This window comes from Ruegeria sp. S84, assembly GCF_056583445.1.
The window spans coordinates 623,222-738,232 of sequence record NZ_CM152618.1 but is presented as its reverse complement, the minus strand read 5'-3'; the positions used below and the strand labels follow the sequence as shown (position 1 = coordinate 738,232).

At 56.9% G+C, this 115,011-nt stretch carries 105 protein-coding genes, 1 tRNA gene and 2 pseudogenes (2 of these 108 only partly in view); 54 read left to right on the top strand and 54 right to left on the bottom strand.

Annotated elements, in window-relative coordinates:
* Positions 1-61, top strand: the final stretch of a protein-coding gene (cobJ, locus tag AC1DFB_RS03755; RefSeq protein ID WP_170609343.1) for a precorrin-3B C(17)-methyltransferase. The gene continues 698 nt to the left of window position 1, outside the view; only the last 61 of its 759 coding nucleotides appear in the window; its start codon lies off the left edge, out of view; its stop codon occupies positions 59-61.
* Here the strand turns inward: cobJ and AC1DFB_RS03750 are convergent.
* On the bottom strand, positions 58-789 hold the full coding sequence (locus AC1DFB_RS03750) for a cobalt-precorrin-6A reductase (RefSeq protein WP_480922156.1): 732 nt from the start codon (positions 787-789) through the stop codon (positions 58-60). The two genes, cobJ and AC1DFB_RS03750, sit on opposite strands and share 4 nt — an antisense overlap.
* On the opposite strand from AC1DFB_RS03750, the gene cbiE reads away from it, so the two are divergent.
* The 13 genes and pseudogenes from cbiE to mdoH all read left to right on the top strand — a co-directional run bounded on the left by cbiE (position 788) and on the right by mdoH (position 15,489).
* The gene (gene cbiE / locus AC1DFB_RS03745; RefSeq protein ID WP_480922155.1) at positions 788-1,987 is read left to right on the top strand and encodes a precorrin-6y C5,15-methyltransferase (decarboxylating) subunit CbiE; all 1,200 of its coding nucleotides are present in this window, start codon (positions 788-790) and stop codon (positions 1,985-1,987) included. The genes AC1DFB_RS03750 and cbiE overlap by 2 nt on opposite strands.
* The gene (locus AC1DFB_RS03740; protein WP_480922154.1) at positions 1,984-2,352 is read left to right on the top strand and encodes a cobalamin biosynthesis protein; all 369 of its coding nucleotides are present in this window, start codon (positions 1,984-1,986) and stop codon (positions 2,350-2,352) included. Before cbiE ends, AC1DFB_RS03740 begins: the two co-directional genes overlap by 4 nt.
* Positions 2,349-3,143 carry a precorrin-4 C(11)-methyltransferase gene (cobM, locus tag AC1DFB_RS03735; protein ID WP_170801840.1) on the top strand — a complete coding sequence of 265 codons (795 nt, stop codon included), beginning with the start codon at positions 2,349-2,351 and terminating at the stop codon, positions 3,141-3,143. Before AC1DFB_RS03740 ends, cobM begins: the two co-directional genes overlap by 4 nt.
* Positions 3,130-4,451, top strand: a pseudogene (locus AC1DFB_RS03730) (cobyrinic acid a,c-diamide synthase CobB). Before cobM ends, AC1DFB_RS03730 begins: the two are co-directional and overlap by 14 nt.
* Positions 4,448-5,176: a uroporphyrinogen-III C-methyltransferase gene (gene cobA, locus AC1DFB_RS03725; RefSeq protein ID WP_480922153.1), complete on the top strand. Its 729-nt coding sequence runs from the start codon at positions 4,448-4,450 to the stop codon at positions 5,174-5,176. The pseudogene AC1DFB_RS03730 and the gene cobA overlap by 4 nt, the downstream one beginning before the upstream one ends.
* Positions 5,169-5,912, top strand: a complete 744-nt coding sequence (gene cobF / locus AC1DFB_RS03720) for a precorrin-6A synthase (deacetylating) (RefSeq protein ID WP_170801843.1) — start codon at positions 5,169-5,171, stop codon at positions 5,910-5,912. Before cobA ends, cobF begins: the two co-directional genes overlap by 8 nt.
* Positions 5,913-5,988: 76 nt before the next feature.
* Positions 5,989-6,453 carry a DUF302 domain-containing protein gene (locus AC1DFB_RS03715; protein ID WP_170401258.1) on the top strand — a complete coding sequence of 155 codons (465 nt, stop codon included), beginning with the start codon at positions 5,989-5,991 and terminating at the stop codon, positions 6,451-6,453.
* A gap of 79 nt (positions 6,454-6,532) precedes the next feature.
* Entirely contained in the window at positions 6,533-8,152 is a 1,620-nt protein-coding gene (locus AC1DFB_RS03710) for a thiamine pyrophosphate-binding protein (protein WP_480922152.1), read from the top strand.
* Positions 8,139-9,323, top strand: coding sequence for a CaiB/BaiF CoA transferase family protein (locus AC1DFB_RS03705; RefSeq protein WP_480922151.1), 1,185 nt, complete (start codon positions 8,139-8,141; stop codon positions 9,321-9,323). The genes AC1DFB_RS03710 and AC1DFB_RS03705 overlap by 14 nt, the downstream gene beginning before the upstream one ends.
* Positions 9,324-9,503: 180 nt before the next feature.
* A complete protein-coding gene (locus AC1DFB_RS03700) occupies positions 9,504-10,874 on the top strand; it encodes a tetratricopeptide repeat protein (RefSeq protein WP_480922150.1) in 1,371 nt (456 codons plus the stop codon).
* A 33-nt stretch (positions 10,875-10,907) separates the two neighbouring features.
* Positions 10,908-12,125: an OpgC family protein gene (locus tag AC1DFB_RS03695; RefSeq protein WP_480922149.1), complete on the top strand. Its 1,218-nt coding sequence runs from the start codon at positions 10,908-10,910 to the stop codon at positions 12,123-12,125.
* Complete coding sequence (locus tag AC1DFB_RS03690; RefSeq protein ID WP_480922148.1) at positions 12,122-13,621, top strand: OpgD/OpgG family glucan biosynthesis protein; 1,500 nt, start codon at positions 12,122-12,124, stop codon at positions 13,619-13,621. Before AC1DFB_RS03695 ends, AC1DFB_RS03690 begins: the two co-directional genes overlap by 4 nt.
* Positions 13,618-15,489 carry a glucans biosynthesis glucosyltransferase MdoH gene (mdoH, locus tag AC1DFB_RS03685; protein ID WP_480922147.1) on the top strand — a complete coding sequence of 624 codons (1,872 nt, stop codon included), beginning with the start codon at positions 13,618-13,620 and terminating at the stop codon, positions 15,487-15,489. Before AC1DFB_RS03690 ends, mdoH begins: the two co-directional genes overlap by 4 nt.
* Here the strand turns inward: mdoH and AC1DFB_RS03680 are convergent, their stop codons facing one another.
* Positions 15,490-16,305 carry a PHB depolymerase family esterase gene (locus AC1DFB_RS03680; RefSeq protein ID WP_170391879.1) on the bottom strand — a complete coding sequence of 272 codons (816 nt, stop codon included), beginning with the start codon at positions 16,303-16,305 and terminating at the stop codon, positions 15,490-15,492. It abuts the gene before it with no gap.
* Positions 16,302-16,774: pseudogene (locus AC1DFB_RS03675) on the bottom strand (rhodanese-like domain-containing protein). The gene AC1DFB_RS03680 and the pseudogene AC1DFB_RS03675 overlap by 4 nt, the downstream one beginning before the upstream one ends.
* Before the next feature lie 220 nt (positions 16,775-16,994).
* Here AC1DFB_RS03675 and AC1DFB_RS03670 point away from each other — a divergent pair.
* From AC1DFB_RS03670 to selD, 7 genes are read left to right on the top strand one after another with little or no spacing between them, the layout of a single operon-like run.
* Complete coding sequence (locus AC1DFB_RS03670) at positions 16,995-19,865, top strand: monovalent cation/H+ antiporter subunit A (protein WP_170420921.1); 2,871 nt, start codon at positions 16,995-16,997, stop codon at positions 19,863-19,865.
* Positions 19,865-20,224, top strand: coding sequence for a Na+/H+ antiporter subunit C (locus AC1DFB_RS03665; protein ID WP_170391885.1), 360 nt, complete (start codon positions 19,865-19,867; stop codon positions 20,222-20,224). Before AC1DFB_RS03670 ends, AC1DFB_RS03665 begins: the two co-directional genes overlap by 1 nt.
* Positions 20,221-21,759: a monovalent cation/H+ antiporter subunit D gene (locus tag AC1DFB_RS03660; RefSeq protein WP_170609354.1), complete on the top strand. Its 1,539-nt coding sequence runs from the start codon at positions 20,221-20,223 to the stop codon at positions 21,757-21,759. The genes AC1DFB_RS03665 and AC1DFB_RS03660 overlap by 4 nt, the downstream gene beginning before the upstream one ends.
* Positions 21,759-22,256 carry a Na+/H+ antiporter subunit E gene (locus tag AC1DFB_RS03655; protein ID WP_170392908.1) on the top strand — a complete coding sequence of 166 codons (498 nt, stop codon included), beginning with the start codon at positions 21,759-21,761 and terminating at the stop codon, positions 22,254-22,256. Before AC1DFB_RS03660 ends, AC1DFB_RS03655 begins: the two co-directional genes overlap by 1 nt.
* Positions 22,253-22,522, top strand: coding sequence for a K+/H+ antiporter subunit F (locus tag AC1DFB_RS03650; protein WP_170391889.1), 270 nt, complete (start codon positions 22,253-22,255; stop codon positions 22,520-22,522). The genes AC1DFB_RS03655 and AC1DFB_RS03650 overlap by 4 nt, the downstream gene beginning before the upstream one ends.
* A 7-nt stretch (positions 22,523-22,529) precedes the next feature.
* Positions 22,530-22,916, top strand: coding sequence for a Na+/H+ antiporter subunit G (locus AC1DFB_RS03645; protein WP_170401276.1), 387 nt, complete (start codon positions 22,530-22,532; stop codon positions 22,914-22,916).
* Positions 22,917-22,921: 5 nt separating this feature from the next.
* Positions 22,922-25,081, top strand: coding sequence for a selenide, water dikinase SelD (gene selD / locus AC1DFB_RS03640; protein ID WP_480922146.1), 2,160 nt, complete (start codon positions 22,922-22,924; stop codon positions 25,079-25,081).
* Here selD and mnmH read toward each other — a convergent pair.
* On the bottom strand, positions 25,072-26,124 hold the full coding sequence (mnmH, locus tag AC1DFB_RS03635) for a tRNA 2-selenouridine(34) synthase MnmH (protein ID WP_480586548.1): 1,053 nt from the start codon (positions 26,122-26,124) through the stop codon (positions 25,072-25,074). The genes selD and mnmH overlap by 10 nt on opposite strands.
* Before the next feature lie 151 nt (positions 26,125-26,275).
* On the opposite strand from mnmH, the gene AC1DFB_RS03630 reads away from it, so the two are divergent.
* Positions 26,276-27,928: a tetratricopeptide repeat-containing sulfotransferase family protein gene (locus AC1DFB_RS03630; RefSeq protein WP_480922145.1), complete on the top strand. Its 1,653-nt coding sequence runs from the start codon at positions 26,276-26,278 to the stop codon at positions 27,926-27,928.
* 51 nt (positions 27,929-27,979) lie between these two features.
* Here AC1DFB_RS03630 and AC1DFB_RS03625 read toward each other — a convergent pair whose 3' ends face one another.
* The gene (locus tag AC1DFB_RS03625) at positions 27,980-29,557 is read right to left on the bottom strand and encodes a bifunctional metallophosphatase/5'-nucleotidase (RefSeq protein WP_480586554.1); all 1,578 of its coding nucleotides are present in this window, start codon (positions 29,555-29,557) and stop codon (positions 27,980-27,982) included.
* Positions 29,558-29,665: 108 nt separating this feature from the next.
* Between AC1DFB_RS03625 and AC1DFB_RS03620 the strand changes: the two genes are divergently transcribed.
* The 4 genes from AC1DFB_RS03620 to arsC are packed head-to-tail and all read left to right on the top strand — an operon-like array spanning position 29,666 to position 31,825.
* On the top strand, positions 29,666-30,004 hold the full coding sequence (locus AC1DFB_RS03620) for a DUF952 domain-containing protein (RefSeq protein ID WP_480886393.1): 339 nt from the start codon (positions 29,666-29,668) through the stop codon (positions 30,002-30,004).
* Entirely contained in the window at positions 30,001-30,432 is a 432-nt protein-coding gene (locus tag AC1DFB_RS03615; protein ID WP_480886395.1) for a DUF1330 domain-containing protein, read from the top strand. The genes AC1DFB_RS03620 and AC1DFB_RS03615 overlap by 4 nt, the downstream gene beginning before the upstream one ends.
* Entirely contained in the window at positions 30,429-31,487 is a 1,059-nt protein-coding gene (locus tag AC1DFB_RS03610) for a quinone-dependent dihydroorotate dehydrogenase (RefSeq protein WP_480922144.1), read from the top strand. Before AC1DFB_RS03615 ends, AC1DFB_RS03610 begins: the two co-directional genes overlap by 4 nt.
* On the top strand, positions 31,484-31,825 hold the full coding sequence (arsC, locus tag AC1DFB_RS03605; protein ID WP_480922143.1) for an arsenate reductase (glutaredoxin): 342 nt from the start codon (positions 31,484-31,486) through the stop codon (positions 31,823-31,825). Before AC1DFB_RS03610 ends, arsC begins: the two co-directional genes overlap by 4 nt.
* Here the strand turns inward: arsC and AC1DFB_RS03600 are convergent.
* Genes AC1DFB_RS03600 through AC1DFB_RS03590 form a run of 3 tightly spaced genes read right to left on the bottom strand, consistent with a single transcriptional unit; the run spans position 31,822 to position 34,080 of the window.
* The gene (locus AC1DFB_RS03600; protein WP_480922142.1) at positions 31,822-33,138 is read right to left on the bottom strand and encodes an MATE family efflux transporter; all 1,317 of its coding nucleotides are present in this window, start codon (positions 33,136-33,138) and stop codon (positions 31,822-31,824) included. The two genes, arsC and AC1DFB_RS03600, sit on opposite strands and share 4 nt — an antisense overlap.
* 2 nt (positions 33,139-33,140) lie before the next feature.
* Positions 33,141-33,659, bottom strand: a complete 519-nt coding sequence (locus AC1DFB_RS03595; protein WP_480922141.1) for a PaaI family thioesterase — start codon at positions 33,657-33,659, stop codon at positions 33,141-33,143.
* Position 33,660: 1 nt separating this feature from the next.
* A complete protein-coding gene (locus AC1DFB_RS03590; RefSeq protein WP_010438901.1) occupies positions 33,661-34,080 on the bottom strand; it encodes a PaaI family thioesterase in 420 nt (139 codons plus the stop codon).
* 117 nt (positions 34,081-34,197) lie between these two features.
* On the opposite strand from AC1DFB_RS03590, the gene AC1DFB_RS03585 reads away from it, so the two are divergent.
* The 8 genes from AC1DFB_RS03585 to AC1DFB_RS03550 all read left to right on the top strand — a co-directional run bounded on the left by AC1DFB_RS03585 (position 34,198) and on the right by AC1DFB_RS03550 (position 41,802).
* Entirely contained in the window at positions 34,198-34,566 is a 369-nt protein-coding gene (locus tag AC1DFB_RS03585) for a MerR family transcriptional regulator (protein ID WP_170391912.1), read from the top strand.
* A gap of 172 nt (positions 34,567-34,738) precedes the next feature.
* Positions 34,739-35,140: a MerR family transcriptional regulator gene (locus tag AC1DFB_RS03580; protein ID WP_039536426.1), complete on the top strand. Its 402-nt coding sequence runs from the start codon at positions 34,739-34,741 to the stop codon at positions 35,138-35,140.
* 38 nt (positions 35,141-35,178) lie between these two features.
* Positions 35,179-36,960: an acyl-CoA dehydrogenase C-terminal domain-containing protein gene (locus tag AC1DFB_RS03575; protein ID WP_170391914.1), complete on the top strand. Its 1,782-nt coding sequence runs from the start codon at positions 35,179-35,181 to the stop codon at positions 36,958-36,960.
* Positions 36,961-37,013: 53 nt separating this feature from the next.
* A complete protein-coding gene (locus AC1DFB_RS03570; protein WP_170391916.1) occupies positions 37,014-37,226 on the top strand; it encodes a hypothetical protein in 213 nt (70 codons plus the stop codon).
* A gap of 31 nt (positions 37,227-37,257) precedes the next feature.
* Positions 37,258-37,896, top strand: coding sequence for a glutathione S-transferase (locus AC1DFB_RS03565; RefSeq protein WP_170391918.1), 639 nt, complete (start codon positions 37,258-37,260; stop codon positions 37,894-37,896).
* Between the two features lie 12 nt (positions 37,897-37,908).
* Positions 37,909-39,120, top strand: a complete 1,212-nt coding sequence (locus AC1DFB_RS03560; RefSeq protein WP_170391920.1) for an acetyl-CoA C-acetyltransferase — start codon at positions 37,909-37,911, stop codon at positions 39,118-39,120.
* Positions 39,120-39,608 (top strand): cupin domain-containing protein, encoded by a 489-nt coding sequence (locus tag AC1DFB_RS03555; RefSeq protein ID WP_170420894.1) that lies wholly within the window; start codon positions 39,120-39,122, stop codon positions 39,606-39,608. Before AC1DFB_RS03560 ends, AC1DFB_RS03555 begins: the two co-directional genes overlap by 1 nt.
* On the top strand, positions 39,601-41,802 hold the full coding sequence (locus AC1DFB_RS03550) for a 3-hydroxyacyl-CoA dehydrogenase NAD-binding domain-containing protein (RefSeq protein WP_480922140.1): 2,202 nt from the start codon (positions 39,601-39,603) through the stop codon (positions 41,800-41,802). The genes AC1DFB_RS03555 and AC1DFB_RS03550 overlap by 8 nt, the downstream gene beginning before the upstream one ends.
* Before the next feature lie 53 nt (positions 41,803-41,855).
* On the opposite strand, the gene AC1DFB_RS03545 is transcribed toward AC1DFB_RS03550, so the two are convergent.
* On the bottom strand, positions 41,856-42,632 hold the full coding sequence (locus tag AC1DFB_RS03545; RefSeq protein WP_480761113.1) for a Hint domain-containing protein: 777 nt from the start codon (positions 42,630-42,632) through the stop codon (positions 41,856-41,858).
* 209 nt (positions 42,633-42,841) lie between these two features.
* A complete protein-coding gene (locus AC1DFB_RS03540) occupies positions 42,842-43,780 on the bottom strand; it encodes a DMT family transporter (RefSeq protein WP_170625316.1) in 939 nt (312 codons plus the stop codon).
* Positions 43,781-43,927: 147 nt separating this feature from the next.
* Between AC1DFB_RS03540 and AC1DFB_RS03535 the strand changes: the two genes are divergently transcribed.
* Complete coding sequence (locus AC1DFB_RS03535; RefSeq protein ID WP_170401308.1) at positions 43,928-44,941, top strand: hypothetical protein; 1,014 nt, start codon at positions 43,928-43,930, stop codon at positions 44,939-44,941.
* A 3-nt stretch (positions 44,942-44,944) separates the two neighbouring features.
* On the opposite strand, the gene upp is transcribed toward AC1DFB_RS03535, so the two are convergent.
* The 7 genes from upp to AC1DFB_RS03500 all read right to left on the bottom strand — a co-directional run bounded on the left by upp (position 44,945) and on the right by AC1DFB_RS03500 (position 51,344).
* The gene (gene upp / locus AC1DFB_RS03530; protein ID WP_170391930.1) at positions 44,945-45,577 is read right to left on the bottom strand and encodes a uracil phosphoribosyltransferase; all 633 of its coding nucleotides are present in this window, start codon (positions 45,575-45,577) and stop codon (positions 44,945-44,947) included.
* Positions 45,574-46,560 carry an adenosine deaminase gene (locus AC1DFB_RS03525; RefSeq protein WP_170401310.1) on the bottom strand — a complete coding sequence of 329 codons (987 nt, stop codon included), beginning with the start codon at positions 46,558-46,560 and terminating at the stop codon, positions 45,574-45,576. Before AC1DFB_RS03525 ends, upp begins: the two co-directional genes overlap by 4 nt.
* Positions 46,557-47,768, bottom strand: coding sequence for a phosphopentomutase (locus AC1DFB_RS03520; protein ID WP_170401312.1), 1,212 nt, complete (start codon positions 47,766-47,768; stop codon positions 46,557-46,559). The genes AC1DFB_RS03525 and AC1DFB_RS03520 overlap by 4 nt, the downstream gene beginning before the upstream one ends.
* Positions 47,765-49,072 (bottom strand): thymidine phosphorylase, encoded by a 1,308-nt coding sequence (locus AC1DFB_RS03515; protein ID WP_170402839.1) that lies wholly within the window; start codon positions 49,070-49,072, stop codon positions 47,765-47,767. Before AC1DFB_RS03515 ends, AC1DFB_RS03520 begins: the two co-directional genes overlap by 4 nt.
* 4 nt (positions 49,073-49,076) lie before the next feature.
* Positions 49,077-49,469 carry a cytidine deaminase gene (locus AC1DFB_RS03510; RefSeq protein WP_170391936.1) on the bottom strand — a complete coding sequence of 131 codons (393 nt, stop codon included), beginning with the start codon at positions 49,467-49,469 and terminating at the stop codon, positions 49,077-49,079.
* 104 nt (positions 49,470-49,573) lie between these two features.
* Positions 49,574-50,677 carry a cupin domain-containing protein gene (locus tag AC1DFB_RS03505; RefSeq protein WP_480886410.1) on the bottom strand — a complete coding sequence of 368 codons (1,104 nt, stop codon included), beginning with the start codon at positions 50,675-50,677 and terminating at the stop codon, positions 49,574-49,576.
* Positions 50,640-51,344 carry a hypothetical protein gene (locus AC1DFB_RS03500; RefSeq protein ID WP_480922139.1) on the bottom strand — a complete coding sequence of 235 codons (705 nt, stop codon included), beginning with the start codon at positions 51,342-51,344 and terminating at the stop codon, positions 50,640-50,642. Before AC1DFB_RS03500 ends, AC1DFB_RS03505 begins: the two co-directional genes overlap by 38 nt.
* 196 nt (positions 51,345-51,540) lie before the next feature.
* Between AC1DFB_RS03500 and AC1DFB_RS03495 the strand changes: the two genes are divergently transcribed.
* The 3 genes from AC1DFB_RS03495 (at position 51,541) to AC1DFB_RS03485 (ending at position 57,611) form a co-directional block, all read left to right on the top strand.
* Positions 51,541-53,814: an NADP-dependent malic enzyme gene (locus AC1DFB_RS03495; protein WP_170401318.1), complete on the top strand. Its 2,274-nt coding sequence runs from the start codon at positions 51,541-51,543 to the stop codon at positions 53,812-53,814.
* Between the two features lie 287 nt (positions 53,815-54,101).
* Positions 54,102-55,991: a propionate-CoA ligase PrpE gene (gene prpE, locus AC1DFB_RS03490; RefSeq protein ID WP_170594802.1), complete on the top strand. Its 1,890-nt coding sequence runs from the start codon at positions 54,102-54,104 to the stop codon at positions 55,989-55,991.
* Positions 55,992-56,171: 180 nt separating this feature from the next.
* Positions 56,172-57,611: an amidase family protein gene (locus tag AC1DFB_RS03485; RefSeq protein WP_480922138.1), complete on the top strand. Its 1,440-nt coding sequence runs from the start codon at positions 56,172-56,174 to the stop codon at positions 57,609-57,611.
* Positions 57,612-57,882: 271 nt separating this feature from the next.
* Here AC1DFB_RS03485 and AC1DFB_RS03480 read toward each other — a convergent pair whose 3' ends face one another.
* On the bottom strand, positions 57,883-58,644 hold the full coding sequence (locus tag AC1DFB_RS03480) for an NAD kinase (protein ID WP_170391948.1): 762 nt from the start codon (positions 58,642-58,644) through the stop codon (positions 57,883-57,885).
* A 168-nt stretch (positions 58,645-58,812) separates the two neighbouring features.
* Between AC1DFB_RS03480 and glyA the strand changes: the two genes are divergently transcribed.
* The gene (gene glyA / locus AC1DFB_RS03475) at positions 58,813-60,108 is read left to right on the top strand and encodes a serine hydroxymethyltransferase (RefSeq protein ID WP_170391950.1); all 1,296 of its coding nucleotides are present in this window, start codon (positions 58,813-58,815) and stop codon (positions 60,106-60,108) included.
* Positions 60,109-60,176: 68 nt separating this feature from the next.
* Here the strand turns inward: glyA and AC1DFB_RS03470 are convergent, their stop codons facing one another.
* The gene (locus AC1DFB_RS03470) at positions 60,177-60,551 is read right to left on the bottom strand and encodes a hypothetical protein (protein ID WP_170391953.1); all 375 of its coding nucleotides are present in this window, start codon (positions 60,549-60,551) and stop codon (positions 60,177-60,179) included.
* Between the two features lie 89 nt (positions 60,552-60,640).
* Between AC1DFB_RS03470 and AC1DFB_RS03465 the strand changes: the two genes are divergently transcribed.
* Entirely contained in the window at positions 60,641-61,399 is a 759-nt protein-coding gene (locus AC1DFB_RS03465) for an alpha/beta fold hydrolase (RefSeq protein ID WP_170401328.1), read from the top strand.
* Here AC1DFB_RS03465 and AC1DFB_RS03460 read toward each other — a convergent pair whose 3' ends face one another.
* The 7 genes from AC1DFB_RS03460 to AC1DFB_RS03430 form a co-directional block, all read right to left on the bottom strand.
* Positions 61,400-61,585: a hypothetical protein gene (locus AC1DFB_RS03460; RefSeq protein WP_170391965.1), complete on the bottom strand. Its 186-nt coding sequence runs from the start codon at positions 61,583-61,585 to the stop codon at positions 61,400-61,402.
* 83 nt (positions 61,586-61,668) lie between these two features.
* Entirely contained in the window at positions 61,669-62,061 is a 393-nt protein-coding gene (locus AC1DFB_RS03455) for a rhodanese-like domain-containing protein (RefSeq protein WP_170420870.1), read from the bottom strand.
* Positions 62,062-62,133: 72 nt separating this feature from the next.
* The gene (locus AC1DFB_RS03450) at positions 62,134-63,474 is read right to left on the bottom strand and encodes an HlyD family type I secretion periplasmic adaptor subunit (protein WP_480922137.1); all 1,341 of its coding nucleotides are present in this window, start codon (positions 63,472-63,474) and stop codon (positions 62,134-62,136) included.
* A gap of 3 nt (positions 63,475-63,477) precedes the next feature.
* Positions 63,478-65,784 carry a type I secretion system permease/ATPase gene (locus AC1DFB_RS03445; protein WP_480922136.1) on the bottom strand — a complete coding sequence of 769 codons (2,307 nt, stop codon included), beginning with the start codon at positions 65,782-65,784 and terminating at the stop codon, positions 63,478-63,480.
* A gap of 36 nt (positions 65,785-65,820) precedes the next feature.
* Complete coding sequence (locus AC1DFB_RS03440) at positions 65,821-67,575, bottom strand: type I secretion protein (protein ID WP_480922135.1); 1,755 nt, start codon at positions 67,573-67,575, stop codon at positions 65,821-65,823.
* Complete coding sequence (locus AC1DFB_RS03435) at positions 67,532-67,765, bottom strand: hypothetical protein (protein WP_480922134.1); 234 nt, start codon at positions 67,763-67,765, stop codon at positions 67,532-67,534. The genes AC1DFB_RS03440 and AC1DFB_RS03435 overlap by 44 nt, the downstream gene beginning before the upstream one ends.
* Before the next feature lie 128 nt (positions 67,766-67,893).
* Positions 67,894-70,101, bottom strand: coding sequence for an MSCRAMM family adhesin (locus AC1DFB_RS03430; protein WP_170401336.1), 2,208 nt, complete (start codon positions 70,099-70,101; stop codon positions 67,894-67,896).
* Between the two features lie 611 nt (positions 70,102-70,712).
* Between AC1DFB_RS03430 and AC1DFB_RS03425 the strand changes: the two genes are divergently transcribed.
* Together AC1DFB_RS03425 and AC1DFB_RS03420 are read left to right on the top strand one after the other, a co-directional pair.
* Positions 70,713-71,474 (top strand): helix-turn-helix transcriptional regulator, encoded by a 762-nt coding sequence (locus AC1DFB_RS03425; protein WP_170401338.1) that lies wholly within the window; start codon positions 70,713-70,715, stop codon positions 71,472-71,474.
* A complete protein-coding gene (locus AC1DFB_RS03420; RefSeq protein WP_480761130.1) occupies positions 71,467-71,964 on the top strand; it encodes a hypothetical protein in 498 nt (165 codons plus the stop codon). The genes AC1DFB_RS03425 and AC1DFB_RS03420 overlap by 8 nt, the downstream gene beginning before the upstream one ends.
* 545 nt (positions 71,965-72,509) lie before the next feature.
* Here AC1DFB_RS03420 and AC1DFB_RS03415 read toward each other — a convergent pair.
* Both AC1DFB_RS03415 and AC1DFB_RS03410 read right to left on the bottom strand, forming a co-directional pair.
* Positions 72,510-73,472 carry a hypothetical protein gene (locus tag AC1DFB_RS03415; protein ID WP_480922133.1) on the bottom strand — a complete coding sequence of 321 codons (963 nt, stop codon included), beginning with the start codon at positions 73,470-73,472 and terminating at the stop codon, positions 72,510-72,512.
* Between the two features lie 73 nt (positions 73,473-73,545).
* Positions 73,546-73,989: a hypothetical protein gene (locus AC1DFB_RS03410; RefSeq protein WP_480922132.1), complete on the bottom strand. Its 444-nt coding sequence runs from the start codon at positions 73,987-73,989 to the stop codon at positions 73,546-73,548.
* Between the two features lie 139 nt (positions 73,990-74,128).
* Here AC1DFB_RS03410 and AC1DFB_RS03405 point away from each other — a divergent pair, with 139 nt between their 5' ends.
* Positions 74,129-74,614, top strand: coding sequence for a hypothetical protein (locus AC1DFB_RS03405; RefSeq protein WP_480922131.1), 486 nt, complete (start codon positions 74,129-74,131; stop codon positions 74,612-74,614).
* 147 nt (positions 74,615-74,761) lie between these two features.
* Here the strand turns inward: AC1DFB_RS03405 and AC1DFB_RS03400 are convergent, their stop codons facing one another.
* The 6 genes from AC1DFB_RS03400 to AC1DFB_RS03375 all read right to left on the bottom strand — a co-directional run bounded on the left by AC1DFB_RS03400 (position 74,762) and on the right by AC1DFB_RS03375 (position 79,114).
* Entirely contained in the window at positions 74,762-75,004 is a 243-nt protein-coding gene (locus tag AC1DFB_RS03400) for a hypothetical protein (protein WP_480922130.1), read from the bottom strand.
* Positions 74,997-75,764, bottom strand: a complete 768-nt coding sequence (locus AC1DFB_RS03395; RefSeq protein ID WP_480922129.1) for a hypothetical protein — start codon at positions 75,762-75,764, stop codon at positions 74,997-74,999. The genes AC1DFB_RS03400 and AC1DFB_RS03395 overlap by 8 nt, the downstream gene beginning before the upstream one ends.
* Positions 75,764-76,177: a hypothetical protein gene (locus AC1DFB_RS03390; protein WP_480922128.1), complete on the bottom strand. Its 414-nt coding sequence runs from the start codon at positions 76,175-76,177 to the stop codon at positions 75,764-75,766. The genes AC1DFB_RS03395 and AC1DFB_RS03390 overlap by 1 nt, the downstream gene beginning before the upstream one ends.
* A 471-nt stretch (positions 76,178-76,648) precedes the next feature.
* A complete protein-coding gene (locus tag AC1DFB_RS03385) occupies positions 76,649-76,927 on the bottom strand; it encodes a hypothetical protein (protein WP_480922127.1) in 279 nt (92 codons plus the stop codon).
* A 108-nt stretch (positions 76,928-77,035) separates the two neighbouring features.
* The gene (locus tag AC1DFB_RS03380) at positions 77,036-77,620 is read right to left on the bottom strand and encodes an HNH endonuclease signature motif containing protein (RefSeq protein ID WP_480922126.1); all 585 of its coding nucleotides are present in this window, start codon (positions 77,618-77,620) and stop codon (positions 77,036-77,038) included.
* 1,356 nt (positions 77,621-78,976) lie between these two features.
* Positions 78,977-79,114: a hypothetical protein gene (locus AC1DFB_RS03375; RefSeq protein ID WP_480922125.1), complete on the bottom strand. Its 138-nt coding sequence runs from the start codon at positions 79,112-79,114 to the stop codon at positions 78,977-78,979.
* A gap of 594 nt (positions 79,115-79,708) precedes the next feature.
* Here AC1DFB_RS03375 and AC1DFB_RS03370 point away from each other — a divergent pair.
* Positions 79,709-81,685, top strand: a complete 1,977-nt coding sequence (locus AC1DFB_RS03370) for an ATP-binding protein (protein ID WP_480922124.1) — start codon at positions 79,709-79,711, stop codon at positions 81,683-81,685.
* Between the two features lie 223 nt (positions 81,686-81,908).
* Here the strand turns inward: AC1DFB_RS03370 and AC1DFB_RS03365 are convergent, their stop codons facing one another.
* Positions 81,909-84,839: a UvrD-helicase domain-containing protein gene (locus AC1DFB_RS03365; protein WP_480922123.1), complete on the bottom strand. Its 2,931-nt coding sequence runs from the start codon at positions 84,837-84,839 to the stop codon at positions 81,909-81,911.
* 342 nt (positions 84,840-85,181) lie between these two features.
* On the opposite strand from AC1DFB_RS03365, the gene AC1DFB_RS03360 reads away from it, so the two are divergent.
* Entirely contained in the window at positions 85,182-85,916 is a 735-nt protein-coding gene (locus AC1DFB_RS03360) for a hypothetical protein (RefSeq protein WP_480922122.1), read from the top strand.
* 55 nt (positions 85,917-85,971) lie between these two features.
* Here AC1DFB_RS03360 and AC1DFB_RS03355 read toward each other — a convergent pair whose 3' ends face one another.
* A complete protein-coding gene (locus tag AC1DFB_RS03355; protein ID WP_480922121.1) occupies positions 85,972-87,225 on the bottom strand; it encodes a tyrosine-type recombinase/integrase in 1,254 nt (417 codons plus the stop codon).
* A gap of 60 nt (positions 87,226-87,285) precedes the next feature.
* Positions 87,286-87,371: transfer RNA gene (locus AC1DFB_RS03350), tRNA-Leu, on the bottom strand.
* A gap of 203 nt (positions 87,372-87,574) precedes the next feature.
* On the opposite strand from AC1DFB_RS03350, the gene AC1DFB_RS03345 reads away from it, so the two are divergent.
* From AC1DFB_RS03345 to AC1DFB_RS03310, 8 genes are all read left to right on the top strand, one after another.
* Positions 87,575-88,618: a pyridoxal-phosphate dependent enzyme gene (locus AC1DFB_RS03345; RefSeq protein ID WP_480922120.1), complete on the top strand. Its 1,044-nt coding sequence runs from the start codon at positions 87,575-87,577 to the stop codon at positions 88,616-88,618.
* Positions 88,615-89,760 (top strand): M24 family metallopeptidase, encoded by a 1,146-nt coding sequence (locus AC1DFB_RS03340; protein WP_480922119.1) that lies wholly within the window; start codon positions 88,615-88,617, stop codon positions 89,758-89,760. The genes AC1DFB_RS03345 and AC1DFB_RS03340 overlap by 4 nt, the downstream gene beginning before the upstream one ends.
* Entirely contained in the window at positions 89,757-90,470 is a 714-nt protein-coding gene (locus AC1DFB_RS03335) for a maleate cis-trans isomerase family protein (protein ID WP_480922118.1), read from the top strand. Before AC1DFB_RS03340 ends, AC1DFB_RS03335 begins: the two co-directional genes overlap by 4 nt.
* A 132-nt stretch (positions 90,471-90,602) precedes the next feature.
* On the top strand, positions 90,603-91,703 hold the full coding sequence (locus AC1DFB_RS03330) for an ABC transporter ATP-binding protein (RefSeq protein WP_170401347.1): 1,101 nt from the start codon (positions 90,603-90,605) through the stop codon (positions 91,701-91,703).
* A 101-nt stretch (positions 91,704-91,804) separates the two neighbouring features.
* Entirely contained in the window at positions 91,805-92,896 is a 1,092-nt protein-coding gene (locus tag AC1DFB_RS03325) for an extracellular solute-binding protein (protein ID WP_170594780.1), read from the top strand.
* A gap of 69 nt (positions 92,897-92,965) precedes the next feature.
* Positions 92,966-94,240 (top strand): ABC transporter permease, encoded by a 1,275-nt coding sequence (locus AC1DFB_RS03320; protein WP_170392001.1) that lies wholly within the window; start codon positions 92,966-92,968, stop codon positions 94,238-94,240.
* Between the two features lie 5 nt (positions 94,241-94,245).
* A complete protein-coding gene (locus AC1DFB_RS03315) occupies positions 94,246-95,457 on the top strand; it encodes an ABC transporter permease (RefSeq protein ID WP_480922117.1) in 1,212 nt (403 codons plus the stop codon).
* Between the two features lie 160 nt (positions 95,458-95,617).
* Positions 95,618-96,838 (top strand): aminopeptidase P family protein, encoded by a 1,221-nt coding sequence (locus AC1DFB_RS03310; RefSeq protein ID WP_480922116.1) that lies wholly within the window; start codon positions 95,618-95,620, stop codon positions 96,836-96,838.
* Between the two features lie 30 nt (positions 96,839-96,868).
* Here the strand turns inward: AC1DFB_RS03310 and speB are convergent, their stop codons facing one another.
* Positions 96,869-97,840 carry an agmatinase gene (gene speB / locus AC1DFB_RS03305; protein ID WP_170401351.1) on the bottom strand — a complete coding sequence of 324 codons (972 nt, stop codon included), beginning with the start codon at positions 97,838-97,840 and terminating at the stop codon, positions 96,869-96,871.
* A 190-nt stretch (positions 97,841-98,030) separates the two neighbouring features.
* Here speB and AC1DFB_RS03300 point away from each other — a divergent pair, with 190 nt between their 5' ends.
* A complete protein-coding gene (locus tag AC1DFB_RS03300) occupies positions 98,031-99,401 on the top strand; it encodes a DUF3179 domain-containing protein (RefSeq protein WP_480922115.1) in 1,371 nt (456 codons plus the stop codon).
* Here the strand turns inward: AC1DFB_RS03300 and AC1DFB_RS03295 are convergent, their stop codons facing one another.
* The 16 genes from AC1DFB_RS03295 to ftsW all read right to left on the bottom strand — a co-directional run.
* On the bottom strand, positions 99,402-101,087 hold the full coding sequence (locus AC1DFB_RS03295; RefSeq protein WP_480922114.1) for a chloride channel protein: 1,686 nt from the start codon (positions 101,085-101,087) through the stop codon (positions 99,402-99,404).
* A 92-nt stretch (positions 101,088-101,179) separates the two neighbouring features.
* A complete protein-coding gene (gene recN / locus AC1DFB_RS03290) occupies positions 101,180-102,829 on the bottom strand; it encodes a DNA repair protein RecN (RefSeq protein WP_170401355.1) in 1,650 nt (549 codons plus the stop codon).
* A 36-nt stretch (positions 102,830-102,865) separates the two neighbouring features.
* On the bottom strand, positions 102,866-103,729 hold the full coding sequence (locus AC1DFB_RS03285; RefSeq protein WP_170392015.1) for an outer membrane protein assembly factor BamD: 864 nt from the start codon (positions 103,727-103,729) through the stop codon (positions 102,866-102,868).
* A gap of 126 nt (positions 103,730-103,855) precedes the next feature.
* Positions 103,856-104,776, bottom strand: coding sequence for a UDP-3-O-acyl-N-acetylglucosamine deacetylase (lpxC, locus tag AC1DFB_RS03280; protein WP_170392017.1), 921 nt, complete (start codon positions 104,774-104,776; stop codon positions 103,856-103,858).
* Between the two features lie 214 nt (positions 104,777-104,990).
* Positions 104,991-106,592, bottom strand: a complete 1,602-nt coding sequence (ftsZ, locus tag AC1DFB_RS03275; protein WP_480761142.1) for a cell division protein FtsZ — start codon at positions 106,590-106,592, stop codon at positions 104,991-104,993.
* A gap of 348 nt (positions 106,593-106,940) precedes the next feature.
* A complete protein-coding gene (locus AC1DFB_RS03270) occupies positions 106,941-107,360 on the bottom strand; it encodes a hypothetical protein (RefSeq protein ID WP_480922113.1) in 420 nt (139 codons plus the stop codon).
* Positions 107,347-108,681, bottom strand: a complete 1,335-nt coding sequence (gene ftsA, locus AC1DFB_RS03265) for a cell division protein FtsA (RefSeq protein WP_170392023.1) — start codon at positions 108,679-108,681, stop codon at positions 107,347-107,349. The genes AC1DFB_RS03270 and ftsA overlap by 14 nt, the downstream gene beginning before the upstream one ends.
* An 8-nt stretch (positions 108,682-108,689) precedes the next feature.
* Positions 108,690-109,694, bottom strand: coding sequence for a cell division protein FtsQ/DivIB (locus AC1DFB_RS03260; RefSeq protein WP_480922112.1), 1,005 nt, complete (start codon positions 109,692-109,694; stop codon positions 108,690-108,692).
* Entirely contained in the window at positions 109,682-110,599 is a 918-nt protein-coding gene (locus AC1DFB_RS03255; protein WP_480922111.1) for a D-alanine--D-alanine ligase, read from the bottom strand. Before AC1DFB_RS03255 ends, AC1DFB_RS03260 begins: the two co-directional genes overlap by 13 nt.
* Before the next feature lie 108 nt (positions 110,600-110,707).
* Complete coding sequence (gene murB, locus AC1DFB_RS03250) at positions 110,708-111,634, bottom strand: UDP-N-acetylmuramate dehydrogenase (RefSeq protein WP_170563760.1); 927 nt, start codon at positions 111,632-111,634, stop codon at positions 110,708-110,710.
* Positions 111,631-111,924, bottom strand: coding sequence for a hypothetical protein (locus AC1DFB_RS03245; protein ID WP_170401372.1), 294 nt, complete (start codon positions 111,922-111,924; stop codon positions 111,631-111,633). Before AC1DFB_RS03245 ends, murB begins: the two co-directional genes overlap by 4 nt.
* Positions 111,925-111,947: 23 nt before the next feature.
* Positions 111,948-112,214, bottom strand: a complete 267-nt coding sequence (locus AC1DFB_RS03240; protein WP_170392032.1) for a DUF2484 family protein — start codon at positions 112,212-112,214, stop codon at positions 111,948-111,950.
* The gene (locus tag AC1DFB_RS03235) at positions 112,211-112,459 is read right to left on the bottom strand and encodes a DUF2484 family protein (protein WP_170392034.1); all 249 of its coding nucleotides are present in this window, start codon (positions 112,457-112,459) and stop codon (positions 112,211-112,213) included. Before AC1DFB_RS03235 ends, AC1DFB_RS03240 begins: the two co-directional genes overlap by 4 nt.
* A 4-nt stretch (positions 112,460-112,463) precedes the next feature.
* Positions 112,464-113,870: a UDP-N-acetylmuramate--L-alanine ligase gene (murC, locus tag AC1DFB_RS03230; RefSeq protein WP_480922110.1), complete on the bottom strand. Its 1,407-nt coding sequence runs from the start codon at positions 113,868-113,870 to the stop codon at positions 112,464-112,466.
* Positions 113,867-114,964, bottom strand: coding sequence for a UDP-N-acetylglucosamine--N-acetylmuramyl-(pentapeptide) pyrophosphoryl-undecaprenol N-acetylglucosamine transferase (locus AC1DFB_RS03225; protein WP_480922109.1), 1,098 nt, complete (start codon positions 114,962-114,964; stop codon positions 113,867-113,869). Before AC1DFB_RS03225 ends, murC begins: the two co-directional genes overlap by 4 nt.
* A protein-coding gene (ftsW, locus tag AC1DFB_RS03220) for a putative lipid II flippase FtsW (RefSeq protein ID WP_480922108.1) crosses the window boundary here: on the bottom strand, positions 114,964-115,011 show its end. The gene runs 1,116 nt beyond the window's last position; only the last 48 of its 1,164 coding nucleotides appear in the window; the start codon falls outside the window, past its right edge; its stop codon occupies positions 114,964-114,966. Before ftsW ends, AC1DFB_RS03225 begins: the two co-directional genes overlap by 1 nt.

The following is a 115,011-nucleotide window of genomic DNA, read 5'->3' as shown; positions in this document are numbered from 1 at the left end:
AGTCGAGCGCAACAGCGCCCCGATCGTCTACACCCCGAGATTCACGCTGGCCAAGGATTAAGCATGCGCCAGCCAGTCCAAGACCTGCGAGACATTTGCCAACTCGGTCCGCTTCGGCAGGGTCGGACGGTCTATCATCAGAACCGGCAAGCCCAGCGCCCTGGCGGCATCCAGTTTGGCCCGGGCGCCTGTGCCACCCGCATTCTTGGATACAATCAATTGCGTATGGTGACGTTCCATCAAGGCCCGGTCCTCTTCAACAGAAAACGGGCCCCGCGAAACGATCACATCGCTTTTCGGAAGCGGCAATGCGTCCGGATCGTCTACAAGCCGCAAAAGATAGTGATGCTGAGGTTGGGCTGCGAAGTCATGAAGATGCATGCGGCCAACTGCCAGGAAGACGCGGCGGGCTGGACCGGCCAGCGCTTCAACCGCACCTTCAATATCCGGTACGTGCTGCCAGTTGTCCCCGTCTTGCGCGACCCAAGCAGGTCGCGTCAAAGCGGCCAAGGGCGTTGCGCCCCCCGCACAGGCTTCCACCGCATTTCGGCTCATCTGCGCCGCAAAGGGATGAGTCGCATCGACAACATGGGTGACGCCGTGCTCGTGAATGTACCGCGCCAGTCCCGCTGCACCACCAAACCCGCCTACGCGCATCGGCACGGGTTGCGAGCGCGGGTTATCGACACGTCCGGCGTAGGAATATGTAGCGGGAATGCCTTGATCGGCAACCGATTTTGCCAGAGCATTCGCCTCGGTCGTGCCACCAAGAATCAGGAGGTTGGGCATGTCTGAAACTCCGTGGTTGACCGTTCTGGGTTTGGGCGAAGATGGACTGGATGGCCTGTCCCCCGCAAGCCGTCAAGTGCTGGACCGCGCTGAGATTGTCATGGGTCCGACACGCCACCTGTCGTTGATCCCAGACAGCGCGGCGGAACGGATTGAATGGCCGGTCCCATTTGCCGATGGCCTGCCAATTCTGACCGCATTGCGCGGTCGGCAAACCGTTGTGCTGGCCTCGGGTGATCCGTTCTGGTTCGGGGCCGGGTCCGTTATCGCGCGTAATTTCGAAACGAACGAATGGATTGCCCTACCCGGCCAGTCGACCTTTTCGCTTGCTGCTGCGCGGCTTGGTTGGCCGCTTGAAAACACGTTGACCTTCGGGCTACATGCCGCGCCTCTGACGCGCCTTCGCCCTCACTTGGCACCCGGCCTGCGCGCGATTCTCTTGCTGCGCGATGGCAAAGCCGTAGCCGAGCTTGCGACCTATCTGGGCGAAACCGATTTTGCCGATTGCACTCTGCACGTCATGGAAGCGCTCGGTGGCCCCCGTGAACGCGCGCGCAACGTGTCGCTGACCGAGGCGTTGCTTGGAACCTTCGAACATCCGGTTTGTGTCGGTCTTGATGTCGCGGGTACTGGGCGTGCCTTCCCCAAAGCCTCGGGAAAGCCCGATGACATTTTTGAAACCGACGGCCAGATCACCAAGCGCCCCATTCGCGCGCTAACCCTGTCGGCGCTTGCCCCTCAGCGGGGTGAGCATCTGTGGGATATTGGCGGCGGCACCGGTTCGATCAGCATCGAATGGCTGATGTGCGATCCGACGCTAACTGCAACGACTATCGAGCCGCGTGCTGATCGGGCCGAACGCATTCGCCGAAACGCCAATACGCTGGGGCAAGATCGGTTGTGCGTTGTGCACGGTTCTGCACCAGAGTCGTTGGATGATCTTGACCGACCCGATGTGGTGTTCATCGGTGGCGGTCTGAGTGCGGATCTGCTGAACTGGCTACACGCAAACCTTCAGGGCGGCACGCGGCTGATCGCCAACGCGGTGACACTCGAAAGCGAAGCGCTGCTAGCTGAATGGCACGACAAGCTGGGCGGAGACCTGCTGCGCATCGAACTGGCGCAGGCAGCTGCGCTTGGTCCACGGCGAGGCTGGAAATCTGCCTATCCCGTAGTGCAGTGGAGCCTCACGTTATGATCGTCGCGGGGTTAGGTTTCTCATCCTCTGCTACGCTGGCCAGTCTTCGTGCCGCTTTCGAGCTTGCCTCGACAGGAAAAACTGTCGATGCCCTTGCGACCGTTGCGGACAAGGACGGACACGCCGCACTTTCCGCGCTTGCAGAAGCAACTGAGCTGCCGATACATTTCATTCCGGCAAATGATCTTGCCGAACAACGCACACTTACTTGCTCAGCCCGCAGTCGCGCCACATATGGCACCGGCAGCGTGGCCGAAGCATCCGCTCTTGCTGCCGCCGGACATGGCGCGCGGCTGATTTCACCCAGACAAATCTCGGACGACCGGCTTGCAACCTGCGCCGTCGCCATCGGAGGACAGACATGACCGTTCATTTCATCGGCGCCGGACCGGGTGCCGCCGACCTGCTAACCCTACGCGGGCGCGATATCATCGCCTCCTGCCCGGTGTGCCTCTATGCTGGCTCATTGGTTCCCGAGGAGATTTTGAGCCACTGCCCCGACGGCGCGAAGATCGTGAACACGGCTCCGATGGATCTGGATCAGATCATGGCCGAGATCGAAACAGCGCACAAAGCCGGGCAAGACGTGGCGCGGCTGCATTCCGGGGACCTGTCTGTCTGGTCGGCGATGGGAGAACAAGTCAGACGTCTGAAAGAAATGGGAATCCCGGTCAGCGTCACGCCCGGTGTCCCGTCTTTTGCCGCCGCAGCTGCTGCTCTGGGAACTGAACTCACCCTTCCGGGACTGGCGCAATCGGTAGTATTGACCCGGACGCCCGGGCGCGCGTCGTCGATGCCTGAAGGTGAAACGCTGAAAAACTTCGCTAAAACAGGTGCCACTCTGGCCATTCACCTGTCGATCGGAAATCTGGACAATGTCATCGCCGACCTGACCCCTGCCTATGGTGCGGACTGCCCGGTCGCCGTTGTCTACCGCGCCAGCTGGCCGGATGAACGGATCATCCGCGCGACGCTGGCGACCTTGAAAGAGGCGCTGGACGACAGCATCTCGCGTACGGCTCTGATCATGGTGGGTCCGGCGCTGGCGGGCGAAGGGTTTGACGAAAGCTGTCTGTATTCAAAAACTTACGACCGTCGCTATCGCCCGCAAAGCGCCGACAGCCCTTGGTCGAGCTGGAGTCATGGTGATGACTAACCCTCCGGGAATACTGATTTCCGCACCGTCGTCGGGCACAGGCAAAACTACAGTCATGCTGGGATTGCTTCGGGCTCTGGCCGAGGACGGATTGACCGTGCAGCCGTTCAAAAGCGGGCCGGACTACATCGACCCGGCTTTTCACCGGGCTGCGGCAGGCCGTGCCTCGTTCAATCTGGATAGCTGGGCGATGGGGGAGCCGCTGCTAAGCGCGATCTCTGAGCAGGCGACGGGCGCGGATATTGTGGTGGCCGAAGGCTCAATGGGTTTGTTTGATGGCGTCGCCAAACCCGGAGAGCTGGGGCATGGGTCGAGCGCTGAAACGGCGCTACGCATGGGATGGCCGGTCGTTCTGGTCCTGGATGTCGGAGGACAGGCGCAATCGGCGGCGGCGACCGCGCTTGGCTTTCGGATATATAACCCCGATCTACCTTTTGCCGGGGTGATCCTGAACCGCTGTGCCAGCCCAAGACATGAGCGGCTGACGCGGCTGGGCATGGAACGGGCTGGATTGCCGGTTCTGGGCGTTCTTCCGCGCCGAGGTGATCTGACTCTGCCCGAAAGACATCTAGGCCTGATCCAGGCGGTTGAGCATCCGGATCTGGAAACGGCAATCGCCGGATATGCCGCATTCCTGCGTGAACATGTCGATCTGGATGCGATCAAACGGGCGGCCTCCTCAGGCCCTGCTGGGCCATCGTCAGCCGCGCTGCCGCGCCCCCGGCGCAGCGGATCGCACTGGCCCGTGATGCAGCGTTTTCATTTACCTACCCGCATCTGCTGGAAGGGTGGCGCAGCGCCGGTGCAGAAATACTGCCCTTTTCGCCACTGGCAAACGAAGCGCCAGCTGCAGACGCTGAACTGGTCTGGCTACCGGGGGGCTATCCCGAGCTGCACGCAGGAACATTGGCGGCAGCAGATACTTTCTTGACGGGGCTGCGCAAACACGCGGAAACGCGGCCCCTGCATGGTGAATGCGGGGGCTATATGGCATTGGGGGAAGTTCTGGTCGACAAGGAAGGCGCGCCACATCAGATGGCGGGGTTGTTGGGTCTGCAAACCTCATACCAAAAGCGCAAATTCAACCTTGGCTATCGTAGGGCTGAACTTTTGGCGTCGATGCCTGGCTTTGCCAAGGGTACCGCCTTGCGCGGACATGAGTTCCACTATTCCTCGATCATCGAACAACCTGACGCTCCTCTTGCGCGAGTCTTCGATGCCGAGGGGGCCGAAGGCCCTCAGACAGGATCGCGACGTGGCAATGTCACCGGCACATTTTTCCATCTTATTGCAGAGGCCTCGGCATGACCGGTTTTGTCTCTTTCATTGGCTCCGGTCCGGGTGATCCGGAGCTACTAACGCTCAAGGCCGTAGACCGGATGCAGAAGGCCGATGCGGTGCTGTTTGATGATCTCAGCAGCGGCCCGATCCTGACCCATGCGCGTGACAATGCTGATCTGGTTGGTGTTGGCAAACGCGCCGGTCGCCCTTCGCCCAAGCAGGATCACGTCAGCCGATTGTTGGTGGAGTATGCGCAGACCGGTCAGCAGGTGGTACGCCTGAAATCCGGTGATGGAGGATTGTTCGGTCGACTGGAGGAAGAACTGGTCGCGTTGCAGGCAGCCGGCATCAAGTACGAGATCATTCCCGGCATCCCCTCTGCTGTCGCGGCGGCAGCTGCAGCTGGTATTCCTCTGACCCGACGCCTGACTGCACGTCGTGTTCAATTCGTCACCGGGCATGACGTAAGTGGCAAATTGCCGACCGATCTGAACCTTCCCGCCCTGGCTGATGCTAGCGCGACGACGGTCGTATTTATGGGCAAGCGCACTTTTCCCTTGCTGGTCGAAGCCCTGAGCGCGTATGGCTTGCCGTTGGACACGCCTGCTTTGATGGCCGAATCTGTTTCAACTCCCGAGCAATCCTTGGAGCGCTCCACAATCGGAGACCTGTCCGACAAGCTGCGATCCGAGGTTGGAACCGCCCCGGCCCTGATCCTGTATGGCCCGCTGGCAGAGTTCGAAGATGTTTGAACTGATCCTGATCGGAATCGGCACGGGTAATCCCGACCACCTGACCTTTCAGGGGGCGAAGGCGATCAGATCAGCGGACCTGATCCTGATCCCGCGTAAGGGAGAGAACAAAGCTGATCTGGCCGGTTTGCGCGAAGACATCATCACGCAGGTCACCGACAAACCTGCACGGATTGCCTATTTTGATGTTCCCAAACGCCGGGCAGATGACGGCTATCTCGGAGGCGTCGACGAATGGCACGACGCAATTGCCCTGCGCTGGCACGAGGCGATTTCAGCCTACCCGGACGCGCAGAAGGTGGCGTTGCTGATCTGGGGTGATCCGTCGCTGTATGACAGTTCGCTAAGAATTGCAGCGCGGCTGGACCCGCAACCGCAAGTCCAGGTTATGCCGGGAATCACAGCGTTACAGGCATTGACTGCAGCCCATGCGATCCCGATCAATGAGCTGGGCGCGCCCTATGTCGTGACCACAGGCCGTCGCATCCGCGATGATGGGTGGCCTGAAACGGCGTCGAAAGTGGCCGTAATGCTGGATGGCGAATGCTCGTTCCAGAGCCTGAAGATGACCGATTATGACATCTGGTGGGGGGCATATGTGGGCATGAAAGAAGAGATTCTGATCAAAGGCCCATTGGCGGATGTGGCGCAAGACATTCTGGATACCCGCACGCAGGCCCGTTCTGATCACGGCTGGATCATGGATATCTATCTGCTGAAGAAACGTGCGGCCTGACGCGCGCACAGGATTGTGAGCCCCGTTTCAGCGCTTTTCTGTCATCAATTCCCCAGTCAACAGGAAGGGAAAGAACATGAGGGCGCTTTGGGCTGCGATCTGCCTGCTGGCGATGCCTGCTTGGGCCGACGGCATCGAACCTCTTACTGGATGGGCGGTTTACTCCAGCGGAAAAAGCTATGAGACCCTCGTGGATGACACAAAGGCCGCGGTAAAGGAAAACGGCCTGATCGTTGTGACACAGGCCGGGCCGACCAAAGCGGCGGCCTCGCGCGGTATCACCATTCCGGGCAACCGGGTGATTGGCGCATTCAACAACGATTACGCAGTTCGGGTTCTTGAAACCTCGACCAACGCGATGATCGAAGCGCCCATCCGTTTCTACGTGACCGAGAACGAGGACGGCACTGCAACCCTTTCTTACAAGACACCCAGCTTCGTCTTTGCCCCTTATGCAGACGAGGGCGGAGACGCTCTGCGCGAGATTGCCATAGAATTGGACGCAAAGTTTCAGGCCGTAGCGGAAAACGCCGTCAAATAGTCACACTGACGTGAACCTGCTTGCGTCCGGACGCGTCCTCCGCAATCTGCTGGCAGATAACTTTGTCGGAGCTTGATTAATGCAGGACCTGTCTCCCCGCGCTGCGGATTTGTTGGCACAACGCCTTTTCGAGGCCGGATGCCGCCATGCGTTCGGAATGCCCGGCGGCGAGGTTCTGACATTGGTGGATGCGCTGGAACGCGCGGGCATCACCTTTCATCTGACCAAGCATGAAAACGCCGCCGGTTTCATGGCCGAAGCCGTTCATCACCGCGATGGCGCGCCCGCGATTCTGGTGGCGACGCTTGGCCCCGGTGCCATGAATGGCATCAATGTGGTCGCGAACGCCTTGCAGGATCGGGTGCCGATGATCGTGCTGACCGGATGCGTTGATGCGGATGAGGCGCTGACTTACACCCATCAGGTGATGGATCACGCGCAAGTCTATCGCTCAATCACCAAGGGTACCTTCATGCTGACGGCTGACGGAGCTGATATCATCGCAGACAAGGCGGTATCGCTCGCTAACCAGCCGCGCCCTGGCCCGGTGCACATTGATGTGCCGATCTCGGTGGCCGATACGCGCGTATCAGAGGTTAAACGTCGCCGACTGGCGAAAATCGCCCCTGTCGCCCCCGGCGCGGAATGTCTGGAAAAGGCCCGTCGCTGGGTGGCTGAGGCCGAGCGTCCCTTGGCGATCATCGGTCTTGATGTTCTTTACGACGACTCGCGCTGTGTGGTGCGAGCATTTCTAGAGCATTTCAACATTCCCTTTCTCACCACCTACAAGGCCAAGGGGGTGGTGCCCGAGGATCATCCGCTGTGCCTGGGCGGGGCCGGTTTGTCTCCGCTGGCCGATAAACATCTTATCCCGCTGGTAGAACAGGCTGATCTGGTGCTGTGCCTGGGCTATGATCCTATCGAGATGCGCCCCGGTTGGCGCGAGATATGGGACCCAGAAACCAAGCGCGTGATCGACATATCAGCCGTGGTGAACGATCATTACATGCATCAGGCTGGGCTAAATCTGGTCGCCGACACCGGCGCAACGCTTGAGGCCATTGCCAAGGGCAACCCTGCCGGCAAGACTTGGCCGAATGGTGAGCCTGAACAGGTCAAGGCTGCGCTGGCGAATGCTTTTCCGACAGATGAAGACTGGGGACCGGCGGCGATCATCGCAGAAACTCGTGCCGTTCTGCCACCCGAGACGCTCGCCACGGCCGACAGCGGCGCGCATCGCATTCTGCTCAGTCAGATGTGGGAGTGTTCGGAGGCACGAGGGTTGATCCAGTCCTCGGCGCTCTGCACCATGGGGTGTGCCGTTCCGATGGCGATCGGTCTGAAATTGGCCGAACCGGATCGCCCCGTGATCAGCTTTTCTGGCGATGCCGGCTTTCTGATGGTTGCCGGAGAGCTGTCGACTGCCGCCGAATTGGGTGGCAACCCAATTTTTCTGGTCTTTGTCGATGCCAGCCTTGCGCTGATCGAACTGAAACAGCGCCAGCGCCAGATGGGCAATCGCGGAGTGGACTTTGACCGCCATGACTTTGCGGCTTTAGGCCGCGCATTCGGCGGTTATGGTCACACAGTTCGTAGCCGCGACGATTTGCGGGCTGCATTGGATCAGGCGTTGAAAGCAGACAAGTTCACTGTCATTGCTGCGGAAATTGACCGTGGAGGATATGATGGCCGCATCTGAAGGACCGCTGAAAGGCGTCAAGGTACTGGACCTGTCTCGCATTCTGGCAGGACCCACTTGTACGCAGTTGTTGGGCGACCTTGGCGCTACCGTCATCAAAGTCGAAAACCCGGCGACCGGTGGTGATGATACGCGGCAATGGGGCCCTCCTTACGCCGAGGATGCGGATGGCAACCGCTCAGACCTGAGCGCATATTTCATGTCCTCCAACCGCAACAAGAAATCGGTCGCCTTGGATATCGCAACACCCGAAGGACAGGCAGAAGTCCGACGCCTAGCCTCGCACGCTGATATACTGATCGAGAATTTCAAACCCGGTGGACTGGCGAAATACGGGCTCGACTACGCAACCTTGTCCAATGAGTTTCCCGACCTCGTCTACTGTTCAATCTCAGGCTACGGGCAGACAGGCCCCAACTCATCGAAGCCCGGATATGATCTTATGGCGCAAGGATATGGCGGGATCATGTCTCTGACCGGAGACGCCGACGGCGCGCCGATGAAAGTAGGCGTCGGAATTGCTGACGTGATGTGTGGTATGTATGCCTGCGTTGGTATTCTGGCTGCGCTGCGTCATCGCGACATGACTGGCGAGGGTCAGCAGATCGATCTGGCGCTGGTGGATGCACAGATTGCTTGGCTGATCAATGAAGGCGTGAATTATCTGACCTCGGGCGAAGTGCCTCAGCGGCGCGGCAACGGGCATCCCAATATTGTGCCTTACGAGGTCTATCAGACGGCGGATGGGCACGTGATTCTGGCCGTTGGAAATGACAGTCAGTTCAAAAGATTTTGCAGCTTCATCGAAAAGCCAGAGCTAGCCGACGATCCCCGATTTGCCACCAACCCGGCCCGTCTTGAAAATAGGGATGCGTTGAATGCGATCCTGCGCCCGGCAGTTCAGGCGCTGGATACAGGCAGCGTTATCGCGGGGCTTGAAGACCTGAAAGTCCCTGTTGGCCCGGTGCGGACGCTCGATCAGGTTTTTGCCTCGGATCAGGTCGCTGCCCGCCAGATGCAGATCTCGATGCAAGCTGAGCCTGACGAGGTGCAACTGATCGGGAATCCCCTGAACCTGTCACGCACGCCTGTAACATATCGCAGCGCACCACCGGTCTGTGGGGCTGACACACAGGCTGTTCTGAACGCGGAAAACCCCTTCGAAGATTGAAACACTCTGCCCGTTTAGGCGGCAAGTTGCTGAAACATGCCCTTGAATCGGCGGTTTTTTTCGCGTTTCTCACACACGGGATTTCACCAATTCGAGAGCAGGGTCGATACTGTTACGACCCGGCTGCACACTCTGTTACATCGAACAGTGTAGAACGTCGCAATCAGATTGGACCCGAGTATGAAACAAGACGTCTTTGGACAGATGAACACCCTGAACCAGCCCGCAAGCGTCGAGGCATGGGATGGTGTTCTCCTTGGGTTCATGGCGCATGCCGCTGTCACACCGCAACATCTGGGCAAGGTGCTGGAGCTTGAGCCGGACTTTGCGCTGGGCCATGCGGTCAAGGGGCTGTTCATGGTTCTGCTGGGCCGGCGTGAGATGATCGCGGTCGCTGCCGAAGCGCTGAGTGCCGCGAATGCAGCGATGGAGCGTCAGCCAGTTTCAGCCCGGGAAAGGCTATATGTCGAGGCGCTGGGTTTGTATATGGCCGACCTTCCATCACAGGCCGTTCAGAAATTTGAAGAGATTCTGCGAGCGCACCCAACTGATACTTTGGCCATGAAGCTCAGCCATGCGACGCGTTTCGTTCTGGGCGATGCGGCGGGGATGCGTCGGTCGATCGAACGGGTGATGCCAGCGTATGAACCCGACCACGCCGGACGTGGATACTTGCTGGGATGCCACTCGTTCGCGCTGGAGGAAACCGGCGCCTACGAGAAAGCCGAGATCGCCGGTCGTCAGGCCTTGTGGATGGTTTCGGACGACGCCTGGGGATTGCACGCTGTAGCGCACGTGCACGAGATGACGGGCAACGCGCAGCTGGGACTGGACTGGCTCGCGGGACGCGAGGACGCTTGGGCGCATTGCAACAATTTCCGCTATCATGTCTGGTGGCACAAGGCGCTGATGCATCTGGATTTGGGGCAAGTCGATCAAGTTATGGCGCTTTACGATCATCACATCCGCCAGGACAAAACCGACGACTATCGCGATATCTCGAATGCAACCTCGCTGCTGTCCCGGCTAGAGCTTGAGGGCGTTGATGTTGGCAACCGCTGGGAAGAACTGGCCGATCTCAGCGCAGCACGAACCGAAGACGGATGCTTGATCTTCGCCGATCTTCACTACTTGCTGGCATTGACCGGGGACAATCGTTCGGAGGCTACAGCAAATATGCTGCAGCGTATTCAAAATGACGCCCAGCGCAATCAGGGTGACACGCCGATCCGCATGTCCGACTCGGGCATTGCCGCCGCAAAGGGGCTTGAGGCCTTTGGAGAAGGCCTTTACGGCCAAGCCTTTGATTTTCTTTCAAATGCCCGGGGTGGGATGCAACTGGCGGGTGGCAGCCACGCCCAACGTGATGTATTCGAGCGTATCACCATTGATTCCGGCCTGCGCGCTGGCCGCCTGGATGCTGTCGAGCGCATCCTGGACGACCGCCGCGCCAAACGTGCCGGGGGAGAGGACAATTACGCCCTCGCCCGCCGAGAATTGATCGAGGCCGCACGCGACAGCGGCGACGCACAAAGCGTCCCCGCCGAATAACAACAATAAAAGACCAAGAAGGACAGAAACCGTATGGCGACCGCATCGCCCGCTTCTGATTTTGCTCCGGTGGCGTCTCAGGTCGCCGCCCCCGCCGCTACGCGCGATCCGCGGTTGGATTTCTATCGCGGCATCGCGATGTTCATCATCCTGATTGCCCATATTCCGAACGATCCGTGGGCCAAATGGATACCAGCCCGCTTTGGCTTTTCGGACGCAACCGAGATCTTCGTATTCTGTTCAGGCATGGCTTCGGCAATTGCTTTTGGGGGGGCGTTCATGCGCAAAGGCTGGTGGATGGGCACCGCACGCGTGAGCTTTCGCATTTGGCAGGTCTACTGGGCGCATATCTGCCTGTTCTTCTTTGTCGCGATGACAATGGCGGCCCTGAACCAGAGTGGGCTGTTCGAGAAAAACTATATCTCCTCTCTCAATCTACAGCATTTCTTCAACGATCCGGCGTTACAGATCGTCGGACTGTTCACCCTGACCTATGTGCCGAACTACTTCGATATTCTACCGATGTATCTGGTGGTGCTGGCGATGATGCCCCTATTTATGGGGCTATATCGTATCGGATTCTGGGCGGTCGCCATGGCCTCGGTCACGATCTGGCTCGTTGCACAATTCGACTACCTTGACCTGCCAGCCGAGCCCTGGTCAGAGCGCCAGTGGTTCTTCAACCCATTCGGGTGGCAATTGCTGTTCTTCACCGGCTTTGCGTTCATGCGAGGTTGGATTCCAGCGCCGCCGGTGTCGAAAACTCTGATCTGGGCGGCAGCATTGTTTTTGATCTTCTCGATGCCGTTCGGCTCGTGGAAGGTATTCACTTGGATCAATGCAGCAGCCCCTGATCTGGCTGATGAGATTCGCAAGGTCTGGCCAGTGACCAAAGAATTTCGCGACAAGACCGACTTTGGTCTATTCCGATATCTGCATTTTCTGTCGCTTGCCTATCTGGGTTGGGTTATCGCCGGTGAGCATGGCCGTCGCCTGATAGCGACCGGTCATGGGGCAGCCGCAAAGGTCTGGCAGTTCCTGCTGACCATCATCACCAAAGTGGGTCAGCAATCGCTCGCGGTGTTCGTATTTTCTATGGCAGCAGCACGACTTATCGGCGTCGGACTGGACCTGAGTGGGCGGGATGTTGCCAGTGTGTTCATCGCCAACATGATTGGCTTTGCCATGATCATCGGCGTGGCTTATCTGGCCGCCTGGTTCAAGTCACAACCTTGGAAATCAAAGAAATGAACTTTACACGTCGCGCTTTTCTCGCCTCATCAACGGCTCTGGCCTTCGCCCCAGCGGCATATGCCACAGGTGGAGAGACCCCGTTCAGCCGAGACGACGTCATCGCAATGGCCCGCGACCTGGCCAGCCGTGATTATGCCGAACGTGAGATGGTTCCGCAGGAGTGGCAGGACCTGACGTATCAGCAATACCGTTCAATACGGTTCCGGCTGGATCGCGCGCTCTGGTACGAGACCGAGACGCCCTTCAACGTCGATTTTTTCACGCCGGGCCTGTATTTTCCACGCACAGTGAAAGTATCGACCGTCGAGGACGGTATGACCAAGCCGGTCGCCTTTGATCTGGCCATGTTCGATAAGTCTGAAGACGTACCTGAGCTGCCCATTGACGACACGCTGGGCTTTTCAGGTCTACGCCTGCGTACTGAGATGCACCGCCCTGGCGAGACAGACGAGTTCTGCGTTTGGCAAGGGGCCAGCTATTTCCGCGCCATCGGTTTGCACGAAGTCTATGGCCTTTCGGCCAGAGGGCTCGCCTTGAAGACCGGCGATCCGGATGGCGAGGAATTCCCCGAATTCATTCGTTTCTGGTTGGAGCGTCCAGAACCGGATCAACGTTACATGGTCGTTCATGCGCTCATGGACAGCCCCAGCGTTACAGGGGCCTACCGCTTCCACGTTACCGCCGGTTCAGATTGCGTGATGGATATTGAAGCCACCCTGTTCCCACGTACCGAACTGCCCCATGTCGGCATCGCGCCCGGCACATCTATGTTCCTGTTCGATCAGACCAATCACAGCCGTTTCGATGATTTTCGCCCCGCAGTGCACGACAGTGACGGGTTGATGATCCGCAACGGCGCAGGAGAGGTTCTGTGGCGCCCGCTTGCGAACCCGACTCGCCTGCAGATCTCGTCTTTTGTCGACACAAACCCCCGCGGCTTTGGCCTGATGCAACGCAAGCGCAAGTTCTCGGACTATGCGGATCTTGAAGCCAATTATCACAAACGCCCAAGCTTGTGGGTCGAACCCAGCGAAGACTGGGGTAAAGGCACCGTCACGCTTGTCGAAATCCCGGCGGATCAGGAGATTTATGACAACATCGTCGCCTATTGGCGCCCGATGGAACCCTACGCCGCAGGCAGCCAGATTGATCTGTCCTATCGCCTGATCTGGGGCGAGGAACCTCAGCACACCCCTATGGCCCGCGTGATCAACACCGCGATGGGCGACAACACGTTCGGCGAGGGCCGTTTGGCCGTGATTGATTTCGAAGCCAGTGAGCTGCTTGACGATCCCGAGGCCATCACGGTGTTTGTCGACTCGCCCCATGCCGAAACTTCAGAAGGCGTTCTGCAGCGTAACCCAGTCACGGGCGGGTTGCGGCTGGCGTTCTCATTCGAACCAGGCGAACGCAACCACGTGGAACTGCGCGCGCAGTTGCTGAAAGACAAACAACCAGCCTCTGAAGTCTGGCTTTACCGTTGGACCATATGAACCGCGATCTTCATATCATGCCGCCCGAGGCCCCTCTGGCGATGCCAGCGCAGAACTTTGCGCAGGGATTCCGCGATGCGCAGGTACCTGCCGGGGGTCGAAATCCCTCTGTCGGGTTTTGGCGCGCGCTGGTCTTCTCACCTGCCATGGCGGCGGCTTTGGGTCTGCTCTGGGTCATGTCCGACTGGTTCAGCGCCGAAGGGATCAATCTGGTCGAAGGTATCCTGCTGACGCTAATCTCGTTCAATTTCTTCTGGATTTCCTTCACGGTCTGCACCGTACTGCTGGGCATGGTCTCGCTGTCCCGGCAAGAGCAGCCAAAGCGTGAAGGACGCTCGCAACCGTTGCGCGTGGCGCTGTTGACGCCTGTCTATAACGAGGTGCCGTGGAACGTACTGGGGAACGCCCGTACGATGCTGGAAGACCTGCAGAAACGCGGTGGTCAGCACCACTATGCCATGTTCATTTTATCCGACACGCGCGACCCCGAGATCGCCGCGCAGGAACAGGCCAGTGTCGAGGCGCTACGGACCACGCTGGCACCGGGGCTTGAACTCTATTACCGCCGCCGCCCTCAGAATACGGATCGCAAGGTTGGTAATATTGCCGATTGGGTCAGCCGCTGGGGCGCGGAATGGGATGCGATGTTGGTGCTGGATGCAGACAGCCTGATGACGGGTCGCGCGATCTCGCGCCTGACAGATGCGCTGGCGCGAGATCCCGGTGCAGGCCTGATCCAAAGCTATCCGCAGCTGATTGGCGCGCAATCGGTCTTTGCCCGGATGCAGCAGTTTGCCAACGGCGTCTATGGTATCGCCTTTGCCGAAGGCCTCGCGCGCTGGTGCGGGCAAGAAGGCAATTATTGGGGCCACAACGCCATCATTCGCACCTGTGCATTTGCTTCTAGCGCAGGTCTGCCCAAGTTGCGGTCGCTCAACGGACAAGACAAGCTGATCATGAGCCACGATTTCGTCGAGGCCGGATTGCTGCGCCGCGCAGGATGGGCCGTGCGCTTTCTGCCGCGCATACGCGGATCATATGAAGAAACGCCCCCCACCCTCATTGACCACGCAATGCGCGATCGCCGCTGGTGTCAGGGCAACCTGCAGCACCTGAAACTGCTGGGTTCGACCGGCTTCCGCGCAGTCTCGCGGTTCCATATGTTCCACGGAGCGGTCGGATATCTGATGTCGCCGCTTTGGTTCGCACTTTTGGTGATGTGGGCCTTGATCGGTCAGGGCAAGGACGCCTCGGTTCTGCATTACTTCAGCCCGGACAATCCGCTGTTCCCGCAATGGCCAGAAATGTCCGAAACACGCCATGTGCTGATCATTCTGGTGATGTATGCGATGCTATTGGCACCCAAGGTTTTGGGCGTCGCTGCTCTGCCCCTCAGCGGTGTGCGCTATTCCGATTTCGGCGGAACGCGGAAATTCTTCACTTCATTTCTGTCCGAAGTCATCCTGTCGATCCTCTATGCCCCTATACTTATGGTGCAGCAGATGATTGCAGTGTTCCGCACCGCGTTGGGCATTCAAAAGGGCTGGTCCCCGCAAGCGCGCGATGGTGGCAGCTACGGGCTGCGCACGCTGATCCTGTGCCACAGCCTTGAGACTATCATCGGCGTCGCGCTTAGCGTTGGCATCCTCGCCGGTCTGGTCTCGGTCTGGCTGGCCCCGATTGCGATCAGCCTGGCACTGGCGATCCCATTGTCTGCGCTCAGCGGCGTATCGGCAGGCACCGCGCGCCGTATGGTTGGTATGCGCGAAGATGTCAGCGAGCCTGCAATTACACGCTCGGCCCGGCGCTATCGCGATGAGTTGAAGCGATTGATCGAAGGCAAGGGCGTGATCACACCGGCGGAATGATCACCCGCCGGGCAAGCCTTCGTACCAGTCTACCATCATATCAGCCCAGCCGTTTGGCACCGTATGGCCGCCCGGGAACAGAGCAAATTCCAAGGCGCTACCTTCGGCACATCCCATCCAGTTGCGACGCATAAACTGGCCCGTGGTAGAAAACCCGCTGGGCTTGGTATCGGCACACTCATTGGCGACCCGCCAGATTTCCAATCCGGCAAAGATATCGCCCTGGTGGAAACGGCCTCCGCCCAAAAGGCGGCCCTCCAGCGGCACCACATTGTCCGTCCAACCATGGGTGTGGAACATGCGTACCGGACCATCACAGCTTTCGGGATGTGGCCGCCAGAACCCGCCTGAAACCGGGACATAAGCAGAAAATGAATCCGGCGCAGCGCAGGCGAGGTAATAAACCATGAACGCGCCAGCCGAGAAGCCGCCCAGCACGACGCGATCCGGGTCGATATCAAACCGGTCGGCAGCGTCCTGCACTACTTCACGAAGAAACGCGGGTTCATCCCGACCTTCCCAACCGGGAAAGAAGTTCCAGCTTTTTCGACCGTTTCTCTCGGACCCTTCCGGTGCCATCACTGCGTAGCCGCGCGCCAGCAACGGCTCGACCATGGATCGGTTCTTGAGCGTACCGGTGGCGCTGCCGCCATAGCCGTGCAGGAACACAACCAGCGGAGGGTTCTCCGCTTTCGGCAGTTCGATGTGATATCCGCCTGATGCGGTTTCGCACATCCCCTCGGTATCGCCACAAGCCGCAAGGCCAGGTTGCCCGGCAAAAACAAAGCACGCGGCCAACCAGTGTCTGACACTCATCCCGTTTCCTCTTCATAATCGTTGACAGGCAACCCAGCCCGCACCCAACCGGGCCCGGCCGCCGAACCCAGCATGCCCTCGGGCACGTCGATGACATTGGTAAATCCAGCCTCGGTCAGTCGATTGCTTAATCGGGCCGAGCGCACCCCGCGTGCACAGATCAGTGCGACAGGTGCAGATCGGTCCCCCCGAGCAGGTGGTCCAAGGCCTGCACGAAATCCTCACGGCGCATGTCGAGCGGATGGGCCGCTTCGGCGACCCCGGTCGCCCGCCATTCGCGTGGAGTTCGGATATCGATAAGATGGATCGCGCCGTCGAGAGCCTGTTGATGGGCGGTGGCCGCCGCAATCTGACCACCAGCATAGGCCTGCGGGATCAGCCGGTATTCGCGGATTGCGAAACCCGCTGCAATGGCGGCCCCTCCGCCCAATAGGACCCATCTGCGGGTTCGGCCTTTCCCTTCTGCCATGCGGCACTCTCCTGCATTGTCAGATCGGTATTATCATATGGCAATTCGCGACGCTTTCAGGAAATCCAACCCTCAGATCAAGTTCGCGTCATAGTTACACAGGTAGATCACGTCCAATATGTGCGCTTTAGGACCTTTCGGAACCTTGCAATTTCCGGACAGTCAATAAATTATCCCTAGCAATTCAGTCATATTGACCGCACAGACCGGAGTATCGCACTTGTCCCTATTCCTTATCGCGGCCCTTCCCTTCCTCGGAGCTGTCTTTCCGGCCCTCCTGATCCGGGCAGGACGAAACGCAGCAGCATCAGCGGCTGGGTTGACCACCTTCCTCGCGTTGATGGGATTGCTGATCCACATTCCCAGCGTCATGCGCGGTGATGTTGTGACCGCGCGGTTCGACTGGATACCCGGGCTTGGACTAAACGCGAACTTCATGCTGGACGGTCTGGGTTTCTTGTTCGCCTTGCTGATCCTGGGCATCGGTCTTCTGATCATCCTCTACGCACGATTCTACTTGTCGCGCGAGGATCCGATGGGGCAATTCTATACCTATCTGCTGCTGTTTCAGGGCGCGATGGTGGGAATTGTTCTGTCTGACAATATCCTGCTTCTGCTAATATTCTGGGAACTTACGTCGCTCAGTTCATTCTTGCTGATCGGTTACTGGAAGCACCTGCCCGAGGGTCGTCAAGGCGCGCGTATGGCTTTGGCCGTGACCGGCTCGGGCGGGCTGGCGATGATCGCGGGGATGCTTATCCTCGGCAATATCGTGGGATCTTATGACCTGAGTGTCATTCTGCAGAACAAAGAGCTGATCCAGTCCTCGCCCTACTACCTTCCTGCGCTGATCCTGATCTTGCTTGGCTGTTTCACCAAATCGGCGCAATTCCCGTTCCATTTTTGGCTGCCGCACGCGATGGCGGCTCCGACGCCAGTGTCGGCCTATCTGCACTCGGCCACAATGGTGAAGGCAGGCCTGTTCCTGATGGCCCGGATGTGGCCGGTTCTGGCGGGTACGGATGCGTGGTTCTACATCGTCGCCACTACCGGTTTGATCACCATGCTGCTGGGTGCCGTGATTGCGCTGTTCAAGGATGACCTAAAGGCGCTGTTGGCGTTTTCGACGGTGTCCCATCTGGGTCTCGTGACGATGCTACTGGGCTTTGGCACGACGATCGCTGCTGTTGCAGCCGTCTTCCACATCATCAACCACGCGACGTTCAAGGCGGCCTTGTTCATGACCGCCGGGATCGTGGACCACGAGACCGGCACACGCGATGTCAAACGGCTGGGTGGTTTGCGGCATCTGATGCCGATCACGTTTACTATCGGTACCATCGCTGCCCTGTCGATGGCCGGTCTGCCACCGCTGAATGGTTTCCTCTCGAAAGAGATGATGCTGGAAGAGACAGTCCACACGACTTGGCTTAACTCGCCTTACTTGGTACCCGGCTTGGCGCTTCTGGCTGCGCTATTTTCAGCGGCCTACTCCTTTCGCTTTGTCAGCCATGTCTTCCTTGGGCCCGAGCGGGACGATTACCCCGCGCATCCACATGACCCGCCTGTCGGTCTTTGGTTGGCGCCGGCGTTCCTTGTGGTGCTGGTCGTCCTGATCGGTCTTTATTCCGCAGCCATTGTTGGCCCGCTTGTCGCGGTTGTCTCCAGCGCCGTGATCGGGGGCGAGAAGCTGCCTTATTACTCGCTGAAACTGTGGCACGGCTTTACACCTGCGCTTTACATGTCGGTGGTCGCGACGCTGGGAGGCCTGTTCCTGCTGTCGTTGCACAAACGCGGCGACCAGATATGGAACGCCCTGCCCCGGCCCGAGGCAAAGGCGATCTTCGAGGCAATCATCGACGCGCTGACCCGACTCAGCCGCTGGATTACGGACGAGCTGCATAATGGTGTGCTCAGCCGATATGCGATCATCTTCGTGGCTTTTGTCGTTGGGCTTGGCTACTACGCCTACACCACCGGCACCATTGGCGTTGAAACACGCGTACCGCTTGAGGCTCAGGTCATCCCGATCATCGGCTGGATCTGTCTGGTGGGTGCGACGTTGGCGATCATGTGGTTCCACCGCAACCGTCTGCTGTCACTGGTGTTGATCGGGGTGGTTGGCCTGATCGTTTCGATGGCATTCAACTACCTTTCTGCCCCCGATCTGGCGCTGACACAGATTTCGGTCGAAGTGGTGACGATGATCCTGCTGTTGTTGTCGCTGAACTTTCTGCCGACCGATACACCCTGGGACAGCAGCGCGGCACGGCGTTGGCGTGATGCGGCAATTTCGGTGGTTGCCGGGATCGGCTCAGGCGCTTTGATCTATGCGCTGATGATGCGGGATTTTGCTTTCCCAACGATCTCGGAATTCCATCTGGCCAATTCGTACAAAGGTGGCGGTGGCACCAACGTCGTGAACGTGATCCTCGTCGACTTCCGGGGTTTTGATACCTTTGGCGAGATCATCGTGCTGGGCATCGCAGCCCTGATCATCTACGCCCTGACCGAAGCAGTGCTGAGCACCAACGTGCGCAGTTACCTGCTAAACCGTAAACCACATTGGCCGCAGTCGGGTGACTCTCACCCATTGATGATGGTGGTCGTCACCCGCGTGATGATGCCCATCGCATTAATGGTCGGGGCCTATATCTTCTTCCGAGGCCACAACCAGCCCGGCGGCGGCTTCATCGCAGGCCTCATCGTCGCGATCGCCTTCCTGATGCAGTACATGGCCAGCGGCTATACCTGGGCGATTGAACGGCAGAGATTCTATTATCACGGCACCATCGGTTGGGGCGTTCTGATCGCCGCTGCCACTGGTCTGGGTGCATGGTTCAATGAACGCCCGTTCCTGACCAGCGATTTCGGTTATATCCACTGGCCCCCGCTGGAAGAATTCGAATGGGCCACCGCGATTCTGTTCGATACCGGCGTCTTCCTTGCGGTACTGGGCGCTGTGATGCTGGCGCTCGACAGCCTGTCGCGCTTCGCGTGGCAGCCGGGAATGGCACAAGAATTCCCGATGGATATCAACCCGCTGCGGGATAGCCCTCAGGATGAAGACAACGAGAAGGAGCAGGCCTGATGGAAGCGCTCGTAGCCTCTGCCGTAGGCGTCATGACCGCAGCCGGGATTTTCCTGATCCTGCGTCGTCGTACATTCCCAGTCATTCTGGGCCTGTCCCTGATCACCTATGCGGTGAACGTGTTCCTATTCGCCACCGGGCGGCTGGCGCTGAACGCACCTGCCGTTCTGAACAAATATGAAGATGTCCCCTATACCGACCCGCTACCGCAGGCGCTGGTGTTGACGGCCATCGTGATCTCATTCGGGATGACGGCGGTGATCGTGATGATCTCGCTGTCTGCCTATCTGTCCTCGAAGGATGACCATATCGATATGAGCGCAAGCGATAGCGTGGACGCACCGGGAGAAGACGCATGAACCATTGGATCGTCGCGCCGATCGTCCTGCCCGCGATCCTGGCCCCGTTTATCATTATGGTGTTGCGATATCATTTGGACCTTCAACGCATCTTCTCGGTCGCCGGCGTCGTGGGATTGCTGGGTATCGCCTTGACCATTACCGCCCAGGCATCGGGTGGCGAGGTTCAGGTCTATGAGCTCGGCAACTGGCCCGCACCGTTCGGCATCGTAATGGTGTTGGACAAACTTTCGGCCATGATGGTGTTGTTGACGGCCCTGCTGGCCCTGCCGGTTGTCCTTTATGCCATCGGCTCTGGCTGGGATGAGAGAGGCAAACACTTCCATGCTCTACTCCATTTTCAGCTAATGGGTGTCTGCGGTGCTTTTCTGACCGGCGACGCCTTCAACCTCTTTGTGTTTTTCGAGGTCCTGCTGATTGCCTCTTACGGCCTCATGACGCATGCAGGTGGCGCAGTGCGGTTGAAGGCCGGTGTTCAGTACGTCGCCTATAACCTGCTCGGCTCGACCTTGTTCCTGTTTGCCTTGGGCACGATCTATGCTGTGACCGGCACGCTCAACATGGCTGATCTGGCCGTTCGCGTGGCCGATATCCCACCCGAAGACACCGCCTTGCTGCGGGTTGGAGCAGTCTTGCTATTACTGGTTTTCTGTATCAAGGCTGCAGTGTTGCCACTGCATTTCTGGCTTCCTGCAAGCTACGCAAATGCACCGCTGCCCGTTGCGGCGCTGTTCGCGATCATGACCAAAGTCGGTGCTTATTCGATCCTGCGGGTCTATACGCTGGTCTTTGGGCCCGATGTAGCCGCAACCGAAGGGCTAGTCGGTAGTTGGCTACAACCTGCAGCACTGCTGACATTGGCCGTTGGCGCTATTGGCATTCTGGGCTCGCAACATATCGCGCGAATGGTGGCCTTTTGCGCCATCGCATCGATGGGCACATTGCTGATTGCGATCTCGTTGTTTAGCGAGGCCGCGACGGCGGCAGCGCTCTACTATATCTTCCATTCGACTCTGGCGACGGCCCTGCTGTTCCTTGTCGCGGACATGGTAATGGAGCGCCGTGGCGGAGCCATAGCCCCTTCGAGGCCGATGCCGCAATCCGGTCTGATCTCAGCCCTGTTCTTTGTCGGCGCCATCGCGATGGCTGGCATGCCGCCACTATCGGGCTTTGTGGGCAAGCTGCTGGTACTGGACGCCTCACGTGGCGCGCCCGATGCAAATGCGGTCTGGGCCGTGATCTTGATCGGGTCGTTCGTCACAATCGTGGGTCTGGCCCGCGCGGGAACGCTGATCTTCTGGAAAAGTCACGACGCCCAACATAATGTGACGCCTGAGCCAACCGAAGAAGCCGGCCTACCAACCGCGCCCGAGCCCTATCCGGGCCTCGCCTTTACTTCGGTGTTCGGGGCGGTTCTGGGACTTGTGCTGCTGACACTGTTTGCAGGTCCGGCGCTGCAATATGCCAGCAACACGGCCGTGCAACTGTTCGCGCCGGAAGATTACATTTCGGCCGTGCTGGGAGGGGAAGAATGATGAAGCTTCTGCACCGTATATTTCCGCATCCCCATCTGACCGCACTACTTACACTGGTGTGGGTGTTTCTGGCAAACACCGGGTCTTTGAACTCGGTGGTCTTTGGCCTGCTACTGGGCATCATCATTCCGTTTATCACTCAGCCCTATTGGCCGGATCGCCCGAAACTGCGCAATTGGCCGATGGTGGCGGAATACATGTTGGTTGTCTTATGGGATATCGTGATGGCCAATATCGCGGTGGCCCGGATCATCCTGTTCAAACGCGACGCAGACCGCCAGCCAAGCTTTGTCAGCGTCCCGCTGGAACTGCGCACGCCCGAGGCCATCACAGTTCTGGCCGGAACCATCACCATGACCCCCGGCACCGTCAGCTGCGATTTGTCCGCACAAGGGCACTACCTGCTGGTTCATTGTCTGGATGCACCGAACCCCGAAGAGGTGCGCGACCAGATCAAACAACGCTATGAGCGCCGCCTGAAGGAGATTTTCGAATGATCACCTATGCGATCTACTTTGCTTTTGCCTGCTTCGGCGCTGCGATCATGATGTGCTTGTGGCGTATCATTACTGCCGACGGTGTCGGTACCCGTGTTCTGGCCCTAGATACAATGGTGATCAACACCATCGCTCTGCTTATCCTTTACGGCTTGAGTATCGAGACCGAAATCTTCTTTGAATCCGCCATGATCATCGCCATGCTCGGCTTTGTCTCAACCGTGGCTTATGCGCGCTTTATGCTGCGTGGCAATATCATCGAATGAGCGTGGCATGACCTTTATCTTCGAACTGCTCATCGCATTCTTCCTGATCGTATCGGGCATTTTCGGCTTTGTCGGATCATTCGGCATGATCAAGCTGAAAGACCCCATGTCCCGCCTGCACGCACCCACCAAGGCAACTACGCTGGGCGTGGGCGGCGTCCTACTGGCCTCGATCGCGCATTCGGTTTTGCTTGAGGGCAAACTGTCGATGCACGAGTTGTTGATCACGCTCTTTCTGTTCCTGACGGCCCCGATCACGGCCCTGTTCATTGCCAAATGGCACATTCATCGCCATGAAAAACCCAGTGATCTACCAGACGCAGGCGAGGATGAGCTTTGGGCCACCCACGCGGTCGAACAGGTCGAGGACGTCCCGGACCACAGTACGAACTGAGACCTATGCACAAACCTCTGCTGCCCCTAACCCGCGATCTGGTTCTGATAGGCGGAGGACACACGCACGCGCTACTGCTGCGCAAATGGGGTATGAAACCACTGTCCGGCGCGCGGGTTACGGTGATAAACCCCGGTCCCACCGCACCCTATTCGGGCATGTTGCCAGGATTTGTCGCTGGTCACTATCAGCGGTGGGAGCTTGATATTGATTTGGTGCGTCTGGCCCGCTTTGCCGGTGCGCGGGTGATACTGGGCGCAGTTGAAGGTATCGACCCGGACACACGCCAAATCCATGTGCCCGGACGCCCGCCGGTGGCGTTTGATGTGGCCTCGGTCAATGTCGGGATCACCTCGGATATGCCAGCATTGCCGGGATTCGCCGAGCATGCCGTTCCGGCCAAGCCGCTCGGCCTCTTCGCCGCGCAATGGCAAAGCTATCTTTCAGGGACGGGCCGCGCCTCGGTCGCCGTGATCGGTGGTGGCGTTGCGGGAGTAGAGCTAGTCATGGCGATGGCCCATGCACTGCGTTCCAAAGGACGTGAAGCGCAGGTTACTTTGATCGACAGTGCAACGGCCCTGACAGCGACTGTCCCGAAGGCATCCGCCACCATCCGGCAGGCGATGGCGCACCTGGGGATCGAAGTTCTGGAAAACACATCAATCCAGAAGATTTCTGCGGGCGAAATCGAGCTAACGGACGGTCGCCAGATACCAGCCGATTTCATCACCGGTGCTGCAGGCGCGCGGCCCTATGAGTGGATATCCAATACCGGCCTCGCGCTGCATGACGGTTTCATCAAAGTGAACGCGTCCCTGCAATCCAGCGATCCGGCGATTTTCGCCGCGGGAGATTGCGCCCATCTGTCCGAGAACCCGCGCCCCAAGGCAGGGGTCTACGCAGTGCGCGAGGCACCAATATTGTATGACAATTTGCGCGCCGCGCTAGGGTCTGGGAATATGCGGCGTTACGTGCCGCAGAAGGATTACCTGAAACTCATCTCTCTGGGTGGAAAATCCGCACTGGCCGAGCGATTGGGAACATCATTCAGCGGGCCGCTCATGTGGCAATGGAAAAACCATATCGATCAGAAGTTCATGTACCGGTTCCGTGAACTGCCCCAAATGCCCACCACCGCATTGCCCCGTCATCACGCAGCAGGGCTGCAAGAGGCGTTGGGAGAAAAACCAATGTGCGGCGGGTGTGGTGCAAAGGTGGGTCGAGGCGCTTTGCAGGCCGCATTGCAGGAGTTGCCGCAGCTCGACAGGCCCGACATTACACCCCTGCCCGGTGACGATGCGGCGGTGCTGCTAACCGGTGGCACGCGACAGGTTATGACATCGGATCACTTACGCAGCTTCACCAACGATCCCGCCTTGATGACGCGTATCGCCGCTGTCCACGCGCTTGGTGATATCTGGGCAATGGGCGCTCGTCCGCAGGCTGCGACAGCAACGATCATCCTGCCGCGCATGTCAGCTGAGTTGCAGCAGCGCACAATGGCTGAGATCATGCATATTGCCAGCGACGTCATGCACCAAGCCGGGGCTGAGATCGTCGGCGGCCATAGCTCAATGGGTGACGAAATGACCATCGGGTTCACTCTGACCGGGCTCTGTGATGCTGAACCGATCACGCTGGGTGGCGCAAAACCTAATGACGCTTTGATCCTGACAAAGCCGTTGGGCAGCGGTGTTTTGATGGCGGCCGAAATGGCGGGCAAGGCGGAAGGCGCCTGGGTCGCGGCAGCTTTCGCGCAAATGATACAGCCGCAGGGTGAGGCGTCCCGCATCCTGAAAAATGCCCATGCGATGACGGATGTCACCGGTTTTGGTCTGGCGGGTCACCTGCAAGGGGTATGCGAAGCGTCTGGCTGCGGGGCAACCCTGTCTTTGGACGCGATTCCAGCTCTGGAAGGTGCGGCAGAGCTCAGTGATCAGGGCATTCGATCTACAATCTACACCGACAACCGTGCCATCGCCCCAGGCCTTCCGACCGGCGGCAAGGCGGATTTGTTATTCGATCCTCAGACTGCGGGAGGTCTCTTGGCGGCCGTCGATGCCAACGAAGCCGAGCAAGTGTGCTCGGAACTACGCGCCGCCGGTTACCCTGCCGCCCTGATTGGTCACATCGACGCGACATCGGGCCTACGTGTTCAAAGCTGATCCAGAACATTCTTAATCCGAGCCACCGTCGCCGACAGCCCGGTATCATCAAGTGACGGTGGCTCAATCTGCGCGATCACTTCGGCACGCTGCGCCTTACGCGATTTGGCATAGGCCGGGTCGTAATGCTGTTCCATCAATGCCTGTGTCAGTCCACGCTTGTCGCCGGCATTGATCAATTCCAGCCAACCATCCACAACCTCATGACCGCGATGAATGCGCAGTGGAGACAATCGATCACGTAGCCGTTCGCTATCCGACAGAATGTCATCGTAGGCAGACACCAGATACGCGGCGCGCGCAGCAATCGGTGCTGTGATCTGGATGCGAGGTGCAGCACACAAGGCCGACCACAGGCTGGGCGGGAGGATCAGGTTTCCGATCTTGGATGATTCTGCTTCAACAACCACCGGACGCGCTGCATCCAACTCGCCCAAGGAAGCGGCGAGCGCGGATTCAAAGGCTTTCTGACTGGGTTGCCCGCCCGGCATTTCGCCCAGCAATGAACCTCGGTGATTGGCCAGCCCTTCAAGGTCCAGCACTTGCGCGCCTTGCGCCTTTAGATGGCCCAACAGGTCTGTCTTGGCCGTCCCGGTATAACCATCCAGCGCGACCAATCGATATGGCAACACTTCATCATAGAGGAACTGCTTTACCAGTCGGCGATAGCTGCGATAGCCGCCTTCAACCACCTCGGCGCGCCAGCCGATTTGTTGCAACATCCAGGTAAATGATCCTGATCGCTGCCCGCCACGCCAGCAATAGACCAGCGGTTTCCAGTCGCCCTCATGATGGCTCAGGTGATCCTCGATATGGCCTGCCGCGTTGCGAAACACCAGCGCAGCACCCAGCTTGCGGGCCAGAAACGGGCTTTGCTGGACGTAGATAGTACCGACCCGTGCCCGTTCTTCATTGTTCAGAACCGGCAGATTGATAGCGCCCTGCATATGGTCTTCGGCGAACTCAGCCGGGCTACGCACGTCGATAACCGTATCAAACGTGTGGTTGTAGAATTGCTGCAGGCTGGAGACTTTCAAAACCATATCAACGGTCTATCCCGCATGGTGCCGGAAGAAAACCCAAGCCGCTGTTGAAGGTACCAGACCATAATACGGAACAGCCATTGCAAACCATCTTCGCTTGGGTAATGAACCATCGATACTGGTTTCTTATTGGCATGGGACGTGCGCACATATGGCACAGCAGACCGCAAATTCCCTCAAGAGCAAAGCATTGGCCGATCTGGAGACAGGGAAGTTGCCGCAGGCCTTGAAAAAAGCGCAGCTTGGCATCAAGAAACACCCCAAGGATGCCGATTACCAAGCAATCGCAGGCTTTGTCCTGACCGAGATGAAGCGGTACAAGCAGTCCATTCCACACTTCGCTGAAGCATCGCGAATGAAACCGGACGATGCTCAATTTGTCGAAAACCTCGCCAACGCGTTAATGCAGACAGGTCAAATTCCGCGTGCGCTGTCTTATGCCGAGCAGAAACTTGAACGCTTCCCGAATAACAAAGAACTGGTCCGCGTCATTGATGAAATTCAGCTCAAGGGACAGAATTGGCGCCTGATCATCGACCATACGACGAACAAACTGGAAAAAGACCCTAACAATGCAGATTTGCTTTGGTTGCGGGCCCGCGCCTACGGAGAGGTCGGATTCTCCGATCACAGCTCTCAGGACATTGCCCGCGCTTATGGGATCGCACCTGAAAATGAAAAAATCGCATTGTCAAAAGCCGTAGACTTGTATCAATCGGGCGACAAAGAGGGCTCAAAAACCATTTTGCGCGCTGTACTTGAGAGAAACAAGTTTTGCGCGGCGGCGCTCTACCAAATGTCTCTAATGGTGGACAATGACCATGCCGAGAGCCTTGCGCGTGCTGTCGACACCGCAATTTCAGAAAGTGATCACGCCAACTCGGTGCTTGAATTCGCAAAGGCGCACTTGATCTCCAAACTTGATGGGCTGTTCTCGGCGCTCCCCCACTTTGCGCGGGCCAATGCCATTCAACACAACGTGAATCCGTATGACAGCACGCAAGAAGAGAAACGGTTCAAAGAAATCAGCACGTTTTTTCCCCTGAATGTACCTCCTGCGACTGCAGGCGTAAGCGATGGGCCCAAGCCGATATTCGTAGTCGGACAGCCACGATCAGGCACAACACTGATGGAAATGATGCTTAGTTCGGCACCGGATATCGCCGGCTGCGGAGAGCTGACGATTGCAGGTGAATTATCCCAGAAGGTCAGAGAGAGCGGCAAACCATTTGACGCAGACGCAGCTGCTGAATGTGCAGCAGAGTTTCGCAGGCTGATGCCAGCCTTACCCGAAAGTTCGACTGCATTCGTTGACAAGATGCCACATAACTATCAGCGGCTCGGCTTCATAATGTCAGCGTTCCCGAATGCCCGCGTGATCAACATGTTGCGCGATCCAAGGGATGTGGGGCTATCAAAATGGATCAGGCGTTTTCACTCACCGGGTATGCGCTATGCATCCAATCTTGAATCGATTGCCCACTCAGCCAACCTGTACCGGTGCTATCTTTCTCATTGGGAAAAGCTGTTCGGTGATCGTATTCTAACGGTTCGATATGAGGACCTGGTAGTCGACCCCAAAACCTGTATCCAGCAAGTCGCCGCCTTCTGCGGTATCGACTGGGATGAGCGGATGATGACCCCTGAGAAAAATACTAGGAAAGTCCGCACCGCCAGCACCGATCAGGTGCGCAAGAAAATCTCAACCGGGTCAATTGGTGGCTGGCAAGAGGTTGCGGATCAAATTCAGCCGATGTTGCATGGGCTGGATCAGGCGTTGTGGCCCGAATACAGGTTCGATTGACCAAAAAAAGGCCGCCCCGAGAGACGGCCTTTATTTGCTTCTCCGGTCACATCACTTCTGTTGGATGCGCCCGTCCAGATAAGGCTGATACGGGGCGTTCTCGGCCAGATACTCCGCCGTAACATCCGCCAGATCAGGCCCGAAATCATAGGCGTTTTTGTCATCACCAGAGAACACAGAATAACCATCGCCGCCATTGCGGACATAGTTGTTTGTCACCACCAGATATGTCGCAGCTGGATCAATAGCTTCGAAACCGCCATCCTTGGCGACCATGACCTCAACAATCCGGCCTTCATTCGGGGCAACCGATGGATCCCAGGTAAATGTCATTCCTGCCACCTGAGGGAAGCGGCCTTTGACCTCTTCAACTTGGCTCACCCCGTTTTCAAGAGCATCAATCACGCCCTGACCGCTGATCTCGAAGGTCGAGAGCGTGTTCTGGAACGGCAGTACTGTCAGCACCTCACCCATGGTCACCTCACCCGGATCGATCGAGGCGCGCAGCCCACCCGAGTTCGCAATCGCAATCTGGGCGCCCTGATCGGCAACCCGCGCCAACATGGCATCCGCAACAAGATTGCCCATTTCACATTCCTGCACGCGACAAACGGAACGGTCGCCTTCAATCGAAGCTGACGCTTCCGCGACAACCTTGTTGCGAATTTCATCCAGCGGAACGGCCAGCTCGGCGATGCGGTCCAGCGCGGCCTGATCCTCGGTCACCGCATTGTCCATGATCAGCGGCTCACCCTCTGCGGATACAACATTTCCGTCATCATCGAATGTCACATTCAATTCACCTAGAAACTTGCCATAGGCATAGGCCTGAACGATCTGCACCCCGTTTACGACGGTAGGGTACGGTCCGGCGGCCTTGTCGGATGTGTTCGAAAGATATGTGTTCGAATGCCCACCCACGATCACGTCAACGCCCGTGGTCTCCTGCGCCACGCGCTGATCGACGCCATAGCCTGAGTGGCTGAGAACGATGATCTTGTTCACACCTTCGCCGGTCAGCTTGTCGACCTCAGCCTGAACGGCAGGAACTGGATCAGAGAAGGTGATGTTTGGACCAGGTGACGCGATATCGTGCGTGTCTTCCGGCGTCAGTCCGATCAGACCGATCTTTTCGCCGCCCACTTCGATCACAGCCGATTTCTTGATCTTGTCGGTCAGCAGTTCCTCATCCGCATAATCGGCGTTGGACATCAGCACCGGGAAATCGACCGAGTCGATGAAGCCGCGCAGCACCTCAGGGCCATCGTCGAATTCATGGTTGCCCACAGTCATGGCGTCATAGCCCAGCTTGTTCATGAACTCAGCCGCAACCTTACCCTTGTAGTAGGTATAGAACAGCGAGCCCTGGAACTGGTCGCCCCCATCAACGAGGATCGAGTTATCGGCCCGTCCGCGGGCCTCTTCGACTGCCGTCACAAGGCGCGCCGATCCACCAAAGCACTTGCCTTCGGCATTGTCTTCGTCGCCACAGGCGCTGTCGTACTTGTTGATCGGCTCAAAGCGCGAGTGGAAATCGTTTGTATGCAGAATCGTAAGCTTGTATTCGGCAGCCGCCATACCGGCGCTGAGTGCCAATACCGCAGCCGAAGCCAGAAAACGGGTGAACATCGTGAAACTCCCTATGATTGTTTTGCGCGATGGTGCGCGTTGCGTGGCGAAGAGTCAAAGGGGGAAATCCGGCTTGATTCTACCCGTCGCGCGGGGCATCAGGGCTTCATGCTGATTTACAAGATTTTCCGCGCCGACGAATGGGCGATCCTGCAGGCGCAAGGGGCTTCGGATGGTGCACCGATTGATGTGTCGGATGGATATGTTCATTTCTCAACCGCAGAACAGGCCGCTGAAACCGCTGCCAAGCACTTTGCCGGGGTCGAGGGCCTGACCCTCTTGGCCTGTGATAGCCAAGCAATGGGCGATGATCTGAAATGGGAGGTCTCGCGTGGTGGCGCATTGTTCCCCCATCTCTACCGCCAGATTAAAATGTCGGATGTGGTCTGGTCACGCGAACTGCCCTTTGACGGTCGGGCGCACCAGTTCCCGCAGGAGATGGAATGACACGCTTCATCGATCCCGAACGCGAACAGTTCGAGGCGTTTAAGGCGCTCGATCGAGACCATCCTATCGAGATGCTCAATCTGGTGAAGTTTCGCGAAACAGCTCAGTATCCGTCCGATCACGCACTGGCCGGCGCACATCTGACCGGCGCACAGGCCTATGGCAACTACGGGTCTGAAACCGCGCCTATCGTCGCCCGCATAGGAGCGTCGATCCTTTGGCGCGGCGCATTTCAGACAATGCTGATCGGTCCACAGGATGAGGCTTGGGATGCTGTATTCATCGCCCGCTACCCCACCGCCCACGCATTTCTTGAGATGGTGACCGACCCTGCCTATCGCGCCGCGGTGATACACCGACAGGCCGCCGTTGAAACCTCGCGCCTGATACGTTGCGCACCGACAGAGGGTGGAGATTCCTTCGGATGAAACTGACCGAAAAACTTGGGCTCGCTGCGCTGCACCGTCTTGACCCGGAAACCGCGCATGGGCTTTCGATCAAGGCCCTGACCTCGGGGCTTGCACCGACGCCTGGGCCGGTCACATCGGACCGGCTGAAGACCCAAGTCGCGGGTCTGGATTTGCCCAACCCCGTCGGACTGGCCGCAGGGTTTGACAAAAATGGTGAAGCACTGTTGCCGCTTTCACGCGCCGGGTTCGGGTTTATCGAAGTCGGGGCGGTGACACCCCGTCCGCAGCCCGGCAATCCTAAACCGCGCTTGTTCCGCCTGACCGAAGATCGCGCCGCCATCAACCGCTTTGGCTTCAACAACGAGGGAATGGGGGTCATGGCCGCGCGTCTGGCGCGGCGTCCAAAGGACGCGGTGATCGGGTTGAACCTTGGGGCCAACAAAGACAGTGATGATCGCCCCGGAGACTTCGCAAAAGTGCTTGCCCATTGCGCTGCGCATTTGGACTTTGCCACCGTCAACGTGTCCTCGCCTAATACCGAAAAGCTGCGGGACCTGCAGGGCAAAGCGGCGCTGAGCGCGTTGCTGAGCGGTGTGATCGAAACCCGAAACGCCCTGCCCCGCCCGATCCCGATCTTCCTGAAGATCGCCCCGGATCTAACTGAGCAAGAATTGCAGGATATCGCCGCTGTCGCCCGTGAAACCGGCGTGGACGCGGTGATCGCCACCAACACCACACTGTCGCGCGATGGCCTGCGCAGTGCGCACAAGGATCAGGCCGGAGGCCTGTCCGGCGCGCCGTTATTCGAGAAATCGACGCGGGTGCTGGCGCAGCTCAGCCAGTTGATGGGCGCAGATATCCCGCTGATCGGGGTCGGCGGCATCAGCACGGCAGAACAGGCCTATGCCAAGATCTGCGCCGGAGCGTCCGCAGTGCAGTTCTACACGGCGATGGTCTATGGCGGGATTTCCCTGGCCGCTGACATCGCACAGGGATTGGACACGCTGCTGGAGCGCGACGGCTTCGATTCGGTCGCGCAAGCGGTGGGCAGTAAACGAGAGGACTGGCTATGATCGAATATTGGCACAATCCGCGCTGTTCCAAATCCCGCGCGGGGTTGGCGTTGCTGCAGGAAAACAGCGCAGATCCTGAGGTGCGCAAATACCTCGAAGACGCGCCCTCGGCCGATGAAATCCGGACGGTTCTGGCCAAGCTGAATATCCCGGCGATCAGCATGATGCGCACCGGAGAGAAAACGTTCAAAGAGCTTGGTCTGGCCAAGACCTCGCCCGATGAGGAGCTTGTTAAGGCCATGGCCAACCACCCGATCCTGATCGAGCGTCCGCTGGCCATCGCGGGCGACAAAGCCGCTATCGGACGCCCGCCCGAGAACCTGCTGGACTTGCTTTAGGCGATCTGTGCCTCAAGTCGCGGATAGCGCCAACCAAGCGTAAGGCCCCGTGCGATGTTCAACACCATCAGCGCGGCCCAAAGCCCATGATTGCCCATCATCGGCACCAGCACGAACAACGCAACCACGTACAGCGCGACTGACTGGATCATCGCGTTGCGCATATCGCGGGTCCAGGTGGCGCCGATATAGATACCGTCGAACATCCAGCTTGCCACTCCGATGATCGGTGCCAGAGCAGCCCAGAGCAGATACTCGCGTGCCGTCATACGAACTTCAGGCGATGTCGACATCAGATCGATCAGCGCGGGCCCTGCCAGGTAAAACACCAGCCCAAGCCCGATGGCCCCGCCAACGCCCCATTGCGAAGCCATGACCGACGCGCGCCGGACCTTCCTGCGGTCGCGAGCACCGACGGCTCCTCCGACAAGAGCTTCAGCCGAGAAAGCAAATCCGTCCAAAGCGAACGCGGTGATTTCGAGAAACTGCAATAACACCTGATTGGCCGCCAAATTCACGTCGCCCAGATCGGAACCGACAAACAAAAACGTGGTGAATGCTCCGGTCAACAGAACCGAGCGCACCATGATATCGCCATTCACCTGCATCATCCGGCGCAGCCGTGCGGCATCAAAAATACGCGGCCAATCCCGCCATTGCTTGCCGCCAAACGCATCACCACAAAGCCACAAACCCAGGGCAAGACCCGTCCACTCGGCAATCAGTGTCGCGATGGCAACGCCCTCGACACCCCAGCCCAGGCCAAGCACAAACCATAGATCCAGCGCTATATTCAGCCCATTCATCCATATCTGCAGGATGAATACACCTCGCGTGCGTTCGACTGCGATCAGCCAGCCTGTCACCGCATAAAGGGCAATCGTGGCCGGAGCGCCCCAGATGCGAATCTCCAGATAGGCGCGCGTCAGAGACTCGACTTCGGCGCTGGCGGGCGACAGTGCAAAAGCTCCAAGGAATACCCAAACCTGCGCGGCAATGAAGACCAATCCTGCTGTTCCGCCCAGCAGCAAGCCTCGCATGAGCAACGCTCCGGTTTCTGCAGTGTCACCTGCACCGCGCGCCTGTGCCGCCAGCCCGGTGGTGCCCATCCGCAGAAAGCCGAAAATCCAGTAGATCGCAGACAGGATCACCGCACCCATGCCCACAGCCCCGATGGGGGCGGCCTGCCCCATCTGACCGACAACGCCGGTATCCACTGCCCCGAGGATCGGTACGGTCGCGTTCGACAGCACGATCGGCAACGCGATTTTCAAAACGCGCCGATGGGTAATGGGCGCTGAGGCGTCCTCCATCCTTAGTCTTTCGATGTCGGAGATTGCGGCATCAGGAAGTGCCCCGTACCTTGCGCAAAGAGTTTGGCGTGATTGTCTTGCCAGGCTTCGACCCGGACAGAGGCATAACGTCGACCCGAGCGGTTGATGAAAGCGCGCGCATAGGCGTCTCGCGGCAGGCCAGACCGCAGGTAGTCGACCGTGAAGTCGATGGTTTTGGGAAAGCGGATATTCACGTCAGTCAAGATGTCTTCCGCATCGATCTCACCGCTTTCAATCCTGGGAAACATATGTTCCCAACTCAGCGTGATTACGGCAGTGACTTCCAGAAACGCCGCTGTCACCCCACCGTGGATAGCGGGTAGAAAAGGATTACCGATCAACTTCTCATCGAAATTCAGAACGCCTGTCAGTTCGTCCCCCCGCCGGTCGAATGTTATATTGAGGAACTGTACATACGGCACACCTTCGACCAGCGCGGTCAGAGCGGCATCACGGCGTTGCTTAACCACCTGCATGGGTTCGGGGCGAGGTCTTGCCATCTCAGCGACCCTCCACGGTGAAGGCACCTGAAGCGGTGGCAACGGGACGGTCGCTGTCATCATCCGTCGCCGTAGCCCGCACAAAAGCCACGTTGCGCGTGATGTGATAGCAGGTCGCGCGGGTCCGGATACTTTGACCCGGCGTTGCGGCCCGCATGTAATCAATACGCAGATCGATGGTGGCGGTTCCTCCCGGGGCCGAGGGGTGGCTCATCACTGCGGCACCGCAACAGGTATCCAGCATGGCCGACACAGCCCCGCCATGGATCACGCCAGTCCGAGGGTCGCCGATCAGTTGCTCGTTATAGGGCATCGAGATTTCAGCCTCACCCTCTCCGATGTGGGTCAGATCAAGCCCCAAGGCCTTGGCGTGCGGAATCGCCTCGATGAATTGCCGCGCTAAAACTGTCTTATCGACCATGGGGTTGGGTCCTGTCCTTGTACCTGCCCCTTTATGGGCCTGCGTTTACACCAAGGGCAAGCCCACCTGTTGCGCTTGCCGCAGCGACGCCCTAGGTTGCTGCCAAGGAGACCCGGAATGTCCGACACCCGTTTGTCATTCAAAGAAATGTGCGCCGAGTTCGACGTGACCCCACGCACCCTGCGCTACTATGAGTACATCGAATTGCTGCAGCCTGACCGTGAAGGCAGGTCGCGGTTTTACGGGCCTCGTGAATGCGCCCGGATGAAACTGATCATGCGTGGTCGAAAGTTTGGTTTTCCTTTGGAAGAGATTCGCCAGTGGCTGCTGATCTACGAAGATCAGGGCAATCAGGCGCAAATGGCGACCTTTATCGAGATGGCCGATCGTCAAATGGAAGAGCTGCGCCAGCAGCGCGCGCAGTTGGATGAAGCAATGGATGCGCTTCAGCAATTGCGCGATCAGACTGTCGGCCTGCTGAAATAGCCCCTTCCCCTACGGCAAGAAAATTGCCGAAACCCCTGCTTACGCGACTGGATGTTACGTCAACTATTTTGTGACGCAGCGTCCGCATTACGTAAACGTCACTTGTGTGTTGTAAAACGCTCATCGACTGCGCAACTCAGATTGCATGACGCCAGTGATGAGAGTTTGAACCATGACCGAAGATCTGCTGACCATCCGCGAAATGTGCGAGACATATGATGTCACGCCCCGCACATTGCGGTTCTACGAGGCCAAAGAGCTTTTGTTTCCGATCCGCGAGGGCCAAAAGCGCTTGTTCACCAAACGGGATCGTGCACGCCTAAAACTGATCCTGCGCGGCAAGCGCTTTGGCTTCAGCCTCGAAGAGATCCGCCAGCTTCTGGACCTGTACCACGTGGGTGACCAGCAGCTGACCCAGATGTCCCGCACTTATGAAATCGCGTGCGAGCGCCTTGCTGACATGGAATCGCGCCGCGAAGAGCTGACGCAGGCCATTGACGAACTGAAAGAGCAGTTGCGCTGGGGCGAAAAGGTTATCGCCTCGATGAAACAGGAAAAGAAGGCCGCCGAATAAGCCCGGCCTTTCGGACATATGAATTAAGGGAGCTTCACATGCCCGTCTATAACGCGCCAACCAAAGATACGCAGTTCATCCTGCACGATGTTCTGAAAGTCTCGCAGTCGGATATCCCCGGCTATGATGAACTGGAGGCCGAGTTTACCGGCGCGGTTCTGGAAGAAGCGGGCAAAGTTGCCACCAATGTGTTGCACCCGCTGAACGTGGTTGGGGACATCGAAGGGTGCCGGTTGGAAAACGGGATTGTGTACACCCCAACAGGTTTCAAAGATGCCTTCGAGCAGATGAAAGAAGGCGGCTGGACTGGCCTCGACATGCCGGAAGAGTATGGCGGCCAGAACATGCCTTATGTGATGGGTACTGCGGTAGGCGAAATGTTCTCGGGCGCGAACCAGGCGTTTGTGATGTATCAGGGCCTGACCCACGGCGCAGCCTCGGCAATCCTCGCGCATGGTTCGGATGAGCAAAAGAACACGTACCTGCCCAACATGGTCAGCTGCGAATGGACCGGCACCATGAACCTGACCGAACCGCATTGCGGTACCGATCTGGGCCTGATGCGCACCAAGGCGGAACCTCAGGGCGACGGTAGCTACAAGATTTCCGGTCAGAAAATCTTTATCTCGGCGGGCGATCACGACATGGCCGACAACATCATTCACCTGGTGCTGGCCAAAATTCCAGGCGGACCCGAGGGCATCAAAGGTGTGTCGCTGTTTATTGTCCCGAAGTTTATCGTGAACGAAGACGGTACTCCTGGCGAGCGTAATGGTGTTTCGGTCGGCAAGATCGAGGAAAAGATGGGCATCCACGGCAATTCGACCTGCGTCATGAACTATGACGAGGCCACCGGCTGGCTGCTGGGCGACGAACACAAAGGCATGCGCGCCATGTTCACGATGATGAACGAAGCGCGTCTGGGTGTGGGCATGCAAGGACTGTCTCAGGCCGAGGCAGCGTATCAAAACGCCGTCGAATACGCCAAAGACCGCCTGCAGGGCCGCGACGTAACAGGTGTGAAGAACCCGGACGGCCCCGCCGATCCGCTGATCGTACACCCCGACATTCGCCGCAACCTGATGGATCAGAAAAGCTTCACCGAGGGCGCACGCGCATTCATCCTGTGGGGCGCAACCATGATCGACAAGGCGCACCGCTCGGGTGACAAGGATGCGGACGGGCTGATCTCGCTGCTGACACCGGTCATCAAGGGCTTCCTGACGGATGAAGGCTACGACATGACCGTTCAGGCGCAGCAGGTCTATGGCGGCCATGGCTACATCGAAGAATGGGGCATGTCGCAATACACCCGCGACGCCCGCATCGCGATGATCTACGAAGGGGCAAACGGCGTTCAGGCGTTGGATCTTGTTGGCCGGAAGCTGGCGCAGGATGGCGGCAAGCATGTCATGGCGTTCTTTGAGATGGTTAAAACCTTCTGCAAGGAAAATGCCGGCAAGGATGAAGCTTATGACAAAGCGTTCATCGAACCGCTGAAGGCCGCGTCCAAGGACCTGCAAGCCGCTGGCATGTATTTCATGCAGGAAGGCATGAAGAACCCTAACAACGCGCTGTCCGGTTCGTATGACTTCATGCACATGTTTGGTCATGTTTGCCTGGGCCTGATGTGGGCTCAGATGGCGAAAGCCGCTCGCGAAGCGCTGGATGGTGGCGCCTCGGACAAAGAGTTCTACGAGACCAAGATCAATACCGGTCGCTTCTACATGGCCCGTCGCCTGCCCGCGACAGCCATGCATTTGGCGCGCATCCAAACCGGAGCGGACACGGTAATGGCGCTGGACGCAGCGAACTTCTGATCTCAGTGTGGGCTTGGGCGTCGTAGCCCGAACCCACCCTTGGAGGAGACAAGATGCCAAAACGCTTTCGCCTGACCCGCCGCTTTCCCGTCGCCATGACCGAGGATGGCTATCGCAAACTCCGCGGTTTCGCGCGAGAGGCGGGATTGGATGAAGGTGAGGCTTTGTCGTTCCTGTTCGAGAATTTCAATAGCGTGATTGATCACGAGAACCTGACGCACAGATTGCGCATCTTCAACTCCGAGCTGGACGCAAGAAAGCGCTGAACGCGCAATACGCCTTGGGAGGGGCGCCCAAATGACCATCAAACTGCATTGCTTCGGTGAAAGCGGAAACAGCTACAAAGCCGCTCTGGCGCTTGAGATGTCGGGTCTGGAGTGGGAGGCGGTCTTTGTCGACTTTTTCAACGGCGCAACGCGCACCCCTGAATTCCGGGCCGAAGTGAACGAAATGGGCGAAGCACCCGTACTGGTAGATGGCGATTTTCGCACCAGCCAGTCCGGAGCAATTCAGGCCTATGTCACCGAGAAATCCGGAAAATTCGGCGGCAAGGATCGTGACGAAAATTACGAGATTTTCAGATGGGTTCTTTGGGACAACCACAAGCTTAGCTCGATGGCCGGACTGACTCGTTTTCTGATCAACTTCCTGCCCGAAAAGCACCGCAATCCGGATGTTATCGCGTTCAATCAGGGTCGCCTCAAGGCTGCTTATCAGACACTGAACGCCCATCTTGAAGGCCGCGACTGGATCGTTGGTGGCGGCGTGACCAATGCTGATATCAGCTGCTGCGGCTACCTCTATTATCCCGAACCATTTGGCTTTGATCGCGCCGACTGGCCCAACATCGATGCCTGGCTGACGCGCCTTAGCGAACAGCCCGGTTGGAAACACCCCTACGACCTGATGCCCGGCAACCCGTCGGATCGAGCTTAAGGAGAAGACCCCATGACCGAAGCCTATATCTATGACGCCCTGCGCACCCCGCGCGGCAAGGGCCGCAAGGATGGCAGCCTGCACGAGGTAACCTCGGTGCGCCTGTCTGCCCTGACCCTGAACGCGATGAAAGAACGGAACAATCTGGAAGGCCACGCCGTTGAGGACGTGATCTGGGGCAACGTCACGCAGGTGATGGAGCAAGGCGGCTGTCTGGCGCGCTCGGCAGTTCTGGCTTCGGATCTAGATGAATCGATCCCCGGTCTGGCGATCAACCGTTTCTGCGCCTCGGGCATGGAAGCTGTGAACTTGGCGGCAAACCAGGTCAAAGGCGGCGCGGGTGAAGCCTATATCGCAGGCGGTGTCGAGATGATGGGCCGCGTGGCCATGGGTAGCGACGGTGCGGCGATTGCCGTTGACCCGTCTTTGGCGATGGAAACCTATTTTGTGCCGCAAGGTATCTCGGCCGACATCATCGCAACCGAATATGGGTTCAGCCGCGATGATGCCGATGCTCTGGCCGTTGAATCCCAAAAACGCGCAGCAGCGGCTTGGGAAGACAACCGGTTTGAAAAGTCGGTGATCGCCATCAAAGATCAGAACGGTCTGACCATTCTGGACCGCGACGAGTACATGCGTCCCGGCACCGACATGCAGTCGCTTGGCGCGCTGAACCCGTCTTTCGCAATGATGGGTGAGCAGATGCCGGGCTTCGACAAGGTGGCGATGATCAAATACCCGCATCTTGAGCGGATCAACCACATACACCACGCGGGCAACAGCTCGGGCATCGTGGACGGTGCGGCCGCTGTGCTGATCGGTAATAAGGAGTTCGGCGAGAAATACGGCCTGAAGCCGCGCGCGCGCATCAAAGCAACTGCCAAGATCGGCACTGATCCGACCATAATGCTGACCGGTCCGGTTCCGGTGACTGAGAAAATTCTGGCCGACAACGGAATGAAAATCGGCGATCTGGACCTGTTTGAAGTCAACGAAGCCTTCGCCTCGGTCGTGCTTCGGTTCCAGCAGGCGTTTGATGTTGATCCGGCGCTGGTTAACGTCAACGGCGGCTCGATCGCGATGGGTCACCCGCTGGGTGCAACCGGCGCGATGATTATCGGCACGCTGCTGGACGAGCTGGAGCGTCAGGACAAGGAAACCGGTCTGGCCACACTCTGCATCGCATCCGGTATGGGTGCGGCAACAATTATCGAGCGCGTCTGATGCCCAAACTGGATCTTTCTCAGATACCGTTCAAAGGCGGTTCATCTTATCCCGGCAAGTTAGCCGAGGCCACCGCGGGTCGTTTTGTCCAGCGCGTCGGAGATGCAGGCGGGCTGACCCAATACGGGGTCAACATCGTACGTTTGGAGCCCTCGGGGCTATCCTCGCTGCGCCATTACCACATGGAGCAGGACGAGTTTGCCATCATGCTCAGCGGCAAATGCATGCTGATCGATGATGATGGCGAGCATGAGATGCTGCCCGGTGACTGCGCCGCTTGGCCTGCAGGTGAGGCCAATGGCCATCACCTTGTGAACAAAACCGACACGCCCGCAACCTTTCTGGTGGTGGGCACCCGGACCCCGACCGAGACCGGCTACTACAGCGATATAGACATGATGGTGAAAGATGATGAGAACGGATTCTCTTTCACTCGCAAGGATGGCAGCCCGCTGACGGCTGACCAGATTGGAGATGACAATGACTGATTTCACCCTCAGCAAAGACGCCGATGGCGTCGCCTTCATCACCTGGGACGTTCCCGGCAAATCCATGAACGTCTTGTCGCGCGAGGCCTTCACTCTGGTCGGTGATCTGATCGATCAGGCGCTGGCGGATGATGAGATCAAGGGCATCGTTATCACCAGTGGAAAAGAAGGGTCGTTTGCAGGCGGCATGGACTTGAGCACGCTCGCCACGATCCGACAGGAGGCCGGCGACGAACCCGCGCAGGCACTGTTCGATTTCGTCATGAGTGGCCATAACATCCTGCGTCGGCTGGAACTGGCAGGCATGGACCCCAAGTCCAAAAAAGGCGGCAAGCCGGTCGCCTGTGCCATCAACGGCACCTGCGCAGGGATCGGGACCGAGATCGCATTGGCCTGTCATCACCGTGTGATGACCAGCAATCCGAAATCCAAGATCGGCCTGCCTGAGATTCTGCTGGGTATCTTCCCCGGTGGAGGCGGCACCATGCGCTACAGCCGTATGGTCGGCGCAATGGCGGCGGCACCCGTCTTGCTTGAAGGCAAGATGATGGACCCGAAGAAGGCCAAAGGCGCGCAATTGATCGACGCGGTGGCGGATGATCCGGTTGCGGCAGCCAAGGAATGGGTACTGAACGCCAAGGAAGCCGATCTGGTAAAGCCGTGGGATGCCAAGGGCTACAAGATGCCCGGCGGCGCACCCTACCACCCCGCAGGTTTCATGACCTTCGTCGGCGCAAGCGCCATGGTGAACGGCAAGACTCAAGGTGCCTTCCCAGCGGCCAAGGCTCTGTTGAGTTCAATCTACGAAGGCGCATTGGTTGACTTTGACACCGCCTTGAAGATTGAGGCGCGCTGGTTCACCAACGTGCTCATGAACCCGTCTTCGTCAGCGATGATCCGGTCGCTGTTTCTGAACAAGGAGGCGCTGGAGAAAGGCGCAGTGCGACCCAAGGATGTACCCGATCAGCGGGTCAAGAAAGTCGGCGTTCTGGGCGCGGGTATGATGGGTGCCGGTATCGCGTTAGTCTCGGCACAGGCCGGGATGGAGGTTGTGCTGATCGACCGCGATCAGGAGGCCGCCGACAAGGGCAAGGCCTATAGCGCAAGCTATATGGATAAAGGGATCAAGCGCGGCAAAGCGACGGCTGAGAAGAAAGAAGCCCTGTTGGACCGCATTACCGCCACGCCCGATCTGGAGCACCTGAAAGGCTGCGACCTGATCATCGAAGCCGTGTTCGAAGACCCCGGCGTCAAGGCTGAAATGACCAAGAAGGTCGAGGCGATCATCCCCGAGGATTGCATCTTTGCGTCGAACACCTCGACCCTACCGATCACAGATCTGGCCAGGGCCAGCGTACGGCCCGAGCAATTCATTGGCACCCACTTCTTCTCACCGGTCGAGAAGATGTTCCTGGTCGAAATCATCAAAGGCAAGGAAACCGGTGATCGTGCTGTCGCCAAGGCGCTGGACTATGTGCGCCAAATCCGCAAGACACCGATCGTGGTCAATGACGCGCGCTTCTTCTACGCCAACCGCTGCATTATTCCGTACATCAACGAAGGTCTGCGGATGATCACCGAAGGCGTCAGCCCTGTTCTGATCGACAATGCGGCGCGTCAGTTGGGCTTCCCCGTAGGACCCATTCAGCTGAACGACGAAACCTCGATTGACCTGGGGGCCAAGATCGCCCGCGCTACTAAGGCAGCTATGGGCAACGCTTACCCGGAAAATCCGGGCGATGATCTGATCTTTTGGATGGAAGAACAAGGTCGTCTGGGTCGCAAGGCCAATGCAGGTTTCTTCGACTATGACGACAAGGGCAAACGCGTCGAGTATTGGAAGGGCCTGCAGGACAAATACCCACATGCCGCAAACCAGCCCGACCTGATCGAAGTGCAGGAGCGTCTGATGTTCGCGCAGGTTCTGGAAGCCGTCCGTGCGCTAGAAGAGGGTGTTCTGGAAGATATCCGCGAGGGCGACGTGGGTGCGATACTTGGCTGGGGCTTTGCGCCGTGGTCCGGTGGCCCGCTCAGCTGGTTGGACATCATTGGTACGCCCTACGCCGCCGAACGCTGCGATCAACTTACCGAAGCCTATGGTGAGCGCTTTGCCTGCCCGCCGTTGCTGCGCGAGATGGCGGAAAAAGGTCAGAGCTTCTATGGCCGCTTCGACCCAGAAGCACAGGCTGCCTGAACAAAGACAGCAGGCGCATGAGCCCATGCGCCTGCTTTATTCTTATACACGCCCTATTGCAGCTGCCATTCAGGCCGCAGGAACAGCGCAGGCATATTGGGCCGCCCCGGTCGCCCGGGTCGACGTACTCCCAAAGCGGGCCGGATCGGGAAAATCGGTTCTTGCGGAATGGGTGCAGGTAACGCGGCCAACGGGTTGGTCAAAGCCGAAATATCCCCTTTGTCGGTCACAGCCTCGATCAGAAGATCGGCGTGTTCCGCATCTGCGACTTCATAAAACTCCGGGTTTCGACTTGAACCGGTATTCATGCGACCGGACGGGCAATAAGCCTGAAATCCGCCCTCGATAAAAACCAGCTCATCCTCGTCAAAGAATAATGACGTGACATCGAATGACTGCGCAGGCGTGCTGGACTCAATACGCCCCACCCCGCTGAGCGTTCGAGCTGGAATGATCGAGACCCCCTCGATTCCGACGCCAAGCTTGCCTTGATCCAACGCCATACCTTGTTCCGGCATCAGCCAGACTGGGCGCCCATTATAAGCTACTCGGGATGGCACAAGGATCGGCAGATGCTCGGGCCTGCGTTCGTCTCCCGGCACCACGATCCGGTCGACGCAAACGCGCCTCAGTTCTTTGAACCCATGGTCCCGGGTCCGCACCAGATCGCCTGCAACTAGTCTTTCGACCCGTTTCCAGCCCCCTGTTGTGGACACTTTGGTTCCGTGAAGCAATCCCCCACGACGCGCTGATGCGGCCTGTCCCACAAAGGCCTGTCGGCCTTTAACTTCACGTTTCGAATACCCCGAAACACTCACTAACTCTAACACGTGCCGTCCCCCTGTTGGCACCTTCACACAACTCAGAAGGTCTTAGAGTTGTGCCTCAATTGGACTTAGTTTTGCCACATTTGAGGCCAAATTAGGTCAGTTTCGCCGCAATTTACTGGTTTTGAATAAACAAATCAGTATTCCGAGCGAGCTTTGATATGCATTTCGAAACGATGCTAAGAGGGATACAAGCCGATTCTATTCCGTTCTTACTGCGCCGCATGCTGTAGCGAGGATAACCGCCGCTCCCGCCACCCAAGCAGCACTCCGGCAGAGGCGATCATGCCAATGCCGATGATTTGCATCTGCCCGACGGACTGCCCAAACGCCACCCAGGCAAAGAGCGGGCCAAATATCATGACCGAGTATTCAAAGACTGCGACATATGATGGCTCACCCAGTTGATAGGCTTTGATCAGCATAAAAACGGCAATTGTTGAGCCCACGGCCTGAACCACAACCCAAGGCAACGCGTCTTGCATCGGCCAAACCCAACCGCGCATCGCGAAGCCATCCGGCCCGACTGGCACGCCAACCGGAAACAGGGCAAGCCAGATCAGTCCGATCGCCCCCGCAAGCCCCAGTGTGACAACCATCGCCGCCAGCAGCGCAACAGTGCTTTCATCGGAACAGTGGGTGCGCGTTACAACAGCGCTGAGTGCGTAAAAGAAGCCACCAGCGACTGGCAGCAGCGTCTTTACATCAAACGATGTCGGGTCCGGTTGCAATACGCACAGAATTCCCGAAAACCCCAATAAAACAGCCACGATCCGCCAGGGACCTATGCGCTGTTTCAACAAAAGGGCCGAAATCAACAGCACGAATATCGGCGATGTGAATAACCCGGCAAGCGCCTGAGCGATGGGCATCAATGCCAGCGCGCTGAAATAGAAGAGCATCGCCAGCGTGATCAACACGCTGCGCACCGCGACGACACCAATCCGCCGGGGCCTCAAGGTGCCCAAACCCAATATCGACAACACCGCGATCAGCGGCAGCATCAGTAAGGCGCGACTTAGGTGAAACTGCCAAAGCCCCACGCTCTCGGCCACGCGGATCACGAAATTGTCGATCACGCCGATAATGGACATGGCCGCAACCATCAGCAACGACGCCATGATTGAATGGGTTTGTTGTTGTGACTGCATCCGCGCCTCTGCCCTTAATCAGCCCGTTCTGGCCGAAACTTACCCGGCACACTCAGCACATTTCACAAACACTGCGCAACAGGTTTGCGCCGCTGGTTTTCGCCATGCTAAGCTTGGCGCAAAATAATATTCGAGCAGCATTACCCGATGACCGCACTCAAACAGTACCAGCGGATCGAAGCCACCGGTCTGTGGCGTCCCTCGCCCGATGAGCAACGGCGCGAAGTAGTCGTATCGATTGGTGAAGCCACTCTGACGATTTCTGACTTCAATGACAGCGCGCTGACCCATTGGTCGCTGGCGGCGCTAGAGCGACAAAACCCCGGAACCTACCCTGCAATATTCAATCCCGACGGCGATCCCGGCGAAACACTGGAGCTTGCAGAATCTGAAACCACAATGATCGAAGCAATTGACCGGCTGCAGCGCGCCATCGACCGTGCCAGACCACATCCCGGACGGCTGCGTTGGCTCAGCGTTGCAGGGGTTGTTCTGGCGGTCTTGGCAGTGCTTTTGTTTTGGCTACCCAGAGCACTGCAGCGCCATGTTGTTTCGGTAGTGCCAGAGGTCAAGCAACAAGAAATCGGCGATGCAATCCTGCAGCGGATCGAAAGGGTGTCAGGCAAGGCTTGCTCTTCGCCTGATGCGCAAGCGTCGCTGGATCAGCTGGCGCGCCGCACCGGTGTCCGCCAAATCGTGATCCTTCCAGCAGGTCTGCCTGACAGCCTGAGCCTGCCGGGTGGAACCGTACTGCTAAACCGGGCACTGGTCGAAGATCACGAAGACCCAGCCGTTGCCGCCGGATACATCATAGCCGCGCGCGCGCGGGCAACTCAGCAGGAACCGCTGGACGATCTGTTGGACCGTACAGGCCCGAGTGCCGCATTTCGGTTGCTGACCACCGGCGAATTGACGCCCGAGATCGTGGACACCTACACTGAGCAGGTTCTATCCGGTCCACAGCCGCAGCTAAGCGATGACGTGCTGCTCGCGGTTTTTGCACAGACCGCACTGCCCTCGACCCCATACGCCTATGCGCTTGATATCACAGGCGAGTCCGTGCTTGGATTGATAGAAGCCGATCCGATGGCGGGTCGTACTTTGGAACAGGTACTGCCCGACCGCGATTGGGTCCGGCTACAGAATATTTGCGGGCAATAGCACCTATTTGGTCCCGAACATCCGGTCGCCAGCGTCACCTAGTCCAGGCATAATGTAACCCTTTGAGTTCAGCTCACGATCCAGCGCGGCCGTGACGATTTTGACATCTGGGTGCGCCTCTTTCATGCGCGCGACGCCCTCGGGGGCAGCCAGCAGGCATAGAAAGCGGATATCTTTCGCCCCCTGCTCTTTCAGCAAATCAATGGCCGCAGCCGAGCTGTTGCCGGTTGCCAGCATCGGATCAACAGCAATGACCAAACGGTCCGTCAAACCCTCGGGAGCTTTGAAATAGTATTGGACCGGCTTCAGCGTCTCTTCATCCCGATAAAGCCCCACGAACCCCACTCGGGCAGAGGGAATAAGCTCCAGCACGCCGTCCAGCATCCCATTTCCGGCCCGCAGGATCGATACCAGCGCCAATTTCTTGCCCGCCAGAATGGGAGCGTCCATTTCTTCCATCGGGGTTTCGATATGGCGGGTGGTCAGCGGCATCTCGCGGGTGACCTCATAAGCCAGCAAAAGCGTGATTTCGCGCAGCAACTGCCGGAACACAGCGGTTGAGGTGCCTTTGTCCCGCATGAGCGTCAATTTGTGCTGCACCAGTGGGTGGTCGACGACGGTCAGGTGATCGCTCATGATGTCTCCAGTCTTTTCTTGACCCGCGCGCGGGTCTCTTCATCGCAAAAGGCCGCGTTCAGGGCTGTTTCATTCAGGGCAGCAAAATCTTCGGCTTGCCAGCCGAACGCTGCATTCAGCATCTCATACTCGCGCCGCATCGTGGTATGAAAAAACGGCGGATCGTCAGTGGATACCGTGACGTTGACGCCTGCATCACGCAATTTCGCGATGGGATGGGCGGCAAAATCAGGAAACAAGCCCAGTACCACGTTTGAACCCGGGCAGACCTCAAGCGTTATGCCCCGGTCAACTAACTCGTACACAAGATCCGGGTCTTCGATGGCGCGAACGCCATGGCCTATGCGCTCGACCCCCAAATCACGGACAGCATCCCGAACACTCTCTGGACCGCCAAATTCACCGGCATGGGTCGTCAATCGCAACCCAGCCTCGCGCGCGCAGTCAAAGGCCCATTTGAAATCGCCCTGCGTTCCGACGGATTCGTTGCCGCCCATACCAAATCCGGTAATCCAGTCACCTGCGGTTTCAGCCGCACAATGGGCGCTGGCCTTGGCTTGCTCGGGTCCAAAATGGCGCACGCAAGTGATGACACCACGCAGGGTGATCCCGAATTTGCGCTCGGCCTCGTCTGCGGCGTCCTGAATCGCAGTCAGGTAATCCTTCCATGCATGCAAATCGCCACCGCCGCAGAAATCCGGGCTAAGGAATGTTTCGGAATACACCACACCATTCGCGGCGCTCTCTTCCAGAATGGCCAGCGTCAGGCGGCGGAAATCTTCAGGTGTTTTCAGCACCTCGCACGCAGCCTCATAAACGCTAAGGAAATGGGCAAAGTCGCGGAAATCATAAGAGCCGTCGGGTTTGAATATCCCGCTCAGGTCCACTCGTTTCTCATGGGCCAGTTGGCGTATGAAGCTAGGCGGAGCGGCGCCTTCATGGTGCAAATGTAATTCGATCTTAGGCAGGTCAGCGACTGTCATATAAAAGTCCTTCCCGGCCCTTGCGCCGGTATGTTCAGATGGTGCGCGATACTGGCGGCGATATCGGCAAAGTTCACGGGACCGATCTCGCCCGTGCCCTGCCCTGCGATCAGCACGGGCACTTGTTCACGGGTGTGGTCAGTGCCGCTCCAGCTGGGGTCGTTGCCGTGGTCTGCGGTCAATAGCATCAGATCACCGGGGCGCAGTTTTTGCGCAATCACTCCGATTTCACGATCGAACCATTCCAGCGCGCGGGCATAGCCGCTGATATCACGCCGATGGCCATACAGACTGTCGAACTCGACAAAGTTTGCAAATGTCAGACTACCCTCTTCCGCCTCATCAACGAGGTCCGAAAGGTGGTGCATCAACTCTGCGTCCGAACCCTTTCGCAGCGTGTCGATCCCCTGCATTGAAAATATATCGCCAATCTTGCCCACCGCATGCACACGGCGACCGGCATCCTGTGCCCAATTCGTCAGAACGGGTTCTGGTGGAACGATGGCAAAATCCTTGCGGTTGGTTGTCCGGGTGAACCCCTTTTCGGGCGTTCCGACAAACGGTCGGGCGATAACGCGGCCCACTTTCATCTCGTGCAAGCGCGGCGCAAGGGTGCGGCACATATCCAGCAGGCGGTCGAGCCCAAAGCTGTCTTCATGCGCAGCAATCTGGAATACGCTATCGGCAGACGTGTAGCAGATCGGCCAGCCGGTACGTATATGCTCGGCCCCCAGTTCCGAGATGATCGTCGTCCCCGAGGCATGGCGATTGCCCAAAATACCGTCGGTCCCTGCGGCCTTGGCAGCGGCTATACTTAGGGTTTCGGGAAATGCGGGTCGGGTGTCCGGGAAATAGTGCCAATCCCATGGCACTGGCAAACCTGCCAGTTCCCAATGCCCCGAAGGCGTATCCTTGCCGGGTGAGTGTTCACGGGCGCAACCCCAAAGCCCCGTGGGCGCAGCCTCAAGCCCCGGCGTCGGTGCGCCCGAGGCCAGACGGGTCGCCGCCCCCAGCCCCAAGGCATCCAGGTTGGGCAGTTGCAACGGTCCGCTCCGCCCTTCTTCCGCGCGCCCCTCGGCACAAGCTTGTGCTATGTGGGCCAATGTATTCGCGCCTGTATCGGGTTTGGTGCCGTTGTAAAACTGATCGGCATCCGGCGCGCCGCCGATACCAACCGAGTCCATTACCACAAGGAAAGCGCGGCTCATGCGCTGATCCTTTCATGGATTTGAGGCGGCTGTGCTACCGGTTCGTCACTCAGCGCGATGGCATCTAGCACCACCGCGGCAGCCCGTTGCGCTGCATCTTCGCGCCCCGCATGAACAACCGCCAACGGAGCGCCTTTGGTCACCTTATCTCCGACCCTCAGAATGCCCGACAGGCCAACCGCCGGATCAATCTCATCGCTCTCGATCTGGCGCCCACCGCCTAGGGCCACGACTGCGAGGCCCAGCGCCTCGCCATCAATAGACGAGACATATCCGCCATGCGGAGCGTGAACTTCCCGGATCACATTGGCCTCCGGCAAAAACCGATCCCATGTGTCAACGAAATGCACCGGTCCACCCACGGCAGCCATCATGCGTCCGAACCGTTCGGCTGCACGGCCATCGCGGATCACTTGGGTTATTCTGGCGTTCCCTTCCTCTGCCGAAGCGCACATACCGGCATCCGCCATGAGAACGCCCCCCAACTCGGCCGAGATTTCCGCCAAAGGTGATCCCTGCCCGCTGGTCAAAGCTTTCATCACCTCGGCCACTTCCAGCGCATTGCCAAGTGCGGAAGCGAGGGGCTGGCTCATGTCGGTGATCACTGCGGATGTACGGCAACCAGCGGCATTAGCCGTTTCGGTCAAGGCCTGTGCCAAATTGCGTGCCTCATCCAGCGTCTTCATGAACGCGCCGCTGCCCACCTTAACGTCCAGAACCAACGCATCCGGGCTAGCCGCCAGCTTCTTGGACAGGATTGATGCCGTAATCAGGTCAAGGCTCTCCACCGTCGCCGTCACATCGCGCACCGCATACAGCCGCTTGTCCGCAGGGGCGATCTGGCCCGTTGCCCCCACGATGGCTGCCCCGGTGTCTTTCAGCACTTGCGTCAGTCGCGCCTGCCCGATCTGAGTGGTCACTCCCGGTATGGCCTCGAGCTTGTCCAGAGTGCCCCCGGTATGGCCCAGACCACGCCCCGAGATCATCGGCACATACGCCCCGCATTCCGCCAAAGCCGGGGCAAGCAGCAGGCTGACGCAATCGCCGACCCCACCGGTCGAATGCTTATCGACCACCGGCCCGTCCAAATCCCACGTCAGCACCTCGCCGCTGTCGCGCATGGCGACAGTCAGATCAGCCCGCCCATTGGCCCCCAGACCGCCCATACAGACAGCCATCGCAAAGGCCCCGGCCTGCGCGTCACTGACGCCACCATCGGCCAGGCCTTGCGCGAACCACATTAGTTCGTCACCAGTTGGCACCTCCTGACGGCGAAGTTTGGCGATGATCGAGCGCGCATCCATGAAGTCAGACATCCTCCATATGCGACGCGTCGAACGCACCGGGCAATAGATCGGCAATCGTGGTTTTGGTTTCCAGACCATCAACCGTCGCCATCGTAACGACCACATCCCCATTGCCGAATTCGGCCAGTTTCTGACGGCATCCACCACATGGGGGCACCGGCTGCGGGCTGCTGGCGACCACGTAGACCTCGGTCAGTTCTTTTTCACCAGCGGCGACCATTGCCGCGATTGCCCCGGCCTCGGCGCACGTACCTTCGGGGTAAGCAATATTTTCGACATTGCAGCCAAAATAGATCACACCTGAACTGGACCGGATCGCCGCCCCGACCTTGAAATTCGAATAAGGCGCGTGGGCATTTTCCCGAACGGCCAAAGCTGCATCTTTCAAAGACATGGCGAATCCCAATTTTTGATCATCTGGTCAGAATATCATACCCTACTGGAAAGCGACGGGGGAATTGAAGCCCCCTTGACGCCATTATCCACTTCTTCTTGGACCTAACCCAACGTCGTATTGAAGGTCCCCGGTAAAGTCACCTCAAGCAGTTCCACATCCTGCGAGGGGTCTGACAGCCGTGTTCGCATTCCCGGCGGGATGACGAAGGCATCGCCTTGTTCCAACCGATAGGGCTCGCGCCCTTCACCCTCAAGAGTCACCTCGCCGGTCATCACGAAGGTAAAGTGTATGTCGGTGTCGTGGCTGGCCCATTGAGGGTTACCCTCGCCCCGGCGCACGACCTGAACGCCCGCCACGCCTTTGGTATTCTCGGCAATCGTCGTGTCACGGCAGATGTAACCGGGCAAGCGGAATGGCACCCAGTCGGCATCATTGGCTTGATTGTAAACGAACCGCTGCCCATCCCATTCCCGATCCGGACGGAAATGCGGGGTGGGCAGTTCCATCTCATGATCAATCTCCGTGACATGCTCGGCTGGAACACCAATCTCGATCACCTGAACGTTGTCTGACGCTTCCAGCACGCGGTGGCGGATTTCAGGCGGCTGAATAAAGCAATCGCCTGCCGTCAGGCGCATCTTGTCGCCCTGATCCTCGTAGACCACATCGACCCAGCCGTGGATGCAGAATATCAGCTGAAATCCGACTTTGTGGAAATGCACCATATCAGGCACAGGACCGCCATCTGGGATACGTATATGGCTGGCGATAATCGATCCGCCCAGCCGGTCCGGCACGAGATCGCGATAGTGCATCCCTGCCCGCCCTATGATCCACGGCGCCTGATCCTTGAGCCTACGGACTACAAATGAGTGCACCGTGTTCGGCATGACAAGCGGCGGGTTCAACTCGTCAATCTCGATCCGGGTGCCGTTCGGCGCGACAAGGCTGCGCTGCCCCTCGGCAAAACCATCTGGATCGTTTGTCAGAATGCGCAACGTTCCCGCCGCTTCAGCTGCATCTTTCTCGATCCGCAAGCGCAGACCGTGACCAGAGAACACGGCAACCCGAGGGTCATCTGCCGGATAGATCATATCCATCCGCATCCCCAGTACCTTGGTATAAAACGGGATATCGTTGCGCAGTTCCTGCGTCGGCAGTCGGATTTCAGCGCGCGTGAGGGAGTCTCCGGTATTGCTGGTCATTCTGTTTCTCTTCGGATTTTGGTTTTGGCCATCCGATCAGAACAGCAGCCAAAATACCAATCGAAAAGTACATCTCCAGCGTTTCTTCCATCACGAACAAACGTGCAGCCATCGCAACCGAAAGGTATTCTTCGAACAATCCGCTGATTTCCTCAAGAAGCTGAGCCAGCACCGCAACACTTCCAGCCAGGAAAAAAATCATCAAAAAAGGCGCGCGGATCTTCAGTGCCTTAATTCCGTTCGGTATCCCATGCCAGAGCAAACCACCAATGACGATCGCAGCCAAAACGATCCTTACTGCAGTCACATCAAGCAATAAATCAACCCAGTTTAGCACCACGAAAGGCGCGCTGCCTTCTGTGTACACCTCCGCCTCCAATTCGCGCTCGGCCAACAGCAGGCAGACCACCGCGATGTAAAGCCGCGAGACGCCTCGGAAGCGTACCAACGCGACCAAACCGGCAGCCAGTAACGCAGTGGCCGATATCGTCTCAATCAACCCGCCTTCTTGGATGAAAGTTGCTGCCGGTTGGTGCCAAGTCACAACGACGCAAAGAAATGAAACCGCCGAAACAAGCACAACAAAGAAGACATTCCGATTGGCACCAATCCTGATTGAAGGGTTGGCAAATTGCGCACTAGCACAAGCTTTGTCTTCATGACGCATGATAAGGTCCGCCGCTTCTGGTGTCCGTCAGGTTCCCCGGAATTGGCTGTACATAAAAACGATGCAGCAACTCTCAACCAACGTTTCGTTAACGTATCCGTGAGGCCTGTCTCTGACTGCGGTCCGAGGCGACATAGCCAAGCGCTGAGAAATAGTTTAACCATCAAACGAATATTGGAACGGAGTTGTATTACCGATGTCTGACACACCGAACCTGAGACAGGCCGCGCTTGACTATCATGCGCATCCAAAGCCCGGAAAGCTTGAGATCAAGGCAACCAAACCAATGGCAAATGGTCGGGACCTTGCGCGGGCATATTCGCCAGGCGTCGCCGAAGCCAGTCTTGAGATAAAGGACAACGCCGCCAATGCTGAGAAATACACCGCCCGCGGCAATCTTGTTGCGGTTGTGTCAAACGGCACCGCAGTTCTGGGCCTTGGGAATATAGGCGCATTGGCCTCGAAACCGGTGATGGAAGGCAAGGCCGTCCTGTTCAAAAAGTTCGCAGGCATCGATTGCTTTGATATCGAGGTGGATCAGCCTGACCCAGAAAAGCTGGCAGATATCGTCTGCGCCCTGGAACCTACCTTTGGCGCGATCAACCTTGAAGATATCAAGGCACCGGATTGTTTTATTGTCGAAAAACTGTGCCGGGAACGGATGAACATCCCGGTGTTTCATGACGATCAGCACGGCACGGCAATCGTTGTTGGTGCCGCAGCGAAGAACGCCCTGTATGTGGCAGGAAAGAGCTTCGAGGATATCAAAGTAGTTTCGACCGGCGGCGGTGCTGCCGGGATCGCCTGCCTCAGCATGTTGGTGAAGCTCGGCGTCAAACGCGAGAATATCTGGCTCTGCGACATTCACGGGTTGGTCTATGAAGGTCGCGCCGAGGATATGAACCCGCACAAGGATCAGTTTGCGCAGAAAACCGATCTGCGCACTCTGGATGATGTGATCGGAGGTGCCGATCTGTTTCTGGGGCTGAGCGGACCAAATGTGCTCAAGCCTGAGATGGTCGAGAAGATGGCCAAAACCCCGATCATCTTTGCACTGGCCAACCCAACTCCGGAAATCCTGCCACAGGCGGCGCGCGAAGTTGCCCCTGACGCGATCATTGCGACCGGTCGCAGCGACTTTCCGAACCAAGTGAACAACGTGTTGTGCTTCCCGTTTATCTTCCGAGGTGCCCTGGACGTGGGCGCGACTGAAATCAACGACGAGATGCAGATCGCCTGCGTCGACGGCATCGCCGACATGGCCCGCGCGACGACGAGCGCTGAAGCCGCGGCGGCCTATAAGGGTGAGCAGCTGACTTTTGGTCCAGATTACCTGATCCCAAAACCCTTTGACCCGCGCCTCGTTGGGGTCGTTTCGTCATCGGTTGCACAGGCGGCTATGAAGAGCGGGGTCGCAAAACGACCCATTGATGACCTCGAGGCCTACAAAGAGCGCCTGAACCAGACCGTGTTCAAATCTGCACTGTTGATGCGGCCAGTGTTCGAAGCCGCAGCCGTCGCATCGCGTAGAATTGTCTTCGCAGAAGGCGAGGACGAACGTGTTTTAAGGGCTGCGCAAGCGATATTGGAAGAAACCACGGAAACCCCGATCCTGATCGGGCGACCGGACGTGATCAGCGCACGGTGCGAAAGGCTAGGCCTGACAGTACGACCGGGGCAGGATTTTCAGATCGTGAACCCTCAGGACGATCCCCGTTACTACGATTATTGGAATTCGTACCATCAAATAATGCAGCGTCGGGGGGTCACTCCGGATCTGGCCAAGGCCATCATGCGCACAAACAACACCGCCATTGCAGCAATCATGGTGCATCGCGGTGAGGCGGACAGCATGATCTGTGGCACTTTTGGTGAGTATCGCTGGCATCTTAACTATGTCGAACAGGTTCTGGATGATGGCGATTTGCGCCCGCATGGCGCGCTTTCGCTGATGATTCTGGAAGATGGCCCTCTGTTCATTGCAGACACGCATGTAAGACAATTGCCGACACCAGAAGAACTTGCCGAATCCACCATTGGAGCTGCTCGTCACGTGCGGCGGTTCGGGTTGGAACCCAAGATCGCATTTTGTTCGCAATCGCAATTCGGCAATCAGGCCGAGGGATCAGGCAAGCGGCTGCGGGCTGCGCTTGAGATTCTCGATTCCGAGCCACGCGACTTCAGCTATGAAGGCGAGATGAACCTTGATCTGGCTTTGGATCCTGAATTGCGTGCACGTATCTTCCCGAACTCGCGTTTGGAAGGCTCTGCAAATGTCCTGATCTTCGCCCATGCGGATGCGGCAAGCGGTGTGCGCAATATCCTGAAGATGAAAGCGGACGGGCTTGAGGTAGGTCCAATCCTCATGGGAATGGGAAACAAGGCGCATATCGTAACGCCCTCGATTACGGCCAGGGGACTGCTGAACATGGCGGCCATCGCAGGTACGCCAGTCGCGCACTACGGATAAGCCCAGCGCCTATATCATTACGAATACATGACCGGGCACCAGATTAGGTGCCCGGTTTGATTCTGTTAGCGCCAGCACATTTGCAGTAATAAATTTGCAGATTTGCAAATCCTTACATATGACACTCAGAAGTCTGCTCAGATCAGAAGATTTGCAAAAATTTGCAAGCCAAAATGCAAGGTTCTGCAAAGATTTTGCGATAAACTGACGCGCCGTTATGCGCATCGCTTGCTCGAAACATCCACGATGCCTAACACATAGCTCAAGGAATTTGGGAGGAGGCCATCATGGCATATCAGGACGTCTACGAGAGCTGGAAGAACGACCCCGAAGCATTCTGGATGGATGCCGCCAAGGGGATCGATTGGGTTCAAGCGCCCAGCAAAGCTCTGTTTGACGACAATGCGCCTCTTTACGAATGGTTCAGTGATGCCAAGGTAAATACGTGCTGGAACGCGGTTGATCGCCATGTGGAAAATGGTCGTGGTGAGCAAACCGCGATCATCTATGACAGCCCCATTACTCATACCAAACGCGAAATCTCATACGTCGAGTTGCGCAATCGGGTTGCTAATCTGGCCGGCGCACTCCGTGCAAAAGGTATTGAGAAAGGTGACCGCGTCATCATCTACATGCCTATGATCCCCGAAGCCCTGGAGGCAATGCTGGCTTGCGCCCGACTAGGAGCAGTGCATTCAGTGGTATTCGGCGGTTTTGCCAGCAACGAACTGGCCGTACGTATCGACGATGCGAAACCCAAGGCGATCATCGCCGCCTCGTGCGGGATGGAGCCGGGACGCGTTGTGCACTACAAACCTCTGCTGGATGGCGCGATCGATCTGGCCACCCACAAACCTGAGTTTTGCGTAATATTCCAGCGCGAGCAGGAAGTCGCACAACTAATCGAGGGGCGCGACGTCAACTGGCACGGTTTCCAATACGGTACCGAGCCCGCAGAATGTGTACCAGTCAGCGGCAATGATCCAGCCTATATCCTCTATACATCCGGCACCACTGGTGCGCCCAAAGGCGTCGTGCGCCCGACTGCCGGCCATCTGGTCGCACTGAACTGGACGATGAAAAACATCTACAATGTCGATCCTGGAGATGTGTTCTGGGCGGCTTCGGATGTCGGCTGGGTCGTTGGCCATTCCTATATCTGTTATGCCCCGCTGATCCACGGCAACACGACGATTGTTTTTGAGGGTAAGCCCGTCGGAACACCTGACGCCGGAACTTTCTGGCGCGTGATATCCGAACACAAGGTCAAAAGCTTCTTCACCGCCCCAACCGCCATTCGTGCCGTAAAACGCGAAGACCCGAGCGCAGAATTGATGGCGAATTACGATCTATCCTGCCTTAAGGCTCTGTATCTTGCAGGAGAGAGGGCTGATCCAGATACGATCATCTGGGCGCAGGATGCGCTGAAAGTTCCGGTCATCGATCATTGGTGGCAAACCGAAACTGGCTGGACCATCGCTGGCAACCCGCTCGGAATCGAAGAGCTTCCGGTCAAGCTGGGATCACCTGCCAAACCTATGCCGGGCTATGACGTTCAGATTCTGGACGAGGGCGGCCATCCTATGAAACCGGGCGAGTTGGGCGCGATCGCAGTCAAACTCCCGCTTCCGCCAGGCACATTGCCAAACCTGTGGAATGCCGAGGCGCGCTTCAGAAAATCCTATCTTGAGCATTTTCCCGGCTATTACGAAACCGGTGATGCGGGCATGATCGACGAAGATGGGTATCTCTATATCATGGCCCGTACCGATGACGTGATCAACGTCGCCGGGCACCGACTTTCGACGGGCGGGATGGAAGAGGTGTTGGCCGCCCACCCCGATGTGGCAGAATGCGCCGTGATTGGGGTTTCTGATCAACTGAAGGGTCAGATGCCTGTCGGTTTCCTGTGCCTGAACGCCGGATCCGATCGGAATCACGCGGAGGTGGTAACCGATGTGGTCCAGATGGTTCGTGACAAAATCGGCCCAGTCGCTGCGTTCAAGAAAGCCGTGGTGGTGGATCGTCTGCCCAAGACACGCTCGGGCAAGATCCTGCGTGGTACGATGGTGTCGATCGCGGATGGCAAGGCGTATAAAATGCCTGCCACAATCGATGACCCAGCAATTCTGGACGAGATCACGGTGGCCCTGCAAACTATCGGCTACGCGCAGTAATTTCACGGTACGATCAAGCGGAGCGCCTTACGGCGCAACCGATTTGCGCTGTCGCGCGTGTGCGAGGCTCTGCCTCGCGCTCCGAGATATTTTTGGCCAGATGAAGGTTGGATCCGTTTTGCGATTGCGGGGCTTGTCATTGGGTCCTCCTCACCTCAGTTTGAGGTGAGGAGGACGAGCATGACACAGGGCGATATCTGGCGTTTTGATGCAACAGAATTGGCTGCGCTGACCCAAGCTGGCGAGTTGAGCGCAGAAGAGGTGATCAGTGATGCATTGGAGCGGATGCATCAGGTAAATCCCTCGCTGAATGCTGTCGTGGACGATCTGGGCACAGAAGCGTTAGAGCGTGCATCTGCGCTTGATCAGGCGCGCCGCAATGGTGCCTCGGTTGGACCGCTGCACGGGGTCCCCGTGACCATCAAAGTGAATGTCGACCAGAAGAACCATGCCACCACAAATGGTGTGGTTGCCTTGAAGGATGTCATTGCCCCTGATGACGCACCGGTGGTTTCAAACTTGCACAATGCGGGGGCCATTGTCATCGGGCGGACCAATACGCCCGAATTCTCGTTCCGCGCAGACACGGATAATCCACTTCATGGGCGTACTCACAATCCTTGGGGCCGCCATATCTCACCCGGTGGGTCGTCCGGGGGCGCGGGGGCTGCGGTCATGGCGGGCATCGGTGCGCTGGCTCATGGCAACGATATCGGAGGCAGTCTGCGCTTTCCGGCAGCGGCCAATGGCGCAGTTACGGTGAAACCGGGGCTGGGCCGCGTACCGGCCTGGAACCCCAGCCAGAAGGTGGAACGCGGGATGCTGGCACAATCGATGTCGGTACAGGGCTTGATCACAAGAAGCGCAAAGGACCTGCACCTTTCGATGCCCAGCCTGATCGCCCCGGACGCCCGCGACCCCTTCCATGTGCAAATGCCTTGGCGCGGCGCGGGGCCGGACGTCCCAATCAAAGTTGCGTTCACCAAAAATACGTTCGAATACGCTTTGCACCCCGAAGTGGACAAAGCGCTAAGTACTGCTCGGGAGGCGCTGGTAGATGCCGGATATATAGTTGAAGACATTGATCCGCCGGATGTGTTCGAATGCGGGCGCATCGGCTATCGCGCGCTGATGGGTGAAGTGCTGACGTTGATGAAAAACGATATCGAGGCAGCCGGGTCTCAAACCATTCGTGATATTTTCGAGGTTTATTTTCAGGAGTTTCCTCCTATCATAGGCGACGAACTGATTCAGGCGTTGGCGCAACGCAGCCATTACGCGCGCCAATGGTCGCTATTCATGCAGGAATATCCTTTGGTCCTGTCTCCATTCCTGCCGCAACCGTTCTTCAGACCCGATCGTGATACCGAAGGTGCCGAAGGCGTTCATGAGGTGTTAGGATGCGCGGTCTATTCTTATGCGATGAATTTCCTCGGGCTGCCCGCCGCCAGCGTTCCCGCACGCTTGGCCGAATTGCCGAATGGGCCGCAACCGATCAATGTTCAGATTGCTGCTCGACGCTGGCGTGAGGACATGGCGGTGGATGCAGCGGTCGCGATCGAAGCGCGTGTGGGGCAGATGGCTCCGATTCTGTGGGATCGAATGAGCGCCCAAACCTGAGACATCGTCACTCAGGCCTCACAAATGAAATAGACCCCGGGGTTTTGTCCCGGGGTCCGCATACTAAAATATGCCCGGATTAAGATGACGAGCGTAGCACCACCCACCCTCGCCAGCGCGAAAACTGCGCAACCATTCGAAAACACCTTTAGATGGCCACTCACTTCCACCTCGGCGTGTTCTCCGGGCAACTTGAAGTTAACAAACCCTTATCGCGTTGCATGTGAACTGGTTCACACAAGCGGTGGAAAAATGATCAACACACTGAGATTTAAGTAAATTGTTCAGAGATCAACCGTTCTTCCAGGCCGTGGCCAGGGTCAAATAAAATACGATGCTGGATCGCAATCTCAGACCTGATCTCGACCCAATCGATATCCGGAAACGATATGGAGTCGGCCGCAACGATAACCGGGCGTTTGTCAGCCTCGATCACATCGAATCTGACTTTCGCAACTTTCGGCAGCAAGGCGCCACGCCACCGCCGGGGGCGAAACGCGGCGATTGGCGTCAATGCCAGAACGTCCGCGCCAATGGGTACAATGGGTCCGTGAGCGGAATAGTTATATGCGGTTGAACCCGCCGGCGTGGCAAGCAATGCACCATCACACACGAGTTCGGCCATACGTACCCGCCCATCCACGCTGATCCGCAGCCGCGCTGCCTGCGGCCCCGCGCGAAGCAGCGAAATCTCGTTGATTGCAAGTGCTTGGTGCTTTTGGCCCGCCTGGTCCATTGCAGTCATCGCCAGTGGATTGATGACTTCTTCCTCTGCCTCTGCTAGCCGGGCCATCAGATCAACTTCGGCATATTCGTTCATCAGAAACCCGATGGTACCGCGATTCATTCCGTAAACCGGCTTGTCCAAGTGCTGGACGCCCTGCAATGTCTGAAGCATGAAGCCATCACCACCCAGCGCCACCACAACATCTGCGTCTCTCGGCGCTGCATTTCCGTAGCGCGCGACAAGCGCATCCCGGGCGGTCTGCGCAACCTTGGCATCGCTGGCCAGAAAGGCGATTCTCTTTGTCATGTTTTATAGTTTCCAGTGCTGCACATTTGGTTCCGAAACAAACATACCTTTCCGCAATAGGCCAGAGTTGACGCCATAGAGGGCCATTTCGTCGCTTTACAACCTTTCTGACACACGTCGTTTCCGATAGGAAATCCGCCAGATACACCCCAGCCATGCGGAGCGCACATGAACGCCAATCTTCGAGACAACGGATTTTTCACCCAGTCCCTCGCGGATCGTGACCCCGAGCTGTTCGGCTCGATCACATCTGAATTGGGCCGCCAGCGCGACGAGATCGAACTGATCGCCTCGGAGAACATCGTCTCTGCCGCCGTGATGGAGGCGCAGGGCTCGGTCATGACTAACAAATATGCCGAAGGTTATCCGGGCCGCCGGTACTATGGCGGTTGTCAGTTCGTCGACATTGCCGAGAACCTGGCTATCGACCGTGCCAAGCAGTTGTTTGGGTGTGAGTTTGCCAACGTCCAACCGAATTCGGGATCGCAGGCGAACCAAGGTGTATTTCAGGCGCTGATCAAGCCCGGTGACACCATTCTGGGAATGTCGCTGGATGCAGGTGGTCACCTGACCCATGGTGCGGCGCCGAACCAGTCAGGCAAGTGGTTCAACGCGGTACATTATGGCGTGCGCAAGCAGGACAACCTGATCGACTATGATCAGATCGAAGCGCTGGCAAAGGAACATAACCCCAAGCTGATCATCGCCGGAGGCTCGGCCATCCCGCGCGTCATCGATTTTGCCCGCATGCGTGAAATCGCCGATATGGTCGGCGCCTATCTGCATGTGGATATGGCCCATATCGCCGGTCTGGTTGCCGCAGGCGCGCACCCTTCGCCCTTCCCGCATGCGCATGTGGCCACCACCACCACGCATAAAACCCTGCGCGGCCCGCGCGGCGGCATGATCCTGACCAATGATGAAGCGATTGCCAAAAAGGTAAACTCGGCCATCTTCCCGGGCATTCAGGGTGGCCCACTGATGCATGTGATTGCTGGCAAGGCCGTTGCCTTTGGCGAGGCACTGCGTCCTGAGTTCAAGGACTATATCAAGCAGGTCGTTGTGAATGCGCAGGCCCTTTCAGATCAGCTGATCAAGGGTGGCCTGGACACTGTGACCCACGGCACCGATACCCATGTGGTTCTTGTCGACCTGCGCCCCAAAGGCGTTAAAGGCAACGCAACCGAGAAAGCTTTGGGGCGGGCACATATCACCTGCAACAAGAACGGTGTGCCGTTCGACCCCGAAAAGCCGACGATCACCAGCGGTATCCGTCTGGGCTCGCCCGCCGGAACCACCCGCGGTTTTGGTGAGGCCGAGTTCCGCCAGATCGCAGACTGGATCATCGAAGTGGTCGACGGTCTGGCCGCAAATGGCGAAGACGGAAACGGTGCGGTCGAAGCCAAAGTCAAAGCCGAAGTCGCCGAACTTTGCGCGCGCTACCCGCTTTATCCGAATCTCTGATCCAATACGGACTTAAAACAGAAAACGGCGCCCTGATCGGCGCCGTTTTTCTTTGAGGCCAGCAGCGTTCAGATATACCCGCGCCATCGTAGTACGAATACAGCCAACGCCGCCAACACGATCAGGCCCAACGCAAGCGAGCCAAGAAAGCTCAGGAACCATCCCCAACGTCGATCTGCCAGATTGATCGCGTTCAGGTGGCCTTGCACCTCGTCCGATGCTTTTTCGAGCCGGGGCATATCCAAAACCATCCGCAGTTTGGGATGCTCGGCCATCTGCTCGGCCTCTGCCAGAACCAAGGCCTGTTTATAGACCTTGCGCGGCAAACGCCGCTTCGCGCGACGGACCGAGGCAATCAGGGTCTTGTCTTTCACGCCAAGCTTTTTACGCAGCAACCGAATGGTCTCTGCGATCCGGGTCTGGATATCGATTTCCTGCGTCATTGGCGCCTCCTGACGGGACAATGTAGCCGCGCGTCACACCGGCGACAATGGGGCTGGTTGTTCCGCGCGGTGACGCGTATCACAGAAGCATGCTGAATACGATCATCCATGGCGACCCGACTGATCATCCGCCCCTGCTGATAGCGCATGGCCTCTATGGTTCGGCGCGCAACTGGGGAGTCATTGCGCGGCGACTGTCGGACGAAAGACAGGTGATCGCCGTCGATATGCGCAATCACGCCTACAGCTTTTGGGATGCTCAGCATGGCTACCCGGATTTGGCGCATGATCTGGCAAAGGTCATCGACAGCGTTGGCGGCATCGCCGATATCGTCGGGCATTCCATGGGTGGAAAAGCTTCGATGGTGCTGGCGCTGGAATATGGCGATCTGGTGCGCAAGCTGGTCGTCGCAGACATCGCACCAGTGGCATACAGCCACAGCCAGATTCAATTCATCGAGGCAATGCGGGCGGTCGATATGTCCCGCGTTCAGCGTCGTTCAGATGCCGAAGCACAGCTGGCCGATCTGGGCGTCGAAAAGGCGCTGCAGAGCTTTTTTACGCAGTCTTTGGATGTTGAGGGAGGCCGCTGGCGGCTGAACCTGGATGTACTGGCCAGCGAAATGCCAAAGATCATGGGCTTCCCCGAGATTTCGACCCATTGGGACGGCCCTGCTCTGTTCCTGTCCGGCGCAGCATCAGATTATGTGCAGCCCGAACACCGAGAGCAGATTCGCACCCTGTTTCCTGCAGCTCGCTTCGCCAAAATTCCCGGTGCGGGGCACTGGCTGCACGCCGAGAAACCCCGCGAATTCGAAGCTGCAGTCAGGACCTTCTTTAACGCTTAATCAAGCGCCTTGATACAGGCGTTTTGCCACCAGCCACGACACCGGCGCGGCAACAACCGCCCCTGCTGCTGCGGCGGAAACGATGGCCATCCAGGTCACCATTCCAACCGCTAGGACCGCAATCACGGCAGAACCCGCGATGGCTGTGGCGATCAAAGAATAAAGCGTGGCTGCTAGGCGTATCATGGCCAGTATCCTGTGTTTAAGCTTCTGGCCTTTACATTACAGCAACGGAATATGTGTGACTTTGATTTGGGTCAGATATGTAGCTACATCCCGCGATCCATTGGCCCGGTCGCCTCGCCGCCGCCATTCACCCAATCCGCAAACCCGCCCAGATTGTAGACGTGTAAATACCCCATATCCTTAAGCAGTTTCCCAGCCAGCGCCGCCCTGCCACCCGATGCACAATGCAGGATGATCACCCGGTCCTTGCGCAGTTCCGCGTCATGGGAAGGCAGCTCGGGATCGGCCCGAAACTCCAACATCCCGCGCGGGATATGATGCGAGCCGACCGCGCGCCCTGTCCTTTCAAGTTCAGGCGCATCGCGAATATCCAACAACAGGGCACCCTGCCCGATCAGTTCTTTGGCCCGGCTGGCATCGATACGCTCAACCACCGCGTTTGCAGCTTGCATCATGTCTTTGACCGTCAATGGCATTTGCGCCCCTCCAGGAAATGAATCCGTGAAAGGCTAACATGCAGAAAATTGAAGGTGTAGACGTTCAGACGCTTAATGTTCGCGGAAAGCACGCGACATACTGTCAACCACCGGCTTGGCGATATAGGCCGCAAAGGTGCGTTCCTCGGTCTGGATCATGATCTCGGCGGGCATTCCGGGTGTCGGCACGAAGCCCCGCACGCGACCCATCTCTTCCGTGGTCAGAGAAATGCGCGCCAGATAGACCTCTTGCGGCATACCGGCTGAGTCCTCAACCAGCGAGTCAGCCGAAACGTAATAGACCTCGCCCTCAAGCACTGGGGTTGTCCGTTGATTGAGCGCGACTAGGCGCACCGTGGCAATCTGCCCGGTGACCACACTGTCGATCTCGGTACGCGGGATCTGCGCCTCGATGATTAGCGGAGCATCGGCGGGCAGAATCTCAGCAATCTGTTCGCCAGTTTCGATCACCCCGCCCGGCGTGTGGTGATTAAGTCGCACCACTGTGCCTGTCACCGGTGCACGCACAACGGCACGGGCCAGAACGCTACGGGCCTGACGGGCTTTTTCACGCACACTTTCAAGATCGGCTTCAATAACGCCCAACTCGTCCAGCGCAGCCTCGCGGTAGGCTGAGCGGGTGCGCAGAATCTGCTCTTCATACTTCAGCAGCATCTGGTTTACCTCAGCCGTTTCAGCGCGCAGACGCGCCAGTTGACCTTCGGCTTCGGCCTGCACCCGGCGGATCGTATTCAGATCACCTTTGCGCACTAATCCTTTTTCAAACAACGAATATTTGGTCTCGTATTCTTCCTCGAGAATCTCTGATCGCCTTTCCATGCTGACCAATTGTGCTTCAAATCCTGACGCACGAATTTTCAACGCCTCCATGTTGCGCTGCAGCAAAGCAATATCGTTCAGCAGCGTCTTTCGCGATACATCAAAGCTGAGTTTCTGATTGTCGAGGATCGTCATGACCTCAACGTCGTCCGATGCTTCGATCAATCCGGGCGAAAACACGAGGGTTTCCTGTTCGCTATTCTCAGCCAGCAACCGTTCGGTCATTGCCTGAAGGCGAAGTTTGCGAATGAACAATTCGCGTTCACTCGCCTCGGCCGAGGTCTGATCCAAAGTCATCATGATCTGTCCGGCTTGAACAGATTCACCTTCCGAGACCAGAATGCTCTCGATGATACCGCCTTCCAAGTGCTGCACGATCTTGTTGCGACCGGTCGCGACAAAGCTGCCTTGCGCGATGACTGCAGCGGCCAGAGGTGCACGGAAGGACCAGACGCCAAAGCCGCCAAAACAGACAATAAGCATGATAAAGCCAATCACGATGAATTTGGTGATCGAGCGCGGAACCTCAGAGTACCAAAGACCGCCTTCATCGGTGCGTGCCACGTCGTTCATCGCTTAATCCCCCTTGCCCTGTATTTCGGGCGGTTGCTGGCGCGGCCCGTTGAGCTGTTCCAGCACCTGTTCGCGCTGCCCGAACAGCGCCACGCGCCCATCGGTCAGTAGCATGATCTTGTCGACAACATTCAACAGAGTCGGCTTTTGCGTAATCACTACAACGGTGATCTTGCTTTCCTTTGCTTGCTGAATTGCGCACGCAAGCGCCTTGTCACCTGCCACGTCGAGGTTCGAATTCGGCTCGTCCAGAACAACCAAACGTGGGTTGCCGAAGAAGGCACGCGCCAAAGCAATACGCTGCTTCTGACCACCTGAGAGAGGTGAGCCGTCGGCGGCCACAACAGTCTCATACCCCTGCGGCAGCGTTGCGATCATGTTGTGCACGTCGGCCAAAACGGCGGCATCGTGGATCTGCTCATCCGTGGCATCGGCACGCATCCGGCCAATATTGTCTTTGATGCTGCCGGGGAATAGCTGTACGTCTTGCGGCAGATAGCCAATATTTTCGCCAAACTGGCGGGGATCCCAGTTGCGGATATCCATCAGGTCCAGCCGCACACTGCCTGAGGTCGGCAGGATCGACCCCACCAGCGTTTTACCAAGTGTCGTTTTGCCTGCGCCTGAATTCCCGATGATCGCCAGAGTTTCACCTGGGTTCAGCGCAAAGGTAATCCCATTCAGAACCACCCGCTTGGTGCCGCCTGGGACATATAGCAGGCGTTCGACATCCAACCGCCCCTCAGGCCGTGGTAGGCGCAGTTTTTCATATTGCAGGGCCGAGTTCGACAGCAGAGCCTTGATCCGCCCAAAAGCGCCGCGCGTAAGCAGGAAGGTATTCCAACCCTCGATTGATCCTTCGATCGGCGCGAAAGCCCGCCCCGCGATGATCGAGGCGGCGATGACCATACCGCCGGTAATTTCACCTTGAAGGGCCAGAAAGGCGCCCCAGCCCAGAATGCCGATCTGCGTCAAAAGACGGACGGCACGCGAAATGGCCGCGAAGATCACGTTGCGATCCTGCGCCTTGACCTGCCATGTCAGCGATTGTGCGGTGTCACGCCCCCAGATGCGCACTGCCTCGGGGATCATCGCCAAAGCGTTGATGATCTGACTGTTGCGCGACATTGAATCCAGATGCTGGTTCGCCAGGGATTGCGCCTGGTTGGCCTTGGCGAAGGGCTTGGCAGTCATTTTCTGGTTGATCAGCGCGATAATCATCAGGATCACAGCGGTCGTCACCACAATCATCCCAAGTTGCGGATGCACCAGAAAGATCATCAGGATGAACAGTGGTGCAAATGGTACATCCAGAAATGAGATCAGAGTGCCCGAGACCAGAAAGCCCCGCACCTGTTGCAGATCCCCAAGTGTCTGATATTCGCGTCCGTTGCCGTGCAGCGAGGCATGGGCCGCAGCGCTAAGAACCGGGGCACCAAGACGGGCGGCGACCTCGACCGCTGTACGCATCAGCATGAACCGACGAACGGCATCAAATGCGGCTTGAAAAATGACTGCTCCGGCAACGATTGCCGTCAGCATGATCAACGTATCCAGCGAGCGACTAGTCAGAACCCGGTCACTGATCTGAAACAGGTAGATCGGGATCGCTAGGATCAGGACGTTGGTCGCGCAGGTCAGCACCAGCACAAAAGCCAGATTGCGCCAGATGGCGCGCAGTGAGGTACGCAGCGTCTTCTGGAAATCCTCAGGCGGCGTGCGTTTGTGGAATGTTTGGGGTGGCCCCTTGCCATCGCCACCACCCGTCCCCGGGCGCAGCAAGGGTTGGTTGGCCTTGGCCTCGATCGTGGTGCCCATGCGGTCTTTACCATCCGACGGCGCAGAGGGGGTCATGCGTGCAGTCGATTGGTCGGCGGTTTCACAATCGGGGGCTTCGGTATCGGCCACCCCAGTGTCGCCACCCGCAGGATCCTTATCTTGCGCGGGCCGCGACGACGCGCGCCGAAGGGGAGAACCAGCGCGCGGTTGTGATGTTTGATCCAACTGCTCTGCCTGGGTCTGCCCCGGATTATCCGGTTGTGTCGTCGCCTGAGGCGCTTCTGATTGCCGCGATCGTTTCGCGGGCCCGGCAACCGGGGTGTCACTTGCTTCCGGGGTCTCTGGTTTGGTTTCGGGTTCCGCCAGTTGCATATCACTTGTCAAACGCAGGCGGGACGCTGTTTTTGCAAGTTTACTTTCATTTGGTTTTGCTACCCGATTTCGGGGTTCCAGGGTCAATGGGCCTCCGCCTCCGTGCCGGTCCAATGGGCTTGCAAAACGGGTGCGGCGCGACGAAAAAACGATCGACATAAACTAACCTTCCGGTCACTCGTAAATCAGGAAATATTAGGCCAGCATGGTCTGCAGGCCATCGGAGGAATTCGCCATTTCGCTTGGCGTGAGATCGTTACCGTTAGGCCCAATGCCATTGTCGTGACCTGGCATACCCGCCTCTTCCATGATGGCGGCGATTGCCTCGTTGGTCATCTCGGCGATGTCCTCATTCGTGGGCATGTCAAGCAGGCTTGCCTGATGCAGTAGCAGGTCAGAAAATGCCCCATCCTGAGCCATAACGACCGAATCCACGCCGGCCTTGGTTACATTGGCGGCGTTCAGCATCGCATTGCTGCCTGCCAGAACCTCGGTCTCGTCCGCGTGGGGACCATTCAGATATACGTCATCCTGATCGGCAAGCATCGTCGATTGCTCGGCCACGTTGACCTGAACCAGCGATCCATCGATCTTGAGGACCCGCATCTGCTCCATGCCAGCAAACATCGGATCGTTCATTAGCGCCTCTTCCAGCGCTGCCATGTCGTCCTCGCCCATGGTCATGGCGTCGGCCATGGAGTCGTGCATCGCCTGATACGTATCTTCGCCTTCTTTCTTGAGAGAAACCTCGTTCATAACCAGGTTCTCGTCCGATCCATCGATGGGTCCGGGCAATCCGCCCATCACCACATCGTCATCCAATAATACGTGCGTCTGGACAAACGCATCGACCGATATCATGTCGCCTTCGATCATGATCAGGTCATAATAACTGCCAAGTTGAAGAATATTGGTGACATCAATCAACTCGTTGTCACCCAACGCATACAGCGTGGTCGTCGCGCTAATCTCGGCATCAATATGATCGATATCCGTTGCGTCGATGTCCTGCTTGACAAAATTTGCAACGATCAGGTCGGTCGTAATCCAATCAACATGCACATATGCCGGGGCATCGTCTTCACTTGAGCCTTTCTTAAGCCAAGGGGCTGAGTTGCCTTCGACCTCGATCGTCGACGAGTGCACCACATTGGTGCCCGAGCCGCCATTCGTGCCCTTGTCTGTGTCAGATACAACGGCGACCTGGCTCACCATGGCCAGTTCGATTGCTTTCCCACCGACCGCAATATAAGGCGCATCGACCCAGGCCACAGTTGCGTTCACCTCGTTGATCGCAAGGTTGCCGCCTGCGATCACCGTGTGACCTTCGGCAAATTCGTCTTCCTCGTCCTGAGCCCATTCGGCGGGCATCATATCGGGCGTTTCGTCTTCTTCTTCCTCGTCCGGTCTATGATGCGCAGGCAGAAGATCTTCCCATTCCGGGGCTTCGTCCACATACTCACCATTGACGATCACGCCCATCGCGTCTTCGCCGTGGAACTGATAAACAACCGCGCCTTCAACTTCGACATTGATCGGGGCCAACATCGCTTCGGCCAAAGACTCGACGTATTCAACCGACAAGTAGTCCGAGATCGAGAACGAGGGCACGGCAAACGCGTGCATCGATGCTGCGACCTGCGCAGCCGCCTCGGCCAATGCGATCAACTGATCGACATCGCGGAAATCTCCCTCGCCGACAACGTCATTGTCGCGCAGGAAAATCGTCTGGAACGTGTAGGTCACAGCAGACCCGATAAGCTCTGTCACAATCTCCAGCTGCTGCTCGATCACAAACGTTGCACCTAGGCCGGTTGTCGCTTCGGGTAACGGCGGACCGTCTGAGAGTGGTGGTTCAAGTACAACGACCGTTTCAAATTCAGGGCCGTCGGTTGGGGGTGGAAGTTCAGGAGTGGCGGGGGGTGTCAAACCGATAGGAAAGCGGACCATATTTGCCTGGGTCCAATTCAAGATCTGCCTTGATCCGGATCTTTGCGGGTTCTTCCAGTTCGTCCAGTTCCGCCTTGCGCCGCATGGCGGTGAACTCTTCGTACTGATCCCTCAACCGGGCTTTTTCAATCGTAAGATCAAAAGATCCAATAAAGTGTGCAATCTTTTCGGTAACACTATCGAATGACATTTCGATGATCCCTTACCCCCTTGCCGACTAAAATTTCCGGTTCGGGATTTTCTGGGCCGAGGCCACATTGCGTGGCCCCGGCGATTTCATTGAACGGGGGCCGATAATGCGGCCCCCGATTTTTTGTCTTAGACGTCAGTGTCGTCGCTTGCGTAGGACGAGGTCATCGAACCACCAACCATGGTCGTATCGACTGAGTTACCTAGCACATTGGCACCCTGTACGATCGATTGGTTGAAGGCGTTCGTATCGACTACGGCAGCGGCCGAGGCGTAGGATTCACCGGTCACGATGCCATCGCCACCGTTATTCGAACCCCAATCACCGCCATGGCCTCCGGCACCGCCGTCACCCGAATAGGCACCGGCTGCGCTTCCGCCTGTCGTGTTGCCGCCCATTGTGTCACCAGACATGACGTCAACCATTGACGCGCCGCTAGTTCCACCTGCTGCAGTACCAGCAGCACCTGCACCGCCATCACCGCTGTATGCGGTACCAGTGGCATTGCCCGTTGCGGACGAATCCGAGTCATTGTCCGATGCAGATGCACCGCCGTATCCGGCAATCGCCTCAGCGAGGCTATCTGCAGAACCATCAGTGTCGGTCTCTGAGAATACATCTGATGCACCACCCAGACCACCTGTGGCCTCGGAAGCACCAGATCCAGCAGCACTGGCGTTTGAATCCGATGCAGCAGAACCAGTTCCACCTGCACCACCATCACCATCAGCCGTTGAAGTACCTGTGCCCGTGCCATCACCGGAACCGTTGGCAGCGTTCGAACCACCATCACCACCATCAGCGTCCGCATCACTTGCGTTGGCAGCCGATCCGTCAACATCACCAGATGTCTGATCGACACTTGGGCCTTCAGCGTCTTGATCACCTAAACCTTGAACATCGGCATCAGCTGCTGAACTTCCGTTGTTGTCTCCGCCGTCTCCGTCTCCACCGGTGGATGAACCACTGCCAGAATCAGCTCTGGAATTACCGGTGTCGGCATCTGCATCACCACGGCCGCTTTCAGAGATTTCCTGCTGGAGGCGCGCGATTGCTTCTTCGACTAGGCGCGAGAATCCACCCGAGCCATCGCCGCCGTCGCCTGAAGCGTCGCTATCGGTAGTACCAGTTCCTGTTCCGTCAGCTGTGTTGTCACCGCCGTCATTGTCGTTGGCGTCGGTGTTGTTGTCGCTGTCGTTATCAGCGTTGCCATCCGCATTCGAGTCGCCGTCGCCACCATCTGCACCAGATGCATCTGCGTCGTTATCCGCTACACCCTTGCCTTTGGCGCTGGACTCTGAGTCAGCATCACCACCGTCAGCATCGGCATCGGACTCGCTGTACGCCTTACCATAGCCTTTGCCTACACCTTCGGAATCGGCATAGCCGCCATCTCCGCCTTCGCCATCAGTCGTGTTATCGCTGTCGGTGTTGTTGTCAGCATTCGAGTCGCTGGTGCTGTCACCACCGTACCCGCCAATGCTCTCACCATCAGCGTTCGAATTGGATTTGGCTTTGCCGGTGCTTGCATTGTCAGCATTACCTGAATCGCCACCGCTACCACCTTTGGCATGGGCATCAGCGTCACCAGTGTCTCCGCCTTCACCGTAAGCGTCGCTACCAATGGTCTTGCCGCCTACAGCTTCACCGCCATAACTGGTTCCGCCTTTTCCGGAAGCTGCACCATTTGCATTGGAACTAATACCTTCCGCAGCGTTGGCTTCGCCACCATTGGCATCACCGTTTTGCTTGAATTCTCCGTAGTTACCAACTTCGGCATTATCCAACTGATCGTTGTCTTCCAAGCTTGCCAGCTGATTGTTGATCGACGACATATCGTTGCCAGGACCATCCAGCGAAATATCAAGGTTCAGATCATCACCGGGATCATAATTCAGGTCGCGACCGGCGGTGATTACATCACCAACGCTGGCGTTGTCGCCCAGATCCAAGTCTACCTGATCGTCATCGCGGGGAATCCATTCGCCGCCACCGAAGTCAATGTTGACCGCATTATTGTTAGAGTTGTCATTATCATTATTGTCTTCACCACCATTGGTGTTTTGCTGCTGCTGCTTCTGATTTTGATCCTGATCTTGCGCGTTGTCATTGTCGTTATCATTTTTAGAACGCTGTGACTGATCTTGTCCTTGTGAATCAGAGTTGTTCGCAGAGTTTTCAACGTCCTGATCTTGCTTTTGCTTCTGAGCGTTGATGTCAGCTTCGATATAGGCTTCGTCTACCGCTATATCTGTTTCGAAATCGGCGTCCAGATTATCGATTTGGACGTCATCAATTGTGGTCACGGTTGTTGTTTGGTTGGGTTGGCGTCTCATAAAATTTTCCACTTTTACTGAAGCACCGGGCCGCCATTCATCTACAAAGCGGCTACAGGCGCGGTTGAAAACAGAGTACGCGCACAAGGTGTCAAACTGGACACTCGCGCGGCAGTGAAAGTCTTCTGTTTGGTTTGCCCCCTTTCTCGGCTAAGCCGATTCCATGACCACGAGAAATTCGCTGAAATACGCGGACCGCAGACACGTCAGGTTCAAGTTCACTTCACAAATAGAAGCCTAGGAATGGTCGCAGCGATAAAGGGGTATGCATAGCTGGCCGAAAGCATTATTTTTTGCAAATCACTGTTTAATATATATTTTTTTGAAATTCGCCTTATTTCGCGCCAGATTTTACCCGGAAACAATCATGCGCAAACATATAGGATTATTAACCCTGATATTTCATAGAGTTACGCTAAAACCAGATGCGAAGAACCTGATCAAAGGTTCTAGTAAGCGGTATTGCAGAACCCGCCTTTGGTTGCTGAAACACGTACTTTCAGCTATGATAAGGTACTATTTGAGTTCAAAGTTAATGTTTCGCGCCACCCAGCTCTGTACCCGATTTAAAGATTCAGAGGGCGGCGTTTGTATTAGTGGGGGGAAAGTCAATGAATATTTCATTGCAAGAAGACGCCCGTGATCAGATTGAATATCCCGAAGAGCTGTCGATTATTTTTATCGGCAAGGAACTGTTCTACTCGAACCAAACCCTGAGAAGTGTTCAAAGCGAATTCGGAGTTCGTGCATCAAGATATGAAAGCCTTGACGACCTGCTGGCTGAGAGTGGGAACTCTGTTCCCTCCGAGCGCATCATTGTCGTGGATCAGATGATGCTCGAAGATCTGTTGGCGCGGCCCGCTGATTACTCCCGGCTCGCCGAGACAGGATGTCTGGCCTTCGCCTATCGCAAGAAAAGTCCGGCCCGGGTTCTGTTCGAACGCTGGGATCGTACCCGTTTCGGCAGTGTCGGGTATTTGCCAATGAACGTGGCGCCGGATGTTTGGCGCGCAATATTGCGCCTTCTGATGCACGAAGAGCTGCACCTGCCCTGCTTTCTGGCCGACAGCATGACCGCAACACAAAGTGCGCCAGGCACACCTATCGAAAAACAGCCTGCAACCAGAACCCGGTCGCCCGACAAACTGTTGCGATACTCAAAGCTGACGCGCCGCGAAAAGCAAGTCCTGAGGCTGGTATCGCAAGGCAAGAGCAACAAGACCATTGCGTCGAATCTGGGCATCACCGAACACACCGTCAAACTGCATATGCACAATGTCTCGGGCAAGATCGATGTGAGCAACCGGACTGAAGCTGCGCATTTTTACTTTGAGGTCGCGCCGAACGAAGCGCGCAACGCGCCCGTTGGATGAGGCATTCGAAACCCGGTTCGACCGGCTCATTCTGTTGGTGGGTCGGCTCAACTATATGTGGACGAACACGGAAAGCCTGCTGATCCACCTGATCGCAGGTCTGACCGGGGCCAATAAAGATGTTGCGGTCATCATATTCCTGACGCTTAACACCACACGTGCCCGTATCGATCTGGTCGAACGTCTCGCCAAGATGGAGGGTCGCCCCCCTGAAATCCGCGATCCGATTCTCGAACACACCCAGCGGTTGTCGCGCCTGTCCTCTATTCGAAACAAGTACAATCACTGCATCTATTCTTTCGATCAGGAAAGCGGAAATCCAAAGACCATCCTGATGCGCATTGCTGATCGCAAGACTGACATCAAACTTGGTCGTGAAGACACAGTCGACGACAAAGCAATGAAAGAAATCGAGGATGTTGTCACTCAGCTCTCGAATGCCAACAGGGATATCTGGAAATTGATCACCCAAATGGGTTTCCCTGTCTGAGATGGTACTGGTGCGGGCGGTGGGACTCGAACCCACACGGCACTAAGGCCTTCGGATTTTAAGTCTCCTAGGCTAAGAAAGCTGCGATCCCGATATGGAGATTTATCATTTAAAATCAATATACTATAGGGAAATTCTACACCTTTTCTTTAGCCTTCTTTGTCATCCGTCACCGAAAGTCACCACGCGTGTCACTAGCGGTTAACCCATTGTAATCCCTGAGAAACCTAAGAAAGTCGCTCCGCAAACCAAGATTTTGGTTCGAGCACGACTGTTACTGTAACAGATTCCGGTTGGTCAACCCGTACATGTAAGGGTGAGTCAGATTGACTCAGTTTTTTCGAGTTGAGTTGAAACGTAGTATTACTCAGCTTGCCGAGACAAAGACCACACTGCGGCTTTGAACTTACATTTTTTTACCGTCGAGCTGAGTGAGGGTTTGTGGCAGGACACTCCTTGGTATCGAGCATCGAACAACTGAATAGAGCCCCATGCCAAATGAACGAACAGACATGTGAATTTGCGCAGGAGCTCACTCAATCGGGTTAGCTTGGACTCGGTGTGTCGAGTACCTGATGGCGATTAATATATGCTTGATATTTAGCAGTCAGTTTAGGCATTGGTGCTATGCGTTGAGCTCGTTGAGCACACGCCATATAAGTTTTGTTTGAAATAGACTCTCGGAGCCAATTTGGGTTCTTGGCCTTTTCAGGAGTAAAGCGTCTCATAGCTTCCACAACCTCCGGCGAAGCCATAATCTCTTTTTGGTATGCTTCGTTGAACTTATCGAGAGCTTCCCTCATCTGTTCCGCGTATTCTGGTTCTTGATCAATGAAGTAAACGGACTGAGAAAAGTCCTCTTTTGGTTGTCTTACATGACTTCCATCCCAGTATGCTGCGGCTGAAAATTGAACGGAAAAAAGTTCAGAACCCTGTCCGGGGTCAAGCCTAACCGCACTATGATCATCTTCTAGGTCGATCACCTCATCTCGGTGGTAGAGGTTGAGGATGTACAAAGCAGCCATTCCAGCCAACAGATGACGCAAACTGGCAAAATGGAACGCTTCCTCTCGATTGTGTTTGAGATTTTGGTACGCGTTGTTCCATGAGAACGTTTTTGTTTGCTTTCCGGTTCTAATCGCATCCTTGACAAAAGGGAGGTAAAGTTTATCGCTGCAAAAACAGTTGGGATGGGACAGAATTGCGACCTTCTTATCTAGTTGCCAATCTCTAACAAAACGCTTGATCGCTACATCATCAAATTTTGAATTGGCCGCCACGTGCTCATCGAAGTCCCTGCGGTATATAGACTTTGATATTGCCTCTATTTCAGCCCCAATGCGAATGATCAAATCGGCAATTTCGGACGAATATACGTCCAATTGATCATCAGACACGTGGATGCTGTGGGTTAAGTTGTCTACACTTTGTTCAAGCCTTCGGTAGATAGGCCAGTATTGATTGACAGATGGCATGATTGTTTTTGTCTCTAAAAGATGAGTCAGCATTATTGGACAAACTCAGCAAACCAAAAAGCAAAACCCGCTTTTGTTCGCAAGGTTGAACCTACCGATCAATTTATCACCCCAGGTTACTCAAGGTATCCTCATACAACTCCAAGTCCTCCCCCGGCACACTCGCCAAGAACTCAAGTTCCCCATTCTCCCAACTGTCCTCAAACGCTTGGTTCAACCGCCGTTTCTCTGTCTCAGACTTCGAGCAAGGATAAACCAGCCCGACAATGTTCTTATACATGTAGTGCGCCTTACTCTTCTCGTCACGGTAGAAGAACCGCATGCGGCCATCAATATCATTGGCCAACATTCCAGATCGTTTATTGAATTCTCGATTTTGCGGCCACCTGTTCAGTTCCTTGTTGGCCTGATCGAACAGTTCGGGACCAAGGATCGACAAAGCGTCATCTGGCAGCGCATCCAGAGCAGCCCTGAGAGACTCGCTGAGCGGCGTTAGGCGTTTCGTGATAGGTGGGGAGTCTGAGGTGGCTTTGGGCGGCTCTGAGTTCACTGAGTGACTCTGAGGGCACCCTTCAGCTGTAGATTGATTCTTCATGGTCTTCCTTGATTAAATGAATGCAAATCGGATGGGCACTCTTTCCCGTCGAGATTGACGTGGGGCAAAAACAAGGATGGCTCGAAGGCCGGCCGTGCTGACAAAGAAAACGTTGCATCACAAGATATTGTCAAATCGTCGAACCTTCATTACGATCGCTTGTTGGAAAGAGGGCAGCCCGTTTGTTATGTTGAAGTTTGGACCAAGCGTTGCACTAGCCTTTGCCATGCTTGGCATGGGAGATGAGGTCTCAGCTTCCAGTTACACGATCAACTACCAGTGCGTTTTTGACGAACCGGCCACCGAAGAGACACGAAAGCTGGACTCGGCATTTCCTGTTTACGTGTTGAGTGAAGATCAAACCGGTCAGTTTCTTATTCGATATGGGGCTGGTACAACCAGCTTCGTCGAACGGCTTCAAGAAGGACCGTTGAACACCTTTGTCGAGAGTGGCTACGAAACGTGGTTTCGAGTGATTACAATTGAGCATGATGGGAAAAGTCTAATTATGCGGGTTGTTCGATCCCCGACGGACGGCGAGATGCACTTTGAGATATATAGAGGCTTTTGCGAGAGTTAGAATCCAAAAGGCAAAGTCGTCCTGACCGGTTGTCAGTGTCCCTCGATACGAGTTTATTTGCGCAAAACACCTCAGCTGGATTTATGGCGCTAATCGGCTCAGAGCGGACATTTGTTTGCGTCACCCTGAGCCGAACTACCAACTCGACTATGCGTCTACGTCTACTGGGAAGTCTAAATCTTCATCTGGCATCTGACTGGTGTAGGAAGTCGCCGGAACCCTTGGGTCAATCGGCTGCACCTTATGTTCCTTCATCAGCTTTGCCGCCGTTGAAAGGTCGGTACCGGTGGCGGTACCTTCCTTAATCTTTGCAATCAGTTCTCGAACAAGAAGCCCATTGAGTTCTTCGAGTTCACACTGGGTCGCGTTCTTGATGCTGTCCTCAGCCATCATAGGGCTCCCACAGGCTATCAAAGGCGTCCACAGCCTGGTCCCGGGTCAACTGCCCAGTCGCAGCCTTAAACCAAATGTTCCGAACCTTGGCCTGTTGATCCCGCGTTCCGGTCTCTGCAAGATCGACAAGGAAATCGATCCGCTCCATTCCCAGACCATCACCAGTCTCAAGGTATTGGTGCATCATCTGTCCGCCAACTTGCTGCATCTCCGAGTAAGTCTCTTGGAAACGCTGAGGCGTCATGCCTATTTCTGAGTTCAGAAAAGAAAGCCCTCTTTCGCTGAGCCCCCCATTCATAACGATGTCGCCGCCCAGAACTTCGAGCACCTTCCCGCTGTCCTCACCAAATGCCAACTTCAGTTGGTCATCAAGCAAGACAGCCTCTGCCGGTCGATCATCGACAGCCTCAGGCGTTGGGGCGTTCTCAGCATCGCGGTAGAAATCATCCTGCGGTGTGGACACCTGCCCATCTTTGAGGGCTCCGATAGATCGCGCGACATCAACCTCCATTTCGACACCATTGATCCGAATGATATCGTTGGACCGGAGTTCTCCCCCAGAGTGAACCCGAGAACCATCACGGATCACAACGTTCAGGTTGTTGTTGAATTCGTGATCTTCGATGTAAGTCGATACTTCGTTGAAGTGCCCCTTGGCTCGGTTCTCTGCGGTCACATCCCGGACCGAGGTTGAAAGGTCATCGGTGTTCATCAGGTTGGAGGTAGGTGCAACTGCGTTGTCAGTATTGAGTGTCATTAAGTATTTCTTTCGTTCGTAGAATTGTCTTGTGGTAGGCCAAGGGCCTCGTAAGCCTTCTCAAGAAGGCGAGTGTCGGACTGCCATGCATTACCCATCGCGTGATCAACAGCAGCATGGAGTTCCTTTCCAATGGCTCGGACAATGGGTCCTGCCTTGAAGGGGTTGAGTGTGACCTTAGTGGTCACCTGTTCTGTGATAGGTCGAGGGCGGTTTTGGATAGGATCATCCGAGACATACCAAGGCTTCTCCCAACGGATGATCTTCTCTTCCGTCTTGGTCTTGGTGAACCCCGAGTTGGCCAGCACAAACTTCCCGGCCCATGTATTTACAAAGTGGTTCCGCGCTTCGACTGCCCCGCCTTTGCCGTTTGGCATCTGCCAGAGAAACTCTGACCAGAGGCGACTGGCCATGTACCGGACCATTGCATCAGAGAGCGAGTTTTTTTCCGGTGGACGTAGTTGGAGAGGATCACCCAGGCTTTGGCCTTTTGGGTGTATCCCATGTCTCCCTCTAGCCGAAAGAACGGCAGAGCAAAGCCGGGGTTGTGGGTTATGGTGCGCTGGGCTGAACCCCAAGTGGACTTAAAGGAGCGCTTGGCAAAGTCGGTGGTGAGATAGTCATTCTCAAGCCAAGTCTTAATTGCGCCTTCGATGGCGCAGAGTTCACCTTGGGTCGGCAATCGTCCTGTAGGGTGGCCGTAGCGTCGATTTCGTTGGTAGTGACCCCGGCAATAGCACGAGACACCACGCCTAGGTTTGTCACAACCTTGTATTGCGCACGTCTTGGTTTGGTTCTCTTTCTGATAGGCTATACGCCTTTGCCTAAGTGCCGCTCTGGAAGCCTCGCTCCGTTCCCCTGCCGGGATCGTAGACAAAGGTAGTTTAGCCATCGCCAGAGATAATCTCTTTCACAAAGGTCGAGATGTAGAGCTTTCCATCGCGGACCTCCTTGGGCTCTGGAAGTGTACGGATGGTGACGCCAACTTTGGCGAGCGCTTTTCTAGCTTCGGATTCCTGCGGATAGAGATGAAGTTTGGCGTATCGCCGCCACACGAATGTGGGTATGTCGAGTTCTGAACTCACGGTAAACGGATGGTATTCGCCATCAGGCTTGTCGTTGAAGTATTCACAGAGTGCTTGCGTTTTTTGTTTGATGTTCATGGTAATTGTTCTGCATTAGGCGTTCGCTCGGTCATCCTTTCCAGTTGACCGACATAGAAAATAACTTCGTTGAAATGGGTGAGGAAGATGGTCAGGTAGTCGGCCATCTTAAGAGCCCTGATCAGCCTTTAGTTGCCACTTGTCGTCGTAAAGAAACGAGAGGTAATTCATGGCCGACGCAGCGAGCAACTGAGAGTCGAACTCTAGGTTCCAAGATTTCCCCTCTGGTGGCTGAAATACCAGCCTGTAGCGGCCTTCTGTGGACTCAGAGACGGAACCTGAGGAACGACAAGAAGAATGGTAAATACTGTTTTCGGAGTTCTGCTTCGGCGTCGTTGCTCTCAAATTTGATGGTCGATTGTCCCAACAGATACGGTTGATGTGGTCGATCATCTTGGGCGGTGTCTCACCAAAGTAGAGCAACCAAATTAGTCGATGCATCAAGACTAGAGTGTCACCTCTATTCGGAAGTGTTATTCTTACGGTTACCCGAGGGTCGGCTTGGGTGGCTTTGCGACCAACTTTCTTACCAACCCATTGACCATTGAAACTGAGTTGGTGTCGCTCACTCTTGAAGTGGCTTCTGGGGCGTTCTTTCCAGTATAGGATACCCTTCTCGATCTCTGATGTATCAAACATCTGATGCAACAGCAGAAGGTTTTGAGGCGTGAGTAATTTTTGGGTCTTTGTCATTTTACTATTCCTTTGTCCGTGGAAATGAAAAGCCCCGCCGATTGGGCGAGGCTGTTTGTTCTCCCTTATTAAGGGTGTCGACGCTTTCTGCGCCTGTTCCTCTTATAAAGGGTGTCGACGCTTTTTTTGTCCTGATAGGAAGCCTCGACCATCATCGACAGAGCCATTCTCAAAGACCTCGCCGGTGGGTGGGTCAGGAACCATTCCGCGAACCACCTGGACAACTGTCGAGCCCCAAGGTGAACATAAGGTGTATCTGTTGGCCGCTTGAGAAATCGTACAGTAGGACCGGGGTTGCTTGCGATAGAAGAGGCGTCGATCTGTGGGGTCTGGCTTAACGAGATGCGGTGTTGTGAGAATATCTCGAACGAGTGGGCAATGGCCGTTACGAGCGAGTTGAATAATAGTTTCGATGTAACCTAGCCGTTTTTCAGGGGGCATCGTGTAGAGCGTCTCAGCCATGCGGAGAGCGAGGTCTAACTTATCTGCTTGCTGCCTTGCTTTGACAGCGCTGTTAGCTGCATTGGCCGGTAGTCGACTACGTTCTTTGCGTTTACTAGCGGTCTTGCGGCACCGAGAGGAACAATAGGTCTTGTTTCGACGGTACTTGAAAAGCGTCCCGCAAACTGGGCAAAGGGTGTGTGAAGGTGAAGGGCTTTCACCCTCCACAAGAGGTTCAATTATTGCATTCATGTGCTTGAAAGTTCTTGAGAATTAAAAGCGGTAAACGATCAGTTCACCGGGATTGCCTTGGGTTAGGCCGAGGGTTTCAACGTGGGCTTGGACCTGAGCGGCGCTTCCGGCTCGCATGGTTAACAATCGGTCAAGCTTTGTGTCACTCGTGATAGGATCGACAGATTTGAAACTGGCTTCGTAAATGGACATGAGTAAGCCTCCAAAGAATTGGCGTTCAAAGAAAAAGTGTTTGAGGATTGGTTGCGAATGGTTCGCAAGAATAAGGTTGAGTACCGTTCAGAAAAAACCTGAGTTCGCACCCGAGAACGGGGGCGACGATATGTGTACTCCTAATGGGAACCTTATTATCCGGTATCGGAGAGGATTGTTTATTTATTCCATATGGTAACTTTATTGCCCCGAGCGATGACGAGGCCAGTCTGGTCTATGGGGAGGGTTAATACTCTATACGGTAGGTATATTCTCCTTATGAGGGGTTTATTCCCCTAAATCCGTACCACTGACCGACAGCTTTCAATGTAACCTACTGTAATTCCTAGGTTCACTTTGAGTATCCCTACTCGCACCTGATCGGATCAGTTGGAAGTGTTGTACTCCATATGACGACTTTATTATCCGGTATCGGAGAGAAGTCCTTAGACCTCTCCCCTAACCACATTTTTAGATGCCGTAGCTTCCGCCTTTACCTGAGATTTCACAGATATCGTGGGTCTCGACAAAGACCTCTCCGGTTCGACCCTGAGCTTCCCCATAGGGAACGTGGGTCAACGGCTGTCCACCACGGGCACCAGAGTCCACAGAAGGCCCCTCAGGGTCCAACGGGACTTTAGCCGCCCCAACCTACCTGAAATCCGAAGGTGGACTCAGTGACTCCCTGAGCGGCTCTGTGAGCATCCGCTCAATTCAGAACAGCGATCATAAAACCACAAGATGTAGTGTCGTGTTGATCTAATAGGTATGGACTGTCGTTAGCCATCGGATCACCCAAACCCGTACACTCCGCACTTACAGATTACCGTAAGTTACTGAAAGTAAACAGACTGCTACGAGTAACGATACCCGAAGCACCAAGGATTGGGTGTTTGTGTTGTGCTATATGACGACTTTATTACCCCTGCCCTGCCTCACAGCGGGTCGAAGGTTGGCTGTCGGTTGACCTAGATGGACGGTCGGCTCTGCTGGCGGTGTACTGTGGGGGTACGGGGGTAGCCCGGAGCGGGCTTACCAATAATACCCTCACAGGTTTTTCGCTAAAAAGTCGCACTGATGGGCGACACTGTGACACGAATTTAGAGGACTGACTGAGGTTGTCGACTTCACACATCGCCAGCTAGTCTTTGGTTGATTCGAGAAAATCGATCACAACCCTAAATACAAGAAGCACAAGCATTTATGACCCAACCTGTTTCAAAGTGGGACAATGATCCCGAAGGCCGCATTAACAACATATCCCTAGCACCAAACCCCAAGAACGCACTCTTTCCTCTGTTTGAAGCTGTGATGAACTCAATTCACGCGATAGAGGATCGTTTCGGAAAAGATGAGATTGGTAAGGGGATCGTAGATGTAACTATAATCAGGAATGCGGAACAGGAATACGTTGGCTTCCGCATCCGAGACAATGGCATCGGATTTACGCAAAGAAACATTGAGTCCTTTCAAAAGATGGACTCACGAAAGAAAGCGTTGATCGGTGGAAAAGGCGTGGGACGTCTTCTATGGCTGAAAGTCCTTGATCGAGCTCTTGTAAGCAGCGCGTTCTTCGAAGATTCTTCTGTGAACCGTGTTGAGTTTGAGTTCTGCATAGAAGACCCACTTAAAAACGAAAAGCGTTCAAGTGGTGGTGCTCCCGAAGAGATTGGTACGGTAATCGACTTACATCCTTTCAAAGACGTCTACGCCCGTGCAATCCCGAAGAAGGCTGATACTATCGCCAACCGCGTCTTGGCGCATTTTATCAGCTACTTCATAAACATCAGCCATCCGAGGATACGAATAATAGATGGTGAAATTGAGATCGACTTGTTCGACCAGTTCACTGACTCTACCGAGCGGGACACGGACTACAAATTCGAACTCTCGATTGATTCCGGTAGCCAAGATTTTGTCCTACATTGCTTTTTACTTCCTAAATCCATCTCCGACGATGAGAAGAGTACGAACGCGCTTTATCTTGGCGCCAATGGTCGTGCTGTTCGTAGGTTTGATATGGATGGGGTTTTTGGACTTAAAGCTATTAGTGGGAAATTCGCGTTCCTTGGATACGTAGAATCCACGGCATTAGACCAAGCAGTAAACGAAACACGTACCGATTTTTCTCTCTCCGATGAGGATATCGAGAACATTGTCGATAAAGCAAAGGTTCTTGCTAAACAGTTTCTGGAGCCGGAACTCAAGGTTATCCGCGAGAAACAGATTGCAGTAGTGTCGACGCTTCGCAGGGAGCACCCAAGGTTTCTTACGGTGACTGCCGAACCTGAGAAGGTAGCCAACGACCTACACCTGTCGACCCAAAGGGAAGAAGACATATACCTTGAATTGTCTCGCCGGTCCTATCGTGATTACCGTCGACGCAAGAACAATTTCAAATCGTCGGTTAAGAAAGAATTACCCGATATAGAAAAGAAGGCGAAGGAGTTCGTCAACGGTCTGCAATCAGAGTCAATCTCATCGCTTGCTGAGTATGTAATGAAGAGGAAATTGATCCTCGACGTTTTCGAAGAAACACAACGGTACACCGATGCTGACGCTCAAAAATCAGAGTATGAATCGGTAGTCCACGATATCGTTTGTCCACTACAGTCCACGTCAGACGATTTGAATTATGATGATCACAATCTTTGGATTGTAGACGATCGACTGGCGTTTTATTCTTACTTTAACTCCGATAAGCAGATGAAATCTCAAGTGGAAGCCCCTCAAGCCCCACTGAAACGCCCTGATATTTCCTTCTTTGATCTGGGTTTAGGCTTCCAAAACAACGACGCCTCTCAGCCGATAACCATCGTAGAGTTCAAAAAACCAAAACGTGATGACTACACTTTAGCGGACAACCCGATTTCGCAAGTCAGGAACTATGTCGACGATATGCGGCAAGCAAGGAACGCTATTCGACACGATGGGATAATCCTTAGAGAAGTCAGCGATTATACACCTTTCACGTGCCACATCATTGCAGACGTAACTCCATCATTACAAAAGGTTATGCGCCAACTCGGACCTTTCCACCAAAAGGCTGGAACAAACTGCTACTACAAATGGGACGAAGAGTTTCGTACCTTCATAGAGATTTCGTCCTTCACGGACGTTTTGCAGTCAGCAAAGGCAAGAAACAAAGCGTTTTTCGCCAAACTTGGCATTGATATCTAAATTTTGCGGCTACAAGGTTTTTAAGGTCAAAGTAATAGGCGCACCCACTCAGTCGAAGGTGCGCCCAAACTGTTAACCAAGGTCTTGGCGTTAATTCAGATTAATCACCCTAGCTGCCTCAGACTTCTCACGGTTTCTCTGTGTCCTCTCAAAGAACGCCTGACGCCCCTTGAGTACCGCAAAGCCTTTTGAGTGCTGATCCATCCAGTCTTCGGCGGCTTTCTCAAGGTCCTGCGGTTTTACCTTTTTTATTGGGGATCGATTTCCTCCCTTTGCAATCAGGATACCTTACGCATCCGAGAAAGGCTCCCCACTTGCCTTTACGCTTGACGAGCCACCCATCAAGGCACTTTGGGCAACCAGAAAACGTTGCCCCACAACTGCAAACAAACTTACGAGGATTGACCTTGTCCTGTACAGGTACGTCCTTCTCACACACGTTGCATGGTCGCAGAGTTTCTCCGCATAACTTCCTATGCTCGCACTGAAAATAGGAAATACCTTTCGATGAAGTTTGCAACAACATCCTGCCACCACAAGCATGGCACTTACGATGAGCGACCTCTGCGTCACCTTGCTCGACCACTTCGTATTCCGGCTTTTCAAGCAGTTCACGCGCGAATACAGACGGCCGTTGGCGGTCTGCTAATATTGTGACAGATTTCCTCGCCCTAGTGAGAGCGACGTAGAATAAGCGTCTTTCCTCAGCGTGGTCGAACTCTTCTGGTTTTGGAAGTACCAAGTCCAACAATGGATCATCAACAATCTCAGACGGAAATCCCATTTGGTCCGAAACCGCATTCAAGACAATCACATGGTCCGCCTCTAGGCCTTTGGAGCGATGGACCGTCATGAACTTGAGCGAAAGTCTGGGATATCGCTCCTGCAATTGTGGAAAATTATCAGGCTTCAAGAAGTTGTAACGTCCAAGCAAAAGGACGGACGTCTTGTCACTTTCCGACTTCGAAGCAATTCGCTTCAACACGGAATCCAGAACCTCGCTCTCCTGCCCCCAACTATAGTGTTCAACCATAATTGCAGGAGACTCTGTAGTGCCAGCAGGGATCACTTGCTTTGTGATTTGAGACGGGTTTTGGAGTACAAACGCTCTTGCTGGCAAGGCTATTTTGTCTATGCTGCGAAAGGTTCGACCCAAGTCCACTGAACTGTGCACTCCAGACTTACCAGCGAATACTCCCCCAAATTCCTCGCCAAATTCACGCATCAGGTGAATGTCCGAACCTGTGAACCGGTAGATCGACTGCCAATCGTCGCCCACAGCGAATATCCGAACATCCTCATGTTGAGCTTTGAGAGCTTTGAGAAGTCTCGCCCTGCCCTCTGAAATGTCCTGGAATTCATCTACCAGAAGGTGGCGGTATGGGCTTTTGTATCGACCAGCCTCTACATGTTTTGTCGCCCGTACAATCATATCTTCAAAGTCGATCTTGTCAGCCAATCTCGCCTCATACGCTTCCAGAACTGGTTCAAAAATTTTAAGGAACGCGTAGCTACGAGCTTTGTCTCGTGACCTTTCTCCGCGATCTCGACAATCCTTCGCTGTGGTTCCCGAGCTTTTAAAGTGTCGGAGAAATGTCCCCAGTGTTTGGGTAAATGCGTCGACCTGGCCCATCTCGATCAGTTGATCAAAAACTTTTTCTGGTGGAATTGGGTTCGGTGTGACGTAAGGAGCGAGTTTTTCCTCAAGAGCGTCAGTCAGACGGCCTTCAACACGTTCGTAGCTATATGTTTCGACGAGTATCGTCTCGTGCTCTTCGTGTACCTTCCTCTTCCAATCCATGCCTTCGAGATAAGCTTTACGGTTGACGTTGGGAGCGGTGGTTAGTCGGGTTGCCCCACTCGCATTTTGAGTTCTCCGAACCCCAAAGTGTTCGATGTAAATGCCGCTTTCAGTTAGCCGGAAATCTGGTGTATACGCAGTTCGGGTATTCTCGGATAGATCATGTTCGTAACTTGGCTCGTACTCGTATGCGATCCCGTTCAGATATAACCAGTTGGCAATTTCCCATTCTTCAAAGCTCTTGACCAATTCGCCTTGAAAGGTACGAAGCTCATGCGCTTCCACGTATTGGTAATACTCATCTTTTGTCTCAAAATCCCATTCACTTTTGTGTGGCCAGTAGAACTCTGAGAACCACTTTAGCAAAGAAGATCCTAAGCCCGACTGCGGAACAATGTCGTTCAACAAAATGTCTCGAAGAAGCGCTGTGAATTGTTTGTCGTCGCTTGCGTGGGCCGCCAATGCAGGGTTCCCACGTTCTGCATCACGAATGATGCTGTTGCCAAGCGCATGAAAGGTCATTGAATCGACCTTGGCACCCGATCTTTCTTCAATGCGCATCGCCATTTCCGCAGCCGCATCTTTGCCGAAAGCCATGAGCAAGATTTCTTCGGGTTTCCGGATCTGGCGGTCAATTAGGTAAGCCGCCTTTGCGACAATGACACTGGTTTTTCCAGAACCTGCCCCGGCTAAAACAATCGTTGCGTCTTCGTCGGTCGAGACCGCGAGACGTTGTTCCGGAGTGAGAGGGTTCGACTCGATTGTATCAAAGAAGGTTTTCATCACCTTCAGGTCTTCAGCGAGGAAGAACTCAATCGCTTGGGCGCGAAGTTTTTTAGGAGATCCATCAAGTTCGAATATTTGATCGAGCTTTTTCTGCTGCTCCTTTGGCAAGACATTCGGCGGGATCGACTCCGGCAACAGTTCAACTAACTTCCGCGCTCGACTCACAAAGGGCTCAAGAAGGCATGCCGCAGGGTAACGTCTAGGAATCTGCAATCGCTCAACCGCCGCGGCAAGAGCGTTCACCTCACCCTCATATTCGTCGACCATTTGAGTAAAATGCCTGCGCCGAGCCTCCTCCGCTTCCGACACAAACCCAGCAGCTTGCGTTGAGTTAAATCCAACTGCCACCAGATCCGCACGAGCTTTTAGGGGAACAGTAATGGCCGTAAAACCAAGTCTTTTTGTGAGTTCTAATGCGCCGGAGAGCTCCTCAAATCTCAATGCTCTCGCCTTGCTTGCCTCTAAGTAAATCCCGGATTCACTTGTTCCGATCGAATGATAGCGTTGGCCAAGAAGACGGAGTAGCCACCCTAACCAAGGGTTTCTTCTAATCTTAGTCGCGTTCAATCTATTCATCCGTAAATGTCATTTACCTTTGCTTCGTTGATAGTACCTACAGGGGATAACGGTGAAGCCAAGGCGGCTAAATGTAGCTTTGAGACTAGTGTCGCGTTTCCGCTCCTGAAGAAAAGTAGGCACAAGTAACCGTCAGGCTTACCCAGAAGGAAAGAGCTATGAGGTCATCGTTCCCGAATGATCGGATACTATTCTGTGCAACTGGCGGCGGCTGTCTACCCAGTGGCACGGGGGAACCCGGAGCGGACCTAACGATATATACTTCCACAGATTTTTGTAGAAAATCAGCGAGGATGACTTGCCTACGGCAGCTTCAAGTTTCAGGGTGATCCTATGGTTGAACCCTCAGAAAACGATGCGCGACAATCCAAGGCTGAAGAGCGTCGACTATCATGGCGAGAGTATCTCCCAAGACTATGGCAATACCTCAGGAACCTCGGGTTCGCTTTAAGATTCTTAGCCTTCCTTTTGGTCGCCTCGTTTCTACTCTTTCTATTCCTGAAGTCCCCTTTGACGATCTTCAAATGCCCTGAGGTCGACATTCGATGGCTTGGAATGCTTCTTCAACTTATTGGCTTCTGCGCAGTCGCAATACAGCTTCGTAATTCTGAGAATCTATTCGGTAAGCCATCATTCTGGCAGGAGCTAAAGAAGCATTTTCTCAGCTTCCCTTCGAGAAAAGTCAGAAATGTAACTATAGAAGCAATAGGGGTTGCTGCAGTAAGTAGTAGCACTACAGGACGTGCCTCAGTGCATCTTGGCCCAAACGCTGATTTATCGCACCGGGTTCAGATGCTTGAGGATAACTTTAAGTCGCTAGACAATGCGGTTTCAGAACTTCAACAAAGCGTACGGCAACAAAACGACGAGCTTTCCAAGAAAATCACCACCAACGTTCTAAAACTGAAAGAAAAAATACGAGAACTGAACCAACAAGTTGAAGAAGCTTTTGTTGGTGGAATTCATGTTGAGTGGTGGGCGGTTACCTGCTTCGTCACGGGGGTAGTCCTCGCGTCTGCGTCCGCTGAGATTTCCTTGGCGCTTGGCCATCCCTCCAATTGTCAATGAAAAGAGGCCAGCGGGTTTACCGCCAGCCTCTCAAGGTCCACTCAAAGAACCATTGCTAAAGCGTTGACGACCCAAGGCTTCCCCCGAGTTCTTCATAGAGAGCTTCGAAGGTAGTTCTGATAACGCTGTCCAACTCAGCCCTCTTGGCGTAAACGCTGATACCAATGTCGTCCTTGTTGGAGTGACCGATAGCAAGGTTCCTGGCTTCACGTGCAACACCAGCGTTCACCAGAGCGGACACTGCGGTCCTTCTGAATGAGTGCATGTCCCATTTGGTATTGTCGCCCTCAAGGCTTTTCCTAGCGTGTTCGAGAGCTTTCCCCAGATAGTGACTGGGTTGTTTGTCGTAGCCACCCAAGGCAATCCGGGGGAACAACCGACCTTCGTTCTCAGGACAAGATGGTTCGACAATGGCCGCCTGCTTGATGGCTTTTCTAAGCAATTCACAATCACCATCACCGACGATCATAGCAGTCCGCTTCCCTGCCTCAGTCTTAGCCTCAGAAATATTGATGCAAATGTGGCTTCCCCTATCGTCTATGTCCGAGAGATAGCGCCCACAGATTTCGTTAAGTCGGCATCCGGTAACCCAGAGCAACCTAACAGTTAAGAACATTTCGAACTGGTATTTGAGTGCAGAGTTGTCAGCGATGTAAGTTAGCAGGCTTTCGGCTTCCTCTCGTGTTACTGGGCGCAGTTTCTTCTCTCTTGGGTCTACCTTCTTTTTCTGACCTGCGACGCGCCTCAGAAGCGACGAAAAGGGATTACGCACATCAGGATCGACCAATCCCCAATGATCCAAGACACGCCAGTAAGAAGCGAGACAGCACTGATAGGATTGCAAGGATCGCGCTGAGAGAAGTTCCCCAGTCCGCTCTGACGGTGTGACCTTGAGATACTCCATGAAAGACAGAGCCAATGACCTGTTGATTTCCGTGACCTCGATGTTCCCCGCGTAAGCCTCGAAGCCCTCAAGATGCTGCCGATACCGCGCTTTGGTGGACTCTTTGATACCATCCGCTTCCCTCAGCCAGCGGTGACCAGTGTCCCTAATGGTGGTCCCCTCTTGCGGGTTATGTCGGGCGACCTTCTTAACTATAGGTTCAGGCGTTGCACCCTCACCTATCGACGCCAGAATCTCTGGCAAGACCTCTTTTCGCCTGACCATAGCCTCAGCTAAGTCCTGCGTTCCGAGACCCCGCACGATCTCTTTCTTACCGATGATAGCTTGATATTCGTTGGGTACTGCGACTCTGACCGCGTATCCCTTGCCCCTCTTAAAGAGGCCCTTTGGCACCCTTACATCCATAACAACAAAAGCTCCGTTTCCGTTACATCCAACGGAGCAAGCTCTTGATTTTCAGGGTACTGGTGCGGGCGGTGGGACTCGAACCCACACGGCACTAAGGCCTTCGGATTTTAAGTCCGATATGTCTACCATTCCATCACGCCCGCACATCATCGTCGAAGTTTTGTCTCACCGCGCCGATGTCGTGTGCAGACACTTACAACCAACCAAAACGATTGAAAAGATACTCATTCATCAGATCCAGGGATGCATGCAGAACACGAACACAATCCTGCTGAATCAAGGCCGAGCTTGACAGCCTTCGGCCAATTCGTTCACGTCGGCGCAACACAAGATCAGGGAGCGAGCAATGAAACTAGTCAGTAACCCGTTTCGAGGTGGTTCTAAGCTTTCGGATCAGGCCCCTTATCCCTCCGTAGAGACAGATGGGTTGGGCCGGCATCGATTCTTCTGCCCTGACTTTGTCGAAACGCCCCTTGTGAATGCATCGGCGCTGGCACCCGTCGCGAATCTCTGGGTTAAAGATGAGCGAAGCCGTATGGGCCTGGGATCGTTCAAAGCGCTGGGTGCGGCTTATGTGATCGCCTGCGAAGCGAATGACATCTCGGTCACGCCAGATGGTAACACGCTCAAAGGGCGCACCTATGTTACGGCAAGCGCGGGCAATCACGGGATGAGCATGGCCGCGGGCGCGCGCACTTTCGGAGCTGATGCAGTTGTCTACATCGCAGAAACAGTTCCAGAAAGCTTTGCAGATCGCCTGCGCGCTCAAAACGCACAAGTGGTCCGGGCGGGTGCGGATTACGCCGCCAGCATGGAAGCAGCCAGTCAGGCGGCGCAGGACAATGGCTGGACTTTGCTCTCGGACAGTTCCTGGGAGGGGTATACTGAACTACCGTACTTGCTGATGGAAGGGTATCTGCAAATGGCGGTCGAAGCCGCCGAGCAATGTACTGAGGCACCAACGCACGTTCTTTTGCAAGCCGGTGTTGGCGGCATGGCCGGAGCCGTCGCTGCCTATGCGCGGGTCGTTTGGGGAGATGCTCCGCAGATCATTGTTGTCGAGCCAACCTCTGCCCCGGCGCTGCAGGCCAGTATCGAAGCGGGGCATTGTGTGTTTGCTGACGGGCCCGACAGCATCATGGGGCGACTGGATTGCAAAGAGCCCTCGCTGATCGCCTTGAACGGCTTGGCCCGAGATGCCGATCTGTTTGTGACAATCGAGGATGACACTGTCGAAGCACAGCTTCCGGCCATGGCGAAGGCCGGGTTGGAAACCAGCGCCTCGGGCGGTGCTGGCATTGCGGCCGTTCTGAACGACGCGATCCGTATTGAACTGGGTATTGGACCGAATTCCAAAGTGCTCTGCATCTTGAGCGAGCAACCTGCATGAGAGGTTTCGCACCAGAGGAATTCGCGACCCGCGTTGCGCGCGCCCAGCATCGGATGCAAGAAACCGGTCTATCGGCCCTGTTGCTTACGACTGAGCCCCAGCTTCGCTATTTCACAGGTTATCTGACCCGTTTCTGGGAAAGCCCAACGCGGCCTTGGTTTCTGATCGTTCCGATTTCTGGCAAGCCGGTTGCAGTAATCCCATCCATCGGTGCTGCATTGATGGCACAGACATGGATCGACGACATTCGAACCTGGAGTGCACCCGACCTTGAAGATGATGGGGTATCCCTGCTGGCCGATACACTGAGAGGGTTGACGCCTGAAAACGCCTCAATCGGCTGCCCCGACGGGCATGAGACCCATGTAAGGATGCCACTGGCCGATCTAAGGCATCTCGAATCCGCAATTGGAGCGCGCCAAATTACGGGTGACCATGGCATCCTGCGGGCGCTGCGGATGGTGAAATCTGACGCCGAGATCGCAAAGATTCGAACTGCCTGTCAGATTGGTGCCCACGCCTTTGCACGAGTGCCCGAGATTGCCTCAGCAGGGACACCGCTGGATCAGATATTTCGAAACTTTCAGAGACTCTGCCTTGAAGAGGGTGCCGACTGGGTGCCCTATCTGGCCGGAGGGGCCGAGCAAGGCGGGTACTCGGATGTAATCTCACCCGCGACACAGACCCCGCTTCGTATAGGCGATGTGCTGATGCTCGACACCGGCCTCGTCCACGATGGCTATTTTTGCGACTATGATCGCAATTGGTCCGTCGGCCCAGCGAGCAAGGCGGTACGCGAAGCACATGCCAGATTGGTCGAGGCTTCGGATGCAGCGTTTGATCAAGCCCGCCCAGGCGTGACGGCTTCTCAGCTTTTTCATACGATGAACACAATACTTACCGATGGCAGCGCGGGTACCGATGCCGGGAGACTGGGCCACGGGTTAGGAATGTCGTTGACCGAATGGCCTTCGCTTATTCCCGATGATCATACTGAACTGCAACCGGGAATGGTTTTGACGCTTGAACCGGGTATTGCGGTCGATGGCAAAATTCTCGTGCACGAAGAAAACATCCTGATAACCGAAGGCGCGCCCGAATTCCTCAGCCCCCGGATAGGACCGGAGATTGCCGAGATATGAGCACGTTGCCGTACACACTGGATCCTGACGATCCCTCGGCCGTACCAATGGGGCTGATCGTTTTACAGACTGACGAGACAATCGAACCTGAGTTTCGTAGCCTTTTTATCGATGACAAAAGCCCGCTTTATGTCAGCCGCATTCCCAGCGGGGCCGAGGTTAACACCGACACGCTGGCGCAGATGGAGACCGACTTGCCTGCAGCGGCTGATTTGCTGCCAAAGGCGCGGCCCTATCGAGTTGTTGGCTATGGATGTACGTCAGCCAGTTCGGTTATCGGCTCGGATCGGGTTGAGCAGATGGTCATGCAGTCCTGTAATACATCGACCGTCACCAACCCGTTGCGGGCAGCCTCTGCCTGCGCGAGACATTTGGGCGTCTCAAAATTTGCACTGCTGTCGCCTTACATTGAAGAAGTAAACACTCCGTTGCGACGCGCGTTTGCAGAACAAGGCATCTCGATGGATGTGTTTGGCACTTTCGGCGAATCCGAAGAAGCCAAAGTTGTGCGGATCTCAACCGATTCCGTGGTCGATGCCGCCGTGCGACTGGGAAGAGATTCAACAGTCGACGCCGTATTCCTTAGTTGTACGAACCTTCGGACACTGACGGCTATCCCAAGGATCGAAGCGCAGATCGGTAAGCCTGTCCTGTCAAGCAACCAGAGTTTGGCCTGGCATATGAAACAACTGAACGTGTCGCAAAATTAGGCAAATGCGGCGTTTACGCGACTCCAATTGCTTTACGGGCTTGCGACCATTTGTTAGCCTCGTCATCAATGCACGAGAAGATCAATGAGGCCCGGACCAACCGGGTAATCATTTGACGCAACAGGGGGTCTTGTGACCGACACAAATAGCGACGCCGCGTTTGTTGAATTTCAACGCGTTCAAAAGTCTTATGATGGCGAGAACCTCGTCGTCAAAGATCTCAACCTGGCAATGCCAAAGGGCGAATTCCTGACCATGCTCGGGCCGTCCGGATCAGGTAAGACGACCTGCCTGATGATGCTTGCCGGATTCGAAACCGCCACACATGGCGAGATACTTCTGGATGGAAAACCCATCAATAATATCCCTCCGCACAAACGTGGCATCGGGATGGTGTTCCAGAATTATGCTCTGTTCCCGCATATGACTGTGGCCGAGAATCTTTCATTCCCGCTGGAAGTCCGCAAGCTGGGTAAGTCCGAGCGCGAGGAGAAAGTCAAACGCGCGCTGGACATGGTGCAGATGGGTGCCTTCGGCAATCGTCGCCCCGCGCAGTTGTCGGGTGGTCAGCAGCAACGGATCGCACTGGCACGTGCGCTGGTGTTCGAGCCCGAACTGGTTTTGATGGACGAACCGCTGGGTGCGTTGGACAAACAACTACGCGAGCATATGCAGTTCGAAATCACCCGTCTGGCGCATGAACTGGGCATTACCACCGTCTACGTGACCCACGACCAGACCGAGGCATTGACCATGTCCGACCGTGTTGCGGTGTTTGACGATGGCCGCATTCAGCAACTGGCCCCGCCGGATCAGCTGTATGAAGAACCCGACAACAGTTTCGTGGCGCAATTCATCGGTGAAAACAATACCCTGGAAGGTGTTGTTAAATCCATCGATGGAGATACCTGCCTTGTGCAATTGGATGACGGCTCGGAAATCGATGCGGTGCCGATCAACGTGCACAATCCGGGCGAACGTACCAAGGTCTCGATCCGGCCCGAGCGCGTAGAATTCAATAAAGACCGACTGCATGCCGATGCACATACGCTGAAAGCAACGGTCAAGGAATTCATCTATATGGGCGACGTGTTCCGCTTCCGCATGTCGGTGGCGGGCAATGACGAGTTCATCGTCAAAACACGGAATGCCCCCGACGCCATCCGTCTGAATCCCGGACAGGAAATCGAGATCGGCTGGCTTGCAAAGGATTGTCGTGCGCTCGACGCATAGACCAAGCCGCGCGGTACAAACGTGGCTTACCGAGGGACCAGCTGGCGAAAACCCGTGCGTCAGCTGACCAAACAACAAACGGGAAGTACTGGGAGTAACACATGAAAACTACCAAAACACTGCTGACAGCAGCTGCTATTGCGACAGCGGCTGGCGGCGTTTCCGCCGAAGAGATGACCATCGTCTCGTGGGGCGGCGCCTATTCCAAATCGCAGCTCAAGGCTTATCACGAGCCCTATTCGGAGAAGACCGGCGTCACCATCCTGAATGATGACAGCTCGAACGAGGCCGTCGCCAAACTGCGCGCGATGAACGAAGCGGGCAACATCACATGGGACGTGGTTGATGTGGTTGCGGCGGACGCGATCCGCCTCTGCGACGAAGGTCTGGCACTTGAGATCGATTTCGACACTCAACTGGCCCCTGCCCCCGATGGCACGCCTGCCTCCGAAGATTTCGGTGACCTTCTGGTCAGCGACTGCTTTATCCCGCAGATCGTCTATTCAACCACTTTCGGTTATCGCACAGATCTGGTCGGTGATACTCCGCCAACCGACATCTGCGCAGTATTCGATCTTGAAGCCTATCCCGGCAAGCGCTCGCTGGAAAAGCGCCCGATCAACAACATGGAATGGGCGTTGCTGTGTGACGGCGTTGCAAAAGAAGACGTCTACGACGTTCTGGCCACTGCTGAAGGTCAGGACCAGGCCCTGGCCAAACTGGACACCATCAAGGACAGTGTCGTCTGGTGGTCTGCCGGTGCCGACACGCCACAATTGCTGGCTGATGGAGAAGTTGTCATGGGTTCGACCTATAACGGCCGTCTGTTCAGCGTGATCGAAGAGCAAAAGCAGCCGGTTGCGATGCTGTGGGATGCTCAGGTATTCGATCTTGATGGCTGGATCATTCCGGCTGGCCTGAGCGAGGAGCGTCAACAGCGCGCACTGGACTACATCATGTTCGCAACTGACACGCAGCGTCTGGCAGATCAGGCCAAGTACATCTCGTACGGCCCGGCTCGTGCCTCCTCTGCACCGCTGGTGGGTCAGCACGCCGATCTGGGCATCGACATGGCACCACACATGCCGACCGATCCGGAAAACGCCAAGAACACGTTCCTGTACAACTACGAGTTCTGGGCGGATTACCGCGACGATATCGACGCCAAATTCCAGGCTTGGCTGGCGCAATAAGCGTCTGATTTCCTGAGATTGTCGGGGGCGGCTATCGCCCCCGACCCCAAAAATACCCAAGGGGTACCGATGACTGACGCCACCCAAAATACTGGTCCCATGCTGGCCGCGGACGGCACGCCACTCAAGCAATCGCTGGCCCGGTCTCTGCGACGGCAAAAGCTGCGGGCCCTGATGCTGGTCGCCCCACTGCTGCTGTTCGTTATGTTCTCTTTCATCGTGCCTATTGCGGCGATGCTGTTCCGATCTGTGGAAAACAGCATCGTACAAGAGACACTGCCCCTGACGGTTGAAGCCCTGCAAAGCTGGGATGAAACCAGCGGCGAGTTGCCCGACGAGGCCGTTTATGACGCCTTTGTCCGCGATATGGTCGTGGCCGTCGATAACAAGACACACACCCGACTGGGTTCGCGTCTGAACTACGAAGAGACAGGCATGTCTTCGATGTTCCGCCGCTCGGGTCGGAAAATGGGTAAGCTGGACCCCGAAACCGATGGGCCGTTCAAAGACCAGGTCATCGAGATTCACGACGGCTGGGGTGAACCGCAGACTTGGGCGGTTATCAAGACGCATTCGCCCGCTGTCACCAATGGCTATTTTCTGAACGCTGTGGACATGCGCCGCACGCCCGAGGGCGCGCAGGCGCAGCCCGAGGACAAGCAGATCCTGATCAAGCTGTTCGGGCGCACTTTGTTCATGTCGCTGGTGATCACCGCGTCCTGTATCCTGCTGGCCTATCCGGTCAGTTATTTGCTGGCGACACTTCCGATGCGGGTGTCGAACCTGCTGATGATCCTCGTGTTGTTGCCCTTCTGGACGTCATTGTTGGTGCGAACCTCGGCGTGGAAGGTGATGTTGCAGCAACAGGGCGTGATCAATGAAACATTGGTCTGGCTGGGACTGGTCGCCGACGACGCCAGGCTGGTGATCATCAACAACCAGATCGGCACGATCATAGCTATGACGCATATCCTGCTGCCGTTCATGATCCTGCCCATGTATTCGGTGATGCAGACCATACCGCCCTCGTATACCCGCGCCGCAAAATCCATGGGCGCGACCAACTGGACGACATTCTGGCGCATCTACTTCCCGCAATCCATTCCTGGCATTGGCGCGGGCTCAATCCTCGTGTTCATTCTGGCGATCGGCTACTACATCACGCCTGAAATCGTTGGCGGCACCAAGGGTGTCTTTATTTCGAACCGGATTGCCTATCACATCTCGTCCTCGCTGAACTGGGGGCTGGCCGCGGCATTGGGAACGATCCTTCTGGGCGTCGTACTGCTGCTCTACTGGTGCTACGACAAGATTGTCGGCATTGATAACGTGAAGCTGGGATAATCGACATGGCCGCACTTACTCCGATATCCCGCAAACCTTTGTCCATGGTTTTGCCAAGCGTTGCGCTGGCAGGCGCCTTCGCCGGTATCTTTGTCGGCGCGGGCAATGGCTCGGTCTTCCTCGGCATCATGGGCGGGGCAGCCTTGATCGCCGCTGTGGCCTGGGTTTACATCACGATACTCAAGAACGAAAAACTGGCCCGATGGATCAATATCCTTGGCTTTGGCATCGTCGGTTTTCTGTTCTCTGGCCCAATGGGCGGCGTTCTGGGCCTGTTGGGTGGATGGTTCTTCGTCTGGTTTATCTTTTGGCTGTACGAAGGTCGATATCGCCAAAAACTGTTGCCCTATCTGACCGCGAAACAAGTGTTCTATCACTACTTGTTCCGGGTGATCTGCGGCGCGATCTTCGTGTTCCTGATCACCCCGATCCTCGTGGTTTTGCCGCTCTCGTTCAACGCGCAGGACTTCTTTACCTTCACGCCAGAAATGCTGCGTCTGGACCCGGAAGGGTACTCGCTCAAGCACTACCGCGATTTCTTCACCAACAATGAATGGCAGCGCAGCTTCAAGAACTCGCTCATCATTGCGCCGATTGCGACGATCATCTCGGTCTCGCTGGGCACGCTGGCGGCCATTGGCCTCAGCCAGAGCCACGTTCCAGGCCGCCGCGCCATCATGGGCATCCTAATCTCGCCAATGATCGTGCCGCTGATCATTTCAGCCACAGGCATGTTCTTCTTCTACAGCGATATCGGCCGCTTCATGGAGGGAACACTGGGCATGAACAAGAACTTTGTGGGCTATGTGAAAGTGATCCTCGCTCACGCCGTTCTGGGTATTCCATTCGTCATCATCACCGTGACCGCAACGCTAGTGGGCTTTGACCGCTCGCTGACGCGGGCGGCTGCGAATATGGGCGCGGGTCCGGTGCGGACATTCTTCAAGATTCAGATGCCCTTGATCCTGCCGGGTGTGATCTCAGGCGGCTTGTTTGCCTTCATCACCTCATTCGACGAGGTGGTCGTGGTACTGTTTGTCGGCTCGGCTAGCCAAAAAACGCTGCCATGGCAGATGTTCACCGGCCTGCGCGAACAGATCAGCCCGACCATTCTGGCGGTGGCCACGATCCTCGTGGTGATCTCGATTGCGCTGCTGACCACGGTCGAGCTGCTGCGCCGTCGGTCCGAGCGCCTGCGAGGCCTTTCCCCCGCTTGACGCAGGCCTAGGTCTGATCTAACGATTCACCTGTTCATCCCAGCCGCGATGGCGTCGCGGACGCACTGGGATGATCGGCTCTCGGACCCCGAGACCGCCTGTCCTGAACGCCGGGACAAGTGGCCGGGTTTGCCGCCCGGCAATGATGAGAGACCAAGTCATGACAGACACAACAAAACGCCCCGAATTCTTCACCTGCCACAATGGCGACAAAGCGCCCCTGCCGTTCAGCAAGGGCGAATACGACCGCCGCCTTGGCGCCCTGCGCGCAATCATGGCCAAGCATGACGTCCCCGCCGTCCTGCTGACCTCGATGCAGAACATCGCCTACTATTCCGGCTTTCTGTACTGCTCTTTCGGCCGCCCCTACGGCTGCGTTGTGACACAGGACGCTTGCACCACTGTCTCGGCAAACATCGACGCGGGCCAACCGTGGCGGCGCTCGGTTGAGGACAACGTCATCTACACCGACTGGAAGCGCGACAATTACTGGCGCGCAGTGGCCAGCCTGATCGGCGGGGCCAAACGGATCGGGATCGAAGGCGACCACATGACATTGGCGGCGCGCAACACGGCGCTGGACATGCTGGGCGGACCGGAACTGATCGATATCGCACCTGACACGATGTTTGCCCGCATGGTGAAATCCGCAGAAGAGATCGAGCTGATCAAAGGCGGCGCGCGCACCGCTGACGTGGGTGGGGCCGCCATCCACGCCGCCATCCGCGAAGGCGCAACCGAGATCGAGATCGCCATGGCCGGCCGCGACGCGATGGAAGAGGAAATCGCCCGCGCCTACCCGGATGCCGAATACCGCGACACCTGGGTCTGGTTCCAGTCGGCGCTCAACACCGATGGTGCGCACAACCCGGTGACCAAACGCGCGCTGCAAAAGGGCGATATCCTGTCGCTGAACACCTTCCCAATGATCTCGGGCTATTACACCGCGCTGGAACGCACCCTGTTCCTGGGCGAGCCCGACGCAGACAGCCTGCGCCTGTGGAAGGCCAACGTTGCCGCGCATGAGCTGGGCCTGAGCCTGATCAAACCCGGCGCGACCTGTTCGGGCATCACGGCTGAGATCAACCGCTTCTTCGAGGATGAGGGCCTGCTGCAATACCGCTCGTTCGGCTACGGCCATTCCTTCGGCATCCTCAGCCATTACTACGGGCGCGAGGCGGGTCTGGAGCTGCGCGAGGATATCGATACGGTGCTGGAACCCGGCATGGTCGTTTCCATCGAGCCGATGCTGTGGATCCCCGAAGGCCAGCCCGGCGCGGGCGGCTATCGTGAACACGACATCCTTGTGGTTGGTGAAGACGGGGCCGAGAACATCACCGGCTTCCCCTATGGTCCCGGCCACAACATCATCGATGCATGAAAAAACGGGTGGGGCGACATGCCCCACCTTCTACCGCTGGGCGCGTTCGTGAAAGATGAAGCCCAGAAAGTTCAGCAATAGCTGCGCCGCCAGAATTTGGGTACTTTCCGTCGGGTCGTAAGCAGGCGCGACTTCGACCAGATCGATGCCCACAACATCCCCGCGTTTGGCCAGACCCTGTAGAATTTCCAGTACATCGTAGTAGAGAAACCCGCCATGGCTGGGCGTACCTGTGCCCGCTGCGATTGAAGGGCAAAAAGCGTCGATATCTATCGTTACGTAATACCGTGCCCCCTGCGGGATACGCGCCAGCACTGCCTCGGCCCCCAGTTTGCGCACCTGCCGCACCGACAGGATATCCGAGCCCCGCGCGCGGGCGTCCTCGTAGCCCTCTTTCGCAGTGGATGAGACATTGCGGATGCCCAACTGCGTCATGCCTGAGACATAGTCTTTCTCAATCGCCCGCCGCATCGGGTTTCCGTGCCCGGCGGTCACCCCGTGGCGTTCATCGACGAAATCCAGATGTGCGTCGATCTGCACCACATGGATCGGGCCGTTCTGCGCGCAATCCTCGGCGAAGGCATTGATACAGGGGATGTTGATCGAATGGTCCCCGCCAATTGTCACCGGCAAGGCCCCTGCTTTCAGGATCTTGCCCACCCCCAAGGCGATATTCGCATGACTCTCGTCGGTCTTGGTGTGGATGATATCTGCATCCCCCAGATCAACGATCCGCACCGAGCCATCCAGATAGGTTGCGTCATCTTCGTGATCATAAGCCCCGGCGTGGCCGAAACTGAACAGGGTCGAGGCTTCGCGCACGGCCCGAGGTCCAAACCGCGCCCCCGGTCGCCATTGGGTCCCGAAATCGAAGGGCGCGCCGAGAACGGCGATATCCGCCTCTATCTCATCCCAATTCTCAACATATGGAGATTTGGCGAAGGTTGAGATGCCGACAAAAGGCAGGTTTAGTCGCCCCGCCTTATAACCATGGTCTTGCATGGGTATTTCCTTTTTCATTGCCACTGTCACGTTCGATGACATCAATCGCAGCAGCATCTTGTGCTCAGGATGGACCAATGTCGAGATGCCCGGCGTGCAGCTTCAGAAATTCGAGCCACTCACGCGAGTGTTGCGTGTATGTGATCTGCTTTGCGGGCAAGATCGAATATGAACCCGATCGGAGGATGCCATGTCGATTCCACGTCGCAGCTTTGTCGGCCTGTTGGGGGCAAGCGCTGTAGCACCTCGCGCTCTTTGGGCGCAGGATGACCCTGTCTACGATGCCGTACGTTCAACTTTGTATGGTAGTCGGACCGATTTCGAAGCCGGGATGGCGTTCCTGACCGAGCGCGGCAACCCGGACGTTGTGCCCGCGCTTTTGACGGCGATGCGCTATGGCAGAAGGCGAGAGCGAGACATTGCCAAAGTCATGGAAGCGTTGAGCGGCGCGCGCCACGGCACAGACTGGTTCGAATGGATGCTATGGCAAGAACGGAACGCTCAGATTGTACCTCATCCATCTTTGATACCGTTCAAACGCGAAGTTCTTTTGGGCATCGATCAGAACTTCGATGTGTTCCTGAAACCCGAATATTTGCAACGCGACAACATGAAGATTCGGCTGGAAGAGATCAGTTGGGGTGGTGTGCTCAAGGACGGTATCCCTTCGCTGGACAATCCCAAGCTGATCCCTGCGGCGCGGGCGGACTACATGAAAGACGACGATTTGGTCTTTGGCGTCTCGATCAACGGCGATGTACGCGCTTATCCGCTGCGCATCATGGGCTGGCACGAGATGTTCAACGAGGTGATCGGAGGCGTTCCGGTAGCACTGGCCTATTGTACGCTGTGCGGATCGGGGATTTTGTTTGAAACGCAGGTCGAGGGGCGGCGGAAGCCGTTTGTATTTGGCTCGTCCGGGTTCCTGTATCGGTCGAACAAATTGATGTTCGACCGTGAGACGCATTCGTTATGGAACCAGTACACAGGTAAGCCCGTGGTCGGACCGCTGGTCAACAGTGGGATCGAGCTGAAGCAGCGTCCTGTGGTGATCACCCGCTGGGACAGCTGGAAGGCGTCGCATCCGGATACGCAGGTGCTGTCGCTCAGCACCGGTCATCGGCGCAACTATGGCTCGGGCGTTGTGTATCGCGATTACTTTGCCTCACCCGATCTGATGTTCCCGGCCTTGGTCGATCAAAGTCGGCATCGCCAGAAGGACTACGTGTTCGCCGTGCGCCAGTTCGGCGCGGCGCGGGCGTGGCCGTTGGACGCGTTCAAGGGCAAGCCGGTGATCAACGATGCGATTGGCGGGCGGGCACTGATGCTGATGGGCGACCCGGACAAGCGCGGCGTGCGCGCCTACGAGCGTGGATCGCGCCAGTTCCGCGCGACCACCGATGGCGGGCTGCTGGACGAAACGGGCAACAAGTGGCGCGTCACCGAAGAGGCACTGATTGGCCCGGATGGCGCAGAGTTGCCGCGCGTCGCGGGACATATCTCGTATTGGTTTGCCTGGGACAATTATCTGGGCGACGCAGCCAGCGTTTACGGACGCTGATCAAGAATGTTCCTCGGCCGCTGTGGCGGCCAGCGCGCGGTTGTAAGCTTTCAGCGCGTCGATGTGATAGAGCGCGCCAACGGGGTTTTCACAGCCGTCCTTGTCGATGATCACCACCGGGATGCAAGGGATGTCATTGCGGTCGAAATAAGGCATCGCGGCCTCAAGCGTGGCGCTGGCCTTGACGCATAGGCCTTGTTCGATCAATGCCTGCGCGTCTTCCTTGGAGATCGAACGCGCGTCCCCCAGCGGGCGCATTACTGCGCCTGCGCGCAGCATTGCCAGCAAGTAGGCCTGCGGCCCGGCGGCAAGGTGCACATTGCGTCGTTCCAGCTGGGTCAGGAAGAAGGACCGGTCCACAAGGCGCGAGGCCAGCGCAGTGGACATCGAGACCGAAACCATCACGGCGAGGCCGATCTGCCAGTCTCCGGTCAATTCAAACACGATGAGCGTGGTCGAGATTGGTGCGCCCAGCACCGCGGCAGCCACCGCGCCCATCCCGGCAAAGGCATAGAGCGTATGGGTGCCTGACACATCTGGCAGCAATCCGGTGGCGATCAGGCCGAAGGCCAACCCGGTCAGCGCTCCGATCATCAATGAAGGGGAAAACACACCACCACCCATGCGACCGCCCATGGTAATCGCCACTGCGACGGTCTTGATGACCGCGAACAGGATTGCGGTCGTCAGCACGAGGTCCCCGGTCAAGGCACGGATCGTGGTTTCGTATCCCACGCCGATGATGTGCGGAAACCAGACCGCCAACAGGCCGAGCATCGCGCCCGAAACACCGGGGCGCAGCCAGCGCGGCAGAGACAAACGGTTTTGAATATGCGTGCCGATATCCTCGGCGAAGAAGATCGATCGCATCAGCAGCAGCGAGACCAGCCCGCAAATCAGGCCTAGGATCAGGAAGGCGGGCAGCTCGACATAGAATTGCAACGACCCGGGCGTATCCAGCGTGAATTCGGTCACGTCACCATAAGCCAGCCGGTTGATCACGGTCCCCGCGACCGAGGCGATGACAATGGGCGCAAAGGCATGAACGGCGAAGTGGCGCAACACAACCTCAAGCGCAAACAAGGCCCCGGCGATAGGGGCGTTGAAACTGGCCGAAACAGCAGCGGCCACAGCACAACCCAATAGGTCGCGCCCGGTGATGCCGTCGGCGTGGATACGGTCGCTGACCCAAGTCGAGATGACCCCGGCCATATGCACAACAGGTCCTTCCCGCCCCGTGGATCCGCCTGAGCTGAGCGTGATCAGCGAAGCGAAAAAAGATGCGATACCGGCCTTCTTTTCGACCCGTCCATCAGTGATGGCCGCACCCTCGATCACATCAGCTACCGAACGCACACGGCCATCATCGGTGTACCTGTTCAGGATGATCCCGACGACCAACCCGCCGACCACAGGTGTAAGGAAAATCCAGAGCCAATGCAGCTTCTCAGCATGGCTGTGCAGGAATAGGATATCTTCGGTGTTGTAGAGATAAGCCTGCAACGACGAGATCGCCATCCGGAATCCCAGCGCCATGAAGCCTGCAGCGATCCCGATGACCAGGGCGATAAACCAGAACTGAATCTGGCTGGGGCCACGATGAAGCATTACCCGCCATGCATCCCGCAGCGCCGCGAGGGCTTGATTGAGCTGATTGCGCAGCACGGTGCGGGTCGATTGGGTCATTGGCCCTCGTTGGGGTGGTCGCCTGACCCTTAGTAAGCCACGCGCGCGCCTTAGAAAAGTCGGTTCACGACAAGATGCTCACAGAATGCGCGTCATGCATCCAACAGGGCACGGGCAGCGGCGCGTGCCTCATCCGTAATGGTGTCGCCTGCGACCATCCGGGCGATTTCGTCGACGCGGTCGGGGTCGGCCAGCGGGATCACGGTGGACAGGGTCTGATCGCCGGTGACCTGTTTCTGCACCCGCCAGTGATGCGCCGCCCGTGCGGCCACTTGCGGCGAGTGGGTGACGACCAGCACCTGCCCGCCCTGCGCGAGTGCGGCCAGACGGCGGCCCACCGCGTCCGCCGTGGCACCGCCGACACCGCGGTCAATCTCGTCAAAGATCATCGTGCGGGCACTGTCTTCGCCCGTTAGGCAGACCTTAAGCGCCAGCAGAAAGCGGCTGAGCTCGCCGCCCGAGGCGATTTTGTTGAGCGGCCCTGACGGCGCCCCCGGGTTGGTGGCGACGGTGAAGGCCACCGCGTCGATGCCTTCGGGGCCTGCGTCGGTCGCGGTGACCTCGGTCCGGAACACGGCGCGTTCCATTTTCAGGGGCGCGAGTTCAGCCATTACTGCGGTGTCCAACGCACTGGCGGCCTTACGGCGCGTTTCGCCGAGTGCGGTGGCCGCGTTGTCATACGCAGCTTGTGCCGCGTCCACAGCAGCGCGTTTGTTGCTGAGGTCGGCGTCACCTGCATCCAGCCGGTTCAGGCGGTCGCGCAAGGTATCGGCGAAGGTGCCCAGATCATCGGGGGCCACATCGTGTTTCCGTGCCAGCGCGCGAATGGCAAAGAGGCGTTCCTCGGCCTGTTCCAGTTCCGCTGGGTTAAAATCGAGCGCTTGCAGACAGGCGTTGACCCCATCCTGCGCCTCGCCCAGTTCGATCAGGGCGCGACCCAGCGCTGCAATGGGGCCTTCCAACTGGCCACCCGCATTGTCCGACACGCCTTCCAGCCAGCGCACGGCATCGGCCATCGCGCCCTCGGCCCCGTCGCCGCCCAGCAAGGCAAAGGCACGGGCCACGTCGTCGCGAATCCGTTCGGCCCCTTGCATCATGCGGCGGCGGGCGTCGAGATCTGCATCCTCGCCCGGCTGCGGGTCAAGCTGATCCAACTCGGCAACGGAATGACGCAGGAAATCTTCTTCGGCACGCATAGCCTCCAGCGCTGCCTCAGTCTGCGCCAGAGCTTTGCGGGCGATGGACATCTGGCCCCACGCGGCACGCACGGCGGCCAACTGATCCCCTGCCCCGGCATAGGCATCCAGCATTGCGCGATGCCCGCGCGGGTTCAGCAGGCCTCGGTCATCATGTTGGCCGTGCAGTTCGATCAGAGTTTCCGACAGCGCCCGTAACACTTCGCCCGAACAACGGCGGTCATTGACCCATGCAGTCTTACGTCCCTCGGCCGTGTTGACGCGGCGCAGGATCAGCTCCTCGCCACCGGGCAGACCCGCCTCGGCCAGAATCGAATGGGCAGGGTGATCGTCAGGCAGTTCAAACTCGGCCACAACTTCGCCCTGTGCGGCCCCCTGACGAACCAGCTCGGCGCGCCCGCGCCAGCCCAGCACAAAGCCCAGCGAATCCAGCAAGATCGACTTGCCCGCGCCGGTTTCACCGGTCAAAGCATTCAAGCCCGGCTGAAACGTCAGCTCCAGCCGGTCGATGATCAGCATGTCGCGGATATCAAGGGCGCGCAGCATCGGGTCTTTAGCGTCCCAAGCCTTTAGCCATGGCCGTTACAACCACTCACCCTTGACGGTCTGGCGATAGATCGTGCTGAGCCAATTGTTACCTCGGCTCTTTAGATCGAGACCACGCGACGTCAGCAACGTGTACCCCGCGTCGTACCATTCCGAGGACTGATAGTTGTAACCCAGAATCGCACCCGCGGTCTGCGCCTCGTCCACCAGTCCCAGCGCCAGATACGCCTCGATCAGGCGATAGAGCGCCTCGGCGGTATGAGATGTGGTCTGAAAATCTTCGACCACCACGCGGAATCGGTTGATCGCCGCAGTGAAGTGATCCTGACGCAGATAATAGCGCCCGATCTCCATCTCTTTGCCAGCCAGATGGTCAAAGGCAAGGTCGAATTTCAGTACGGCAGATGTGGCATACTCACTGTCTGGGTAGACTTCGATCACCGTGCGCAGCGCCTGCAGTGCCTGAAAGGTCAGCCCCTGATCACGACCCACTTCGTCGATCTGATCATAGTAGCTGAGCGCCAGAAGATACTGGGCATAGGCGGCGTCTTCGTCAGTGGGATAGAAATCGATATATCGCTGCGCGGCGGCGCGGCTTTCTTCATAGTTCTGGTCCGAATGGAATGAGAACGCCTGCATGATCAGCGCACGTTTCGCCCAATCGGAATAAGGATAAAGCCGCTCTACTTCAGAGAAATACCAAGCCGCGTCGTCCGAGCGATTCTGCGACAGCTCGTATTCACCGCGGGTGTAAATCTGTTCAGGCGTGAAACCTTCGAGGTTTTGGCTGCGGTCTGCCCCACGGTTACCAAACAGACCTCCGGCATTGCCACATGCCGTCAAAGTTGCTGCCAGAAGAAGCGCACCTGCGATTCTGACTGCCGCTTTGCTGCCAACCATTCCGCCCATCCTTGTCGTCTACTTAGCGGGAATTACCCCTGATCGGGCCTCGGTCTAGCACATAAAATTCCAGTGCAAAACGCCTTATCCACCCTCATGGCGCAAATGTCGTCAGAGTTGATCAGATCACGCAACCTGCGGGATTTCGCTTCGCACAAGGCCCTGGCCGGGCAGACGCGCGGCTTGTTCAGGGGTACAAAGGATCGGACGCACAGCGCCCGGTGTTTCGAACAGTTTGCGCAGCAATGTGTTGGTCATCGAATGCCCCGACTTCTCGCCGACAAAGCGCCCCAGAATCGGACCGCCTGCAAGATAGAGATCACCCAGAGCGTCCAGCATTTTGTGGCGCACCGCTTCATCCGTGTGACGGAAGCCACCCGGGGTCAGGACTTCGTCGCCCTGTACGACTACGGCATTGTCCAATGTGCCGCCCAAGGCCAATCCGTTTTCGCGCATCGCTTCGACATCTGTGCGGCGGCAAAACGTGCGACTGTCGCAGAGTTCACGCGCAAACGAACCATTGCGCATGTCCAAAACCTTTGTCTGGCTGCCAATGGCGTCATCTTCGAAATCAATGTGGAACTCGATCTCCAGACCTTCCGCAGGCGCGATCGATGCCTTTGCACCTTCGCGTTCAACTGAGATGGGTTTAAGCACCTCATAAGCCAGTACCGGACTGGCCTGACGACGAACGCCTTTGGCCATGATGCCCTGAACAAAGGCCACGGACGAGCCATCCATGATCGGGACTTCGGGACCGTCGATTTCAATCAGTGCATTATGCACACCACATCCGGCAAGTGCCGCCATGATGTGTTCCACAGTCGATACCGACACATTCGCATCGTTAACCAATCGTGTGCAAAGAGGCGTCCGCTCAACAACATCATAGATAGCGGGGATCAACGCATTGCCCAGCTCGATATCAGTCCGCTTGAACCAGATTCCATGACCTGCCGCTGCAGGCTTCAGAACCATCGTCGCAGGCTTGCCGCTATGCAGCCCAGTGCCCACAAACGTGACTGAAGATTTGAGCGTATGTTGCAATGTGAGCCTCGGTGAGTTGTGTCCAGCCTATCAGGGGCTGTGTTGCACCCTCAACTAAGGAAGGGGGCGTTAAGGCTCAACTCACCTTTTGCAACCGAATGAAACATGAATGTGACACATCGGCAAATCCCTGCTTACACCAGCTCAACACTTTGTGTTTCCACAAAAAAGGGCCGCGCGATGGCGGCCCTTCGGGATGATTTTGTTACCGCGATCAGTTGGCCTGACGCCGTAGGAAGGCGGGAATTTCGATGCGCTCCTGATCAGGATCGGCTTCATCCTGAACAGGTGCCGTTGCGTCAACCGACCGCATCGCAGGCTGTTGGCGTACCGGTTGAGCGGGCGTATCGGCCGCATGGCCGGTCATCCGGTCAATCAATCGGTTGAAGCCAAAACGCGGGCGATCCTCGGTCGCTTGCTGCGGCTGAGGGGCCGGTTCGCGAGGCGCCTCAGGCGTCGGACGCAGCCGGTTCGAAGGTACTTTCTGAACTGCGGCCTGCAACCGCTGCATCGCTTCCGGAGACGGTGTGCCGGGGGTCTGGGCACGCGGTGCGTCGTAGGAGTCGACTGTCTCTTCGACTTCGGGTTGCGGTTCGAACTGCGCAACCTGAGGCTGATAGGCGGGCGGAGGCAGCCCGTCATCGTCCTGCTCGGCAGCGGGTTTTTCGTCTTGCCAGCCTTCATTGAACTCGACATCTTCGATGGACTCGAAGAGCGTGGGCGCAATGTTGTCCTCAGCCGGGGCCTCATCTGCAGCGATTTGTTCAGGCGTGGAGTCTTCTGCCGAAACCGTGCGTGTCAGCGGAGCCGACATCGAACGGCGGGCGACCGGTACATCTTCGCTTTTCTCGCTGGCATCGATACCGGTGGCAACGACTGAAACGCGCATTCCGCCTTCCATCTCGGTGTCGAGGGTCGAACCGACAATGATATTGGCCTCCGGGTCCACTTCCTCGCGGATGCGGTTGGCAGCCTCGTCCAGTTCGAACAGGGTCAGGTCGTGCGCACCGGTGATGTTGATTAGCACACCCTTGGCACCCTTGAGGCTGATTTCGTCCAACAGCGGGTTGGCAATGGCCTTCTCGGCTGCCTGAATGGCGCGATCTTCACCGGTCGCTTCGCCTGTGCCCATCATCGCCTTGCCCATCTCGTCCATCACGGCTCGAACGTCGGCGAAGTCGAGGTTGATCAGACCCGGACGCACCATCAGGTCGGTTACGCCTTTGACGCCCTGATACAGGACATCGTCGGCCATCGAAAACGCCTCGGTAAACGTGGTCTTTTCGTTGGCCAGACGGAACAGGTTCTGGTTCGGAATGATGATCAGCGTGTCAACGACTTTCTGCAGCGCATCAACGCCGTCTTCGGCCTGACGCATACGCTTGGCGCCTTCGAACTGGAAGGGTTTGGTGACAACCCCAACGGTCAGGACACCCAGCTCCCGCGCTGCCTGCGCGATGATCGGGGCCGCGCCGGTGCCTGTGCCGCCACCCATGCCGGCGGTAATAAAGCACATATGTGCGCCCGCTAGGTGATCGACGATCTGTTCGATGCTTTCTTCAGCTGCTGCAGCACCCACGGTCGGACGCGCACCTGCACCTAACCCTTCGGTGACTTTGACGCCCAGCTGCACCCGCGCCGACGAACGGCTTTGCTGCAGCGCCTGTGCGTCTGTGTTGGCGACGACAAATTCTACGCCGTCCAACTGTTTTTCAATCATGTTGTCGACAGCATTGCCCCCAGCGCCGCCAACGCCAAATACGGTAATCCGAGGCTTGAGTTCGTCGTGCCCGGGCATCGAAAGATTTAATGTCATGCTCTGTCCGCCTGTTTTTTATGTTGCCGCAAAATGCGGTTTTTCTGACCTATCCACAGTCGATTTTACTGTGTCATTTCGGAAACGTCACCAGAAAAATCGCACGAATCCACAAAATATGGAGGAAATAAGGCGGCAAACAGCGGCATTTCGCTGTTACCGCGACATGTTGCGGCGAAAGGCTCATGCGCCACTACACACGGAAAGACCCCACCCGCCTTGAGGGGATGCGAAAACTTTTAGTCACTCGTTTGGTCGCGGAAAACTGCTCAATGTCCTGCCGCTGGGCCTCTGCCGGGCCTTGAACCTTATTTTGCGGCAATTTGGCAGTTGCCGCAACTGATTTCTTTAGCCTATCGGGGCACTTGGGCAATTCAGGCCATCTTCAGAGATGCTACGGACCTCTTGCGTTTCGCTGCCGACGAAGCGCGCCAGCCGTACCATCAGCCGGTCATTGTACAGGTAGGGCCACCAGCAGACTGGCAGGCCATCGGGCGCATCATCGTACAGAAAACAGATCTGGCCATTTGGCGTGGTGATCTGGCCATAGACACAGCCCCGCCCCTCCATCCGCCAGACCGAGAGAGACGGGCTGAGGAATTCCTCGGTCCCGACCAACATACCGCTTCGGATTTCATGGAAGGTGATCGTTTTGCCAACGACGGCGCTCAGAAACGCCTCGGGCGTAATAAGGGTTTGAGCCGGGGCCGCAGCGGGCCCAAGGGCCACGCCAACGGCTGCACCACGCAGGGCATTACCAATTGTCACGGAACCAGCGCACCGCGCGCTTGAACGGGCGCGCGGCATAGGTGTCGACCGGGATCTCAAAATCCCACCATTCGTCCTGAGGATGCGCCGCAAACAGACTAAGCCCCACTGCAGAAGAAAAACCGGGCCCGGTCGCGGATTGCGGCAGGCCATGAACGCGCAGCGGGCGGCCTAAACGAACACGCTGACCCAGAATCCGGCTGGCAAGCCCGTCTAGCCCCATGATCTGGCTGCCACCACCAGTCAGAACGATCTGCTGGCTTGGCAGGTGGTCGAAACCGGCAGCGTCTAGACGAGTACGCACCTCTTCGAGAATCTCCTCAACGCGGGGGCGCATGATGCCGATCAACTCGGCACGGCTGACGGTACGGCGGTCATGCTCCCAATCGCCAGTATCGCCACCGATGTCGATCAGGTCGCGATCATCGGCTCCGGTCGCGTGAACGCCACCGTTAAAGGTCTTGATCCGTTCGGCCACCGCTGCGGGCACGCCGAGGCCCATCGAAATGTCGCTGGTCACGTGATCCCCGCCCATGCGCACGCAATCGGCATAGATCATGTGTTTCTTCATGAAGATCGAGATGCTGGTGGTGCCGCCGCCCAGATCGATACAGGCCGCGCCCAACTCCTGTTCGTCCTCGACCAATGCGGAAATGCCCGAGACATAGGCCGAGTTCGCAATCCCTGCCAGCTCCAGATCGCAGCGCTTGATACAGCGGACGATGTTCTGGATCGCCACCGCATCGACGGTTAGCATGTGCATATCCACTGCAAGGCTCTGCCCCAATTGCCCACGCGGATCGATTAGTCCCGAGCGGTTGTCGAGCGCGAAATTCACCGGTTGCGCATGCAGTACCTCGCGCCCTTCGCCGTAATCGGGCACGTCGCAGGCGTTCAGGACACGACCGACCTCGGCTTCGGTAACTAGTTGCCCTTCCAGATCGACCTGTGCATCCAGCCCGTACGAGCGCGGGTTCGCCCCTGAGAAGGATGCAATCACGTGATCCACGCGGATATCGGCCATCTTCTGCGCTGCCTGCAGTGCGGTGCGGATGGCGCGTTCGGTCTCCTGCATCGCTGTGACTTCGCCGAACTGCACCCCGCGCGAGCGGGTAGTCGCAGCGCCGATGACGCGGAACCCGGTCTGACCGGCCATGGAGCCGATCGAGTTATCCTCGGACAACCGCCCGGTCCCGTCGAAGCGCAGGACAAGGCAGGCGATTTTGGAGCTGCCCACATCCAGAATGGCGACGACGCCGCGTTGCATTGCCTGTCGGCGCATCTGCCGCATGGCGCGTTGGGACTGATAAAGATCGGTCATCATGGTCGTTACTGCCCGCTACTCACATCTACTTTTGTGTTCCACCAGTCTTCGCTGGCCGTTTTGTTCATTCGGATGGTCGGTCGCTGCCCGAGTCGCATATCGACCACGGCCACGTCGCGTTCCAGAAGGTCCTGCACCTCGTTCACCGCCAACACACGTTCCAGCGCGCGCGCCGGACGTTCGGTCGGCAACATGATGCGCTGGTTGCGATCCAGCACCAGATCCCAGCGCCGTTCGCCAACGCGCACCAAACCGCGCACGCGGTCGCCCAAGCTGCGGGCTGTGGTCAGGATTTGCAGCGCCTCAGGGACATGTTTGTTCGCGCCCTTCCCTGCGATCAGTGGCAGGGTTGCGTGATCGGCGCGTGCTGAAACACGGTCAACATGGGCTCCGGTTTCATCCAATAGCTCGATCCCGTCTCGGGTGCGCCAGACGATGACCGGCTGGCGTTCGACCACATCAACCTGAAGAATCCCGCCAGGGCGAATGCGTACGGTTGCCGATTTCACCGGGTCAAGCCCGGTGATGGTGTCGCGGATCAACTCCACATCCAGATCCCACGAGCTGAGCGGGAAATCGAGCGGCACGATCTCGCGGATATCCTCAGACAGTGCGGTTCCTGCCCCGTCGATGGCCATCAAGTTGACCATGAATTCGGGGCGCTCCTGGATCGAGGTCTTGATGTCGGCGATATAGGTGCTGACCGCCTCACGACGTTCTTCGGCGGCAAAGAAGCCACCCACCAAACCAAAGACGGCCAGAACCGGCAGGCCAATTTTTAGCCCGCGCCGGATGCCGGGGGTGAGCATCCAGCGCTGAAAGCGGTAGCTGAGGCGCGAGGGCGCGGGGTCCGCGTTGCGCGCGCGGCCAAAAAGACGCGCCCCGCGCAAATGCAGCTTAGGTTCGGTTTTGGGCTCGGGCCTTGGCGCGGCGGTGAAATCGGCATCCGGCCCCGCCAACGGTTTGGTCCGGTGGATCACCGGCGCGCGGGTGGCGGTCAGCGGTCGCATGAGGCATCCTCCACCATCCAGGCGCAGAGCTGGCCGAAACTGATGCCAAGATGCTCGGCCTGTTCGGGCACCAGCGAAGTCGGCGTCATGCCGGGCTGGGTGTTGGTTTCCAGCAGGAACAGCCCGTCGGCACCCTTGCTGTCATCCCAGCGGTAATCGGTGCGGGACACGCCGCGACACCCCAGCGCATTATGCGCCTTCACCGCATAGTCCATGCAGCGGTCAAAGATGTCCTGCGGAATGTCAGCGGGCAGCACATGCCACGAGCCGCCGGGCTTGTACTTGGCATCATAATCGTACCAACCGCCATCGGTCATGATCTCGGTCACCGTCAGGGCGCGATCGCCCATCACGGTCACGGTCAGTTCACGGCCCGCGACGTATTTCTCGACCATCACCTGATCAGGCATCGCCTCGTCCAGTTGCGGCGGGCCGTTGGCATTTTCATGCACGATGTAGATGCCGACGCTGGAACCTTCGTTGTTGGGCTTGGCCACATAGGGCGGCTCCATCACATGGACCTCGACCACCTCGACCTTGGGAACGATCAGGCTGGGTACGATAGGTAATCCTTCGGCGGCGTAGACCTCTTTGCTGCGCTGTTTGTCCATCGCAAGGGCCGAAGCCAGCACGCCGGAATGCGTGTAAGGAATGCGCATCCATTCCAGTAGCCCCTGCACACAGCCATCCTCGCCCCAGCGTCCATGCAGGGCGTTGAACACCACATCGGGTTTGATATCGGTAAGGCGAGTAGCAAGGTCCGGACCTGCGTCCAGTTCGACCACTTCAAAGCCTTCACCCACAAGAGCGGCTGCGCATTCGCGCCCAGAGCTGAGAGACACCTCGCGTTCCGCCGAGGGGCCACCCATCAATACCGCCACTTTGAGGTTTGTCCTGCTCGACATACCCAATGTGCGCCTCAATGTCCCCGGACCTTATGTGGTGGTCCGTACTGCGTTTATGCCTTTGATCCGTCGTCCTAATTTGCCTGTTATGGTCTGACGGTCGGGGCTTTATTCTTCCAGCGGATCACCGACCCGCATGATTTCCCACTCTAGCGTGATGCCGCTTGTTTCGTAAACCTTTTTTCGCACCTCTTCGCCCAGACCTTCGAGGTCTGCGGCGGTGGCGTCGCCTGTATTGATCATGAAATTCGAGTGTTTGGGACTCATCTGCGCGCCACCTTTTGTGGCCCCGCGCATACCCGCGTCATCGATCACTTTCCACGCCTTGAGGTCATGCACATCGTCCGCTCGCCCAGTCGACGAGAACCCGGCTGGATTACGGAAGGTCGACCCGGCGCTGCGGTCCTTGGTGGGTTGAGTTTCGTCGCGCTTTTTTAGCTGCGCCTCCATGCGAGCGTGCAGCTCAGCTGGATCGCCCGAGGGGCCTTGAAACGTCGCCGAGATCAGCACCGCGCCTTCGGGCAGGTCGGACTGGCGATAGCGGAAGCTGAGGTCTTGCGGGGTCAGGTCCACGATCTCTCCGGCGCGGGTGACCACGGTAGCCTTTTGCAGCACATCCGCCGTATAGCTGCCGTAACAGCCCGCGTTCATGCGCACGGCCCCGCCGATCGAGCCTGGTATCGTGCGCAGGAAAGTCAGGTCCACACCTCCATCCGCTGCTTTACGCGCCACATGCGCATCCAGCGCGGCGGCACCCGCGCTGACGGTATTGCCGTCGACCGAGATACCATTGAACCCGCGCCCCAATCGGATCACCACCGCCCGCAGACCACCATCACGGACGATCAGATTGGATCCGACACCCATAGGAAAGATGGGAACATCCGCAGGCAGATCACGCAGAAACGACTGAAGGTCTTGGGTATCGGCGGGTTGAAACAGATAATCCGCAGGTCCGCCGACGCGCAGCCAGGTGAGTTCGGAAAGAGAGCGCGCCGCGGACAAGCGGCCACGGACGTCGGGCAGTTCGCTCATGCGCCTTCCCGCGATGCAAGGCTGCGCCCGCCTACTCCACCCATGATCACCGCAAACAGGAAGGGCAGGACCGCACCGGTCAGCCAGACGAAGGGTCCGAACGCCTGTTCTTCTTCTCCTGTCCCGACACCGGCCAGCACTATGATCAGTACCAGACCAAGGGCCGAGGTCAGCCCGATCAGCCACAGCAGTGCCTTGAGGCCGATCCAGCGCGCGGCGACAAAACCCGCAAGCGTCCCGAGGATCAGGGTAATCAGCGGCAAATAGGCGAAAGTGGCGATGTCGACCATGGGGGCCTCCTGAAAATGGCCAGTTACTTGTTCGCCGCCTTCATGCCCTGCATTTTCGCCTTTGTCCAACGGGTGAGGTAAATCACCGGCCAGCGCAGTACTGACATACCTGCCGCCAGAACCAGCAGCCCGATCCATGGACCATTTTCATAGGTGACATAGCCTAGGATAGGGACGCCAACGGCGATCAGGAAATAGGCGCGCCGCCAATGGTTGTCCTTGCTGGGCAACATCGCCAACACGTTGGCGACAACACCCCACAGACCGGCAAGCGCAATCGACCAGTTCATTCCGACACCTCTTTACCCGTCCACTTGCGCCAGTAGTAGCGGATCGGGTTGCGGTACATCGAAACAAAACCGCCAGCAGCCAGGACTCCGACGAACCAGCCATAGTCTAAACTCAGCCACAGAATCAGAGCAGGCGCGCTGGCAAACAGTACAACACCCGGTGGGAATTGCAGGCGCATCGGCAGCATCGCCACAATGGTGGAAGCGAAGACCCAGACGCAGGCGAGTATGAGCGATAGCGCCACGAGGTTAGCTCGCTTTGGCGATTAACCGGTCAGGCAAACCGTTGGCCCAGGTGCTGATCGTACCTGCGCCGAGGCAGACGACCATATCGCCCGGGCGGGCCTGTTCACGGACAAGGCGGGCCAGGTCTTCTTCGTTCAAGATCGCGCGCGCGTGGCGGTGGCCGTGGCGGATCAGGCCCTGCACAAGATCGTCACGGCTGGCACCTTCGATCGGATCTTCGCCTGCAGCAAAGACCTCCGCAATAGCGACTACGTCGGCGTCGTTGAAGCAGGTGCAGAAATCGTCGAACAGGTCGGACAGGCGGGAGTAGCGGTGCGGCTGGTGGACTGCGATGACGCGGCCCTCGGTGGCCTGACGTGCGGCCTTGAGAACAGCGGCGATTTCGACCGGGTGGTGGCCGTAATCGTCGATGATGGTGACGCCGTTAATTTCCCCGACCTTGGTAAAGCGGCGGTTGACGCCGCCGAAATTGGCCAGCGCATCGCGGATTTCACTGGCCTTCATGCCCAGATGACGGGCCACGGCCACGGCGCTCAGCGCATTAGAGACATTGTGGTCGCCGGGCATTGGCAAGGTGCAACCTTCGATCACCTTGTCTTCATGGCGTAGGTGGATGTCGAAATGGGCGACGCCACCCTTATAGGTCAGGTTTTCGGCCCGCACATCGGCCTGTGCGTTGAAACCATAGGTGCGCACGCGGCGATCGGAGATGCGGCCAACAAGCGCCTGCACCTCGGCATGATCTGTGCAGCAGACGGCCAGGCCATAAAACGGCAGGTTCGAGACGAACTCGTAAAACCCGTCCCGCAGCTTATCGAAATCGCCCCAATGCTCCATGTGTTCAGGGTCGATATTGGTGACGATGGCTATGGTTGCAGGTAGGCGATTGAATGAGCCGTCGCTCTCATCCGCTTCAACCACCATCCATTCACCCTGCCCCATGCGCGCGTTGCTGCCATAGGCGTGGATGATGCCGCCATTGATGACGGTGGGATCGAAATCGCCGGCGACCATCAGTTCCGCCATCATAGTGGTTGTTGTGGTCTTACCGTGAGTTCCGGCGATGGCAATGTTCGAGCGCAGGCGCATGAGTTCCGCCAGCATGTCGGCGCGACGGACGACGGGCAGGCCCTGCGCGCGTGCCTCGTCCAGTTCCGGGTTCCCCGGTTTGATCGCAGTTGAGACCACGACCACGGCGGCGTTCTGCAAGTTCTCGGCACGCTGGCCTTCGAAAATCTCAGCACCCAGCCCAGCCAGCCGGTCAGTAATCTTCGAGGTTTTCAAGTCCGAACCTTGTACACGGTAGCCAAGGTTCAAAAGCACCTCTGCGATACCCGACATCCCGATCCCACCGATGCCCACGAAGTGGATCGGTCCAACGTCCTGCGGCAGTTTGGTTGCTGGATTCATGAGGTCTCCTTCTGCGCCAGTTGCTCGACAAGGGCGACCAGACGCTCGGTGGCGTCCGGTGCCCCGACCGATAGCGCGGCATGGGCCATTTGCTGTGCGGCTTCGGGGTTGGTGAGAACCGTGGTCATTTGCTGTGTCAGCGCGGGAACGTCAAGGGCGTTTTCGGGGATCATGATCGCACCGCCTGCCTGAACCAATCCACGCGCATTGGCTGTTTGATGATCTCCGGCAGCCGTGGCAAGCGGGATCAAAATCGACGGGCGGCCAATCACGGAAATGTCGGCGATACTGGAGGCACCTGACCGGCTGACAACCAGCTGCGCGTCGGACATACGGCGAGGTACGTCGTCAAAGAAAGGCTGTACATCGGCGCGTATGCCGTGATCGGCGTAAAAGGCCTTGACCCGTTCACCATCCTCATCGCGGGCCTGATGCGAGACGCGGATATACCCGCGCAGATATTCAGGCAGCGCAGCGATGGCCCCCGGCACCACGTCACTGAGGATACGTGCGCCCTGAGAGCCGCCCATCACCAGGACGGACATCGGGTACTCCCCAGGCGGGATATAGGGGGCAGCAGCGCGTTCAAGAACGGAGGCGCGAACCGGGTTACCAGTGTGTATGCCCTTGGACCCTTCAGGCAAATCGGTGGGCCAGACACCACAGGCCACTTGAGCCACACGGGTGGCAAACAGTTGGTTTACCCGGCCCAGAACGCCATTTTGTTCATGGATCATACGCGGCAGCTTCAGCAGGATGGCCGCGCCCAGCGCCGGTATCGACGGATAGCCGCCAAAGCCCACCACCACATTCGGCTTGTCACGCATCATCTGCACAGCCATGCCAGTGACTCCAGCAGCAATCTTGGGTCCAACCAACATCTTGGCCGCTAATCCGCCTCGGGCGAAGGTGGCCGAGGATGCCTCGACAATCTCGACGTCTGCGGGGAACGCGCCAGTATAGCGCGCTCCGCGCGGGTCGGTGGACAGGCGCACACGCCAGCCTTTCTGCAGCATCGCCTCGGCCAACGCCTGCGCGGGGAACATGTGGCCCCCGGTGCCACCTGCTGCGATTAGTAGATAAGGTTTGCCCATCAGCCTCGTCCGCGCAGAATGTCGCCCAGCTCGCCCTGCGGGCGGGT

What these genes read in the sequence shown, in the direction of transcription:
- cbiE (WP_480922155.1), top strand. Translation starts at nt 788, where the DNA reads ATGTCTGAAACTCCGTGGTTGACCGTTCTGGGTTTGGGCGAAGATGGA.
- AC1DFB_RS03750 (WP_480922156.1), bottom strand. Translation starts at nt 789, where the DNA reads ATGCCCAACCTCCTGATTCTTGGTGGCACGACCGAGGCGAATGCTCTG.
- AC1DFB_RS03740 (WP_480922154.1), top strand. Translation starts at nt 1,984, where the DNA reads ATGATCGTCGCGGGGTTAGGTTTCTCATCCTCTGCTACGCTGGCCAGT.
- cobM (WP_170801840.1), top strand. Translation starts at nt 2,349, where the DNA reads ATGACCGTTCATTTCATCGGCGCCGGACCGGGTGCCGCCGACCTGCTA.
- cobA (WP_480922153.1), top strand. Translation starts at nt 4,448, where the DNA reads ATGACCGGTTTTGTCTCTTTCATTGGCTCCGGTCCGGGTGATCCGGAG.
- cobF (WP_170801843.1), top strand. Translation starts at nt 5,169, where the DNA reads ATGTTTGAACTGATCCTGATCGGAATCGGCACGGGTAATCCCGACCAC.
- AC1DFB_RS03715 (WP_170401258.1), top strand. Translation starts at nt 5,989, where the DNA reads ATGAGGGCGCTTTGGGCTGCGATCTGCCTGCTGGCGATGCCTGCTTGG.
- AC1DFB_RS03710 (WP_480922152.1), top strand. Translation starts at nt 6,533, where the DNA reads ATGCAGGACCTGTCTCCCCGCGCTGCGGATTTGTTGGCACAACGCCTT.
- AC1DFB_RS03705 (WP_480922151.1), top strand. Translation starts at nt 8,139, where the DNA reads ATGGCCGCATCTGAAGGACCGCTGAAAGGCGTCAAGGTACTGGACCTG.
- AC1DFB_RS03700 (WP_480922150.1), top strand. Translation starts at nt 9,504, where the DNA reads ATGAAACAAGACGTCTTTGGACAGATGAACACCCTGAACCAGCCCGCA.
- AC1DFB_RS03695 (WP_480922149.1), top strand. Translation starts at nt 10,908, where the DNA reads ATGGCGACCGCATCGCCCGCTTCTGATTTTGCTCCGGTGGCGTCTCAG.
- AC1DFB_RS03690 (WP_480922148.1), top strand. Translation starts at nt 12,122, where the DNA reads ATGAACTTTACACGTCGCGCTTTTCTCGCCTCATCAACGGCTCTGGCC.
- mdoH (WP_480922147.1), top strand. Translation starts at nt 13,618, where the DNA reads ATGAACCGCGATCTTCATATCATGCCGCCCGAGGCCCCTCTGGCGATG.
- AC1DFB_RS03680 (WP_170391879.1), bottom strand. Translation starts at nt 16,305, where the DNA reads ATGAGTGTCAGACACTGGTTGGCCGCGTGCTTTGTTTTTGCCGGGCAA.
- AC1DFB_RS03665 (WP_170391885.1), top strand. Translation starts at nt 19,865, where the DNA reads ATGGAAGCGCTCGTAGCCTCTGCCGTAGGCGTCATGACCGCAGCCGGG.
- AC1DFB_RS03660 (WP_170609354.1), top strand. Translation starts at nt 20,221, where the DNA reads ATGAACCATTGGATCGTCGCGCCGATCGTCCTGCCCGCGATCCTGGCC.
- AC1DFB_RS03655 (WP_170392908.1), top strand. Translation starts at nt 21,759, where the DNA reads ATGAAGCTTCTGCACCGTATATTTCCGCATCCCCATCTGACCGCACTA.
- AC1DFB_RS03650 (WP_170391889.1), top strand. Translation starts at nt 22,253, where the DNA reads ATGATCACCTATGCGATCTACTTTGCTTTTGCCTGCTTCGGCGCTGCG.
- AC1DFB_RS03645 (WP_170401276.1), top strand. Translation starts at nt 22,530, where the DNA reads ATGACCTTTATCTTCGAACTGCTCATCGCATTCTTCCTGATCGTATCG.
- selD (WP_480922146.1), top strand. Translation starts at nt 22,922, where the DNA reads ATGCACAAACCTCTGCTGCCCCTAACCCGCGATCTGGTTCTGATAGGC.
- mnmH (WP_480586548.1), bottom strand. Translation starts at nt 26,124, where the DNA reads ATGGTTTTGAAAGTCTCCAGCCTGCAGCAATTCTACAACCACACGTTT.
- AC1DFB_RS03630 (WP_480922145.1), top strand. Translation starts at nt 26,276, where the DNA reads ATGGCACAGCAGACCGCAAATTCCCTCAAGAGCAAAGCATTGGCCGAT.
- AC1DFB_RS03625 (WP_480586554.1), bottom strand. Translation starts at nt 29,557, where the DNA reads ATGTTCACCCGTTTTCTGGCTTCGGCTGCGGTATTGGCACTCAGCGCC.
- AC1DFB_RS03620 (WP_480886393.1), top strand. Translation starts at nt 29,666, where the DNA reads ATGCTGATTTACAAGATTTTCCGCGCCGACGAATGGGCGATCCTGCAG.
- AC1DFB_RS03615 (WP_480886395.1), top strand. Translation starts at nt 30,001, where the DNA reads ATGACACGCTTCATCGATCCCGAACGCGAACAGTTCGAGGCGTTTAAG.
- AC1DFB_RS03610 (WP_480922144.1), top strand. Translation starts at nt 30,429, where the DNA reads ATGAAACTGACCGAAAAACTTGGGCTCGCTGCGCTGCACCGTCTTGAC.
- arsC (WP_480922143.1), top strand. Translation starts at nt 31,484, where the DNA reads ATGATCGAATATTGGCACAATCCGCGCTGTTCCAAATCCCGCGCGGGG.
- AC1DFB_RS03600 (WP_480922142.1), bottom strand. Translation starts at nt 33,138, where the DNA reads ATGGAGGACGCCTCAGCGCCCATTACCCATCGGCGCGTTTTGAAAATC.
- AC1DFB_RS03595 (WP_480922141.1), bottom strand. Translation starts at nt 33,659, where the DNA reads ATGGCAAGACCTCGCCCCGAACCCATGCAGGTGGTTAAGCAACGCCGT.
- AC1DFB_RS03590 (WP_010438901.1), bottom strand. Translation starts at nt 34,080, where the DNA reads ATGGTCGATAAGACAGTTTTAGCGCGGCAATTCATCGAGGCGATTCCG.
- AC1DFB_RS03585 (WP_170391912.1), top strand. Translation starts at nt 34,198, where the DNA reads ATGTCCGACACCCGTTTGTCATTCAAAGAAATGTGCGCCGAGTTCGAC.
- AC1DFB_RS03580 (WP_039536426.1), top strand. Translation starts at nt 34,739, where the DNA reads ATGACCGAAGATCTGCTGACCATCCGCGAAATGTGCGAGACATATGAT.
- AC1DFB_RS03575 (WP_170391914.1), top strand. Translation starts at nt 35,179, where the DNA reads ATGCCCGTCTATAACGCGCCAACCAAAGATACGCAGTTCATCCTGCAC.
- AC1DFB_RS03570 (WP_170391916.1), top strand. Translation starts at nt 37,014, where the DNA reads ATGCCAAAACGCTTTCGCCTGACCCGCCGCTTTCCCGTCGCCATGACC.
- AC1DFB_RS03565 (WP_170391918.1), top strand. Translation starts at nt 37,258, where the DNA reads ATGACCATCAAACTGCATTGCTTCGGTGAAAGCGGAAACAGCTACAAA.
- AC1DFB_RS03560 (WP_170391920.1), top strand. Translation starts at nt 37,909, where the DNA reads ATGACCGAAGCCTATATCTATGACGCCCTGCGCACCCCGCGCGGCAAG.
- AC1DFB_RS03555 (WP_170420894.1), top strand. Translation starts at nt 39,120, where the DNA reads ATGCCCAAACTGGATCTTTCTCAGATACCGTTCAAAGGCGGTTCATCT.
- AC1DFB_RS03550 (WP_480922140.1), top strand. Translation starts at nt 39,601, where the DNA reads ATGACTGATTTCACCCTCAGCAAAGACGCCGATGGCGTCGCCTTCATC.
- AC1DFB_RS03540 (WP_170625316.1), bottom strand. Translation starts at nt 43,780, where the DNA reads ATGCAGTCACAACAACAAACCCATTCAATCATGGCGTCGTTGCTGATG.
- AC1DFB_RS03535 (WP_170401308.1), top strand. Translation starts at nt 43,928, where the DNA reads ATGACCGCACTCAAACAGTACCAGCGGATCGAAGCCACCGGTCTGTGG.
- upp (WP_170391930.1), bottom strand. Translation starts at nt 45,577, where the DNA reads ATGAGCGATCACCTGACCGTCGTCGACCACCCACTGGTGCAGCACAAA.
- AC1DFB_RS03525 (WP_170401310.1), bottom strand. Translation starts at nt 46,560, where the DNA reads ATGACAGTCGCTGACCTGCCTAAGATCGAATTACATTTGCACCATGAA.
- AC1DFB_RS03520 (WP_170401312.1), bottom strand. Translation starts at nt 47,768, where the DNA reads ATGAGCCGCGCTTTCCTTGTGGTAATGGACTCGGTTGGTATCGGCGGC.
- AC1DFB_RS03515 (WP_170402839.1), bottom strand. Translation starts at nt 49,072, where the DNA reads ATGGATGCGCGCTCGATCATCGCCAAACTTCGCCGTCAGGAGGTGCCA.
- AC1DFB_RS03510 (WP_170391936.1), bottom strand. Translation starts at nt 49,469, where the DNA reads ATGTCTTTGAAAGATGCAGCTTTGGCCGTTCGGGAAAATGCCCACGCG.
- AC1DFB_RS03505 (WP_480886410.1), bottom strand. Translation starts at nt 50,677, where the DNA reads ATGACCAGCAATACCGGAGACTCCCTCACGCGCGCTGAAATCCGACTG.
- AC1DFB_RS03500 (WP_480922139.1), bottom strand. Translation starts at nt 51,344, where the DNA reads ATGCGTCATGAAGACAAAGCTTGTGCTAGTGCGCAATTTGCCAACCCT.
- AC1DFB_RS03495 (WP_170401318.1), top strand. Translation starts at nt 51,541, where the DNA reads ATGTCTGACACACCGAACCTGAGACAGGCCGCGCTTGACTATCATGCG.
- prpE (WP_170594802.1), top strand. Translation starts at nt 54,102, where the DNA reads ATGGCATATCAGGACGTCTACGAGAGCTGGAAGAACGACCCCGAAGCA.
- AC1DFB_RS03485 (WP_480922138.1), top strand. Translation starts at nt 56,172, where the DNA reads ATGACACAGGGCGATATCTGGCGTTTTGATGCAACAGAATTGGCTGCG.
- AC1DFB_RS03480 (WP_170391948.1), bottom strand. Translation starts at nt 58,644, where the DNA reads ATGACAAAGAGAATCGCCTTTCTGGCCAGCGATGCCAAGGTTGCGCAG.
- glyA (WP_170391950.1), top strand. Translation starts at nt 58,813, where the DNA reads ATGAACGCCAATCTTCGAGACAACGGATTTTTCACCCAGTCCCTCGCG.
- AC1DFB_RS03470 (WP_170391953.1), bottom strand. Translation starts at nt 60,551, where the DNA reads ATGACGCAGGAAATCGATATCCAGACCCGGATCGCAGAGACCATTCGG.
- AC1DFB_RS03465 (WP_170401328.1), top strand. Translation starts at nt 60,641, where the DNA reads ATGCTGAATACGATCATCCATGGCGACCCGACTGATCATCCGCCCCTG.
- AC1DFB_RS03460 (WP_170391965.1), bottom strand. Translation starts at nt 61,585, where the DNA reads ATGATACGCCTAGCAGCCACGCTTTATTCTTTGATCGCCACAGCCATC.
- AC1DFB_RS03455 (WP_170420870.1), bottom strand. Translation starts at nt 62,061, where the DNA reads ATGCCATTGACGGTCAAAGACATGATGCAAGCTGCAAACGCGGTGGTT.
- AC1DFB_RS03450 (WP_480922137.1), bottom strand. Translation starts at nt 63,474, where the DNA reads ATGAACGACGTGGCACGCACCGATGAAGGCGGTCTTTGGTACTCTGAG.
- AC1DFB_RS03445 (WP_480922136.1), bottom strand. Translation starts at nt 65,784, where the DNA reads ATGTCGATCGTTTTTTCGTCGCGCCGCACCCGTTTTGCAAGCCCATTG.
- AC1DFB_RS03440 (WP_480922135.1), bottom strand. Translation starts at nt 67,575, where the DNA reads ATGGTCCGCTTTCCTATCGGTTTGACACCCCCCGCCACTCCTGAACTT.
- AC1DFB_RS03435 (WP_480922134.1), bottom strand. Translation starts at nt 67,765, where the DNA reads ATGTCATTCGATAGTGTTACCGAAAAGATTGCACACTTTATTGGATCT.
- AC1DFB_RS03430 (WP_170401336.1), bottom strand. Translation starts at nt 70,101, where the DNA reads ATGAGACGCCAACCCAACCAAACAACAACCGTGACCACAATTGATGAC.
- AC1DFB_RS03425 (WP_170401338.1), top strand. Translation starts at nt 70,713, where the DNA reads ATGAATATTTCATTGCAAGAAGACGCCCGTGATCAGATTGAATATCCC.
- AC1DFB_RS03415 (WP_480922133.1), bottom strand. Translation starts at nt 73,472, where the DNA reads ATGCTGACTCATCTTTTAGAGACAAAAACAATCATGCCATCTGTCAAT.
- AC1DFB_RS03400 (WP_480922130.1), bottom strand. Translation starts at nt 75,004, where the DNA reads ATGGCTGAGGACAGCATCAAGAACGCGACCCAGTGTGAACTCGAAGAA.
- AC1DFB_RS03395 (WP_480922129.1), bottom strand. Translation starts at nt 75,764, where the DNA reads ATGACACTCAATACTGACAACGCAGTTGCACCTACCTCCAACCTGATG.
- AC1DFB_RS03390 (WP_480922128.1), bottom strand. Translation starts at nt 76,177, where the DNA reads ATGGCCAGTCGCCTCTGGTCAGAGTTTCTCTGGCAGATGCCAAACGGC.
- AC1DFB_RS03385 (WP_480922127.1), bottom strand. Translation starts at nt 76,927, where the DNA reads ATGAACATCAAACAAAAAACGCAAGCACTCTGTGAATACTTCAACGAC.
- AC1DFB_RS03380 (WP_480922126.1), bottom strand. Translation starts at nt 77,620, where the DNA reads ATGACAAAGACCCAAAAATTACTCACGCCTCAAAACCTTCTGCTGTTG.
- AC1DFB_RS03370 (WP_480922124.1), top strand. Translation starts at nt 79,709, where the DNA reads ATGACCCAACCTGTTTCAAAGTGGGACAATGATCCCGAAGGCCGCATT.
- AC1DFB_RS03360 (WP_480922122.1), top strand. Translation starts at nt 85,182, where the DNA reads ATGGTTGAACCCTCAGAAAACGATGCGCGACAATCCAAGGCTGAAGAG.
- AC1DFB_RS03355 (WP_480922121.1), bottom strand. Translation starts at nt 87,225, where the DNA reads ATGGATGTAAGGGTGCCAAAGGGCCTCTTTAAGAGGGGCAAGGGATAC.
- AC1DFB_RS03345 (WP_480922120.1), top strand. Translation starts at nt 87,575, where the DNA reads ATGAAACTAGTCAGTAACCCGTTTCGAGGTGGTTCTAAGCTTTCGGAT.
- AC1DFB_RS03340 (WP_480922119.1), top strand. Translation starts at nt 88,615, where the DNA reads ATGAGAGGTTTCGCACCAGAGGAATTCGCGACCCGCGTTGCGCGCGCC.
- AC1DFB_RS03335 (WP_480922118.1), top strand. Translation starts at nt 89,757, where the DNA reads ATGAGCACGTTGCCGTACACACTGGATCCTGACGATCCCTCGGCCGTA.
- AC1DFB_RS03325 (WP_170594780.1), top strand. Translation starts at nt 91,805, where the DNA reads ATGAAAACTACCAAAACACTGCTGACAGCAGCTGCTATTGCGACAGCG.
- AC1DFB_RS03320 (WP_170392001.1), top strand. Translation starts at nt 92,966, where the DNA reads ATGACTGACGCCACCCAAAATACTGGTCCCATGCTGGCCGCGGACGGC.
- AC1DFB_RS03315 (WP_480922117.1), top strand. Translation starts at nt 94,246, where the DNA reads ATGGCCGCACTTACTCCGATATCCCGCAAACCTTTGTCCATGGTTTTG.
- AC1DFB_RS03310 (WP_480922116.1), top strand. Translation starts at nt 95,618, where the DNA reads ATGACAGACACAACAAAACGCCCCGAATTCTTCACCTGCCACAATGGC.
- speB (WP_170401351.1), bottom strand. Translation starts at nt 97,840, where the DNA reads ATGCAAGACCATGGTTATAAGGCGGGGCGACTAAACCTGCCTTTTGTC.
- AC1DFB_RS03300 (WP_480922115.1), top strand. Translation starts at nt 98,031, where the DNA reads ATGTCGATTCCACGTCGCAGCTTTGTCGGCCTGTTGGGGGCAAGCGCT.
- AC1DFB_RS03295 (WP_480922114.1), bottom strand. Translation starts at nt 101,087, where the DNA reads ATGACCCAATCGACCCGCACCGTGCTGCGCAATCAGCTCAATCAAGCC.
- recN (WP_170401355.1), bottom strand. Translation starts at nt 102,829, where the DNA reads ATGCTGCGCGCCCTTGATATCCGCGACATGCTGATCATCGACCGGCTG.
- AC1DFB_RS03285 (WP_170392015.1), bottom strand. Translation starts at nt 103,729, where the DNA reads ATGGTTGGCAGCAAAGCGGCAGTCAGAATCGCAGGTGCGCTTCTTCTG.
- ftsZ (WP_480761142.1), bottom strand. Translation starts at nt 106,592, where the DNA reads ATGACATTAAATCTTTCGATGCCCGGGCACGACGAACTCAAGCCTCGG.
- ftsA (WP_170392023.1), bottom strand. Translation starts at nt 108,681, where the DNA reads ATGACCGATCTTTATCAGTCCCAACGCGCCATGCGGCAGATGCGCCGA.
- AC1DFB_RS03260 (WP_480922112.1), bottom strand. Translation starts at nt 109,694, where the DNA reads ATGCGACCGCTGACCGCCACCCGCGCGCCGGTGATCCACCGGACCAAA.
- AC1DFB_RS03255 (WP_480922111.1), bottom strand. Translation starts at nt 110,599, where the DNA reads ATGTCGAGCAGGACAAACCTCAAAGTGGCGGTATTGATGGGTGGCCCC.
- murB (WP_170563760.1), bottom strand. Translation starts at nt 111,634, where the DNA reads ATGAGCGAACTGCCCGACGTCCGTGGCCGCTTGTCCGCGGCGCGCTCT.
- AC1DFB_RS03245 (WP_170401372.1), bottom strand. Translation starts at nt 111,924, where the DNA reads ATGGTCGACATCGCCACTTTCGCCTATTTGCCGCTGATTACCCTGATC.
- AC1DFB_RS03240 (WP_170392032.1), bottom strand. Translation starts at nt 112,214, where the DNA reads ATGAACTGGTCGATTGCGCTTGCCGGTCTGTGGGGTGTTGTCGCCAAC.
- murC (WP_480922110.1), bottom strand. Translation starts at nt 113,870, where the DNA reads ATGAATCCAGCAACCAAACTGCCGCAGGACGTTGGACCGATCCACTTC.
- AC1DFB_RS03225 (WP_480922109.1), bottom strand. Translation starts at nt 114,964, where the DNA reads ATGGGCAAACCTTATCTACTAATCGCAGCAGGTGGCACCGGGGGCCAC.